Below are 110,517 nucleotides of genomic sequence, written 5' to 3'. Positions count from 1 at the left end.
GATTGTCCGGGAGCGCCATTGGGAGGGGCGCCTGACGATGCTGCCCGAGGTGTTCGATGCGATGAACTTCACCCTGATGATCAACAAGAATTCGCCCTACATCGCGATCTTGCCGCGCTTCGACGAGGTGATCCGCGAGATGCGCAAGAACGGGGATATCGAGCGCATCGTCCAGGCCAGCCGGGTGCGCTAGCGAATCGGGTCGGTTTCTTCCGCCTCGTCCAGCAGTGGCATGCCGGCCGCCCGTTCGAGCAAATCGCCGGCCAGGCTCTTGCTGGCCCGCGCACCGAGCAGCTTGAGGTTCTCCACCCGCCCCACGAGATTGCCGCGCCCATCCACCAGTTTGTTGCGCGCGGCGGCGTAGGCCTTGTCGAGCTGTTGCAGGCGCGAGCCGACCTCGTCGAGGTCGTCGACGAAAGCCACGAACTTGTCGTACAGCGCACCGGCACGCTCGGCGATCTCCCGCGCGTTCTGGCTTTGCCGTTCCTGGCGCCAGAGGCTGTCGATCACCCGCAAGGTAGCCAGCAGGGTGGTCGGGCTGACGATGACGATGTGCTGCTCGTAGGCGTCCTGGAATAATCCTGGGTCGGCCTGCAGGGCAGCGGCGAAGGCCGCCTCGATGGGCACGAAGAGCAACACGAAATCCAGGCTTTGCAGCCCCTCCAGGCGCTGGTAGTCCTTCAACGAAAGACCCTTGAGGTGCGCGCGCAGGGACAGCACGTGCTGCTTGAGCGCCTGCTGGCGCTGCGCCTCGTCGTCGGCACCGACCACCTGCTGATAGGCGGTCAGGCTGACCTTGGCATCCACCACCACCTGGCGGTCGCCCGGCAGGCGGATCAGCACGTCCGGCTGGAAGCGCACGCCTTCGGCGTTCTTCAGGCTGACCTGGGTGTGATATTCGCGGCCCTTTTCCAGGCCGGCATGTTCCAGCACCCGCTCCAGCACCAGTTCGCCCCAGTTGCCCTGGGTCTTCTGGCCCTTGAGCGCGCGGCTCAGGCTGGTGGCCTCGTCGCCGAGGCGCTGGTTGAGTTGCTGCAGGCGCTCCAGCTCCTTGCCCAGGGAGAAACGCTCGCGCGCCTCCTGACGATAACTCTCCTCGACCCGTTTTTCGAAAGACTGGATGCGCTCTTTCAGTGGGTCGAGCAGTTGGCCGAGGCGCTGCTGGCTGGTTTCGGCGAAGCGCTGTTCGCGCTCGTCGAAAATCTTGCCGGCCAGTTCGGCAAATTGCGCCCGCAACTCGTCGCGGGCGCTTTGCAAATCGACCAGGCGCTGCTGATGGGCCTGCTGCTCGGCAAGCAGAGCCGCGCGCTCGGCACCAAGACTGCGCAGCTCGGCTTCCTTTTGCTCGCGCTCGGCCTGCCAGGCCCGTAGAGCATCGCGGGCGACCTGGCGTTCGCTGGCGAACAGCTCGGCCTCACGGCGCAGGGCCGCCAACTCGGCCTGTTGATTGGCTTTGGTCTGGTTGAGAAAGGCGATCTCGTCGCGGCTGGCATCGAGTTGGGCGGTCAGGCCATCCTGGGCCAGCAGTGCGCTGCTCAGCCGCTCGTCGAGCAGCAGGCGTTCGGCTTCGCCAGTCGCCAGCCGTCGCTGCTGTCGCCAGAGCAAGGCCGCCAGGGGCACGGCCGCGGCACACAGGCCGAGCAGCAGAGACAGGGGATCGAAGGGCATGGGCAGCGGCTCCACGACAAAGTCGTCGGGAGTATACCGGGCACGGCCGCTCAGCGCGGCAAGGGGCGTTGCTTCAGGCGTAGTTGCTCGTTGAGACCGCCGAGGGCTTGCTGGGCACGCTGGTCGCCGGCACGGGCGGCCTGGCGCAGCAATTCCTGGCCCATGCGCCGGTCGCGAAGATCGGCTGCCTCGCCGCAAAGCAACTGGCCAAGACGGCACTGCGCCAACACCACACCCTGCATGGCCGGCTGCTTCAACAGGTGTCCAGCGAGACGCTTGCAGCTGGAAGTCTGGCCCAGCGGAGAGGTGTCGAGCAGCCACAGGGCGACGCGTACGGGCAACGGGCGTTGTTGGGAAGCAGGCACAGGGCGGAACTTCATGGGGTGACGGATTCATTGGCCGGCGAGGCGCGCCACTTTACTCTTTTTTCGTCGGCCGTAAAGCCTTGTCGATTCGCGGTGCCGCAGGCTAGAGCGGCGGCGTCAGACAATCCACAGAACCTGTGGATAACTTGGTGGACAAGTCCTTGGTAACCCGCCCAAGCGCCGATGAACTGGGGGCTGCGGTCAAACTGACGATTTTTTCGCCAGATGAAAAAATCTATATTTTTCATTGACTTAAAAATTCTCTAGGGAAAATCAAATGGTTACGACGGGATATGACAGTAGCTTGACAAGCCGCCTCACAAATGTGCACAAGTCAATCCCGACAAGCCCGACGGCTGCATTTTTTTAGGGCATCGGAGATACGTTTTCCCGGCGATAGTCGCCAGCCGCGCGTCCCGTCCAACGGCGAAACGCCCGGCAGAACGAACTCTGCTCGGCGAAGCCCAGCAGGTAGGCGATCTCCAGCAGAGACAGCTGGCCCCGCGCCAGATAGCACTTGGCTAGTTCCAGGCGCAGATCGTCGAGCAAGCCCGGCAGACTCAGTTCCGCTTGCGCCAGGCGCCGCCGCAAGGCCCGAGGCGCCACCTCGAGCCGAGCGGCTACCGCGTCGAGGCCGATGTCCCCCTGCACCAAACCCGCGCAGAGCGCCGCACGCACTTCATTGGCCAGGTTGCCCGACAACCGACCGGCGGCCAGGCAAGCCTCGCCTTCGGCATCCATCAGCGCACGCAGATGGGGGTCGGCCTCGCGCAGCGGGGTTTGCAGTAGCTCACGGGGAAACCTCATCGCGTTGCGCGCACATCCGCCCTGCACCGGGCAGCCGAGGATCTGCTCATAGTCGGCTGCCATTCCTGCCAGTCGATGGCGGAATTCGACCCCGCTCGGCTCGGCGCGCCCTTCGCAAAGCCAGCGCCCCACCGCCAGCCAACCCGCGAGCGCCATCTCCACCGCCTGGCGCGGTACCCAGGGCAGGTGCCGCGGCTGCCAGGCGAGCACCGCCCAATCCCCCTCTTCGCTCAGGCTGATGTCACCGATGTCCCAGACCAGTGTCTCGAAGCGCTGCAGGCGCTGTACGGCTTCGCGCAGCGTGGCGCAGCTCATGGCCGCGTAGCCCAGCACGCGAAACGAGCGCGCTCGCGCCGACAGGCCCAGGCGCAGGGCGATCAAGGGGTCGCCGCTCTGTGCCTCGGCTTGCAACAGCAGGCGAAAGGCCTTGTAGAGCGGCACGCGATAGTCGGCAGAGGCCAACCGCTCGTCGCACAGGCCAGCCTGCTCCAGCAAGGCGCGGGTATCCAGCCCCAACCCGGTGGCGGCTGGCAGCAGGGACTCGACGTAGCTGCCGGCGATGGAAGCTGGCGAGCCGATCAATTCCAGCAGGCGCTCGCCGGCTGGGATGCAAGCAGAAGGGCGTTCGAGCATGCGGGCATTGCAACAGCCAGTCCCGGCCGTCACAAGCCGATCGCTCGATTGGTCATGAGGCTGGTCAGCGGAAGACCACGCCGCTTCGCAACTTTTTCTGCCGACTACACTCAACACTTCAATGTGACGTGGTCGACGTTTTAAACATCGAATCGCGAATAATGGCAATTGGCCCAAAACCCTTCTAATGCGGAATCCAGCATGGACGCCAAACAACAACTCGTACCCAGCGATATCGCGCTTCTCTCGCATATTCTGTCGCTCTCTACGCGTAACATGACGACCATCTCCACCCTGCTCGCGCAACTGACCGCCACGCTCTCCAAGAGCACGGACAGGGCGCTGCAGAACACGTCCCAAGGCATGCTCGACCAGATCACCGCCCTCGGCTCCGACCTGGAAATGCAGTGGGATCTCATCCAATCGCTGGAAACCTTCTGTCCGCTGCTCGCACGCACACCGCCCGTGCGCACCGCGCTGGTCACCGAGATCGTGCTGACCGACGTACCGAAAATGGTTGGCTGAACGCGACTTGATCTTGGCCCTTGGAGCCGCCACTCTGGCCGCTACCCAAGGGCTGTGAGGTACCCCAATGGCAGGCCGGCGCATCTGGCTGCGGGCCGGCATCTGGCTGGCATTGCTGTTGATCCTGACCCTGCTGGCGGCGGCCTGCGCAGGGTGGTACGCCGCTCAACGCTGGCTGCACCAGCAGGGCCTGCAGGTAGACTGGCAGGGCCTGGGCATAGGCCTCGACGGGCTCAGCCTGCAGCAGCTGGCAATACGGCCAGCGATCGGGCAGGACGGCGCACCGCACATGCAGGCAGAGCAGTTGCAACTGCGCTGGGACTACGTTCCCCCTCGCCTGCAGTCATTGCACATCCAGCGACTGAATCTTGTACGACATGCGTCCGGCCAGCGCGTACCCGGCGGCTCGCCAGTCGATCCATACCGACTATACGAATGGGCCCGGCGGCTGCCGCTGGACCTGCGCGTCGACCACCTGCATGCCGAGCTACCCTGTGCCAGCGGCCGCTGCCCGCTCGACGGCTCCGTTCGCCTGCGCCACGCCGGCACGCTGTTCCCCGCCCTGCTGGAATTCTCGTTGCTTCGCGACGATAGGCGCCTGGAGGTGTTGGCGCAGTGGCAGGGCCGTCCCGAGGACGCCCGGCTCGACCTGAGCCTGGCGCTGGACGACCAGCCGCGCCTGGCCCTCAACAGCCACCTCGAACGCCGCGCGGGCGACTGGCTGTGGAGCGGCCGGTTGAAGCTGCCCGAACTACCGGAGGCCCCCTGGCTGCTGGAGTGGCTGAGCGAATGGCACGCCCCCGGGCAACGGCAGCCAGCCCCGCCGAACAGCCTGAGCCTCGATGCTGAATGGCAGCTGCGGCTCCCTGCTCCGCCGGACCTGAGCAGCCTGGGGCGCGCCGACGGCAGCGTTCGTCTCGTCGCCCACCTGCCTGTCGCCTGGCCGGTTCCCAGCCTGGGCCGGTTGCAGGGCGACCTGTCGATGGACTTGGCGATCGATCAGGGGCAATGGTTTCCCAGCCGCGTCGACAGCGACCTGCAACTGACCCACGTGCAGGGGGACTGGCTGACGACGATTCCCGAGGCCCTGCGCCCTCATACGCTGCACGTGACCCTGCAGCCGGATGCCACCTCGACGGACCCGACGCTGTTGCCGCTGCTGCTGCGCCTGGATAGCCAGGGACAGGCCGAGCTGGAGCTGCACGCCAATCTTGGCATCACCCGCCGCCCGCCCTGGGCACTGCAGTTGACCAACGCTCGCCTCGTGGGAAACGCCCCGCTTCTGCAGTTGGATGCACTGACCCTGCGCAAACCCCGCCTCGACCTGCGCCTGCAGGGGCACCTGGACGAGCAGCAGCTGAGCCTCGCGCTGACGGAGGGCTCCCATGTCAGCGTCAACGATGCCGGCGCAGCCCCCGGTATTCGCCTGCAGCAGATGGACATCGCTCTTAAAGGTGTGCACCTGCAAGGCCAGCATGCCCAGGGTGCCCTGCACAGCCTGGTCGTTCAGGGTCCGGTTCGATTGCATATAGGGCGCCTGGAACAAGCGCAGCTGCACCCGCAGGGCTGGCGCTGGCAAGGAAAGCTGGACGGGGATTTGCGCCGGCTGGGCCTGAGCGGCTCGCTGGCCAACGATGCCGGACTGAACCTGAACCTGACGCTGGAGAGGCCGTTCGACGGCCCCCTTGCCCTCGAAGCCCACCTGCCGGAGCTGTTCTTCCGCGCCGGCAATCCGCTGGCCAAGACCATCAGCACCTGGCCCACCGTACTGGAGCTGAGCAACGGCCGCATGCAGGGTGAGGCACGGCTCAGCCTGCCCAGCAACGGAGCAGCTCCGGAAGCGCAACTCCAGCTGACCGCGAAAGGTTTATCCGGCATCTACGACCGCAGCGAGCTGAGCGGCCTGGATGGCCGCGTCGAGTTTCGCCTGCGGGACAACCGCCTGCACCTGGCACTGCCGGACCTGCGTCTGGAGCAAGCCAACCCCGGCGTGGTCATCGGCCCCGCGCATCTGCAGGCCCACTACGACGCGCCCGCGGGCCAACCGCTGGGTGGCCGCCTGACCTGGCAGCGGGCGGAATCCACATTCCTTGGCGGCCGCGTGTGGGTAGAGCCCGGCAACTGGGACCTGGCCCAACCCAGCGGCCGCCTGCCGCTGCATATAAAGGGGGTGAAGGTCGAGCGGTTGCTGCTCGCCTACCCGGCGGAGGGGCTCGATGGCAGCGGCACCCTCGACGGCGAATTGCCGCTACGGGTCGGCCCGGACGGCCTGAGCATCGAGCAAGGTCACCTGCAGGCCCGCGAGCCCGGCCAGCTGCAATTCCACTCCGAGCGCATCGAAGCCCTCGGCCGCAGCAATCCGGCCATGCAGCTGGTGGCCGAGGCGCTGGAAAACTTCCACTACTCGGTGCTCAGCAGTCAGGTGACCTACGACGAGCAGGGCAAGCTGCTGCTCAACCTGCGCCTCGAAGGCCGCAATCCGGACGTGGAGGGCGGCCGGCCGATCAACTTCACGATCAACCTGGAAGAAGACATCCCCGCGCTGCTCACCAGCCTGCAACTGAGCGATCGAGTCAACGAAACCATTCAGCGACGCGTGCAGGACTACCTGAGGAGCAAGCCCGCCCAGTCGCCTTGAGCGCCGGCAACGGCTAGCTTGGTAGTAGCGGTCGGTTGTTCCCATGGGCAGTCCATGCATACTGGCAGCCATCCATACCGTCGCCCTGATCGGCGGCGGCCCATCCGCCACAGGAGAGACAGCCTATGCGGTTGCGCCCACTCTTCGCCGTCCTGCTGTTGGGGCTACTGGGCACGGCGTGCACCCCGCGGGTCGAATTGGCCATGCCCAACGAGCCGATCAATATCAACCTCAACGTGAAGATTCAGCACGAGATCTACATCAAGGTGGACAAGGCGCTGGACAACATCTTCAACGAAAACAGCGGCCTGTTCTGAAGGAGAGCCCGATGAGTCTGCATAAACGATTGGGAAGCCTGGTGCTGGCGCTCTGCCTGAGCCTGCCGGCCTGGGCCATGAACCTGAACGAAGCCATGTCCGCCCTGGGCGCCGCCAAGGCCGCCGGGCAGCTCGGCGAACAGCCCAACGGCTACCTGGGCGTGGTCAAGCCCGGCGGCGATGTCGATGAAATCGCCCGCCTGATCAATCAGGCCCGCCGCAGCGAATACCAGCGCCTGGCCCAGGAGAACGGCATCAAGCTCAGTGACGTAGAAGCGATCGCCGGGCAGAAGGCCATCGAAAAGACCCCATCCGGCCAGTACATCCAGCTGAACGGCCAATGGCTGAGGAAGTGAAGGCACCCGGCTGATGCCCGGACACCCGTCATGCCGATGCGCATGCAGCACGGTTCGGTCTTCGGTATCGCAGACACCACGAAAAAGGGCCGGCGAATCGCCGGCCCTCTGTTTCGCTCACGAACCTGTCAGTAACTCCAGGTCAGCTTCACGCCGCTGAAGCGATTGTAGGCACGCAGCCCCACATGCCAGGTACCCGCGGTCGGATTGTTGAAGGTGCAAACCTCTTCATTGCCGTACTTATAGGGACGGCAATTCCACGACGAGGTGGTCGGCGGGCTGCCCAGACGGGTGTAGAGATCCGCATCGCCGCTACCGCCAGTGATACGCACGGTTAGCGTGCTGACGCCGGCCGGCAGGTCGAAGGAGTAGCGCAGCCAGCTCCCGGTCGAAGCCGCCAGGTTTTCATGGGTTTCGCCACCGCCGGGAGGAGTGCCGCCATCGCCGTCGCAGCCGTTGGCGGCGATATAGTCGCTGGCCGCCTTGGCCTTGATGATCCCGTAGCCGTAGTAGACATCGCGCCCTGCGCTGCCGCGGTCTTCGGCCGTGGCATTCAGCGCATTGCGAATCTGCTTGGCGGTGCACTGGGTGTGATTGCTCCAGACCAGCGCGGCAACCCCGGAAACGTGAGGCGTGGCCATGGAGGTGCCGGAATAATTGGCATAGGTGTTACCAGGCGTGGTCGAGCGGACGTTCACGCCGGGCGCGGCAATTTCCACCTGGTTGTTGTACTGCGAGAACGACGCGCGGTTACCGGAGCTGTCCACCGCCGCCACCGACATCACCGAGTCGTAGGAAGCCGGATAGGACAAGGAGCTGTTGCCACTGTTACCCGCCGCCGCCACCACCAGCACGCCATTGTTGAAGGCGCTGTCCATCGCGTTGCGCTCCGTGGTGGACGCACCGCCACCCCCCAGGCTCATGCTGATCACGTTGGACCCGGCGTCGCGGCATTGCTGGATGGCCATGACCAGATCGGAGCCATAGGCCCAGTTGCCACTGTTATTGAATACCTTGACGATGTGCAGCCCGATATTGCCGGAAGGGCTCACGCCCACTACGCCCTTGTCATTGCCGCCCAACGCGGCGATGGTGCCCGCCACATGGCTACCGTGGCCGTCGCCGTCCTCGTACCAGTTGCCGGTGTCGTAGCTGCCGTAACCGTCGTTGCCGGTAATGCCGCTGGAAGGCAAGTCTTCATGACCCAGCGAGTAGCCGGTATCGACGATGCAGACCTTACGGCTCGCAATGTTGGCATCGGACACTTGTGGCGCCTGCACCATGGTAATGCCGTAGGGAACCTGCTCGGCCATCAGATAACGCCGGGGGTCCCTCTCGATATAGGCCACTGCCGGGTCATTGCGCAATTGAGCGAGCTGCTGGGCATCGAGCCGAGCCACACTGGCCCCCGCACTTTGTAAGTGCATCAGGGCCCGCACATTGGCTTTCGACAGTACCGCCTGGGCAGCCTGGGTGCTGAACTGGCTCTGCGCCATCAGGCTTGGTTCCGGTCCATCCGGTACTTTGAATTTGATGATATAGCGATTGTCGGCTTGCTCGGCCTCGAGTGTCTGAGCCCGACCCACCTCATCTTTGATGATCGCCCCAGCGGTGGTGCTGATGGCAAGTAACGCAATGGCTAAGAACGACAACTTCTGGTTGTTCATCTTATTCCCTCTTCTTGGACTTGTGGTCCGTTTTATCAACGGCCTCGGAACGGTAGGCGAAAAACAGAAGAGGGAAATAGCCGTTCGTCAGGTACTTTAGTGCCACTTAAATTTTTTTTAAAATTCAGTCGTATAGAGAAATAGTGTCAACAAGCCATATGGATAATATCTTACAAGAAGTTAAGCTAGGTGATTACCAATGGCTTTTTTCCTACATCAACAAGGAGCCAAGTAACGGTCAACGCCTTTGGAAATTGCCACCCTGTCAAAACAAATATTCATCGCTTCGTTATAAGCTTATGAGCAACATAGCAGGCGCTCACTTTTAGTGCACCATCACATGACGCGAGATAACTTTGAGCACATGAATTTAAGCCGGGTAAAAGAGTAACGCTGTAGCGAATTGCACATTAATCCTGTTACCCGAATGGCACACTGCTCGAACTGCCTGCCAAGCAACAGGATTCTTCTCCGCCGAGCTCTTGGTAGCTGGCCCAACCTTCCGCCGACATCGGAGCGACCGGTGAAACTCAATCCCAGCGAGCTGACCCATGCGTCAGTGCAGACCTTGCAGCACTACGACAACCATGCCGAAGCCTTTCGCGAAGGCACTCGCGAGCATGATGTCAGCCAGAACATCGACGCGTTGCTGCGCCACATCCAGGCCACGCCGCCTTTCACCTTGCTCGATTTCGGCTGCGGCCCCGGCCGCGACCTTAAGGTATTCAGCGCACGCGGCCACCACGCCATTGGCCTCGACGGTTCGGTGAGCTTCGTGGAGATGGCTCGCGCCTCCAGCGGCTGCGAAGTCTGGCAGCAGAACTTCCTTGACCTGCAGCTACCGGCCCAGTACTTCGACGGCATCTTTGCCAACGCCGCGCTCTTCCATATCCCAACGCAGGAACTGCCGCGGGTATTGCGTCAACTGCACACGGCCCTGAAACCATCGGGCGTGCTATTCAGCTCCAACCCACGAGGCGACAACCAGGAGGGCTGGAGCGGCGATCGCTACGGCGCCTATCATGACCTACCAACCTGGCGGCGTTTCCTGACCGATACCGGGTTCACCGAGCTGGAACACTACTACCGCCCCACCGGCCTTCCCCGCGCACAACAGCCCTGGCTCGCCAGCGTCTGGCGCAAAGCGTAGCAGGCACCCGCTGCCCCCCGAAAAACAAAAAACCGGTTCCAGACGGAATCGGGATTCTTGTTACTCGGCTACTACCAACCGATAGCTTCGTTCCGCCTTTAACCCGACACACTGAGTGCCATAGGTTCCAGCAGATATACGCACCTCATAGACCCCCGCCATGATGGGGACTCCGGTAATTAACCCATGCGAGCTACGCTCCTCATGCTCAATGTGCAAACCATCCGGCAATGGCTCTTTGTTACTTACATAGATGCTATGAACCGGTGAGCTCGTTTGAATAACTTCAAAGGGAACGCTATAGAACCGCCCCACCTGTGCAGCCGGTAGAGCCTGAGGCATGAACTCGGGTGTTGGCCGCAAGGCACAGTTAAACAGCGTGGTGCCGATAAAGACCGCTTCGCACCCGGATAGGGTAAACGTCAATATAGAGCAGGCGAAAAGTCTGACCACTGCGCACCCCTAGTTTCCAAAAATAGAGCGATCCTAAGTGCTGTGGACTTGCGCTTGGGCAATCCACTGCTGAAAGTGAGACCGGCCTCGCAATGAAGTGCTGAGTAGACGAAGCACTTCATTGCCGAGGTTCGGATTTTGTCTTCGCGCCCCCGTGGGGCTGCGCTCAATCGCAATCTGCGGATTTGCGGGGCCGGGAGGTTGAGCTGAGGTACGAAGCCCAACGAGCGGCTTGCCAGCCATCGGCGGGGCCTGGGTTGTCTTCGAGTTCGCCGCTGGGCTTCGCCACGCGCCACTGAACGTCCGCTGCGCTGCGCACTCTATGAAAAACACGTGCCCTTGGTCCCCTGCCGCCCGGTAGACGCGGGCGGACGGACGGGCAAGGTCGCATCGCCTCGAACGGACCTGGACATGCTTTGGCTGCTGCTACTCCATATCGCCGGGCTGGTCAGCTGGTGCGGCATGCTGCTGTACATGCCGGCACTGCTGGTGGCCACCGCCGGGCAGGTCGGCGCTTCCCACTTCGCCGTGGACAGCCTGCCGCTGAGCCGCCGGCTGTTCACCCTGGTTGCCACGCCCGCAGCGCTGTTCACCATTTTCACCGGCACGGCGCTGTTCCTGCTGCAGGGCATCGTGGGCGCCTGGCTGGTGCTCAAGCTCACGGCGGTGGTTGCCATGGTGGTCTGCCATGCGCTCTGCGGTGCGCTGCTGTTGCGCCTGGAGCGCGATCCCCACAGCCGCATCGCCTGGCCCTGCCTGGCACTGGCCGGGGTCTCCGGCCTGTCGATCCTGCTGGTCCTCTGGCTGGTGCTGGCCAAGCCGCTCTAGGAGAACCCATGGCTGAACGCCCGGCGCCCTCATTTCTCGACTTCCACGCCCACCGCGTGCTCATAGACCAGCATGCCGCCGAGCATGCTGGTGGCGGCGATCAGCAATGCGGTGAGCAGCGAAAGGTACAAGCCCCAGGGAAAGATGTTCTCGGCTTCGACATAGCGCTGCAGCCAGTTGAGCGAAGCGAGGGACAGGGTCATCACCGCCAGGATCGAGTGGCACCAGCCAGTGACCAGTTGGCGGATGCGGCCGACGCTGAACAGGTCCACCACGCCGGCGGTGCTGGCGATCCAACCGCCGAAGGCACCGATGCCCGACAGCCAGATTCCGGCCCGCGCCCAGAACGGATCCTCGCTGATCAGGTAGCCCAGGTCGCTGGCCACCAGCCCGAGCAGCGCCGCCACCGGGAAGTGAATCATCATCGGGTGCAGCGGGTGGCTGCGCAGGGCGGCGCGGCTGCGAATGGTCTCCAGCGGGCGCGTAGGCATATCGGCATCCTGGGCAAGAGTGGCGGCTACAAGGGTTGGACTGCGCTGGCGCTGACAATTCCCTGCCTGCCCGGCTGCAGCGGCCCGCAATCGATGCTGGACCCGGCCGGCCCCTCGGCGCGGGCCGCCGCCGGGCTCTGGTGGGGCATGTTCGCCGTCTTCGGCCTGGTGCTGCTGGCGGTCGTCGGCCTGTGGCTCTACGCCCTCTACCGCCGACCGCGCGACTACGACGAAGCGCAAGCACGCGCCATGACCCGGCGCTGGCTGATCGGCGGCGGCCTGCTGCTGCCGGGGCTTTGCGTGCTGGTGCTGCTGGGCTTCGGCATTCCGCTGGGCCACCGTATGCTGCCGTTGCCGTTGGCCAACCCGCCGCTGCGCGTCCAGGTCACGGGGCACCAGTGGTGGTGGGAGGTGCGCTATCCGGACCGCGACGTGGTCACCGCCAACCAGTTGATCCTGCCGGTGGGGCGACCGGTGGATGTCGAGGTGGGCAGCGCCGATGTGATCCATTCGTTCTGGGTGCCGCGCCTCGGCGGCAAGCTGGATATGCTGCCCGGCCGCCGCCAGGTCGTGCGCCTGGAAGCCGACTGGCCCGGCGACTTCCGCGGCCAGTGTTCCGAGTTCTGCGGCGCCCAGCATGCCCATATGGTGCTGGCGGTGCGCGCCCTCGAAGAAAGCGAATTCACCGACTGGCTGGACGCTCGCCAACGCGCGCCGGAACCGGCGGCCGAGCACGCCGCGGCCATCGAAGCGTTCACCCCCTACTGCGGCCAGTGCCATCGCGTCGCCGGCATCAGCGAGGGCAAGCGCGGGCCGGACCTGACTGACGTCGGCTCGCGGCCGAGCTTCGGCGCCGGCGCCCTGGTCAATGAGGATGGCGCCATCGGCCGCTGGCTGCGCGAGCACCAGCAGCTCAAGCCCTACAACGCCATGCCACGCCACGACCACCTCGACGAGCGCACGGTCGACGCGCTCGCCACCTGGCTGGAGAGCCTCGCGCCATGAGCGACACGCCGGCCCGCGACCCCGCCCGCCTGCACGACGACTTCAACGAAGTCTGGGGCAACCCGCGCGGCTGGCGCAGCCTGACCATCGTCAACCACAGCACCATCGGCGTGCGTTTCATGGTCACCGGCCTGGCGTTCTTCCTGCTCGGCGGATTGCTAGCAATGCTGCTGCGTGCCCAGCTGGCACTGCCCGGCCAGGACCTGATCGGCCCCGACCGCTACAACCAGCTGTTCACCATGCACGGCACGGTGATGATGTTCCTCTTCGCCGTGCCGATGATGGAGGGCCTGGCGGTCTACCTGGTGCCGAAGATGATCGGCGCACGGGACCTGGTGTTCCCTCGCCTCAGCGCGCTCGGCTACTGGTGCTACCTGTTCGGCGGGCTGATCCTGGTGTCCAGCCTGTTGCTGGACATGGCGCCGAAGGCCGGCTGGTTCATGTACACGCCGCTGTCCAGCGCCGGGCACATGCCCGGAAAGCACTCCGACTTCTGGCTGCTCGGCATCACCTTCGTGGAGATTTCCGCGGTGGCCGCCGGGGTCGAGCTGGTGGTATCGATCCTGCGTACCCGCGCCCGCGACATGGCGCTGGACCGCATGCCGATCTACGCTTGGTACATCCTGGTAATGGCGCTGATGATCGTGGTCGGCTTCCCGCCATTGATCCTCGGCAGCATCCTGCTGGAGCTGGAGCGCGCCGCCGGACTGCCGTTCTTCGATGTCGCCCGCGGCGGCGACCCGCTGCTGTGGCAGCACCTGTTCTGGCTGTTCGGCCATCCCGAGGTGTACATCATCTTCCTGCCCGCGGCGGGCATCGTCAGTACCCTGCTGCCGGTGTTCTGCGGGCGCCCGCTGGTGGGCTACCGCTGGGTGGTGCTGGCGGTGCTGGCCACCGGCTTCATCAGCTTCGGCCTGTGGGTGCACCACATGTTCACCGTCGGTATTCCGCTGCTGGCCCAGGCGTTCTTTTCGGCGGCAAGCATGCTGGTGGCGATTCCCACCGCGATCCAGGTGTTTTCCTGGCTGGCGACCCTGTGGACCGGTCGCCCGCGCCTGGAGCTGCCAATGCTATGGATACTGGGCTTCCTGATCATCTTCGTCGCCGGTGGGCTGACCGGGGTGATGCTGGCGCTGGTGCCGTTCGACTGGCAGGTGCACGACACCCATTTCGTGGTAGCCCACATGCACTACGTGCTGGTCGGCGGCATGCTGTTCCCGCTGATGGCCGGACTCTATTACTGGCTACCGCACTTCTCCGGTCGCCTGCCTTCGGAAACCCTCGGCCGCTGGGGCTTCTGGCTGACCTTCGGCGGCTTCAACCTGACCTTTCTGATCATGCACTGGACCGGCCTCCTGGGCATGCCGCGACGCATCTATACCTACCAGGCCGGGCTCGGCTGGGACCTCCCAAACCTGGTCTCGTCCATCGGTGGCTTCGTCATGGCCCTGGGCATTGCCATGGTGCTGCTGGACCTGGGCCTGCACTGGCGCTTCGGCCGGCGCGCCGGGACCAATCCCTGGCAGGCCGATACCCTCGAATGGGCCACCGGCACGCCGCCGACCCCGTACAACTTCGTCAGCCTGCCGTCGGTGCGCAGCCGTCACCCGCTGTGGGACGACCCGGACCTGCCACGCACCATCGCCGAAGGCCGGCATGCCCTGCGCACCATCGACCACGGCCGCCGCGAAACCTGGGGCAGCGACCCGCTGAGCGGCAAAGTCCGCGAAATCATCCATCTGCCGGGCAATACCTGGCTGCCGTTCTTCGTCGCGCTGGCGCTGGCGGTGGTCTGCGTGTCCCTGCTGCTGCGCCTGTACCCGCTGGCGGCGGTGGCCGCACTGGTTGCCCTGGCCATCCTGCTGCGCTGGTCCTGGGAGAACGGCGCCCACCCACTGGCGGCCCCCGATGCGCAGACCCAGCCGGGCGACCCGCCGTTGCATTCGCGGACCTTCGACGGCCCCGGCCTGTGGGGCATGGGCATGACGCTGCTAGCCAACGGCTCGCTATTCCTCTCGCTGCTGTTCGGCTGGTTCTTCCTGTGGACGGTTTCCCCGGCCTGGCTGATGCCGGAGCAGACGCCGCTGGCCTGGCTGCCCTTGCTGCTCGATGGCCTGCTGCTGAGCCTCGCCGCTCTGTGGTTCCGCAAGGTGGTGGGCAGCCTGCGCAAGAGCAGCGCGACCATCCTGCAAGAGCAGCTCTGGGCGATCGCCGGGCTCGGCCTGCTGCAATCCGCCGGCCTGCTCTGGATTCTCCTGGAAGCGCCACTGCACCCACGCGCCACCGCCCATGACGCGGTGATCCTGGTGACGCTCGTCTACCTGCTGCTGCACTGCACGCTGGCCTGGATCATTACCGCGCTGCAGGCCTTGCGGGTGCGACGCGGCTATGTCGGCCAACTGGCGCCCTACGAGCCGGCAGTGGCGGAGCAGTGGTGGAACTACAGCCTGGTGGCCTTCTGGCTCAGCTACTTCGCCATGGTGCTGTTTCCCAGCAGCTGGGGGGGCTTGCCATGACGCCGCTGGCCGGACATCCGCTGCAACTGGCGCTGGGGCTGACGCTCTGGAGCCTGTGGTTCGTCTGCCTGTATGCCGGGCTGTCGATCGGCTGCGCCTACTTTCCGCCCGCCACCGGGCTGGGCGCGGGCAACCCGCTGAACCTCACACTCGGCATCGGCAGCCTGCTGGTCGGCGGCCTGCTGCTGTATCTGTCCCGGCATTGCTGGCAGGCGCGCCATCGCCTGCCGACGCGCCCCGAGCGCTTCGTCGCCCGCGTCGGTGCCGCGCAGCACCTGGTGGCAGCACTGGCCACGCTATTCATCGGCCTGCCCTTGCTGAGGCTACCGCCATGCCTGTAGCGCTGCTCTTCGCCGTGTCGATGGGGCTGAGCACACCGGCCATGGCCCATGGCCTGTTCGCCGGCGGCTTGTCGTCGCAGCGGCTGCCGATCCTGTTTGGCGCGGCGTTGCTGGCGGCAGCCTGGCTGCTGCATCTGCTCGGCTGCCGTCGCCAGCCCCCGCAGCGCGCGGAGTTCTGGCTGTTCCAGGGCGGCATGGCGGTGGCCTGGCTGGCGTTGTTCGGCCCGCTGGACGATTGGGCCGAAGACAGCGCCGCCCTGCACATGCTCCAGCACATGCTGCTGATGCTGGCCATCGCGCCCCTGTGGGTGCTGGCGCGACCGCTGGTGCAGTGGCGGGTGCTGTTCGGCAAAGTGGCCGCCAGGCTCTGGCGCCTGCCGCTGCGGGTGGCGCAGCGGCCGATGGCGGCCACCTTGATCCATGGCGCGCTGATCTGGATCTGGCATGCGCCACGGCCCTACCGGCTGGCGCTGGACCATCCCTGGTGGCACCTGTTCGAGCATGCCTGTTTCCTGTTCAGCGCCTGGCTGTTCTGGTGGTCGGTGCTGCACGCAGGCGGTCGGCGGCAAGGCGAAGCGCTGCTCGCCCTGCTGCTGACCTCGATGCATACCGGCCTGCTCGGCGCCCTGCTGACATTTGCCCGCGTGCCGCTGTACCGGGACGCCAGCGACCTCGGCGACCAACAACTGGCCGGCCTGCTGATGTGGGTGCCGGGCGGTTTCGCCTACCTTGCCGCTGCCTGCTGGTGCGGCCAGCGCTGGCTCCGCCGGCTGTGGCTACGCAGGGGGCGCCGGGATGATGGCCTGGGCCGGTCTGCCGGGCGCCGTATCTGACTGGCGGGGTTCCCCCCGCCCTACTGCTACTTTGATGCTCGGGGTATGTCGTGAACTGGATCGATCTTTTGCAATGGCCGGCCATGGTCGCCACCCTCACCGCCGCCTGGCAGATCGCCTCGCTGAATCCACGGCGGCGCATGCTGGGCTTCTGGTGCTTCCTGCTCAGCAATGTGCTGTGGATCGCCTGGGGCTGGCACGCCAATGCCTACGCGCTGATCGTGCTGCAGGTCGGCCTGGCCACGCTGAACATTCGCGGGGTGCGCAAGAACGATTCGCCCAGAGCCGAGGCCAACCCATGAGCACGACCCTGATGCCCTGGCATTCCGCCGCCCAATGATCGGCGCCGGGCACGGCGACTGCGGTTAGGGTTGGCGCTTCCCTTTCCTGCTCATGAGGTCCGCCATGCTCGACTACTTCAACCTCTCCGGCCGCACCGCCCTGGTCACCGGCGGCACCCGCGGCATCGGCAAGATGATCGCCGAAGGTTTTCTGCGCGCCGGCGCGCGGGTGATCATCTGCGCGCGCAGCACCGAAGCCTGCGCCGAGACGGCGACCGAGCTGTCCGCCCTTGGCGAATGCATCGGCGTGCCCGCCGACCTTTCCAGCGAAGAAGGCGCCAAGGCACTGGCGATTGAACTGGCGACCCGCATCGAACGACTGGACATCCTGGTGAACAACGCCGGTACATCCTGGGGCGCGCCGCTGGAGAGCTATCCGGTCAAGGGCTGGGAAAAGGTCATGCAGCTCAACGTGACCTCGGTGTTCAGCTGCATCCAGCAACTGCTGCCGCTGCTGCGCAAGGCCGGCAGCGAAGCGAACCCGGCGCGGGTGATCAACATCGGCTCGGTGGCCGGCATCACCTCCCACGGCGAGCAAGCCTACGCCTACGGCCCGAGCAAGGCGGCGCTGCACCAACTGTCGCGCATGCTGGCCCGCGAACTGGTGGGCGAGCACATCAACGTCAACGTCATCGCCCCCGGCCGCTTCCCGAGCAAGATGACCAAGCATATCGCCAATGATGCCGAAGCCCTGGCCGAGGACACGGCGATGATCCCGATGAAGCGCTGGGGCCGCGAGGAAGAGATGGCCGCCCTGGCCATCAGCCTGGCCGGCACTGCAGGGGCCTACATGACTGGCGCGATCATTCCCATCGACGGCGGCTTTCACCTCTGAGGCCGCTCCCGCGTGTCGCTGGTCGGCCCGGCCTTCCGGCGACCGACGCCCTGCTAGCGTTATGGATGGGGGCTAAAACACCGTTCGCCAACCGGCGAGGAGGTTAGCCATGAACATCGCGGACTGGCGCATGCAGGGTGTCGAATTCGCTTCCTGCAATTGCGCCTGGGGCTGTCCCTGTCAATTCAGCGCTCGCCCTACCCAGGGTAACTGCCAGGCGGTCGTCGCCATGCGCGTCGACTCCGGTCATTTTCGCGAAACCCGGCTCGATGGGCTCCTCTGGGCAGGCACCTTCGCCTGGCCGGGCGCCATTCATGAAGGCAACGGCAGTTGCCAGGCATTCATCGACGAGCGCGCCGACGAGGCACAGCGCGAAGCGCTGCTGACCATCCTGTCCGGCCAGGAGAGCGAACCGGGCGCCAATGTGTTCCAGATCTTCAGTAGCACCATCAGCCAGATGTTCGAACCGCAGTTCGTGCCCATCGAGCTGTCCATCGACGTGCCCGGTCGCCTGGCGCAACTGCGCATTCCCGGCGTGCTGGAGGCCAGCGGCGAGCCGATCCGCAGCCCGGTGACCGGCGAACCGCAGCGGGCGCGCCTGGTGCTGCCCGATGGCTTCGAGTTCATCGAGGCAGAAATGGCCAGCGGCAGCTACCGCACCCAGTCGGCACTGCAGATGCAGTCGCAAGGTAGCCATAGCCACTTCGCCCAGGTGCACTTCACCGGTCACGGCCTGGTGCGCTGAACATGGCCTGGTCGTTGGCGGCGGTTCCGAGGCGAGCGCCGTCGAAGGAGCAGGTACTGTTTGTGCTGTGCGTGCTGGCATTGTGCAGCCTCGCCTGGCTGTCGTTGCAGCGGATGGGCGAGAGCATGGCGGCGCCCGGCGGCATGGCCGACATGGCGATGGCCGGGATGCCGATGCCCTGGAGCGCGGCTGATGCGCTGCTGATGTTCGCCATGTGGGCAGTGATGATGGTCGCCATGATGCTGCCCAGCGCCCTGCCGATGTTGCTGCTCTACCAGGCCCTGCTGCGCCAGCGGCTGCCGGCGCCCCGGCGGCACCTGGCCCTTGCGCTGTTCGCCACGGCTTATTTGACCGTCTGGTCCGGCTTCGCCCTGCTCGCCACCCTGTTGCAATGGGGGCTGGACCGACTCGCGCTGCTCAACCCGGACATGCGCAGCAACAGCGCCGTCCTGGCTGGCAGCCTGCTGCTGGCGGCCGGCATCTACCAATGGCTGCCGGGCAAAACGGCCTGCCTCGAGCATTGCCGGGGACCGCTGCCCTTCTTCCTCGGCCACTGGCGTCCCGGCCTGGCCGGGGGTTGGCGCATGGGTTTGGCCCACGGTACCTATTGCCTGGGCTGCTGCTGGGCGCTGATGGGCGTGCTGTTCGTGGTCGGGGTGATGAACCTGTTGTGGGTGGCGCTGATCGGCATCTATGTGCTGCTGGAAAAGATCCTGCCCCCCAGTCCCTGGCTGGGCCGCGCGGCAGGTCTGCTGCTGGCCGGCTGGGGGCTGGCCCTGCTGGTCGCAGGGCCGACTCCCTGAGCCCATGCGCCCTCGCCGCATCGGGTCCACGCCTCATCTGGCGGTATGTGGGTAAGATAGGCGCCCGTTTACAGCCCTCTCGCCGCCATGTCCTACAGCATCTCGCCCGTCGGCTACGTCCGCTCCTGCTTCAAGGAGAAGTTCGCCATTCCCCGCCAACCGCAACTGGCGCCGGCGGCGCGTGGCGTGTTGGAGCTGGTCGCGCCGTTCGACCAGGCGGAGGCGGTGCAGGGGCTGGAACAAGTCAGCCATGTCTGGCTGCTGTTCCTCTTCCACCAGGCGCTGGAAGACAAGCCGCGGCTCAAGGTGCGCCCGCCGCGGCTGGGCGGCAACCGCAGCATTGGCGTGTTCGCCAGCCGCGCCACCCACCGGCCGAACGGCATCGGCCAGTCGGTGGTGAAACTGGAAAAGGTCGAGCCGGGCAAGCTGTGGCTGTCCGGCATCGACCTGCTGGACGGCACGCCGGTGCTCGACATCAAACCCTACGTGCCCTACGCCGACAGCCTTGCCGAGGTCCGCAACGCCATTGCCGAGGCCCCGCCCGCGCCGATCCCGGTCGAGTGGGCACCCGCTGCCCTGGAGCAGGCCCGCGAGCATGGCCTGCGCCTGGGGGAACCGCTGGTGCAACTGATCGAGCAATGCCTGGCCCAGGACCCACGCCCGGCCTACCAAGTGCCCGAACCCGAGCGCCGCTATGGTGCGCGATTGTGGGACGTGGACGTGCGTTGGCACTACCCGCAGCCGGGGCTGATCCGGGTGCTGGAGGTGGTGAAGGGCTGAGCCGGCGCGCGGCTGGTGACGGCCTGCTCGTTGGGCTTCGTACCTCAACCCAACCTACCCGCACGCGCCGTAGGTTGCGGTTGAGCGCAGCGAAGCCCAACGAACGTGCGACGAACAATCCGGACCTCGGAGTTGATCTCTCCCTTGCGAGAGAGAGCTGGGGGAGAAAGGGCAAGCGACAGCCCCGCGCAACTAGGTCCTGCTGGGAACAATCATCAGCGCCGCGGGTTGAGCAGCGCCACATCTGCCTCGATCACCTCCTGCTCGACGATCAGCGGTTCCACCAGCGGCCGGCTGGCGAGGAAATGCGCGGTCTGGATGTGGGCATCCAATGCGGCCTCGTCGCTGTACACCTCGTAAAGCCAGACCAGATCCGCATCGCTGCGGTCGCAGAGCACGTCGAAGGTCAGGCAGCCGGGCTCCTCGGCCACTGAGGCGGCGGCGTTGGCCGCCATGGCCTGCAGGAAGGCCTCGCGGCTGCCGGGTTTGAGGCGAGTCTTGAGCAGGATGCTGTACACAGCGGTCTCCTTTTGTCCTATAGTCCGGCAAATTGTATACAAAACAGGAGGCAAGTGAATGCACGAACGCCCGAGCCGGCTCAACGGCCTGCGCCATCTGGCCTTGCTGGTACCGAATCTGGAGGAATGCGAGCGCTTCTATGTCGAGGTACTGGGCATGCAGGTGCTGCATCGCGCCAACGAGGACCTGGTCTACCTCACCTGCGGCAACGACAACCTGTCCCTCGGCCGCGCCTACGCACCGAGCAGCGGCGTGCAGGCGGTGGATCACTACGGCTTCATCGTCGACAGCGTGGAAGAGCTGGAGGCCTGGTACCAGTACCTCAAAGGCAAAGGCGTGACCCTGCTCGACCGCCCCTTCGACCATGGCGACGGTGCCCGCAGCTTTCACCTGCTGGACCCGGCGGGGAACAAGATCCAGCCGCTCTATCATCCGGCGGTGTCGGGGCAGCGCTTCAGTTGACCAAGCCAAAGCGCCTCCCGAGGCGAAGACCGGCCCACCGCGCCGCATCGAGACTTCGGCTTTGCCAACGCTGGATACCGGCGTGCGCCGGCATGACGAGGTAAATGTCGGACGGTGTGTCGATCAGTCCGGGCGGTGCAAGTCATGCGCTAGGCTCACCCCCACATCCCCGGCGAAGGCCGCGGCCCACTGAGTCCATCAATGCTTCGGCGTCTGCCACCCTGGCTACCGGCCTGCGCCGGCATGACGAGGTAAAGGTCGGGCGGTGTGTCGATCAGTCCAGGCGGTGCAAGGCATGCACTAGGCTCACCCCCACATCCCCCGGCGAAGGCCGCGTCTCACTGAGTCCATCAACGCTTCGGCGTCTGCCACCCTGGCTACCGGCCAGCGCCGGCATGACGAGGTAAAGGTCAGGCGGTGTGTCGATCGGTCCAGGCGGTGCAAGGCATGCGCTAGGCTTACCCCCAAGTCCCCGGCGAAGGCCGCGGCCCACTGAGTCCATCAATGCGTCGGCGTCTGCCGCCCTGGCTACCGGCCTGCGCCGATATGACGAGGTAAACCAGGCTGTGTGTTGGTCGGTCCAGGCAGTGCAAGGCATGCGCTTGGAAGAACTCCCTCAGACTCGTCTCCCCGGCGAAGGCCGGGGTCCAGTGGGCTGCACCAATCCACCATGCGCAAATACAAAGCCCGCCGAATAGGCGGGCTCTGTCTTCATTTGGCGGGCGCTTACTTCTCGACGAACGCACGCTCGATCAGGTAGTCGCCCGGCTCGCCCATGCGCGGGGATATTTTCAGGCCGAAGCTGTCGAGCACTTCGCTGGTTTCGTCGAGCATGCTCGGGCTGCCGCAGATCATCGCGCGGTCGTCCTGCGGGTTGATCGGCGGCAGGCCGATGTCGGCGAACAGCTTGCCGCTGCGCATCAGGTCGGTCAGGCGGCCCTGGTTCTCGAACGGCTCGCGGGTGACGGTCGGGTAGTAGATCAGCTTGTCGCGTAGTGCCTCGCCGAAGAATTCGTTCTTCGGCAGATGCTCGGTGATGAATTCGCGGTAGGCCACTTCGTTCACGTAGCGCACGCCGTGGATCAGTACCACCTTCTCGAAGCGCTCGTAGGTTTCCGGGTCCTGGATCACGCTCATGAACGGCGCCAGGCCGGTGCCGGTGCTGAGCAGGTACAGATGCTTGCCGGGCAGCAGGTCGTCGAGCACCAGGGTGCCGGTGGGCTTGCGGCTGATCATCAGCTCGTCGCCTTCCTTCAAATGCTGCAGGCGCGAGGTCAACGGACCATCCGGCACCTTGATGCTGAAGAACTCCAGGTGCTCTTCGTAGTTGGGGCTGGCAATGGAGTAGGCACGCATCAGCGGACGGCCTTCGACCTCTAGGCCGATCATCACGAACTGGCCGTTTTCAAAACGCAGACCCGGATTGCGGGTGGTCTTGAAGCTGAACAGGGTGTCGTTCCAGTGATGCACACTGAGCACGCGCTCGATGTTCAGGTTACTCATGCGGTCTTCCTCTGAAGGGCTAATGCTTTGCGGGAACAATTGCGGGCAATCTTATAAGCGGCCAAGATATCTGTGAAATGGATTATCAAGATATAGGTTATCGGTTATATAGATATGCGATTCACATTGCGCCAACTTCAGGTTTTCGTCGCCGTCGCCCAGCAGGAAAGCGTTTCCCGCGCCGCGCAATCACTGGCGCTGTCGCAATCGGCAACCAGCACCTCGCTCACCGAACTGGAGCGTCAGTCCGATTGCCAACTGTTCGACCGCGTCGGCAAGCGCCTCAGCCTCAATGCCCTCGGCGAGCAGTTGCTGCCCCAGGCGGTGGCGCTGCTCGACCAGGCCAGGGAAATCGAAGACCTGCTCAACGGCAAGAGTGGTTTCGGCTCGCTGGAGGTGGGCGCGACCCTCACGGTCGGCAACTACCTGGCGACGCTGCTGATCGGCAGCTTCATGCAGCAGCATCCGGAATGCCGGGTCAGCCTGCATGTGCACAACACCGCCCATGTGGTGCAGCAGGTGGCGCATTTCGAGCTGGACCTGGGGCTGATCGAAGGCGATTGCCAGCACCCGGACATCGAAGTGCGGCCCTGGGTAGAGGACGAACTGGTGGTGTTCTGTGCGCCGCAGCATGCGCTGGCGCAACGTGGCCAGGCCAGCCTGGAGGAACTGACACGGGAAGCCTGGATCCTGCGCGAGCAGGGCTCCGGCACGCGGCTGACCTTCGACCAGGCAATGCGTCATCACCCGGCGGCACTGAACGTGCGCCTGGAGCTGGAGCACACCGAGGCGATCAAGCGCGCCGTCGAGTCCGGCCTCGGCATCAGCTGCATTTCCCGCCTGGCGCTGCGCGATGCCTTTCGCCGCGGCAGCCTGGTGGCGGTGGAGACCCCGGAGCTGGACCTGACCCGGCAGTTCTATTTCATCTGGCACAAGCAGAAGTACCAGACCGCTGCCATGCGCGAGTTTCTCGACCAGTGCCGGAAACTCACCGAGGGCGTGCGCCGCAGCGACCAGATCGTGCTGCCGACCATTGCCTGAGGGATGCGGGATGGTGCTAGCCGAGCATGATCACCGCCCAGACGCTGGCAATCAGGCTGAGGGCGATGAACTGGGCGGCGCTGCCCATGTCCTTGGCATTCTTCGATAGTGGATGGCGGTCGAGGGAGATGCGGTCGATGGCCGCTTCCATCGCCGAATTGAACAACTCGACGATCAGTGCCAGCAGGCACACGGCGATCAGCAGGGCGCGCTCGCCACGGCTGACCGAGACGAAGAAGCTCAGCGGAATCAGCACCAGGTTGAGCAGCACCAGTTGGCGGAACGCCGCTTCGCCAGTGAAGGCCGCACGCAACCCATCGCGGGAATAGCCGGCGGCGTTATAGATACGTTTCAGGCCGGACTGGCCCTTGAATTCGGACATGGCAGGGTTAACTCGGTATCGATTCCAGATGTTGCAACAGCAAGGCCGCCTGGGTACGCGTGCGCACCCCGAGCTTGCGGAAGATGGCGGTGACGTGGGCTTTGATGGTGGCTTCTGACACGTTCAGCTCGTAGGCGATCTGCTTGTTCAGCAGACCGTCGCAGACCATGGTCAGCACGCGGAATTGCTGCGGGGTCAGGCTGGCCAAGCCGGCGCTGGCGGCCTTGGCCTCGGCGGAAACGCCCGCCCCCTCCTGCGCCTGCGGCGGCCACCAGGTGTCGCCGTCGAGCACCGCGCGCACCGCGCTCTGGATGGTTTCCAGCGAGCTGGATTTGGGGATGAAACCGCTGGCGCCGAACTCCAGCGAGCGCGCCACCACCGCCGCCTCTTCCTGCGCCGAGATCATCACCACCGGCACCTGCGGATATTGCCCACGCAGCAGCACCAGCCCGGAGAAGCCGTAGGCGCCGGGCATGTTCAGGTCCAGCAGGACCAGATCCCAGTCGGTTTTCTCGGCCAGGCGCGCTTCCAGCTCGGCGATGCTGGCCGCTTCCACCAGCGTCACCTGCGGGCCCAGCCCCAAGGTCAGGGCCTGCTGCAGCGCAGTACGGAAGAGTGGATGGTCGTCGGCAATCAGGATTTCGTAGGCAGCCATAGGTAAGCAGATCCTGTTCTTGTTATCGCACCGATCGACGGTGCATTTTGCGGCCCCAGGCCGACGTGCCCCCCAGCACCCTTCGACCCGCCGACAGGCGGCACACAGCGCCGTCTGCCCAGGCACCCTCGCGCCTGACACGGCGCCCAGCATGCCGAGCCGTGACGGGGTGGTCAAGCTGAATACTTTAAGGCAGAGTCAGCGGCTTTGCCTGCCGAGTGCCATCATGCGAAACCCTGCCCTGCGCGCCGATCTGTTGATGTTGTTCACCGCCATGATTTGGGGTACAGCGTTCGTTGCCCAACGCCTGGGCATGGATGCCGTCGGTCCGTTTCTCTACAGCGGCGTGCGCTTTGCCCTGGCCGGACTGATCCTGCTGCCCCTGTTGTTCTGGCGTCCGCGCGATGCCGCGCCGGCACAACCGCTGAGCCGAGGCCTGCTGCTGGGCGGCGGCCTGATGGGGCTGGCCCTGGCGCTGGGCATCAACTTGCAGCAGGTGGGCCTGTTGTTCACCAGCGTGACCAACTCGGGCTTCATCACCGGCCTGTACGTGATCATGGTGCCGCTGTTCGGCCTGCTGGTCGGCCAGCGCACCGGCCTCGGCACCTGGATGGGCGCCATCCTGGCGGTGATCGGCATGGCCTTGCTGAGCATCGGCGACGACTTCCAGGTCGCCTCCGGCGACTGGCTGCAGTTGGCCGGCGCCTGCGTATGGGGCGTGCACGTGCTGATGGTCGGCTTTTTCGCCCGGCGGCACGATCCGCTGCGCCTGGCGGTGCTGCAATTCCTGACCTGCGCGCTCATCAGCCTGCTGCTGGCGGCGCTGTTCGAGGAAATCCGCCTGGACGCCATCATCGCGGCCGGCCCGGCGATTCTCTACGGCGGCATCTTCGGCGTGGCGGTCGGCTTCACGTTGCAGGTGGTGGCACAGAAGGATGCGATTGCCTCCCATGCGGCCGTCATTCTGTCCCTAGAGGCGGTGTTCGCCGCCATCGCCGGCGCCCTCATGCTCGGCGAAAGCCTGGCCCTGAAGGGCTACCTCGGCTGCGCGCTGATGTTCGCCGGCATGCTGCTGACGCAGCTATGGCCGAAGCAGGTCGAACAGCTGGGCAAATAGCCGCCGGTGTGCCCGTCGCTGGCGGGTTTCACCCGGCCTACAGAAACGCAGCCAACCGTCGATGCGGGTCGTCGTGCGGGTCGAGGGGGCGATGGTGCTTGGCGCCGAGGTAGTGCACGGTGAACACATCCAGGTAGGCATCCAGCGCCTCCGACGCGCGCGCATCGCCGGCCAGTTCCAGGCATAGCGCGGCGACTTCCGCGGTGCACAGGTGATCGTCACGCTTGGAGCGGCGCAGGCGATAGCGCGAGAGCTGTTCGGGTTGCAGGCTCAACACCGGCAGGCCGTCCAGATAAGGGCTCTTGCGGAACATCTTGCGCGCTTCGGTCCAGGTGGCGTCGAGCACCACGAACAACGGGCGCCGGCCACTCGGCTGGGCCACCTCGGTCACCACCCGCTGCGGTGCGACGAACTCCCCCGGAAATACCAGGTACGGCTGCCACTGCGGATCGGCCAGCAGCGCCAGCAGGCCGGGATCGACCTCGGTACGGCTCCAGGAATAGGCGAAGGTATCGGCCAGCACATCGGCGATCAGCCAGCCGGTGTTGCTGGGCTTGAGCGGCTCGATGTCATGCATCAGCAGGCAGACGCCCGCCTGCGCCGGGATGCGTGGACGCCAGGCACACAGGCAATAGGCATGGGGCACACGGCATTGCGCGCAGCGCGGCATGCGCGAGCCACGCGCCTGGAACGGCTTGAGACTGCGGGCCAGGCGCTCGGCTCGCAGACGAAAGACAGCATGGCTCATCGCGACGCACACGGAATCGGGTACATGGAAAACCTGGCGGTGGCTGACCGGGCGCGCAGTCTAGCAGAGCCGCCGCCGGCCTCGACGCAGGCCTGCTGGGCAGGCCGACCGCAGGCAACGACGAAGCGGCCGTCTACGCTTGCGGAAGGTCTTCCCATCCCTGTACACGAGTCCAGCATGCTCAGTCGCCTCCTCCCGATGCTCCTGCTATGGACCCTGACAAGCGCGCCCGGCCTGGCCGAGGAACGCATTCGCATCGCCATCGGCGAGTGGCAACCGCTGATCGGCGCCGAGTTGCCCGACTACGGCGTTGTGCCCCGCCTGGTCAGCGAAGTCTTCGCCGCCGAAGGCATCGCGGTGGAATATGGTTTCTTCCCCTGGAAGCGCTCCTACCAGCAGGTCAAGCGGGGCCAGTGGCACGCTTCGGCGATCTGGGGGCGCACACCGGAGCGGGAGGCGGATTGCCTGTTCTCCTCCGAGGTGGTCTACAGCGACGAACTGGTGCTCTTCTATCACCGCGACCATCCCCTGCAGTGGGACGGCACCCTGGCCGGCGCCGAGAAGCTGAACGGTCTGAGCATCGGCCTCGCCCTCGGATCGGCCAAGGCCCCGGTGCTGGAGGAAGCGGAGAAACGCGGCTGGGTACGCTACGAAACCGGCAGCACCGATCTGGTCAACATGCGCAAGCTGGCTGCGGGTCGCATTGCCGCGGTGGATATCGCCAAGGGCACCGGCACCTACCTGATGTTCCAGCGGCTGACGCCCGAGGAGCGGGCTGTCCTGCGGCACACCGCGCCCTATCAGCGCTGGGACTATCACCTGATGTTTTCCCGGCGCATCGCCGAGAATCGCCGCTACCTGGAGCTGTTCGACCGCGGCCTGCAGCGACTCAAGGCCAACGGCCGCTACGCGCAGCTATGGGACGAATTCTACCGGGACGGTCAGTGACCCTCGACGCGACGCCATGGACCGGCGGCGCCCCGAGTGCTCCTTACTACCGGGCTTTAGCGAGCGCGGCCCGCACCTGCAAAGCGCCCATCGAGCTTCCGGTGCATGGCTCCCGAAGCGGGCCATGAACGGGAAGGCGCGCCCATCGGCCCCTCGGCGCGATGCTTCTACACGACACCCAATGGCCGTTTGCGGGTAGGTGGCGGAAAGGCCGCGTCGAGTATTGCCTGGTCCTCGGCGGTGAGGCGCACATCGGCCGCATCGGCGTTCTGCCGCACATGCAGGGGCTCGACCGCCTTGGGAATGGCGATAACCCCCGGTTGTCGCAGCACCCAGGCCAGCGCCGCCTGGGCCGGCGACACGCCATGGCGGCGAGCCACCTCCCGCAGGGCCGGCTGCTCCAGCAGTGCGGCTTCGCCCTGGCCCAGCGGACAGTAGGCCATCAGCGGCATGCCCTGCGCCTGGCACCAGGGCAGCAGGTCAAACTCGATGCCGCGCTCCTGGACGTTGTACAGCACCTGGTTGACGGCACAGGCGGGGTTGTCCAGCTCACGCATGTCCGCCAGGTCGAGGTTGGAGACGCCCCAGCGGCGGATCTTGCCGGCCTCGCGCAGGCGTTCGAAGGCTTCGACGGTTTCCTCCAGCGGATGCGAGCCGCGCCAGTGCAGCAGATAGAGGTCGAGATACTCGGTGCCCAACCGCCGCAAGCTGCGCTCGCAGGCGGCGGGCAGGCTCTGTCGACCGGCGTTGTGCGGATAGGCCTTGCTGACCAGGAAAATTCGCTCGCGGCGGCCCTCGATGGCCTCGCCGACCACCTGCTCGGCGCCGCCCTCGCCATACATTTCCGCCGTGTCGATCAGCGTCAGCCCCAGCTCGATGCCCAGGCGCAGGGCCGCCACCTCACGCTGGCGCTCGGCGGAGCGCTCGCCCATGCGCCAGGTACCCTGGCCGATGGCGGGCACCTCGGTGCCATCGCGGAAACGGATCATCTGCACAGGTGTCCCCCCCTTCGATCGCTCATAGTTCTTCCCACGGGTCATAGGTACCGAAGCTCCACAGGTGCCCTTCCAGGTCGCGACAACTGAAACCACGCCCGCCGTAGTCCTCGTCCTTCAGCTCGACGACGATTTCCGCGCCGGCAGCCTTCGCCCGTGTATAGAGCGCATCGGCACTGTTGACGATCACGTACAGGCTCTGGGTAGAGGCATTGCCGGCCTCGTCCGGCTGAGTCATCAGCCGACCGAACTCGGTGTCGGCCACCGAGCCGAGCATCAGCATGCCATTGCCGAAGCTCAGTTGCGCATGGGCAATGCCGCCGGTTTCATCGGGCACCACCAGATGCCGCTCGAAGCCGAAGGCGCGTTGCAGCCAGTCGATGGCGGCCGGCGCATCGCGGTAGCGCAGGCAGGGGATCAGGTTGGCCAGGGTGTTCTTGGCGAGCAACGGCATAAGGCGTTCTCCTTCGGTCGAATGATGTTCAAGGTCCTTCAGCGTAGCCGCGACCATGCCATTGCAGCAGGCAGAAACCATGGCCAAAGGGATCGCTGAGCATGGCCAGGCGGCCATAGGCATGGGTCTGCGGCGGCTCCTCGCAACGCGCGCCGGCCTCCAGGGCCCGGATCAACGCGCTGTCCAGATCGGCGACCACGAAATCCAGATGCACCGGCGTCCAGTGCCGCCGGTATTCGCGGCGCGAGTTGCCGAACGCTGCCGGCACACTGCCCTCGGCTTTGCAAAGCAGATAGAGTGGCGACGCCGCGCCGGCCAGTTCGGCAACGGTGTCGTCGAACAAGCGGCGCTGCAACGTCAGGCCCAGCGCGCGGGTATAGAAGTCGATGGCGACTTCCAGGTCCGGCACGTCGATGTTGATCAGCAGATGCATCGGGCTCACCTCGTGGCTACGGAACCACAGCCGCCTGCGCAGCATCCCTTGTAAAGACGAACAGCGAGAATTGCGCATGCACGACGAACGCGACCACCGGATCGACTTCTTCCGCGGCCTGGCCCTGGTGTTCATCTTCTGGGACCACGTCCCGCACAACCCGTTCGCCCTGGTCACGGTGCGCAATTTCGGCCTCAGCGATGCCGCGGAGATTTTCGTCTTCCTCGCCGGCTACGCCTCGGTGCTGGCCTACGGCAAGCTGTACCGGCGCGACGGCTTTCTGCTCGCCGGCATGCGTATCCTGCGCCGGGCCTGGGTGCTCTACGTGGCACACATCTTCCTGCTGGCGGTGCTGATGGGCATCGTCTTCGTCGCCCAGAACTACCTGCACCATCGCGATCTGGTGACGGAAATGGGCCTGGGCTATGTGATCGACCAACCGCAGCAGGCGCTGGTGGACGAGCTGCTGCTGCGTTTCAAGCCCAACCTGATGGACCCACTGCCGCTCTACATCATGCTGTTGCTGGCATTGCCGGCGATCCTGCCACTGCTGCTGCGCTGGCCAGCGGCAACGCTCATGCTGTCGCTGGCGCTCTATCTGCTGGCGCCGAGCCTGAACCTGGAATCGCGCCCCGGCGGCGTATGGTTCTTCAATCCGCTGGCCTGGCAGTTCCTGTTCCTGCTCGGCGGCGTCGCGGCCTTGCGCGCCGGGCAGGCGCCGCGCGACCCGCGTCCGCTTCGGCAGCAACCGCTGTTCCTCGCCGCGTTCGGCTATCTGCTGCTCGGCGGCATGCTGGTGCTCGCCTGGCACTGGCCATGGCTGCACGCCACGTTGATCGATCCGATTGCCGAGCAGCTGTACCCGATCAGCAAGACCGACCTGGACCCGGTGCGCCTGTTGCATTTCATTGCCCTGGCCTACTGCACGGCGAGGCTGCTGCCGGCCGGCGCCTGGCTACGCACCTGGCTGGCCCGGCAAACCTGCCGCATGGGGCGCTACTCGCTGGAGGTGTTCTGCCTCGGCGTGCTGCTGGCGCCGCTGGCGGATATCGCCAACACCCTGGCCGGCGACACGCTGGCGGTGCGTCTGGCGACCCCGCTGCTGGGTGTCGCGCTGATGGCGCTGCTCGGCGCCTGGCTGGAGTGGAACAAGCAGCTTGGCCAGGTACCTCGGCCGAGGGTACTGGCCGCCACCTGAGGTCCGAAGGTCCAGCAACCCGCCGGGCAGGCAAGCGCTTGCCTGGCATTCCGTCCGAATTGTCCCGGCTCGTCTGATTGGGGGATTGCGATTGTCGGGCAACGGCTACTCTTCAAGTGAGTCAGCCACGAGAGTAACCGAGTCGATTCATCATGGGCGCGATATGGAAAACGGATACCCACGCCTCACCCTTGCAGAGCGAAACCCCCGCTTTGTGCCAACCAAAGCCGCCCAAGACCCGTTCGACATTGCGCATCGCGTTCTGGCTGCTGGTGTTGCTCGTCCTGGCCGTCGTCGCGGTGGCCGTCAGCTATGAGATGCGCACCTCCTGGCTGCAATCCCGCGAGCTGAGCCGCTACAGCGCGAGCCTGGATTATTCGCTGCTGCCGGGCCCCAGCTCGGACATCCTCTATCCGCTCAACGGCCCGTTCGACAAACGCCTGGGCTATGCCTACATGCCGCAGTTCCTCCAGCGCCTGCAGCAACGCGGCTACGTGATCCAGCAACAGACCCGCTTCTCGCCCGCCCTGCTGGACTACACCCGGCACGGCTTCTTCCCGCCCTATGCGGAAAAGGTCCAGGCCGGCCTGGATATCAGCGACTGCCGTGGCGAGCCGCTCTACGGCTTCCAATACCCACAACAGCTGTACCCGGACTACCAGTCGATCCCGCCGCTGGTGGCCAACAGCCTGCTGTTCATCGAGAACCGCGACCTGCTGGACGAAAGCCGGCCGCTGGCCAACCCGGCGGTGGACTGGCCGCGCTTCGCCATGGCCGCGCTCAGCCAGGTGGGCAAGGTGCTCGACGTGCAGGACCAATCCGCCGGCGGCAGCACCCTGGCGACCCAGTTGGAGAAGTACCGCCACTCGCCGGACGGCCTGACCGTCTCCGCCCCGGAAAAACTGCGGCAAATGGTGTCCGCCAGCGTGCGCGCCTACCAGGGCGGCCCACTGACCCTGCCCGCGCGGCAGAACATCATTCGCGACTACCTCAACAGCGTGCCGCTCTCGGCCGCCCCTGGCCACGGCGAAGTGCATGGCCTGGCCGACGGTTTGCGGGTCTGGTACGGCGCCGACTTCCACAAGGTCAACCGCCTGCTCGACCCGGCGCAGTCGCCGGAAGCGACACCCGCCGAGCGCGGCCTGGCGCTGCGCCAAGTGCTCTCGCTGATGATCGCCCAGCGCCGCCCTTCGTATTACCTGGCTTCCCAGGGACGCCATGATCTCGCCGAGCTGACCGACAGCCACATTCGCATCCTGGCCCAGGGTGGCCTGATCGACCGCCAATTGCGCGATGCCGCGCTGGCGCAACAGGTCGCCTTTCGCGATCTCGAACTGGAACCGGCGCTGCGCAGCAACGAAACCAGCAAGGGCATCAGCGTTGCCCGCAGCCGCCTGTCCGGCCTGCTGAACATGCCGCTGTACGACCTCGACCGTCTCGACCTGGCCGCTACCACCACCCTGCAGGGCGACCTGCAGGAGAAGAGCAGCCAGTACCTGCGCCAGCTTGCCGACCCGGCATTCGCCGAGCAGGTGGGGCTGTTCGGCGAACGCCTGCTCTCGCCTGAGAAAACCAGAGAAGTGCGCTACAGCTTCACGCTGTTCGAGCGCACCGCCGACAGCTATCGGGTACGCGTGCAGACCGACAGCACCGACCAGCCGTTCGATATCAACGAAGGCAGCAAGCTGGAACTCGGCTCCACCGCCAAGCTGCGCGTGCTCACCACCTACCTGGAAATCGTCGCCGAGCTGCACGCCCGTTTCGCCGGCATGACGCCAGTCGAGTTGCGCGCGGTGGAAGTGGCCGACCAGGACGTGCTGACCCGCTGGGCCGTGGACTACCTTGCCAGCCAATCAGATCGCAGCCTGCCGACCATGCTCGATGCCGCGCTGGAGCGCCGCTATTCGGCCAGCCCCGCCGAGCGTTTCTTCACCGGTGGCGGCCTGCACACCTTTCACAACTTCCGCCGCGAGGACAACGGACGCATCCCGACCATGCGCGAGTCGCTGCAGGAATCGATCAACCTGCCGTTCATCCGACTGATGCGCGACCTGGTGCGCTACGCCACCTACCAGGCCCCCGGCAACAGTGCCGAGCTGCTGAAGGACGACAAGGACCCGCGCCGCGCCGAATACCTCAGCCGCTTCGCTGATCGCGAGGGCACCACCTTTCTCCTGCGCTTCTGGCGCAAATACCAGGACCAGCCAACCCAGGAACGCCTGAGCACCTTCCTCGACAGTCTGCGGGCCACGCCGGTGCGGCTCGCCGCCGTGCATCGCTACCTGATGCCGGAGGCCGACCTGGCCACCTTCGGCGCCTTCATGAAGAAGCAACTGCCAGAGGAGAACCTCAGCGACAAGCGCATCGACGAGCTCTATCGCAAGTACGGCCCCGGCGCCTACAGCCTGCCCGACCAGGGCTACATCGCCCGCGTGCACCCGCTGGAGCTGTGGCTGCTCGGCTACCTGTTCGAACGCCCGGACGCCACCTTCAGCGAGGCCGTGGCCGCCAGTACCAAGGAACGCCAGGAGGTCTACGGCTGGCTGTTCAGAAGCCGGCACAAGAGCGCGCGCGACAGCCGCATCCGCATCATGCTGGAAGTGGAGGCCTTCCTCGACATTCACCAGCGCTGGCAGCGCCTGGGTTACCCCTTCGGCCACCTGGTGCCGTCGTTGGCCACCGCCATCGGCAGCTCCGGCGACCGTCCGGCGGCGCTGGCCGAGCTGATGGGCATCATCCTCAACGACGGCGTGCGCCTGCCGACGGTGCGCATCGATACCCTGCACTTCGCCGCCGACACGCCCTACGAGACCCGGCTTGACCGCACCAACATCCAGGGCCAGCGGGTACTGCCCTCCGAGGTGGCTGCGGCACTGCGCCAAGCCCTGTCCCAGGTGGTCGAAGGCGGCACCGCGCGGCGCCTGGCGGGCAGCTTCGCCCTGGCCAACGGCCAGCAACTGACCCTCGGCGGCAAGACCGGCACCGGCGACAACCGCATCGAGACTGTCGGCGCCGGCGGGCGGGTACTCAACTCGAGGGCGATGAACCGCACCGCGACCTTCGTCTTCTACCTGGGCCCCCGCCACTTCGGCACGCTCACCGCCTTCGTGCCCGGCCGGGCGGCGGAAAACTTCCGCTTCACCTCCGCGCTGCCAGTGCAGGTACTCAAGGGCATGGCGCCGATTCTCACCCCCTACCTGGAGCCGGGCGGCCTGACCGGCTGCCAGGTGCCGCCGCAACCGGTACAGGCCCGCCTGCGCTAGAAGCCGACCGGGCCCGGCAGGTCGTGCTACTCGCTGTGCTCCGGCGAAGACGGCGCCGGAGCCAGCCCGCGCAGACCAGCGAAACCCCAAACGGCCAGCCCGATGATCGGCACCAGCAGGATCAGCACAACTTGTTGGCAGTGTTTCCACAACTGCGCCAGAGGCTGCCAATGGCCCAGCAATCCAGGCACAGCACGAGCAACGCCAGGGTGACGATGAAAAACGAAAGCCCGTCGACCATGGCCCTCTCCCCGCCACTGGCTATTTCTGATTCGGTCCGCGGGCCATGACAGCAGTTCCCGCTCGGTCAGCCCTCCGATCCGCGGGTAGCCGCCAGCAAGGTGTCGTAGGCCGGGGTCGCGGCGATGTTCAGCGCCGCGCTCAGCGCCAGGACGCTCGGCAGGTCGCAGCGGTACACCAGCACCATCTGCAGCTCGGTATCCAGAGGCTCGCTGAAGTTCACCAGCACATAGCCGCCCTTCTCCGGGTACAGGCTGCCCAGTTGCACCTGGATGCGCTTGAGCGCGGTCAGGGGCTCGGTCTTGGCCAGTTGCTTGGGCTTGATATGGAAGGTCACGCTGGGGCCGAAGGACTCGATGATCTGTTGCAGCAAGTCGTCGTACCCATCGGCGGCGAACAGCACGGTATCCGGCAGGCTGCCGACCACCACCCATTCGCCCAGTGGAATAGGAAAGCTGTCGTCGTAGTTGATGTCCGGATTGGCCGCCAGGAAGGCTTGCGGGTCGGCATAGGCCTGCGCCGCCTCGTCGGCCACCCGGCGGATTTCGCCCTCCTCCATGCAGCCAGAGCTGATTTGCGTGATCAATTCGACGAGCTGGCTTTGCATAGAAAAACCCCGACTGGATGAACAAGCCGGCAAGGATAGCGGAAGCCGCCGCCGACCGCCCTGCCCGCGCACTGAACTCGCCCTGCCGATTCGCTGTCTCCAGAACCTCGACGCGGGCGTCCGTTCACAACCGCCCCGCCGTTAACCCTCCAACCTCTTAGTCATTCGCAAGGGAGTTTGAACATGACTATCCGCATTGGCGACGAAGCACCCGACTTCACCGCCGACACCATCGAAGGCACCCTCAACTTTCACGAGTGGATCGGCGACAGCTGGGCCATCCTGTTTTCCCACCCGAAGGATTTCACCCCGGTGTGCACCACCGAACTGGGCTACGTGGCCAGGCTCAAGCCGGAATTCGACAAGCGCAATACCAAGGTCATCGGCCTGAGCATCGACCCGGTCAGCGATCACAAGGCCTGGGTCGGCGACATCGAAGAAACCCAGGGCCATGCGGTCAATTTTCCGCTGATCGGCGACGCCGACCTGGTGATCGCCAAACTGTATGACATGATCCACCCCAACGCTGGCGGCGGCCCGCGCACCGCAGTGGACAACGCCACCGTGCGCTCGGTGTTCATCGTCGGGCCGGACAAGAAGATCAAGGCGATGCTGGTCTATCCGATGAGCGCCGGGCGCAACTTCGACGAAGTGCTGCGCCTGCTCGATGCCTTGCAGCTCAATGCCCGGCACAGCGTGGCCACACCGGTGAACTGGAAACCCGGCGAGGACGTGATCATTCCGCCGACGGTCTCCGAAGAGGAAGCCCGAAAGAAATACCCGGAAGGCTACAAGACCCTCAAGCCCTACCTGCGTGTGGTCAAACAGCCGCAATGACCCGGTAGCGTCGAGCGCCGGACCGCGAGGTCCGGCGCCTGCCACGAGGCGAAGACCTCGCCACGTGGCAGGCGACATTCGCGGCCAACGAACGCACAATTCCCCGATCGGTCCAACTAGCCTCATCGCTCAGGAGAACTTCATGCGCCTCACCGTGCTCGCCCTTTTCTGCACCCTGCCACTCGCCGCCCACGCCGCCTCGCTCAAGGATTTCGAGCTGACCAGGATGCTGGAGAAAGTGGCCGAGGAAAGCAGCCAGGGCACGCCGCGGGCGATCAACGAAGACATTCTCGACCAGGGCTATACCGTCGAAGGCCACGAGTTGATCAATCACCTCAGCGTACGCGAAAGCCACGCGGCGAAGATGCGCGGCAACCCCGACATCGTGCGCAAGCAACTGGCCGCCAGCGTCTGCCAGAATACCGGTTACCGCCAATTGCTGGCGCGCGGCGCGGTGCTGCGCTACCAGTTCAGCGAGCACAGGAGCAACCGCCCGGTGACCACCGAGCGGTTCAGTGCCGCCGACTGCGGCCTGCAACAGTGAGCGGACGGATCGTCCCCTCAGAGATCCTTCGCCCGGCGCTGGCCGGCATCGGCCCGCAGGTCCGCCAGTAACGCCTCCATGTGACGGGAACGGCGTATACCGCCCTCCAGCCGCCGCTGGCACTCGTCTTCCAGGCTCAGGCCATTGCTGCGTGCCGCTTGCTGGAGCAAGAGGTACAGCTCCCTATCCACTTCCAAGGTGATCCTGGGCATACCTGCCCCTCCCTTCCCATGACGCCCGGCGGCCCCGCCGCCCTGTCGTGCCGACCGCGCCGGCCGCGTCTCAGCGCAGCACGGCAGGGTCACCCTTGCCCGCCACCGCCGCTGCCTCCTCCGGAGTCAGCAAGGCGGTACGGGGTACATCCAGCAACCGCGCGCTGGCCGCCAGCACATTGGCCCAGCAGGCGCGGTTGGCAAACTGCATGCCGGCCTCGTCGAAGGTACCGCCGCGATTGCGGTAACCGAGCACGGCGCTCTTGCCCGCATCCGGCAGAATCGGCCAGAGGTGACCGCGCGCCACTTCCGGGCGCATGTGGGTCAGCAGGATGCGATCCTCAAAGCTATCGGGGAACAGTCGAGCCACCAGTTGCTCGTCGGCGACCACCTCCAGCTCCCAGCGATCCCGGGGCGCACGGAAACGCCCCGGTTCCTGCAAGTAAATCAGACGGTAAGCGTAGCCGGCGTCCTTCAGACGAGCGGCGGCGCGCTGCATCTCGGCCAACTGATAGCTGCCATTGGCGATCAGCAGCAGCGGCTCGGGGCCGGCGCATTCGTCCATGATCAAGGCACCGTCGCGGGCCAATTGCTCGGCCTGCTCGCGGTCGAACACCGTCGGGCGCGGGCGCTTGGGAATCACCATGCATGCCAATTGTCCGCGCGCCTGGTAGATCTGCGGCAGCAAGGCCAGGGCACTGTTGTGGTCGGCCGGGAACAGCACGCGCACCATGTCGCTCATCTCGCCGAGCATGGCTTCGCAGAAACTGGTGTCCTGGTGCGACTGCTGGTTCTTGCCGTTCTCCCAGGTGTGGGAAGTGGCTACCAGCGGCCAGCCGAGCCACCCGGCCGGGCGCCCCGCCTCCTTCTGCTGGCGGGCGAAGATCAACGCCTGGCGTACCGCGCCCTGCATCTTCACGCAGAAGGCTTCGTAGCTGGCCACCAGGTTCAGGCCGCCCTGGTTGGCCAGGCAGGCCGACACCACCGCCTCCTCGTTGAGCGCGGTGATGACCTTGCCGTCCACCGCCTCGTTGCCGCCTTCCGGCTCGCAGACACGGTGTTTGAGAGTCTCCAGCACGCCGCCGAGACGGTTGCTGGCCAACTCGTCCGGATTGCCGACCCGGGGCCGCAACCGTGGGTTGGCGACCACCAGGTCGGTGAAGAAGGTATCCAGCGCCGCCATCGGCGAACAGGCATCCTCCCGGTATGCCAGGGGCGGTAGGGTCGGTTCGACCGGATGCCGCATCGCCACGGGGTTGTCCCGCTCCAGCGGTCGATCGCGACGGCTGGCCACCAGCAGTTCGCGGGCGGCGACCAACTCGTCCGGTGCCACCCAGAGCGCCGCGACATGCTCGTTGAACAGCGCCCGGGCCTCGGCGTCGCAGCTCGGGTTGCCGGGCAACGGCAGGTTGTGTGCGGCATTGCTGCCGGCGCCATAGAAACCGAAGCCCTTGACCGTTTCGGCGATCGCATAGGGAATCGGCAAGGGGTATTGCAGGATGCCGCTGTGCTTCTCCTGCACGCGCCGCTGCAGACGCTGCTCCATTTCCCAGAGCACGCAGACGAATGCCGCGGGGTCGCGGCCGTCCAATTCGATGGGATCGAAGCCGCAGCGGCGCAAATGCTGGCGGAAGCCTTGCAGCCCTTCGTAGGTGCCCAGCTCGGTGCGCTGTTCGATACGCCGGCCATTGGCGATCATCACTGGCAGCGCTATCCCGCAGTCCTCGGCCCGCCACCAGCGTGGCACCCAATCGCTGCCACGCTGTTCTTCCGCCGCGCCATCCGAGAGGAACGCCACCAGCGTCTCGCCGGGCAGCGGCAGGTGGGCATATTGCAGTTCGGCGAAGCCCAGGTAGCCGCCCTCGGCGATGCCACCGGCGGTATGCGGATTGACATGGCTGCCCAACGGCACACCAGGGCTGCCATCCGCAGCCTGGGCGTAGCTGTAGAAATCGCTCACCAACCGATTCAGCCCCGCTTGGTCGAAACCGTAGCGCTCGGCCTGTTCCGGCTGCTGGTTGGCGGTCAGCAGGTTGAGCGCTTCGATCGCCGCCACGCAGTGGCCCTGCCCCATCAACCAGCCGCGGGTTTCGCCACTCAAGGCATTCAACCCGAGGTAGCCGGCATAAGCCGGAACCATGTTCAACGCGCCGCCGGTGTGCCCTTCCGGATGGGCCTTGAAATCCTCCGCGCACAGTGGCGCGCCATCCAGCCGCACCCGCTGGGCATAGGTCATGTGCACCACCAGCCAGAGGCCGGCCGCGGACAACCGGTCGAGGGCCAGCAAGAGACGATAGACACTGTCCAGATCGGGCTGGCGGCCGGACTGCACCAACTGGTGGGCCAGGCGAAACACCGCGGCCTGGGTCTCGGGACTATGCTGAAAGGGGCCGTAGCCGCTTCGCCAGGTGGCGAAGGCAGGTTCGACTTGGGCGTGCGCGTCCAGCTCGGCAAGGCTGGGCAATATCTGACTCATGGCAGGGCTCCAAAGACGCGGGGAATATCGCAGTCTAGACAGCGCGGCGCCACCCGATGCTGACCTGCATCAAGACGGTCCGCCGCCGGTCCCGGCAGGCTGCCGGTATCTCCCCCAGTAAGGAAAACGATATGGCTTTGTTGACTTTCCTTGGTGCCATTCGGCAGGTCACAGGTTCCTGCTACCTGATCGAAGCCCACGATGGCGCGAACGTGTTGCTCGAATGCGGCATGCACCAGGGCCGGCGCGAGGAAGAAGCCGGCAACCAGGCGCCCTTCGCCTTCGACCCGCGCAGCCTCGATGCCGTGGTGATCTCCCATGCCCATCTCGACCATAGCGGTCTGCTGCCACGCCTGACCGCCTCCGGCTATCGCGGCCCGATCTTCGCCACACCGGCCACCTGCGAGCTGATGGAACTGATGCTGCTGGACTCCGCGCACATCCAGGAAAACGACGCCGAGTGGGAAAACAAATGGCGTGCCCGCCTGGATAAGCCGAAGGTGAAGCCGCTGTACACCACCCAGGACGCCGAGCAGGCCCTGAAGCTGCGACACCCATTGGCCTACGGCGAGCGGCGGGAAGTCGCGCGCGGCATCCAGCTCACCTTCCACGATGCCGGGCACATTCTCGGCTCGGCGGTGGTCGAACTCGAGGTGAGCGACTTCCAGCGCACCCGGCGCCTGGTGTTCTCCGGCGACCTCGGCAATACCTGCTCGCCATTGCTGCCCAACCCGAGCGTGTTGACCCGCGCCGACGTGCTACTGATGGAATCCACCTACGGCGACCGCGACCATCGCTGCAGCAACGACACCCTGGACGAACTCGCGGAGATTCTCCAGGCCGCCCACCGCGACGGCGGCAACGTGCTGATTCCGGCCTTCGCCGTGGGCCGCACCCAGGACCTGATCTACTACCTCGGGCGCTTCTACCAGGAAGGCCGGCTCCCCCAGCAGGCGGTGTTCCTCGACAGCCCCATGGCGATCCGCGCCAACGCCATCTACTCGCGCTTCCAGGAGCAGCTCAGCCCCGAGAACCTTGCCCTGGTGCAGAGCAAGCACGTCAAGCGCATCGAGGATTGGTTGCCGATCCTGCGCTGCACGCCGACGCCCGAGGAATCGATGGCGATCAACCGCATCCAGCGCGGCGCGATCATCATCGCCGGCAGCGGCATGTGCAACGGCGGGCGCATCGTGCATCACTTCAAACACAACCTGTGGCGCAAGGAATGCCACTTGGTCGTCCCGGGCTTCCAGGCCCAGGGCACGCTCGGCCGCGCCATCGTCGACGGCGCCTCCACGATAAAGGTGCTGCACCAGCGCATCGCGGTGAAAGCCCAGGTACATACGCTGGGAGGCTTCTCCGCCCATGCCGGCCAGGGACAGCTGATCGACTGGGCCAGCCGCTTCGAGCCGAAACCTGAGCTTTACTTGGTACACGGGGAACTCGAAAAGATGCGCGTGTTGCAACAGGCGCTGCACGAGCGCCTCGACTGGACCGCCAACATTCCGGAACCAGGAGACCGGATAGCACTCTGAACGACGCTGGCCCGCACGGGCCGGACCGCCGATGCGGCAATTGGGCCGCCGGCGGCTGGTGGTCGATAGGGTTGGTCGGTTAACGTGGGGTCGATGCTTGGAACATCGCGGTCACTTGCGGCAAGCGCACACCGGGCATCGACAACGGACTACTCGAAATGACCACCGCGACACCACCCTGTCGCACCGCGGCCTCGCCATTGCGGGGCTGCACAAGGTTCTGCCGCACAAGGAGAAGTTGAATGCCTTACGAACCGGAAGACTACCTATCCCGCCACTTCCAGATCAGCGATATCGATCTGGGCAGCGAAATAGACGAACTCGTCACTCTCAGCACTCCGGACACCAGCCCCAACCTGCCGCTCTACCGGGAAATGCTGACCACCGTGATCCGCATGGCCCAGGCCGACCGCAACCGCTGGGACGCCAAGATCATGCTACAGACCCTGCGCGAGATGGAGCACGCCTTCAGCCGGCTGGAACAGTTCAAGCGACGCCGCAAGGTAACGGTGTTCGGCTCCGCCCGCACGCCTGTCGAGCACCCGCTCTACGCGCTGGCGAAGGAGCTTGGCGCAACCCTGGCACGCTACGACCTGATGGTCATCACCGGCGCAGGAGGCGGCATCATGGCTGCCGCTCACGAGGGCGCAGGCCTGGAAAACAGCCTTGGATTCAACATCACCCTGCCCTTCGAGCAGCACGCCAACCCCACAGTCGAAGGCACCGGCAACCTGTTGTCGTTCCACTTCTTCTTCGTGCGCAAGCTGTTCTTCGTTAAAGAGGCGGACGCCTTGGTACTCTGCCCCGGCGGCTTCGGCACCCTGGACGAAGCATTGGAGGTGCTGACCCTGATTCAGACCGGCAAGAGCCCGTTGGTGCCGGTGGTATTGCTGGACGAACCGGGCGGCAGCTTCTGGAAGGACGCCATCGACTTCATGCGCAAACAGCTGGAAAACAACCGCTACATCCTCTCCAGCGACATGCACCTGATGCGCCTGGTCTACAGCGCCGAGGACGCCGCCGCAGAGATTGCCCAGTTCTATCGCAACTTCCACTCCAGCCGCTGGATCAAGGATCGCTTCGTGATCCGCATGCACCATCCATTGAGCGATGCCGCCTTGCAGCAATTGCAGACGGATTTCGCCGACCTTTGCCTGAACGGCGATTTCGAGCAGCAGACCTCCTGTGAAGCAGAGGAGGATGAGCCGGAGCTCTGCCATCTGAGCCGCCTGTCCTTCATCTTCAACGCCCGCGACCACGGACGCCTGCGGGAGCTGCTGGACTTCATCAACCTGTCCGAGCACTGGGCCAAGAAGGCCTGAACTCTCCCAGCCAGCCATGCCTACGCAGCATGGCTTCCGGCCGGGCGGGCGGGGCTCGTCCCGGACATCCTGGTCCATGCCGACTCCTGTACAGCGCTAGAACGTTGCCCGGTGCTTCACGAACAGGTGGAGCCGGGCTCGATGTCGCTGCGTCAATACGGACCCGACATGCTCATCTACAGCCGCGCACACCGCCTCTTCTCCCAGCCCAGCCTGACCTTCGCTCGGCGACCTTTTTTGAATAGCGCCTGGAGCTACGCCCCTGACACCTCGTCATCTGCCCTGTAGGCGCTCGCCCTAGTCGTCCGCCGCCGCTCCACGCAACAGTCGACCGATCAAATCCAGGGGATAGCCCCGGTAGCTGAGGAAGCGACCCTGCTTGGCACGCTCACGGGCATCGTGCGGCTGGCGCCCGGCGAACTTGCGCCGCCAGGTGTCCTCCAGCAATTCGCGCCAGTCGAGGCCACTGTCGCGCAACGCCAGTTCGATGGCTTCCCGGGGCAGACCACGCTGGGCCAGTTCTTCGCGAATGCGCAATGGCCCATAGCCGGCGCGGGCGCGGCTGGCGACGAAGCTTTCCAGATAGCGGGATTCGCAGAGCAACCCCTCTTCCGCCAAACGGTCGAGGGCCGCATCGATCAATTCGGAGGGGGCGCCGCGCTGGCGTAGCTTGCGGGTCAGTTCGACCCGCCCATGCTCGCGTCGCGCCAGCAGATCCATCGCGGCCCGCCGCACGGCGGCGGGGCTGTCCAGCACATTAGGCATGCCGGGGATCAGGCGTCGAGATCAGCCAGGTCATCCACCATGGAGTCGGCTTTACCGCTGACCGGCGCCACCAGCAGCTTGTCGCGAATGGCCTTTTCCACGGTGCTGCCGACTTCCGGATTGTCCGCCAGGTACTTGGCCGCATTGGCCTTGCCTTGACCGATCTTGTTGCCCTGGTAGCTGTACCAGGCCCCGGACTTCTCCAACAAACCGAGCTGCACGCCAAGATCGATGATCTCGCCGTTGCGGTAGATGCCCTTGCCATAGAGGATCTGGAACTCTGCCTGGCGGAACGGCGGCGCAACCTTGTTCTTCACCACCTTCACGCGGGTCTCGCTGCCGACCACTTCCTCGCCCTCTTTCACCGCACCGGTGCGGCGGATGTCCAGGCGCACAGAGGCGTAGAACTTCAGGGCGTTGCCGCCGGTGGTGGTTTCCGGGTTACCGAACATCACGCCGATCTTCATGCGGATCTGGTTGATGAAGATCACCAGGCAGTTGGCATTCTTGATGTTACCGGTGATCTTGCGCAGCGCCTGGGACATCAGGCGAGCCTGCAGACCCACATGGGTATCGCCCATTTCGCCTTCGATTTCAGCCTTGGGCACCAGCGCGGCCACGGAGTCGACAATGATCACGTCGACGGCGTTGGAACGTACCAGCATATCGGTGATTTCCAGCGCCTGCTCGCCGGTATCCGGCTGGGAAACCAGCAGGTCGTCGACGTTCACGCCGAGCTTGCCGGCATAGTCGGGATCGAGGGCGTGTTCGGCGTCGACGAAAGCACAGGTCGCACCTTGCTTCTGGGCTTCGGCGATCACCGACAGGGTGAGGGTGGTCTTACCCGAGGACTCCGGCCCATAGATCTCGACGATCCGCCCTTTCGGCAGGCCGCCGATACCCAGGGCGATATCCAGCCCCAGGGAGCCGGTGGAAATGGCCGGGATGGCTTGGCGGTCGTGATCGCCCATGCGCATCACCGCGCCCTTGCCGAACTGTTTCTCGATCTGGCCCAGGGCGGCCGCCAACGCGCGCTTCTTGTTCTCGTCCATTGAAGTCCTCACATAAGCAAGAGGCCCGAAAGGCCATAACAACTGTATAAGTAGCCAGTATTAGAGCACAGGGCAAATCGCTCGCCTACCCCTTCATTCAGGAATTTCTCCCCCGCTCATCCGTAACAGCCCGGCCAGAGCGACTTCCACCGTTTGTCGGCGAACGGCCGCACGGTCGCCTTCGAACAGATGGCGCTGGCTGAACAGGCGATTGCCGTCGGCCCAGGCCAGCCACACCGTACCCACCGGCTTGTCCGGCGTCCCGCCGTCAGGCCCGGCGATGCCGCTCACGGCCACGGCGAAACGCGCGCCGCTGTGCAACTGGGCGCCCCTCGCCATGGCCTCGACGACCTGCTGGCTGACCGCCCCAACGTGCTCGAAGAGCTCGCTCGGGACCTGCAATTGCCGGGTTTTCTGTCGGTTGGAATAAGTGACGTAGCCTGCCTCGAACCACGCCGAGCTACCTGCAATGCGGGTGATCGCCTCGGCGATGCCGCCACCAGTGCAGGACTCTGCGGTAGCGACCTGAGCCCGGCCGGCAAGCAGGCGCTCGCCAAGCAATGCGGCGAGTCGGGTGATCTCTTCCATTGGGTCCTCCTGGTCTGACGGGCTCATGCGATACCGTACACCAGCGCTTGCCCAAGCGGCATCCAACAAGCGCCTGCACTGCTCGTTCATGCTCTCCTCGGTAGCGTCGAATAAGTTCCCGCCAGAGTAGGAGGCGAATCATGTCTAGGTAATTTGCACAACAAAGCCCAGCACTTTGGCTGGACTCGGGCAGCTCACGTCAGCTTCTTGACCGATCAAACAGAATATTTTCCCTATCGAGACTTAAGGAAAATCCGAAAAAGCTCTGGACTTGCGAAACGACCGGCCTGTAACTCGCCGGGCTCGCACGGTCATGGGTTGCAATTGAGCGCAGCGAAGCCCAACGGGGAGCGCGCAGGCTCCTCACGGAGCAGGCCGGCCACGCGCTGCCTCGGCCAGGTAGAACCAGGTGGGTGCGTCCAGCTCCAGTTCGGCGCCAGCCAAGGCTTCTTCCAGGCGTTCCCAGCGCAAGCTGCCGAATACCGGCAATGGCCGGCCGGGCAGACGGCGCAGCCAGGCCAGGGCGACCTGGGTCGGCGTCGCCTCGAGTGCTTTGGCCACCTCGTCGAGGGCGCTCTGCAAGGCCGGTGCGAACCCGCCGCCGGCCAGCGGCGACCAGGCCATCACCCGCAGGCCGGCGGTTTGCAGCGCCTGGAGCTGACCGTCCCAGGCCGCCTCCTGGGCGGCCAGCGACAGCTCGATCTGGTTGACTTTCAACGGCAACTCGCGCGCCAACGTCTGCCAGTGCAGGGGCTCGGCATTGGACACCCCGAGCCAGGCCACCTTGCCGGCCTGCACCAGCCTCTGCAAAGCGCGGCACACCTCGTCCACCTCCAGCAACGGGTCGGGCCGGTGCAGCAGGAAGCCTTCCAGGCGCTCCACGCCGAGGCGCGTCAGCGAGGCCTCCACCGCAGCGGTGAGATAACCCGCCGAACTGCGATAATGCTTGACCCGCCAGCGCGAGCGATCCTGCGCCGCCGGCACGATGTCGGCCTTGCTGATCAGGGTAAGCCGCTCACGCAGCTGCGGCACCAGGCGCAGAGCCTCGCCGAAGCGCGTTTCGCACTGGCCAAGGCCGTAGATGTCGGCGTGATCGAAGACATCCAGGCCCCGCTCCAGGCAGCGTTCGATAAAGCCCGCCAACTGCGGCGCCGACGCCAGCTCGGGATAATCCGACAGACGCATCATGCCGATGGCCAGGGGTGTGGTGAGGGTCATGGCAAGGCTCCCAGTCCAAAAATTTTAGTTATATTACGAAACTGTTTGCCTGGCTCTCTAATGATTCCTATGATTCGCCCTTAAAATTTGTTGCTTATAAAAATTACAGGCCGACCCATCCGCTGCCTCGGCCCCTCACCCCAGGAAGCCCCCATGACCCTGCGCCGTACCAAGATCGTCGCCACCCTTGGCCCTTCCAGCAACAGCGAGTCGCAACTCGAAGCGCTGATCCTCGCCGGCATCGACGTAGCCCGCCTGAACTTCTCCCACGGCTCTGCCGAAGAACATCTGCAACGCGCCGAGCTGGTGCGCAGCCTGGCCGCCAAGCATGGCCGCTGCGTGGCCATCCTGGCCGACCTGCAAGGCCCGAAGATCCGTGTCTCGCGCTTCGCCAACGGCCCGATCCGCCTGGCACCGGGCCAGTCGTTCTGCCTCTCCGCCGTGCACCCGAAGGACGCCGGCAATCAGGAGGTAGTCGGCATCGACTATCCGGAACTGGTAGACGACTGCCGCGTTGGCGACGAGCTGTTACTGGATGACGGCCGCATCGTCCTGCAAGTGACCGATATCCGCGACCGCGCCGTACACACCCGCGTGCTCAATGGCGGCGTGCTGTCCGACCGCAAGGGCATCAACCGCCGCGGCGGCGGCCTGACCGCACCGGCGCTGACCGACAAGGATCGCGCCGACATCCTCACCGCCTCGGCAATGCAGGCCGACTACGTGGCGGTGTCCTTCCCCCGTGACGCCGCCGATATGGAAGAGGCCCGCGCCCTGCTGCAGGCCGCCGGCGCCAAGGCCGGACTGGTGGCGAAGATCGAACGCGCCGAGGCGGTAGCCAACGACGAAACCCTGGATGCGCTGATCCTGGCCAGCGACGCGGTGATGGTGGCCCGCGGCGACCTCGGCGTGGAGATCGGCGACGCCGAACTGATCGGCATCCAGAAGCGCATCATCCGCCGCGCCCGCAGCCTGAATCGCGCGGTGATCACTGCCACGCAGATGATGGAGTCGATGATCAGCAGCCCGCTACCGACCCGCGCGGAAGTCTCCGACGTCGCCAACGCCGTGCTCGACCTCACCGACGCGGTGATGCTCAGCGCCGAATCCGCCGCCGGCGAGTACCCGGTCGAAGCGGTGCAGGCCATGGTGCGCGTCTGCCTGGGTGCTGAGAAGCATCCGGACACCCAGCGCTCGGGGCATCGCCTGCACGAGCAATTCACCCGCTGCGACGAAACCATCGCCCTCGCCGCGGTCTATGCCGCCAACCACCTGCAAGGGGTCAGCGCCATCGTCTGCCTGACCGAGAGCGGCGCCACCCCGCTGATCATGTCGCGCATCCGCACCGCACTGCCGATCTACGCCGTTTCCCCGGACCCGCGCAGCCTGGCGCGGACCGCCCTGTACCGGGGCGTGCAGCCGCTGGCGTTCGACCACGACGACCTGCCGCCGGCCCAGGTCAACCAGGCCATCATCAATCGCATGCTGGAAATCGGCGCCGTCAAACCGGGCGACTGGATCCTGCTGACCCGCGGAGACCGCCACAGCCCCGGCGGCACCAACAGCCTGAAAATCATCCAGGTGGAAGCGCCGTAAGCCGGCTGCGGCAGTTGCCTGGGGCGAAGCCGCTGCGACGCCCGACAGATCGCTCGTTGGGCTTCGAGCCTCAACCCAACCTACACCCGCACATCCGTAGGTTGCGGTTGAGCGCAGCGAAGCCCAACGAGCCCGTTACAGGCCCCGGCGCCTCTACCCCTGCACATTCCGCCAGCGTTTCATCTCTTCCTCGATGAAGTGCCCGACCAGATCGCGGTAGAGCTTCTCTATGGCATCCGCGCTCAAGCCCTGTTCCTGCGCCCAGACCCGGCGCTGTTTGAGCATGGCGTCGAACCGCTCCGGCGCGCGCACGGCGTCTTCGCTGGCCTTGAACTTCGCGGCGGCCTGCACGTAGCGAAAGCGCTCGCCCAGCAGGGCGATCACGGCACGATCCAGGCGATCGATCTCGGTACGGATCTCCGCCATGTCGGCGCAGTCCTGCGGCAATTTATCGGTGTTCATCGGCAATCCTTGTTCGCGATTTCGGCTGGATCGGCGCGGCGGCGGTGGCCATACATAGCACGGCGCATCAACCACTCCATTGGCACCGTACCATTTCGCCGATTGCCTGAGCGCCGATCACCCGCCACACTCGCGAATTTCCTTCGACTCGACAACCCTGCAGACCATGACCGACCTCACCATCGCCGCCGCGCAATCGACCGCCATCGCCGGAGACATACACGCCAACCTCGCACGTCACCTGCGCTTCATGCAGGTGGCCGCCGATCGGGGTGTCGATCTGCTGGTGTTCCCAGAACTTTCATTGACCGGCTATGAACCCGCCCTGGCCCGCGATCTGGCCTTCCAGGCCCATGACGAACGCCTGCGCCCCCTGCGCGAACTGGCCCAGCGCTGCGGCATGACCACCGTGGTCGGCGCGCCGCTGCGCCCGGCGGATACGCGGGAGCTGGTGATCGCCGCACTGGTGCTCGGGGCGGACGGCAGCCTTGGCGTGCACAGCAAGAAACACCTGCACAGCGGCGAGGAACAGGTGTTCAGCCCCGGCCAGGGCGGCCCGCTGCTGCACATCGCCGGGCAGAAGATCGCCCTGGCGATCTGCGCCGATTTCAACCAGCCGAGCCACCCCCAGGAAGCCGCCGCCCTCGGCGCCGACATCTACGCCGCCGGGGTACTGATTTCGGTGAACGGCTACGCCAACGATAGCGCCCTGCTCGCCGGCTACGCCGCCGAGCATCGCATGACGGTGCTGATGGCCAACCATGGCGGCCCGACCGGCGGCTGGCAGTCAGCCGGGCGCAGTGCGCTATGGGATGCGGATGGCAGCTCGATCGCCGCCGCCCCCGGCGATGGCGATCGCCTGATCATCGCCAGAGGCGCGGCCAGGCGCTGGTCCGCCGAGGTGATTGCCGTCGACTGAGCCTCAGTCGCCGGCGTAATACAGGCCCTCGATCGGCGACAGTTCGCCCTCGTAGTCTTCGCCGACCCACTCCGGGTTGGGGCTGACGTAAATGCGCACCCAGCCCAGCACGCCGTACGCCAGCTTGACCAGATAGTCGTCCTGCTCGTTGAGCAGGACCGTCAGTGCCGCACCCTTGGGCAAGACCGCGACGACCTCCCGCATGTCCCTCGCGGCATAGACCTTCAGCGCCGCGCGGGTATGCGTCTCCAGGCCGACATAGCGATAGGGCTGCGCCACTTCCTCGAAGCGCCCATCCCGCCAGCGATAATGCCGGCGCACGTTGAACATCGTGTTGTTATGGCCCTCGGCGTAGATATCGCCATCGCCGGGAAAGGTGAAACGCAGGCCGGGGATGGTGGCCAGGGTCCGGTACTCGCCCGCGCCCTCCTGCAGAACGCTACAGCTCGGGTCCCAACTGCCGCCGGAGTTGCAATCGATGGTGAACCAGGGGCCGGCTTCGCCGAGCAAGCGAACCCGCAGCGGCCGGGCCAGGTAAATGCCCGAGTCGTCGGCTTGCGCGGCATCCGGGTGCACACCGGGCAACACCTCGCTCGACTGCGCTGGATAGAACAGCGTCACGCCGACGTTTTCCACCGCGAGCGACGACAAGGCCGCCTCGCCCTGCTGGGCAACGGCGGGCGCGGCAACGCCAAGGGCAACCGCGCAAAGCAGGAAACCGAGTCTATTCATGGGCAAGAGCACAGGTGGGAAGGCGCGGCAGGTTAGCGACAAATGCCGTCACGGCAAAGGCGGCGATCCTGCTTCTGTGAGCCACTCGCCGCTCAGCCTTCCACCTCCCGGCTCAGCTTCAGATACAGCCCCAACCCACCCAGCAACGCCACCGCCGCCATCAGCATCCACACGGCGCTGATCAGTTGCGTCGAACCCGCGCCGAGCAGGCTCTTGAACATCAGCAGCAGCGCCTCGATGGATACTGCGATGACGATGGCCGACATGAAGCGGGTGATGGTGCGGCGGGTCGAGTCGTGGTGGTGGATGTCCTTATCCAGCAACACCTCTTCCTCGATGATGGTCTTGCCCAGGTCGAAGATCGCCATGCCCAGGGTGATCAGGATAACGATGCCGAAGGCGTGGGTGGCGATGTTCTCGGCATGGGTGAAGATCTTCAACAGCGACTCCACCGACGAATACAGCAGCAGCACCGATACCAGCACCAGCAGCACGCCAATGACGCCATAGATGGTCTGGAAGTACGGATGTACCCGCGAGCGCATCTGGTCGCCGTTCAGGTAGGCCACCAGCCGCTGCAGGTTGAAGTTGATCACCAGATAGCCCTGGTCCTCGCCCTGCTCGTCGACGAAGTGCTGCACCGCGGAAATCGCCAGTTGCTGTGTGGCGCAGGACAGATAGGGATCGGTGACCACGATGCGGTTGGCGCAGCTGCGGGCGGCCACCACATAGGGCCGATGGCTGCGGTCGGCGCCACGGCCGAAGGAGCGGCGGGCACGCTGGCTGACGGTCGGGCTGTAGGCCGAGTCCATGCGCTGGATGGCCTTGTCGTCGAGGCTGTAGATCAGTTCGACGAAGGGATAGGCCTCGCTCAGCCGTTCGACGGCGGTCTGCTGCGCGGCATGATCTTCGAGCAGTCGCTGGCTGCTGACGCTGCTCATCATCGATTCGATCAAGCCATGGATCACCGGGCGATGCTGCTGATATTGCGCCACCAGTTGCAGATGGTTCCGGCCTTTCATTTCACCTTCCTGAGAGCGCCCAGGTATGGGCAGGTATTCAGATAGAAGGCAGGGCCAAGGCCGAAAGCACAGCTTTTTTCATACGTGCGCTTGAATGACAGAACGCGCGAATACGGGCCGCGAAGCAGCACCCGCAACGGGGCACGGCGCAGTGCCCTCGCACATTCGCCAGGCAAGCGATATAGAGCGACGAGCGGCGCAACGTGACGAACCGCCTGGTGGCCCCAGGCGGTTCGGCGCGCCACTAGATCGGCCTGGTGGCCTGCTGGGACCTGCCGTTGGGCTGCAGCCGCTCGCTCATCTCGCGGCCGATGTCCGCGCTGGCCTGGCTGATCTGGTCGTAACCCTCCTCGGCCATGCGCTTGGCCTTGCCGGTCAAACGGTCGCTGGTTTCGCCCAGCAGCCGGTCCTCCTGCGTGGTCGGCGGCAGCGAGGCGCCGAGCAGCGCCCCGAGGGCGATGCCGATGGCACCCAGGGCCAGCGGCTGCTCGGTCAGCAGGTGGTCGTATGCCTCCCGGGCGCGCTCGCCCTGATGGCGAAGGCGGTCGGCCGCCTGATGGGTCGAATCGCTCACGCGCTGGCGTGTGGAACCCAGCTCGTCGCGCAAGTGTCCGGCCTTGTCCTTCAAGCGCTGCTTGGCCCCTTCCGCGCTGTCGCGCAGGCTGCCGTGGCTGGTCGTCGACACGGCGCGATGCTGGCCGGACATCATCCAGGTCAGCCCCACCACGGTCAGCAGGGTCGGCACCGGGTTGGCCTTGACGGTGTTGCCCAGGTTGCCGAAGAACTCCCCGCCATTGCCCTTGGCGAAATGCAGCGCGCGGTCGAGCAGCTCGCCGGGCGACAGCTTGTTCTCCAGGGCATGCACGATGCTGCTGATGGACTCGCGCTGCTGGTCGATTTCCCGCTCTAGGGTTTCCGGGCTTTTTTGCGCCTCTTCGGCGATTCGGCTTTGCGTGCTCATTGGCTTTTCACCCTGATGGCTTGCTGGTCCTTGCGCAGCGAACGCACGGTGCGGTCTGGCGTGAACGCCGAGGGTTCGAGCTTCTTCTTGCCGGCCTGCAGCATGACCACGCCGATCAGCATCACGATGCCGCCGACGATCAGCGCAGCGACCCACGGCTGCACCACCAGGGCCAGGCCATAGACCGCCGCCTGCAGCAGGATGATGAAGCCGGCCAGCACCACGGCACCGCCGCTGGCGATGCTGGCAACGCCGGCCTTGGTGGCACGGATGGATTCGCTGACTTCGGTCTTGGCCAACGCCAGTTCCTTGGTGAACAGCAGGGGCACCTCCCTGCCCAGTTGGCGCAGCAGCGAAGGCACCGAGTTCCGGTCGGTTTCGGCGGTGCGGTTCTGTTGCGGGAAGTCCTGATTGAGCGTGTGCGAGTGTGGCTGACTCATCAGTGGTGCCCTCCTTTCGGGATGCTTGCATCGCCCAGGCCAGACAGGTGGCTGGAGGCATTGGAGAAATCCGCGGTGGCCGACGCGTATGCCGACGCGCCGGGGCGTCGGTCCCGGCTGCCGCTGGATGGACGCAGGCTGGCCGGGGTCACGGTGTCCTCGTCGCGGGACGCGTCATTGTCGCGGTGGGACGTGGCCCGGGCGAAACGGGCCAGGCCGAAACCGGCGGCGATGCTACCGGCGATGAACAGCGTGGGGTTGTCGCGGGCCAGCCGGCTGGCCTGTTGCAGCAACTCGTCGGCGCTCTTGCCGCGCAGCGTATCGGCCAGCCGCGACAGGCCGTTGGCGGCATCCGTCACATACTGGGAAAGCAAGGCATCGCCCCGGCGATCAAGTTCGGCGGCAGCGGCACGGGCACCCTCGGCGGCGTTTTCCAGCTCGCCGGCTCCACTCTGGCGATACTCGTCCACCTTGGCTCTGCCTTGAGTCCTGGCCTGCTCGGTGGCCTGATGCGCCTTGTCTTGCAGCTCGTCCATCGCTCGGCCGCCGTGGCTCTGGCCGTCTGGACCGGTAGTGCTCTGATTCGGTGTATGCATGGTAAATCCACCTCTTTGCTGGGTCGGAATACAGGTCCCGACGGGGCGCTGGCTGGCCCCGTTTTATTGCTCGATTCCCTTCAGGTGACCGGTGTGGGCACAGCGAGTTCTAGCGCAGCGGAGCAAAGCTGGCGGCCGGCACAGGGGTGGAGGCGCGTGCCAGGGAGGCTGGTTCTTCAAGTCAGGAGCTTCAAGGTTGATCGACAGGCCGCTTGCTGGGCTTCGTGCCTCAACCCAACCTACACCCGCACGTCCCGTAGGTTGCGGTTGAGCGCAGCGAAGCCCAACAAGGGTGCGCCAGCCCGGCATCAAGGCTGTCTCCTACGAGAAAGTGCGGACCAAAAAAAGCCGGCCCCTGGAGGCCGGCGAAGCACTATCGGGTCGTTGCGTGGGAGCCCGCACGGGAGAGTCTCCGTGGGGCTGGCAGCGTGCGGACGACCGGCCGCGCGCCGTTGGTGCGCGTTATCAGGCCAGCTTGCGGGCGACGTCGTCGAAGGTGGCCTGGATCTTGGCGTTCGGCTCGGCGGTCAGCAGGCTGACGACGACGATGGCCAGGGTGGCAAGGATGAAGCCGGGGATGATCTCGTAGAGCGAAAACGCATGGCTCATGCCGGAGGCCAGGTCCCAGATCATGCGTGCGAAGTCGGACTCCAGCACGTCTCTGCCCTTGGAAGTCAGGCCCGCCAGCAGTTTCCAGACGACGACGGTGATACCGCCGACCAGAATCCCGGCCAGCGCGCCCTGGCGATTCATGCGCTTCCAGAACAGCGAGAGGATGATCGCCGGGCCGAAGGCCGCGCCGAAGCCGGCCCAGGCGTAGGACACCAGGCCCAGCACGGTGCTTTCCGGGTTGAGGGCGAAGATCAGGGCGATGACGGAGATCACCACCACGGCGCCACGGCCGATCCAGACCAGCTCGGGACCGCCTGCGTCCTTCTTCAGGATCGCCTTGTAGAAGTCCTCGGCCAGGGCGGAGGAGCTGACCAGCAGTTGCGAGTCGGCGGTGGACATGATCGCGGCCAGCACGGCGGCCATCAGGATGCCGGCGACCACCGGGTGGAACAGGCTGTTGACCAGCACCATGAACACGGTCTCGGCGTCGGCCAGGTCGGTTTCCAGGTAGCCGATGGCGATCCAGCCGATGGCCAGGGCGGCGAACAGGGTCACGGCAGTCCAGCTCACTGCGATGCGGCGAGCGGTGGGCATGTCCTTGTCGTCCTTGATCGCCTTGAAGCGCGCCAGGATGTGCGGCTGACCGAAGTAGCCGAGGCCCCAGCCGAGCAGCGAAAGAATGGCGATGATGCCCAGCGGCTGGCCCTTGGCATCGTTGAAGAAGGTCAACAACTCCGGGTTCTTGGTGGTCATTGCGACGCTGGCGGCATCGATGCCGCCGACGGCGTTCAGCGCAAACACCGGTACCAGCACCAGGGCGGCGGCCATCAGCAGGCCCTGCACCACGTCGGTCCAGGCTACCGCGAGGAAGCCGCCGAACAGGGTGTAGGACACCACGGCCAGGGTGCCGACGATGACCGCGATCTTGTAATCGATGTGGAAGACGGTTTCGAACAGCTTGCCCGCGGCCACCAGGCCGGAGCTGGCATAGAAGAGGAAGAACAGCAGGATGAAGATCGCCGATACCACGCGCAGGGCGTGGGAGGTGTCATTGAAGCGATTCTCGAAGTAGGCCGGCAGGGTCACCGAGTCTTTCGCCGCGTGGGAGTACACACGTAGGCGCCGGGCGACGAACAGCCAGTTGAGCCAGGTGCCGGCCAGCAGGCCGATGGCAATCCAGGTGGCTTCGAAACCGGCCAGCAGGGCATACCCCGGCAGGCCCAGTAGCAACCAGCCGCTCATGTCCGAAGCGCCGGCGGACAGCGCGGCAGTGGTCGGGCCGATGGAGCGGCCGCCGAGAATGTAGTCGGAGAGATTGACGGTACGCCGGTAGGCGATGATGCCGATCCCCAACATCACCACCAGGTAGACCACGAAGGTCACCCCGACTACGTACAGGTTCTGCTCGTTCATCTTGTTGTTCTCTTCTTAGTGCTGGCGGGGTGCGTCCCGCTCATTGTGGTTTTTCGTAGCCGTCGGTTGGGACGGCTACGCCCGGTACGCTGCTACCCCCTCGGATGGCAGCGGCCGCTCGGGCGGGCCTTTTGGGCCCGCCGCAGTGCCTCGAAACCGTGTGCGAAGCGTCAGACCTCCTCGCCCAGGGACAGCAGCGAGGCGTTGCCGCCCACCGCCGTGGTATTCACCGATGTCGTGCGCTCATTGACGAAGCGCAGCAGGTAGCTCGGCCCGCCGGCCTTCGGCCCGGTGCCGGACAGGCCGCAGCCGCCGAACGGCTGCACGCCGACCACGGCGCCGACCTGGTTGCGGTTGACGTACAGGTTGCCGACCCGCGCCAGAGCCTCGATGCGCTGGGCGGTTTCCTCGTTGCGGCTATGCACGCCGAGGGTCAGGCCGTAGCCGGTGGCGTTGATCGCCGCGACCACCTTTTCCAGATCGGCGGCGTCGTAGCGCACCACGTGCAGGATCGGACCGAACTGCTCCTTCTCCAGTTCGTGGATGCCGCCGATCTCGAAGGCCACCGGCGCGACGAAATGGCCGTTGAGCCCTTCCGGCAGGCGCGCCTCGGCGATCAGCTTGCCGTCGCCCTTGAGCTTGTCGATATGAGCCAGCAGGCCCTGGCGGGCTTCGGCGTCGATGACCGGGCCGACGTCGCTTTCGCGCAGATGGGTCGGGCCGACCTTGATCTCGGCCATGGCGCCCTTGAGCAGGTCGATCACCCGCTCGGCGATGTCGCGCTGCACATAGAGCACACGCAGCGCCGAGCAGCGCTGGCCGGCGCTGGTGAAGGCGGAGGCCACGGCATCCTTGATCACCTGCTCAGGCAGCGCGGTGGAGTCGACGATCATGGCGTTCTGGCCACCGGTTTCGGCGATCAGAGTGGCAATCGGGCCCGGCTTGTCGGCCAACTGGCGGTTGATGAGCCGCGCCACCTCGGTGGAACCGGTGAAGCACACTCCGGCGAGGCGGGCGTCGCGGCAGAACACGCCGCCGAGGGTGGCGCCATCGCCCGGCAGGAAGGCGATCACGTCCTGCGGCAGGCCGGCGTCGAACATCAGCTCCAGGGCACGGGCGGCGATCAGGCTGGTCTGCTCGGCCGGCTTGGCCAGCACGCAGTTGCCGGCGACCAGCGCGGCGCTGATCTGGCCCAGGTAGATGGCCAGCGGGAAGTTCCACGGGCTGATGCAGGCGAAGATGCCGCGGCCTTCGTGGAACAGTTCGTTGCGCTCGCCGGTAGGGCCTTTCAATTCTTCACGGCCCAGGCGCAGGCGCGCCTGCTGGGCGTAGTAGCGGCAAAAGTCGACGGCTTCGCGAACTTCATCGATGCCATCCTGCAGGGACTTGCCGGCTTCCAGGGTGCACAGGGCCATCAGCTCGGCGCGGTTGGCTTCGAGCAGGTCGGCCAGGCGCTCGAGAATGGCGGCGCGCTGCTCGATCGGGGTGGCATTCCAGCGCGGCCAGGCGCCGGCCAGGCCGTCCAGCGCCTGCTTGGCCTGCTCGGCGGTGGCGAACTGGGCGTGGCCGACGATCTTCTCCAGGTCGTAGGGGCAGCGCACATCCACGGTCTGGCCGGCGAGCTTCTGGCCGCCGATCACCGGCGCGGCCCGCCACTGGTGGCTCAGATGGGGTTCGTAGGCGCGTGCCAGTTCGTTCCACTGGTTCTGGATATTCATGTTGAGGCCCTGGGAATTTTTCCGCGCGCTGCCGTACAGGGCTGGCGGGAGGGGGATTCTGTCATTGGCGAGGTTTTTGAACTTGCGCAGTTGCGTCACCGGATGATCGATCAGGGACGCCACCGGCACCCGCGGGTCGACCAACTGGTGCACGAACGACGAGTTGGCGCCGTTCTCCAGCAGACGCCGCACCAGGTAGGGCAGCAGGTCCTTGTGGGCGCCGACCGGAGCGTAGATGCGCACGTTCTTGCGATAGCGCTCGATCACCGTGTCGTACAGGGCATCGCCCATGCCGTGCAGGCGCTGGAACTCGAACTCGCGCGGCTCGGCCGCTTCGCCGGCCATGGCCAGGATGCAGGCGACGGTGTGCGCGTTGTGGCTGGCGAACTGCGGGTAGATGACCCCGCGGGTCGGCTCCGACAACAGGTAGCGGGCGCAGGCCAGGTAAGACGTGTCGGTGCCTTCCTTGCGGGTGAACACCGGGTAGCCGTGCAAGCCCTGGACCTGGCATTGCTTGATCTCGCTGTCCCAGTAGGCGCCCTTGACCAGGCGCAGCGGAATGCGGGTGCCGAGTTCCTTACCGAGCAGGGTCAGCCACATCAGCACCGGCAGGCAACGCTTGGAATAGGCCTGCACCACCAGACCCAGCTCGCCCCAGCCGGCGAGGGCCGGGTCGCGCAGCAGTTTCTCGAACAGTTCCAGCGACAGCTCCAGGCGGTCCGCCTCTTCGGCATCGATGGTGATGCCGACGTCCAGCGCCCGCGCCTGGCTGGCCAGGTCGCGCACGCTGGCGAACAGTTCGCTGAGCACGCGTTCGCGCTGGGCCACTTCGTAGCGCGGGTGCAGCGCGGAAAGCTTGATGGAAATCGACGGCTTCGGCCCTGTGCCGACCTGCGGCTCCTTGCCGACGGTGGCGATGGCCTGGCGATAGTCCGCCATGTATTTCTCGGCGTCTTCGACGGTCAACGCCGCTTCGCCGAGCATATCGAAGGAATAGGTGTAGCCCTGTTCACGGCACGGTCGGCCGTTCTTCAGTGCCTCGCCGATGGTGCGGCCAAGCACGAACTGCTTGCCCATCAGCTTCATCGCCTGGTTCATCGCGGCGCGGATCACCGGCTCGCCGGAGCGCTGGATCAGGCGGCCGATGACGTTCTTTGGACGGCCGTCGGCGCTGTCCGGGTCGACCACTTTACCGGTCATCACCAGGCCCCAGGCGGCGAAGTTGACCAGCACGTTGTCGCTCTGGCCGAGGTGGCGTTCCCATTCGGCGGCGTTCAGCTTGTCGCGGATCAGCGCGTCGGCGGTGGCCGCGTCGGGCACGCGCAGCAAAGCCTCGGCCAGGCACATGAGCATGAGCCCTTCCTGGGTATCGAGGCTGTACTGACGAAGAAGTGCGTCGAGGGTATCGACGGCGTTGTCCCGGCTACGCACCTGTTCGATCAAGGTGCGGGCATCCTGGCGGGTAGCCTCGATGCCGGTCTCACCGGGGTCGGCGAGCTGGAGCAGCTCGGAGAGATAGCTTGCCTCGTCGACGTCGTAATTGGCGCTGATGACGGGGAAAAACTCGGCGGCAGTCTGGGTAAGAAAGTCGCCCTGCAAGACGTGAACGGCCTTGAGCATCACGTCCCCTCCTCTTGTGGAGAACTGTTGTTATTAGGGTGTAGCCCAACACGCCGCCTAGGCACAAAGCCTGCGCGCACGCCTGTATGGGTGTATGGAATGAATTTAGTGGCAGAGCGATGACGCTTTCTTGCAGAAAGCTATGGAGTTTTTACAAAAAGGTCCGGCAAACGGAAGCGGCCCCGCCAAGGGCGGGGCCTGCGGATCACGACCCTGATCAACCGGTCTGCTTGCTCTTGTCCTGAGACAACGTGGTGATGGCGTCGGCCTTCAACTCACGCGAGGTGAAGAACCCGCCATCGATGGCGCCGACCGCATTGATCCGATCACCTTCCTTGATCTTCTGATAGCCTTTCTCGTCCAGCGGGTTGTAAGGCATGCTGCCAGTGTCCACTACTATCTTGCCTCCTCCGGTATCGACGGTGATGTCACGGCCATCGATCTTGGTAACCGTTCCCTGCACCACCGTAGTCGCCACCGGCGTCGCTACCACAGTCGTGGTGACGACTGGCAGCACCAGACTTTCTTCGTCGGCATCATTGGCATAGAAGTAGCTGTTCAGACCTTTCACGTAGACGCTATCGGCTTCGATCGTGGTGGCTTCGAAAAGATCGTCGTCGATGCGCCCGTAGACGGTGACGTTGTCACCGTTGAGCAGCTTGTAGCCTTCGCGATACCAGTCCCAGTCGTCCATTTCCACGGTAACCACGCCATCGCCGTAATCAAGCAGAAAGGTATCGGCGCCGGCGGATTTCACCGTACCGTTGATGCTGATCCAACTATCGTCGGGCTTCTGGTAGGGATCGACATCCGCCGCCATGACCGGAGTCGCAAGCAACGCACTCAGAGCCACGGCGAGCAGGCTCTTGTTGAATGTTTTCATGCTGTCCTCCTCTTGCTTTCAGGCACGTACAGCCACGGGCCCTGCCCGCAGCTCCCGATGCGCACAAGCTCAGGCTACGGCAGATCGCAAGCAGCCTGCGCCGCGCTTGCAGCTTGTCCGCATACAGTTGCGAGGACAGTCGTCTGCGAGAGTTCAGAGTTTTCGCTGATCGGTCGAGCGGCCGACAGTCGTTACCGAGCCGGCGATAGAGAGGGCTATTCGGCGCCGCGCAGGCGCCTGGGCGTGAGGCCGAGGTAGCGGCGCATGGCGGTAGTCAGTGCACTCTGGCTGGAAAAACCGCACTCCTCGGCGATGCGCACCAGCGGCAACGGGCTTTCCCGCAGCAAGCGCGCCGCGCGATCCAGGCGGGTCTTGAGCAGATATTGATGCGGCGTGAGGCCCACGCTGTCCTTGAACTGCGCATGGAAATGGCTGGGGCTCAGGCAGGCGACCTGGGCCAGCTCCGCTACCGTGATGCGCCGCGCCAGGTTATCGCGGATGTGCGCGTCCAGCCGCTCGATATCCAGCGGCCCGACCGGGCCGCTGGCCACGTCTCCGAACAGGCGCAGGTGCAACGCGCGCAGCAGTACGCCGCTGAGCGCACGCGCCAGCAACGGGTCGCTGCCATAGCGAGCCAGTTCGGCACCGGCGTAGTTGAGCAGGTTCTGGAAGTCCGCATCCAGGGCTGGGTAGCGCGGGGTTTCGAACAGCTGGGCGAGCAGTTCCAAGTCTTCGCCGGAACAGCTTTCCTCGTTCAGGTCGATGATCAGCATGCGGTTGTCGCCCATGCCGGCGAACGAGTGCCCGGCATCGCCCGGAACCAGGCAGGCGCGCATGCGGCAGACCTCGCCGCCCCGCCCGCCGACGTCGAACTCGGCGCGGCCGGCCAGCGACATCACCAGTTGATGGTGATCGTGGGCATGGACATGGGCTTGCTCGTCCAGGCGGATCAAGCGGGTGCTGAGCATCGAAACTCCACGGCGACAGCGTGCAAGGGTGAACTTTACCCAGTCCGGGGGGCCCTCGTCAGCCCCACCGACCAACGGGACGGCAGCGGCTGGCCGGCAACTTGCTTCGCCGATGGCGCCATTCCGTCTGCGCAGGAGCCCGAGCAGCATGCCGTCCGCACTCTCCGACAACCGCCCGAACAGCATCCCGGGCGACTGCTTCTGGCCGATCCTCGGCTGTTGGCTGGCCGGCATCCTGCTGCTCCTTGCCGATTCCTCCTGGCCTGCCCTGACCGTCCTGCTGGCGGGCCTGGGGCTGTATCTGCACCAGACCCGGGGGTTGCGCCAGCAGCTGCTGCGCTTGCGCTTCCTCCTGCATCAGCTCGGCGCCGACGAATCGGCGCTGCACTCGCTCATCGCCGGCACCAGCCAGGCACGCCGAGGGGCCGAGCGGCTGCGCAGCGAGGTGGAGTTCGCCAGCCAGGCCCTGGCCGAGATGACTGCCAGGGCGGAGCACCGGAGCGATGCCCAGGCCGGCCTGGTCACCGCCATTGCCGAGGTTGGCGACGACATGGGCAAGACCCTGGCGCACATCCAGCAGCTCGGCCAGCAGTCCATGGCCGCCTTCCGCGCGGCGCACCAAAAAAGTGAAAGCGGCCACCAGGACGCCCAATCGGTGGGCGTCGCCATGGCCGACATCCGCGGCAGCCTGGGCCGAACCGCCGAGGCGGTAGCCCGGCTGCTCGACCACACCCGCACCGTGGGCAGCTCGCTGCACAGCATCCAGGCACTGGCCCGGCAGACGCAGCTGCTGGCGCTGAACGCCTCCATCGAAGCGGCCCGCGCCGGCGAGCACGGCCGCGGCTTCGCGGTGGTCGCCGACGAGGTGCGGAAACTGTCCCAGGCCAGCGATCGCACGGTCCAGGACATCGCCGCCGTCATCGGCAATATCGACCAGGCAGTGAGTGGCGTGTGCGCGGAGGTCGATGCGCACCGCCAGTTGCTCGACCAGGGTGCCGCGCGCAGCGAGGCGTTGGCGGAAGATTTGCAACGACTTGCCGAGCAGAGCCAGCAGAGCCTCGCCGAACTGCGCACCCTGCAGCGCACCCTGGACCAACACGGCGCGGCCGGCCAGGCCCTGCAAGACCAACTCCGGCGGATGGCCCTGGGCGTCGCGGAGCAACGCGAAGAAACCCATGAACTGCACCGCCTGACTCTCTACCTGACACGGCTCACCACGCCCAAGGAGCGCTGACCATGGAACTCTGGCTGACCCTCGCCATCGGCGCCCTGCTGTTGTTCGGCGGCAATGCCTTGAACCGGCTGGCGGCGCGACGCCACGCCGCCCTGCTCGACCGCCAGGACATCGACGCCTTGCAGCTGGCCCTGGAACTGCTGCAGAACCTGCAGAAACATCGCGGCCTGGGCGCCCAGCTCGACGCCCCGAGCCTGCGCCAACGCGACGCCCTGGCCAGGCAACTGGACGACGGCTGGCAGCGCTGGTCGACTGCCAGACCGCCGCTGCCGGAGATCGCCGGACTCTGGCCGGCGCTGCGCGACGCCCCGGAGGACTTCAACGGACACAGCCAACTGATCGAGCGCCTGCTGGAAAGCCTGCACCTGCTGGAGCTGTGCCTGGGCGAGCGCAACGCCCGTTGCGTCGACGGGCTGGCTGACGCCTGCCGGGCGCTGGAGGACCTGGCCCGGCTGCGCGGCCTGGCGGTGCGCGCGGCCAATCATGAGCGCTGCCCATTGGAGCTGCAGATCCAGATGCGCTATCTCTGCCAGCGCCTGGCCAGCTCGAACGGCGAACGGCGCCTGCGCGAGGTGCTGTCCCACCTCGACCGGGACCTGATCGCCGCGCCGAAGGTGAAGCTGGCGCCAGGCGAATGCTTCGCCCTGCTCACCCCGATCATCGACGAACGCCTGCAGGGCCTGCGCCTGAGCCTGGCCTGAAGCCGCCGCAGGCCTATGGCCCCTGAACTGCCGACGCCAGCATATCGCCCGCATTGAAAAGCCCGCCGCCCCTCCCCATGTAGTCCGACAGACTGCATTAACCAGGGGGCCGCATGAACGAACAGACTATTCATCCGGAAATCGTGGAGGATGACGACCAGGCTTCGCAGAACAGCCTGGCCCTGCCGGGACAGGTGCTGCCGGAGCGGCTCTACGTCATTCCCATCCACAATCGTCCGTTCTTCCCAGGCCAGGTGTTGCCGATCATCGTCAACGAGCAGCCTTGGGCGCAGACCCTCGAGCGGGTCGCCAATACCGCTCACCAGAGCCTGGCACTCTTCTACTCGGAAACACCGCCGGGCGATGACGGCCGCTTCGATCCGGACGCGCTGCCGGAACATGGCACCCTGGTGCGCGTGCACCGCGCCTCCCAGGAAAACGGCAAGCTACAGTTCGTCGCCCAAGGCATGGCGCGGGTACGCATCCGCGGCTGGCTGAGCCGCAAGCCGCCCTACCTGGTGGAAGTGGACTACCCCAAGAGCGCCCAGGACCCTCGCGACGAGGTGAAGGCCTACGGCATGGCGTTGATCAACGCCATCAAGGAACTGCTGCCGCTCAACCCGCTGTACAGCGAAGAACTGAAGAACTACCTGAACCGCTTCAGCCCCAACGAACCTTCACCGCTGACCGATTTCGCCGCCGCTCTGACCACTGCGCCCGGCGACGAACTGCAGGAAGTGCTGGATACCGTGCCGATCCTCAAGCGCATGGAAAAGGTGCTTCCGCTGCTGCGCCGCGAGGTGGAGGTGGCGCGCCTGCAGAAGGAGCTGTCCGAAGAAGTGAACCGCAAGATCGGCGAGCGCCAGCGCGAGTTCTTCCTCAAGGAGCAGTTGAAGATCATCCAGCAGGAGCTGGGCATCACCAAGGACGACCGCCAGGCCGACGCCGACGAGTTCCGTGCGCGCCTGGAGGGCAAGAACGTTCCGCCCACGGCGCAGAAGCGCATCGAGGAGGAACTGAACAAGCTGCTCATCCTCGAAACCGGCTCGCCGGAATATGCGGTAACCCGCAACTACCTCGACTGGGCCTCGTCGATGCCCTGGGGCGTCTACGTCCAGGACAAGCTCGACCTGGCCCATGCGCGCACGGTGCTGGAATCGCACCATGCCGGCCTCGAGGACATCAAGGACCGCATCATCGAATTCCTCGCCGTCGGCACCTACAAGGGCGCCATCGACGGCTCCATCGTGCTGCTGGTGGGCCCTCCTGGCGTCGGCAAGACCAGTATCGGCAAATCCATCGCCGAGTCCCTGGGCCGGCCGTTCTATCGTTTCAGCGTCGGCGGCATGCGCGACGAGGCGGAGATCAAGGGCCATCGCCGCACCTACATCGGCGCCCAGCCAGGCAAGCTGGTGCAGGCACTGAAGGAAGTCGAGGTGATGAACCCGGTGATCATGCTCGACGAAATCGACAAGCTCGGCGCCAGCTTCCAGGGCGACCCCGCTTCGGCGCTGCTGGAAACCCTCGATCCCGAGCAGAACGTCAATTTCCTCGACCATTACCTGGACATGCGCCTGGACCTTTCCAAGGTGCTGTTCATCTGCACCGCCAATACCCTCTACTCGATCCCCGGCCCACTGCTCGACCGCATGGAGATCATCCGCCTGTCCGGCTACATCACAGAGGAAAAGCTGGCGATCGCCAAGCGTCACCTGTGGCCGCGGCAACTGGAGAAGGCCGGCGTCGCCAAGAACAAACTGAGCATTACCGACTCGGCGCTCAAGACGCTGATCGAAGGCTATGCGCGGGAGGCCGGGGTTCGCCAGCTGGACAAGCAGCTTGGCAAGCTGGTGCGCAAGGCGGTGGTCAAGCTGCTGGAGAATCCGGACAGCAAGACGAAGATCAAGATCGGCCCGAAGAACCTCGAAGAGGCGCTGGGCATGCCCTTCTGGCGACCGGAGCAGACGCTGCATGGCGTGGGCGTGATCACCGGCCTGGCCTGGACCAGCATGGGCGGCGCCACCCTGCCCATCGAGGCCACCCGCATCCACACCCTCAACCGCGGCTTCAAGCTCACCGGCAAGCTCGGCGACGTGATGCGCGAGTCCGCGGATATCGCCTACGGCTACATCGCCTCGCACCTGAAGCAGTTCAAGGGCGATCCGACGTTCTTCGACCAGGCCTTCGTGCACCTGCATGTGCCTGAGGGCGCCACGCCCAAGGACGGCCCCAGCGCCGGCATCACCATGGCCAGCGCCCTGCTCTCGCTCGCGCGCAACCAGGCACCGAAGAAGGGCGTGACCATGACCGGCGAGCTGACCCTGACCGGACAGGTGCTGGCCATCGGCGGCGTGCGCGAGAAGATCATCGCCGCGCGCCGGCAGAAGCTGTACGAGATCGTGCTACCGGAAGCCAACCGCGGCGACTTCGAGGAGCTGCCGAACTACCTCAAGGAAGGGCTGACCGTGCATTTCGCCAAGCGCTTCTCCGACGTGGTCAAGATACTGTTCCCCTGAACGATGTGGCTAAGCCAACGGTTTACAGCCGCCCCCGGAAGAGCGGTATGCTGGCCGCCTCGTCACGACAGGAGTTGGACATGACCGCCCGCCCGCACCTGCTCTGGCTGCTCGGCCTGGGCCTGCTCGCTGCCTGCGCGCACCAGCCCGGCAGCGTCAGCCTGAACCAGAACGGCGATTGCCGCCCGCTGCGCCTTGCCAAAGGCGATACGCTGGTCCTCACCCTGCCGAGCAATCCCACCACCGGCTTTCGCTGGCAACTCAAGGACAGCGCGCCGGGCGTATTGACCAGCCTCGGCCCCGAGGTCTACAGCACACCGGAAGACGTCGGCCTGGTGGGCGGCGCCGGCCAATCGACCTGGCGCTTCCAGGCTAGCCAAGCCGGCAAGGGCCGCTTGCTCCTGACCTACCAGCGCCCCTGGGAAGTCGAGGTCGCCCCGGCCAAGACCTTCGATTGCCATGTTTCCGTGAAATAAACACCCGACAGAGGACCCCATCACCGTTTCGCCCGCTGCCCAGCAAACGCTACGGCAAGCTCTCGCCAGATCGTCTATAGAAAGGGGACACGCATTATTTCCGGAGTGAGCAATGCCTGGCCGAAGCGCAAAGGTGTGCCTGCCGTTCCTGATCGTCCTGGCAGGCGGTTGCAGTAGCCTGTTGCCCAGCGAACGCGCCGAAACGCTTTCGCCCTTCCATGACTATCTGGATGCAGAGATCCGCTATTCCCAGGTGATTCCAGGCCGGACCCGGCGCCCGGAACTGTTCTCCCTGGGCTTCGATCCGCTGGTCGAGGGCAATGGCCGCATGCTCTCCTTCATCGATCTGCGCCTGATGTTCATCCAGCCAAACATCCCCATCGACTACCTGCCGGAAAGTCTGGTGCAATGCCTGGAGGCCAAGGAGCGCTGCGTCGGCTACTCCTTCGAATTCTCCAAGACCGACACCCAGCGGGTCGGCAGCTTCTGGGCCGATGTGTTCAATTTCCGCAAGAAGCGCGAAGTCCAGGGCTGGGCATTCCGCACCGTGTTCGTGCTGGTCGACGACGTGGTGATCCATAAGGTCAGCAGCGGCGAGCCGAACATTCGCCGCTACGAGGTCAAGCGCAACCCGCTCGGGCCGTTGCAGGGAGCCGGCGAGTACCTTTCCGACCAACTGAAATGACAGAGGTTTGGCCGGCGCCGGCATTTCGCTAAAATGCCGGCCCTTCCGCCCCCTGCCTTTCGGAATCGACGTGAGCCAAGAACCCGACCGCCTGTTCGCCCAACCCCTTGCCCAGGTGCGCGACTTCGCCTTCAACGAAGACGTGGTGCGGGTGTTTCCGGACATGATCAAGCGCTCCGTGCCAGGCTACCCGACCATTGTCGAGAACATCGGCGTGCTCGCCGCGCAGTTCGCCCAGCCCCACAGCCTGCTCTACGACCTGGGCTGCTCGTTGGGCGCGGTTACCCAGGCCTTGCGCCGACACGTCAAGAGCGAGGATTGCCGGGTGCTGGCGGTCGACAACTCCAGCGCCATGGTCGAACGCTGCCGGGAATACCTGCACGGCCAAGACTCGATGTTTCAGGAGTTGCTGCCGGTCGAGGTGATGGAAGCAGACATACTCGACCTGACGTTCCACCCCACCTCGCTGGTGGCGCTGAATTTCACCCTGCAGTTCATCGCGCCGGAGCGCCGCCTGGAATTGCTGCGCCGCATCCGCCAGGCGCTGTTGCCGGGCGGCGCGCTGATCCTCTCGGAAAAGCTGCGCTTCGAGGACGCCGAGCAGCAGGCGCTGCTCGGCGAGCTGCATATCGCCTTCAAACGCGCCAACGGCTATAGCGAACTGGAAATTGCCCAGAAGCGCAGCGCGCTGGAAAAGGTCATGCTGCCCGACAGCCTGGAGGAGCACCGCCAGCGCCTGCTGGCCGCCGGCTTCGGCAAGGTCGTGCCCTGGTTCCAATGCCTCAACTTCGCCTCGCTGATCGCCCTGCCATGATCGACCTCAAACCCCTCGCCTGGCGCTTGGCCGGCACCCCGCTGGCCGCCTGGGCCAACACCTTGCAGGCACAGCTCGATGCCAAGCTGGAAGTCGGCCACGGCGATCTCGAACGCTGGCAGGCTGCCCTCGATGCCCTGCCGGCGCTGTCGGCCGAACGAATCGAACTTGACCGGCACTTTCTACTGGACGGTCCCTGCGACGCCAGGACCCAGGCCCAGTTGCACCAGGCTCTGTTCGGCCTGTCGCCATGGCGCAAAGGCCCCTTCGACCTGTTCGGGGTGCATGTCGACACCGAGTGGCGTTCGGACTGGAAATGGCAGCGGGTTTCTCCGCATCTGGATCTCAGCGGCAAGCGCGTGCTGGATGTCGGTTGCGGCAATGGCTACTACATGTGGCGCATGCTCGGTGCCGGTGCCGATTGCGTAATCGGCGTCGACCCGAACTGGCTGTTCTTCTGCCAGTTCCAGGCCATGCAGCGCTACCTGCCGGAATTTCCGGCCTGGCACCTGCCATTCACCCTCGAAGAGTTGCCGGAAAAGCTGGAAGGCTTCCACACCGTCTTTTCCATGGGCGTGCTCTACCATCGCCGCTCGCCCATCGATCACCTGCTGGCGCTCAAGGACTGCCTGGTCAGGGGTGGCGAACTGGTCCTCGAAACCCTGGTGGTGGAAGGCGATGCCTGCACCGTGCTGGTACCCGAGGATCGCTACGCGCAGATGCGCAACGTCTGGTTCCTGCCCTCGGTGGCGGCGCTGGAGCTCTGGCTGCGCCGCGCCGGCTTCGTCGAGGTGCGCTGCGTGGATGTCAGCCACACCACCGTGCAGGAGCAGCGCAGCACCGATTGGATGCGTTACCAGTCACTGGAAGAGTTCCTCGACCCGGGCGACCACAGCCGTACCATCGAGGGCCTGCCAGCGCCGACCCGCGCCACGCTGGTGGCCCGCAAGCCCTGACAGTCGAAATGTTCAGCGGCGGGCAGCGGCCGCCAGGATCAACTGTTTCATTTCCGCCACCGCCTGCTTGAAGCCGACGAAGAGCGCATGAGCAACGATGGCATGGCCGATGTTCAGCTCATGCACACCGGCAATCGCCGCCATCGGTTCGACGTTGTGGTAATGCAGGCCATGGCCGGCGTTGACGATGAGCCCGTGGCTGAGTCCGAATTCCACGCCATCGCGCACCCGAGCCAGTTCGAGCGCCACTTCCCCGGGACTGCGAGCATCAGCATAGCGGCCGGTGTGCAGCTCGATGGCAGGGGCGCCGATGCGTGCCGCCGCCTCGATCTGCCGTTCCTCGGCATCGATGAACAGCGAAACCTGGCATCCCACTCGGGCCAGGCGCTCGACGGCGGCGCTGATGCGTGCCTCCTGCCCGGCCACATCGAGCCCACCTTCGGTGGTCAGCTCCTGGCGGGTTTCCGGTACCAGGCAGACATGTTCAGGACGGATGCTTTCGGCGAACACCAACATGGCTTCGGTCACCCCCATCTCGAAGTTCATGCGCGTCTGCAGCACGTCCTTCATCAGGTGCACATCACGCTCCTGGATGTGCCGACGGTCCTCGCGCAGATGCAGGGTGATGCCATCCGCCCCGGCTTCCTCGGCATCCAGTGCCGCCTTGACCGGGTCGGGATAGCGGGTACCACGGGCCTGGCGGAGCGTGGCGACGTGGTCGATGTTCACACCCAGCAAAATACGGTTGGCTTCAGTCACGGGCAGGCTCCTTCAAAGTCATGAACAGTTCGCGGCTGACCAGAGGTCGGCCGCCTAGATGGGGGGCAAGGGCTTGGCGCATCAAGCGCTTGGCCGCCGCCAGGGCGCCCGGCGCGCTCCAGTCGGCCTCGGCCATCGCCAGCAGCTCGGCGCCCTGGAAGGTTCCCGACTGCAAGCGGCCGACCGGCTCCAGGCCGGCATCCGGCAACAGGCGGTAGATGCCGGACGCGTCGATGGGTTGCCCATGTAGATCCATGTCGAGGGCAAAACCATAGCCCAGTTCATCGAGCAGTCGCCACTCGAAGGCGCGCAGCAGCGGCTCCAGCGGGCGACCGGCCGCCAAGGCCGAAAGCGTTGCGGCATAGTGATCGAACAGTGAGGGGTGGGGGTCTTCAGCGGGCAGCAAGCGCACGAGCAGCTCGTTGAGATAGAGGCCACTGAACAGCGACTCGCCACTCAGCCAATGGGCGACGCCGACCGCCTCGAGGCGAGCGACATTCTTCAGCTCGCCACGGCCCCGAAACTCCACTTCCAGCGGCACGAACGACCGCGCCAGGCTACCAGCCCGGCCCCGCGCGCCACGCAAGACGGCACGCAGGCGCCCTTCGGCGGTGAAGAAATCCACCAGGGCACTGCTTTCCTTGTAGGGGCGGTTATGCAGGACGAAGGCAAGCATCAGCAGGCCTCGTACAGCGAAATGAGGGAAGAAGAGCCATGCAAGGCGCGCGACGCAGCTAGCCTATGGCTCAAATATCCAGGTAACCGAGGGAACGCAGGGCGCGCTCATCGTCAGACCAGCCGCCTTTCACCTTGACCCAGAGGTTGAGCATGACCTTGGAGTCGAACATGACCTCCATGTCCTTGCGTGCGTCCTGGCCAATGCGTTTGATGCGCTCGCCCTTGTCACCGATGATGATCTTCTTCTGCCCTTCGCGCTCCACCAGGATCAGTGCGTGGATATGCAGGATGCGGCCCTCCTGCTTGAATTCTTCGATCTCCACAGTGATCTGGTAGGGCAGTTCGGCGCCCAGCTGACGCATGATCTTCTCGCGCACCAGCTCGGCGGCGAGAAAACGGCTGGAGCGGTCGGTGATCTGCTCTTCCGGGAAGAAGTGCTCGCCTTCCGGCAGGCGCTCGGCCACCAACCTCTCGAGGGTATCGAGGTTGTGCCCCTGCTGGGCCGAGATCGGTACGATCTCGGCGTTCGGCAACTGTTGTGCGAGCCACTCGAGGTGCGGCATCAGAGCGGCCTTGTCATCGAGACGGTCGGTCTTGTTCACGGCGATCAATAGCGGGCACTGAACGTACTGCACGCGGTCGAGGACCAGTTGGTCCTCATCCGTCCAGCGGGTGCGATCGACCACGAAGACCACCACATCGACATCCTTCAGGGCGGATGCGGCGCTCTTGTTCATATAGCGGTTCAGGGCCTTCTCGCTGTTCTTGTGCAGGCCGGGCGTATCCACGTAGACCGCCTGGATCGGCCCCTCGGTCTTGATACCGAGCATGTTGTGGCGCGTGGTCTGCGGCTTGCGCGACGTTATCGCCAGCTTCTGTCCGAGAATGTGGTTGAGCAGCGTGGACTTGCCCACGTTGGGTCGCCCCACGATCGCAACATAGCCGCAGCGGGTCTGGTTCTCGTCAGTCATGGCCATTCTCCACCCCCAAAGCAATCAATGCCGCCGCCGCCGCCACCTGTTCGGCGATACGGCGGCTGACACCCTGGCCCTGAGTCTTGTCATTCAACAGGCTGACCTGACATTCGACGAAGAAAGTCCGGCAGTGCGGCTCACCCTGGATGTCCACTACCTCATAGCGCGGCAGCTCGCAGGCGCGGGACTGCAGGAACTCCTGCAGGCGGGTCTTCGGGTCCTTATTGGTATCGACCAGGGTCAGGCCATCCAACTCGCCCGCCAGCCAGGCCAGCACCCGTTCGCGGGCAACCTGCATGCCGGCATCCAGGTAAATAGCGCCAATCAAGGCTTCCAACGCATCGGCCAGAATCGATTCGCGGCGAAAACCACCGCTCTTCAACTCGCCGGACCCGAGGCGCAAATACTCACCAAGCTCGAAGCCGCGAGCCAGGATAGCCAGTGTCTCACCTTTCACCAGACGCGCCCGCAGACGCGACAGCTGGCCCTCGCGTGCCTGCGGAAAACGCTCGTACAGCGCCTCGCCGGCCACGAAGTTGAGTATGGCATCGCCCAAGAACTCCAGGCGCTCGTTGTTGCGCCCGGCATAACTGCGGTGAGTCAGGGCCAGAAGCATCAGCTCCTGGTCCTTGAACGTGTGGCCGAGCTTGCGCTCGAGACGGCTTAGCGAAGAACTCACGGCATGCGTACGCGGAATTCTTTGTCGAAACGAACCACCAAATCCAGGTTCTCGATTAGCGGCTCACGCTTCTCGTACTTTAGGTGAGCGCGGAATTCATTGTTCTCCACTTTAACCTCTAGCACTTCACGCAAATCGATATCGCGAACACTATTGACTTGCATAGCCGTATCGATATGCGAGTAAAAATCACTGACATTCTGGACCTGAGCCGCATTATCGGTTTCGACAGACATGATGGCTTTCTCCATCGCCATGTAGTCGAAATAATGCGGGATGATCTTGAAAGCCGTACTGGCCAGGAACGCCACGACCGCCAATACCGCCAACCAACCCAGCATTGACATGCCGTTCTGCGAACGCGCGAATTTCATGAGTGACCTCGTTGTCGGAGTTATTTGGGGGCCAGCCAAGACTATATATAGCCGGCGGCGCCGTATTGAACAGCGCCGCGAAAAGCAAATCAGTGAATCAGGCCCACTCGCGAGAAGTTGGGCAGATTGCTGCGCTTGGGATCGGGCCAGCTCATCCAGACGGCGAAGGCCTTGCCAACGATATTGCCGTCCGGAACCATGCCCAGGAGTTCCCTCGGTATCCTCGGATCGTTCCAGTAGCGACTGTCGTTGGAGTTGTCGCGGTTGTCACCCATCATGAAGTAGTGCCCTGCCGGCACGTGCCACTCATGACCGGCCTCGATCCGGTAACGGGACATTTCCTTGCGGATCAGGTGTTCGACCTTGCCCAGCTTTTCCATATACAACTGGGCACTGCCCAGCGAACCCGGCTCCTCGCCCAACAGCCGCTCGGCGACCAGTTCGCCATTGATGTACAAGCGTTTGTCGCTGCTGTAGCGAATGTGATCGCCCGGCAGACCGACAACCCGCTTGATGTAATTGATATTCGGATCGCTCGGATAGCGGAACACCATGACATCGCCACGCTGAGGGTCACCGACCTCGATGATCTTCTTATCCAGCACGGGCAAGCGAATACCGTAGGCAAACTTGTTGACCAGGATGAAATCGCCCACTTCCAGTGTCGGCTTCATCGAGCCGGAGGGAATCTGGAACGGCTCGATCAGGAACGACCGCAGCACCAGAACGATGGCCAGTACAGGGAAGAACGACTTGCCATATTCCACCAGCAACGGTTCCTTGCCGAGCTGGGCCAGAACGACCTCGTCGGGTTCGCCGACACGCCCTTCGTATGCGTTTATTGCCGCCCGCCGGCGCGGCGCCAGGAACAGCAGATCGAAAAGCGCCAGGGCGCCGCAAACCGCTACAGCGATCACCAACAGCAAAGGGAAATTGATTGACATAAGCGCTTAGCTGTCCACCTTGAGCACAGCGAGGAAGGCTTCCTGCGGGATCTCCACGCTACCGACCTGCTTCATCCTTTTTTTACCGGCCTTCTGCTTTTCCAGCAACTTGCGCTTACGGCTCACATCGCCACCATAGCACTTGGCCAGTACGTTCTTCCTGAGGGCCTTGACGGTAGTCCGGGCGACGATCTGCCCGCCTATCGCGGCCTGGATTGCCACATCGAACATTTGCCGCGGGATCAGTTCCTTCATCTTCTCAGTCAGCGCACGCCCCTTGTAGTGCGCCCGGTCACGGTGCACGATCAGGGCCAGGGCGTCCACCTTCTCGCCATTGATGAGCACATCGAGCTTCACCAGGTTGGCGGACTGGAAACGATCGAAGCTGTAGTCCAGCGATGCATAGCCGCGACTGACCGACTTCAGTCGGTCGAAGAAATCGAGCACCACCTCGTTCATCGGCAGGTCATAGGAAACCTGGACCTGATTGCCGAGGAACTGCATGTCGCGCTGCACGCCGCGCTTTTCAATGCACAGGGTGATGACATTACCCAAGTGCTCCTGGGGCACCAGGATATTCGCGCGAACAATGGGTTCGCGCATGTCTTCGATCGAAGCCAGGTCGGGCAACTTGGACGGGTTGTCGACGTAGAGCGTCTCGCCGTTCTTCAGCACCACTTCGAACACCACCGTCGGCGCCGTGGTGATCAGGTCCAGGTCGTACTCGCGCTCCAGGCGCTCCTGGATGATCTCCATATGGAGCATGCCGAGGAAGCCGATGCGGAAGCCGAAGCCCAGGGCATCGGAGCTTTCCGGCTCGTACTGCAATGCGGCATCGTTGAGCGTGAGCTTCTGCAGGGCCTCGCGGAAGTCCTCGAAGTCATCGGAACTGACCGGGAACAGCCCTGCGTAGACCTGCGGCTTGACCCGCTTGAACCCCGGCAGCATCGCCACATCCGGCGTGCTCGACAGCGTCAGGGTATCGCCCACCGGGGCGCCGTGGATGTCCTTGATACCGGCGACGATGAAACCCACTTCGCCGGCCTTGAGATCTTCGGTGCTGGTGAGCTTAGGGTTGAACACCCCGACGCTGTCCACTTGGTGCACCTTGCCGGTAGACTTGACCAGCACTTTGTCACCCTTCTTGATACGACCATGGCGCACGCGCACCAGGGAGACCACGCCCAGGTAATTATCGAACCAGGAGTCGATGATCAGCGCCTGCAAGGGTGCTTCGATCTCGCCGGTTGGTGGCGGAATTACCGCAACCAGGCGCTCCAGTACATCCTCCACGCCCATCCCGCTCTTGGCACTGCAGGCGACGGCATCGGTGGCGTCGATGCCGATGATATGTTCGATCTCCTCCTTGACCCGCTCAGGCTCGGCCTGGGGCAAATCCATCTTGTTCAGCACCGGCATCACTTCCAGGCCTTGCTCGATGGCGGTGTAGCAGTTGGCGACCGACTGGGCCTCGACGCCCTGGCCGGCATCGACCACCAGCAACGCCCCTTCGCAGGCAGCCAGGGAGCGGCTGACCTCGTAGGTGAAGTCGACGTGGCCGGGGGTGTCGATGAAGTTGAGCTGGTAGGTCTTGCCGTCACGTGCCTTGTAGTAAAGCGTGACGCTGTGAGCCTTGATGGTGATGCCGCGCTCGCGCTCCAGATCCATGGAATCGAGCACTTGGGCTTCCATTTCGCGCTCGGTCAAACCGCCGCAGATCTGGATGAAGCGGTCAGCCAGGGTCGACTTGCCATGATCGATGTGGGCGATGATGGAGAAATTGCGGATATGACTCAGGTCACTCACGGATCAACACTCAAAAAGGCCGCAGGCAGACTGCCCGCCGAAAAATAGCCCGCAAGTGTACCCGATGGAGCCATCAAGCGTCACGTCCAGGTGTCGCCCGACCAACGTAAAAGAGGGCGGTAGCACCGCCCTCTTTCAGTGACGCGCCGCGCTTCACTCCGCCAGTTTGAAGGTAATGAAACTGGCCCTGCCCTGGCGCAGCACGCGCATGGACACCGAGCGATTCTTCGGCAGCTCTTGGGCAACCTTGGTGAAGGTCTTGGCCGAATCGATAGCCTGGTTATTCAGGTGAGTGATGACATCGCCAGGGCGCAGGCCGATCAGCGCCGCCGGCCCATCCAGCACTTCCTTGATCACCACACCGCCAGGAATGTCCAGCGCCTTCTTCTGCTCGTCGCTGAGTTCGACTACCGTCACACCCAGGCGATTGCTGCTGCGCTCCGGACCTTCCGCGCCCGTGGGCGAGATTTCCTCACCGTCCTCCGGTAGCGCACCGATGGTCACGGTCAGCGTCTTGCGCGAGCCGTCACGCACGACGTCGAGCCGGGCCTTGCTGCCCGGCTTGAGACGTCCGACCCGATGCGGCAGATCGGCCGACATGATGATCGGCTCCCCATTCAGGCTGAGGATCACATCCCCCACCTGCAAGCCACCCTTGGCTGCCGGCCCCTCTTCGAGCACCTGGGCGACCAGCGCGCCTGCCGGGCGTTCCAGGCCGAACGACTCGGCGAGATCGCGATTCACCTCCTGGATTACCACGCCCAACCAGCCACGATTGACCTTGCCCTCGGTTTTCAACTGATTGGCCACATCCATCGCGACATCGATCGGAATGGCGAAAGAAAGCCCCATGAAACCGCCCGAGCGGGTGAATATCTGCGAGTTGATGCCGACCACTTCGCCTTCCAGGTTGAACAGCGGCCCGCCGGAGTTACCCGGGTTGATGGCCACATCGGTCTGGATGAACGGCACGTAGCTTTCGTTAGGCAGGTTGCGCCCTTTGGCGCTGACGATGCCGGCGGTCACCGAATGGTCGAAGCCGAAGGGTGAGCCGATGGCCAATACCCATTCGCCAACCTTCAAGTCCACCGACTTGCCCAAGCGCACGGTCGGCAGGTCTTTTGCCTCGATCTTCAGCAGCGCCACATCGGTGCGCGGATCGGCACCGATCAGCTTCGCTTCCAGCTCACTGCGGTCGGGCAGGCGCACGATGATCTCGTCCGCATCGGCCACCACATGGTTGTTGGTCAGCACGTAACCGTCGTCGGAGATGATGAACCCCGAACCCAGCGACTGCACTTCGCGCTGGCGACCGCCCGGGTTGCGCGGCACCTGGGGAATGCCGTGCTCGAAGAACTCACGGAAAATGGGCGGCAAACCCTCCAGGTCCGGCATCTGCGAGCCGCTGGCCACACGCGCCGGAACCTTCTGCCGAGTACTGATGTTCACCACGGCAGGGGAAGCCTGCTCCACCAGAGGAGTGAAATCCGGAAGCTGTGCCTGGGCAGCCATCGCCTGCCCGAGCAACAACGCCGCGACCAAATACGACTTTAGTTTAGGTATCAGCATACTTTCCCCCATCTGAAACCAACGAAGTGAAACTCAAGCCAGGCCAACGGCCTCGCCGAGCAGAGCACGTAGTACAACTGGTTGTAACGCAGGATCGTCCGCCGTGCGCCCGCTGCGCCAACGGACCAACAGCCAGGACAGGGCAAAGCCGCCCAACCCGGACAGGATGACCGGAACCTCACCCAGGGAGAGGTTATCCGCAAGAAGTGCAGCAGAGAAAAGCCCCAGCAAGGGCAGCAGATAGACCAGCAGGGAACCGCGGACCAATAGGTCTTCACGCACCCCGATCACCACCCTGTCGCCGACATCAAGGTTCAGATCACAGACTGCACGCACGTAGCCTCGCCGCCCCTCTACACCCAGCCGATCCATCAAACCTTGGCCACAGCCGGCGTTGGCAGAACAACTCGAGCAGGTACTCTTGCGAAGCGTTTCCACCCAGACAGCGCCAGGCTCCACCGCCACCACTCGCCCCTGCTCTTCGATCATTGTGCCGCCTGTGCCTCTCCGGATCGCATCGATAACGCAACGCGTTCGGCAGTCCCCAGGGGTATCTCGCCGACCACGGTCACCATGATATCGCCATCTGCGGTGGACATGCGCTTGGAGACCACCACAGTTGGCCCCAGCTGGCTACGCGCGTCCTCGATCACGGCTCCGTGCAACGGCTCCAGGAACACCGAGAAGCGGGCCAACCCATCGCCATACATGAGGTAGGCGATCGGTTCAGACGATGCGGGACTGCGTCGCTCGAGCATACGGGTCAGGCTGAACCCTGGCGGCAGCCACTCGGAACGCCATGCATCAGGAGCAAGTGCCCGAGCCTCGGCAAAGTGCACGGCGCCGCAGGTACTTCCCGGTTGCAGCAACTCGTCAGCGAGCTCTCCGGAAGTCTCCAGCCGAGTAAACTGCAGGCGTTCGAGCAACTGGCCTTTCTCGTTCAGCATCAAGGACTTGAGCGGCAGAGCCGTTTCCCGATCGAGGTGCAATTCGAAGCCGTAACGGTGCTGATCCTTCGGCAGGACCGCCAGTACTACTGCAGCACGACCGGCTACGCGCGACTCACCGATGAGACGGATGTCGTACCAAGCCTGCAACTGCTTGGGGTCCAGGTTCCGGGCAGTCCACGCCGGACCGTCGGCCACCTGGTCGGCCAGGCTGCCGCTGACGCACTGAGGCGCGCCATTCACCCGCACCACCTCTTGGGGGGACCCATCCAACTGCAAAAGACGCTCGCGGACATCGCCGTCCTTAGAGACTTGGTGCCAGATGCTATGGGTGGAGAAGCTGCCGTTTCGTTCATAGACGAAGGTGCCTTGAAAGCTTTCCTGCTGCGCTTGAGCCAGACGACTCAACCAGCTTTGCGCATCGGCAGCCTGGGCAGGCAGCGCAAGCCAGCCGGCAAGAAAAAGGCACGGAAAAATAGCGCGCATAAACCTCCTTAGCGAGCCATAAAGAGACTACCGCAGGCCTTGCGCGCCAGGGGAATCAAAGGGCGGGCAGGAATGTTCATTCAATGACAAGCCTACCCGTTTGCAAATCACTCTTCGCCATCGACCACTCGATGCGGTTATTTGGCGACTTCCAGGCTTGCAGCGCGAGCATAAGGCAATGCCGCCCCCTCACTTCCGCTCATCGCGGCCTGCTGCGCATGCTGACGCAGATAAACCGGCAGGCGTTGCTCATGCCAGCTCGACTGAGCCTGACCACTAGCTTCCGCCGGCAAGACACGCGCCTGTTCGAGGCCTTCACTGTAACCGGCCAGCAATGCCGGTGTCTGCACCTGCGGCACGGTCAAGGCCGGCTGCTGAGCAGACTGCTGGGCCAGTTGCTCGACCACAGCGGTATCGTCCTGGTTGTAGAGCCGCACGCCAGCCAGCACTGCCAAGGTCACCGACGCGGCGACCGCCATGCGGCCGAAGGCACGCCAGGGGCCACGGGGCGCGCGCACCGGCGCTGCCTCGTCGGCGAGCGCGGCCGATACTGCCGAAGCAATATCCAGGCGCGGCTCGAGCAGATCCTTGTGCATGGCCGCACGAGCGATCTGGTAGCGCGACCAGGTCGATCTCATTTCAGGGTCGTCACTCGCGGCGAGCACACGACGCAACTCCAACTCGTCCGCTTCGTTATCCATCACCGCGGACAGCGATTCATGCAGGGCTTCACGACTCATGGCGTTCCTCTCTTGGCTATCGCCGCTGTCTCAGGTTTCCTGCAACAAGGGCTGCAGGGCTTTATCAATTGCTTCACGCGCGCGAAAGATACGCGAACGGACCGTTCCGACCGGACACTGCATGACGCTGGCAATGTCCTCGTAACTCAAGCCGTCGAACTCGCGCAGCGTCAGCGCCGTACGCAGGTCCTCAGGCAACTGCTGGATGCTCCGATGCACGGTGGCCTCGATTTCATCCCGCAGCAGCGAGCGCTCGGGGGATTCGATGTCCTTGAGGGCGTGATCGCCATCGTAGAACTCCGCATCTCCGGCACTCACATCGCTGTCAGGTGGACGCCGTCCACGCGCCACCAGGTGATTCTTCGCCGTATTGATGGCGATGCGGTACAGCCACGTATAGAAAGCGCTGTCGCCGCGAAAGTTCCCAAGCGCACGATAGGCCTTGATGAAGGCCTCCTGGGCGACGTCCTGGGCCTCGTGGGTGTCGTGCACGAAACGCACGATCAACCCGAGGATCTTATGCTGATACTTCAGCACCAACAGATCGAAGGCCCGACGGTCACCGCTCTGTACGCGTTCAACCAGCTGCTGATCCTCTTCCTGGGTTAGCATGAACACTCCTCGTCGAGCCCCAAGGGGTGCGGCGCCAGCCAGCGGATCTTCCTGCCCAAATAGACTAGGGTATTGCTCAAAAGTTCTCCCCTCCCAGCTAGCGTCCCGCGGAAGTCCGTCGATTCCGCAGGCAATCGCGCCAACCGACCTGCCGTCGATTGCGCAAACCAATCTTGTCGCCGACACAACGGATGGCGCCCAATGTTAAGCAATCGGCTCTTTCTCTTGGTTATGAAACCTCTATGGAACCTGAACGACTAAAAAAGTTCCCGAGTACCGCACTGGGTCATAAGCCGGCTATTGTGCAAACCGGCCCGCCGATATACTAGAAAGCGTTTTATTCGGATTCCGACATGAGCCAATACTATCAGCACGATGTTCTGGTTATCGGCAGCGGTGCTGCCGGCCTGACCCTGGCCCTGACCCTGCCGAGCGACCTGCGCATCGCGGTACTGAGCAAAGGCGACCTGTCCAATGGTTCCACATTCTGGGCCCAGGGTGGCGTCGCTGCGGTATTGGACACCGCCGACAGCATCGAGTCCCATGTCGAAGATACGCTCAACGCGGGCGGCGGCCTCTGCCATGAAGACGCGGTGCGCTTTACCGTCGAACATAGCCGGGAAGCGATCCAGTGGCTGATCGACCAGGGCGTGCCGTTCACCCGCGACAGCAAGAGCGACTCCGAAGACAGCGGCTTCGAATACCATCTGACCCGCGAAGGCGGACATAGTCACAGAAGAATCATTCACGCCGCCGACGCCACCGGCGCAGCCATCTTCAACACCTTGCTGGAACAGGCTCGCCAGCGCCCCAACATCGAACTGCTGGAGCAGCGGGTAGCAGTCGACCTGATTACCGAACGCAAGCTCGGCCTGCCTGGCCAGCGCTGCCTGGGCGCCTACGTGCTGAACCGGGAAAGCGGCGAAGTCGACACCTATGGCGCGCGCTTCACCGTGCTGGCCTGCGGCGGCGCGGCCAAGGTCTACCTCTATACCAGCAATCCGGACGGTGCCTGTGGCGATGGTATCGCCATGGCCTGGCGGGCCGGCTGCCGGGTCGGCAACCTGGAATTCAACCAGTTCCACCCCACCTGCCTGTACCACCCTCAGGCCAAGAGCTTTCTGATCACCGAAGCCGTACGTGGCGAGGGCGGCCTGCTCAAGCTGCCGAACGGCAAGCGCTTCATGCAACACTTCGATCCGCGCGCGGAACTGGCGCCGCGGGACATCGTCGCCCGAGCCATCGACCACGAGATGAAGCGTCTGGGTATCGACTGCGTCTACCTGGACATCAGCCACAAGCCGGCGGAATTCATCAAGGCGCACTTCCCCACTGTGTACGAACGCTGCCTGAGCTTCGGCATCGACATCACCCGCGAGCCCATTCCGGTCGTACCGGCCGCCCACTACACCTGCGGCGGCGTAGTGGTGGATCGCAACGGTCTCAGCGACGTGCCCGGCCTGTATGCCATTGGCGAAACCAGCTTCACCGGACTGCACGGCGCCAACCGCATGGCCAGCAACTCGCTGCTGGAATGCTTCGTCTATGCGCGCTCGGCGACGGCGAACATCGTCGAACAGCTGGCCCAGGTGTCGATGCCAAAGCACCTGCCGGAGTGGGATGCCAGCCAGGTGACCGATTCCGACGAGGACGTGATCATCGCCCACAACTGGGACGAGCTGCGCCGCTTCATGTGGGACTATGTGGGCATCGTCAGGACCAACAAGCGCCTGCAGCGCGCCGAGCACCGGGTCAAGCTGCTGCTCAGCGAAATCGACGAGTTCTATAGCAACTACAAGGTCAGCCGCGACCTGATCGAGCTGCGCAATCTGGCCCAGGTCGCCGAGCTGATGATTCACTCGGCCATGCAGCGCCACGAGAGCCGGGGCCTGCACTACACCCTGGACTACCCGGAGCTGCTGGCAGAGGCGCGTGACACTATTCTGGTGCCGCCCACCTATTGCGGCTGAACTTCAGGCGCACCCGCAGACGTCGATGAACATCCCGCGCCAGGGCATCCCGCGGCACGCAGAGGCCGCGCACCCGTCGCTCTCCGGCCAGACGAAAGCGCAGGATCACCGCCACCGGCAGCGCCAGGCTATCCCGACACAACTGTACGCGCTGCCAGCCCGCGCCCGCACTGAACAGTTGCCAGCCGTCGGCGTCGTGGCGCAGACCGGTGAAGGCGCTCGGATGGTTGAGCAGAATATGTCGAGGCAGATGCCAGAGCGCATGCGCCAGACACGCGCCGACACCGAGACCACGCGCCCACCAGGGCATCTGCGCCAGCCATACGCCGAGCAGCGCCAGGCCAAGCGCCAGCAGGTACAGCCAAAGGAGCTGGCGCGACGGCTGCCAATAGCATTCCAGCGCTTCGATGGGCTGTCGTGACATGAACGTCGTCCGTGACGTGGGAGGGTTCAGCTTTTCGGCTGGACGCGGTCGAGGATCATCCTGACCATGCGCTGGAGATCGGGGTCTTCCGGCTCGCCGCGCTGCATGAACCAGCCGAACATATCCTGATCTTCGCATTGCAGCAGCTTGCGATAGCGCGCCTGATCGTCGGCGTCGAGCTGGGCGTAGACTTCCTTGACGAAAGGCACCAGCAATACATCCAGCTCCAGCATGCCGCGGCGGCTGTGCCAATAGAGTCGGTTCAGTTCGGTTTCGTCGGCCATGGCGCGGCTCCTTGTGAGAGGCCGGCATTATAGCGGCATAGCACCGCCGCCAGGCACCCGTCACCGCTGACAAGTCGTAGGTCGGGCCCTATGATGGGAGCCCGATTTCATTCCAGCGATTCCTTGAATGGCCGATTCCGCTTTCTTCTGTCCGCTCTCCCATGAAGGCGTGCTCGCCGTACGCGGCCCCGACGCCGGCAAATTCCTCCAGGGTCAACTGACCTGCAACCTCAACTACCTGAACGAGCAGACCACCAGCCTGGGGGCCCGCTGTACGCCCAAAGGGCGCATGCTGTCGAGCTTCCGCCTGCTCGCCGAGGGCAACGGTTTCCTGCTGGCCATGGCCGGCGACCTGCTTGAAGCCCAACTGGCCGAGCTGAAGAAATACGCCGTGTTCTCCAAGTCCCAGCTGGGCGACGAAAGTGACGCCTGGGTGCGTTTCGGCCTTGCCGGTGGCGATGGTGCACTGGTTGGCCTGGGTCTGGACCTGCCGCACAGCGCCGACAGCGTTGTACGGGGCAACGGTCTGATCGCCTTGCGGCTCGCCGATGGCCGCGCCGAACTCTGGGCACCGGCCGCCGAAGCCGTCACCTTGCACAACCGTCTGGCCGCGCACCTGCCCGAAGCGCCGCTGAACGCCTGGCTGCTGGCCCAGGTACGCGCCGGCATCGGCCAGGTGTTCGCGGCGACCCGCGAGCTGTTCATCCCGCAGATGATCAACCTGCAAGCGGTTGGTGGCGTCAGCTTCAAGAAAGGCTGCTATACCGGCCAGGAGATCGTCGCGCGCATGCAGTACCTGGGCAAGCTCAAGCGCCGCCTGTATCGCCTCGGCCTGGCGACGGACAGCGCGCCGGCGCCAGCCACCGAGCTGTTCTCCCCGGTGCATGGCAGCAGCGTTGGCGAGGTGGTACTGGCCGCCCAGGCCGAACAGGGCGTCGAGCTGCTCGCCGTGCTGCAGGAGGACGCCGTGGCGGACGGCCGTATTTACCTTGGGGAGGCGCAAGGCGCGCCGCTGAGCCTGCTGGACCTGCCGTATACGCTGGACGCCGACCGCGAAATCCAGCGCTGACTAAACTATTCAGGCCGACGCCTACGCAACGGGAATTCTCATGAGCAAACTCGCCGACAAAGTCCTACAAGAACTGACCCAAGCCATCGACAACGACGAGCTGGTGCTGCCGACCCTGCCGGAAGTCGCCCTGAAGGTACGCGAAGCGGCGGAAGACCCGGACATCAGCATTCCGGCGCTGAGCAAGGTGATCAGCAACGACGCGGCGCTGACCGCGCGCATCATCAAGGTGGTGAACAGCCCGCTGCTGCGCACCAACAAGGAAATCACCGATGTGCAGATGGCCATCAGCCGCCTGGGCATCAACTACACCTGCAACCTGGCCACCGGCCTGGCCATGGAGCAGATGTTCCAGGCCACGTCCGACGTGGTGGACCGCAAGATGCGCGAGGTGTGGAACAAAAGCACCGAAATCGCCGGCATCTGCCATGTCCTGTGCCGCCACTACACCCGGCTGATGCCGGACCAGGCAACCCTCGCCGGACTGGTGCACCAGATCGGCGTGCTGCCGATCCTCACCTATGCCGAGGAGCATAACGAACTGCTCGCCGACTCCATCAGCCTCAACCATGTGATCGAGCAGATCCACCCGATCATCGGCGACAAGATCCTGCGCACCTGGGAGTTCCCCGAGCCCATCGCCATGGTGCCCGGCCAGTACCTGGACTTCACCCGCAACTCGCCGAAGGTGGACTACGTGGACATCGTCCAGGTCGCCACCCTGCAGAGCTACCTGGGCAGCGAGCACCCCTTCACCAAGCTGGACTGGAGCCAGATTCCCGCCTTCGCCAAGCTGGGCCTGGACCCGAGCGTCGACATGCAGGCCGACGAGGACCTCTCGGCTGCCATGGAGGCGGCCATGAGCATGTTGCAATAGTCTGGAGCAGACCCGGCGCTACCCGTGGAATCAGGGCAGTTTCCGGGCGGAGTCGCTATGCGCCTACTGCTGCTTTTGTTCGCGCTTTTAACCTGTTCGGCTCACGCCGAGCAGGTGCGCATCACTAACGGCGAATGGCCGCCTTACCTGGGTGAGCAACTGCCGCACAACGGCGTGGCTTCGCGCATCGTCGCCGAGGCTTTCGCCCTGGAAGGCATCGAGGTGCGCTGGGAGTTCTATCCCTGGGCACGCTCGCTGCGCATGGCCGAACGCGGCCAGCGTGACGGCACGGCGGTCTGGCTGTATAGCCCGGAGCGCGAGCAGGCTTTCTATATCAGCGACCCGGTGGTGGAAAGCGGCTACTACCTGTTCCACCGCAAGGGCCGGACGCTGGACTGGCAGACCGTCGACGACCTCAAAGGCCAGCGCATCTGCGCCACCCTCGACTACAACTACGGCCAACCCTTCCAGCAGGCCGAGGCCGACGGTCGCCTGCAGGTGCGGCGCATGACCAGCGACGAGCTGTGCCTGCGCCAGTTGCTGGCCGGGCGTGCCGACCTGTTCCCGATGGACAAGGTGGTGGCCTTCGCCATGCTCTACGAGCACTTCAGTGGTGCCGAACGGGTACAACTGAGCTTCCATCCCCGGCCGCTGCGCAGCGACCCGTTGCACCTGATGCTGTCACGCAAGATTCCGGAAAACGCCGAGCGCATTCGCCGCTTCAACCACGGCCTGGCCACCCTGCGCCAGAGCGGCAAGATCGCCCAGTATCTGCTGGAAATCCAGGACCCGGTCGGCCTGGCGGAGTAGCGGCCGCTACCTATAGTTCATCCGGCTCACTGGGAAACTCGACCCGCACACGCAGGCCGCCGCTGGCGCCGTCGTGCAGGCTGATGGCGGCCAGATGGGCACGACAGATTTCCCCGACGATGGCCAGGCCGAGGCCGGCTCCGCCGCCCTGCGGATTGCGTCGATAGAAGCGCTCGAAGACTTTCTCCCGCTCCTCTGCAGGGATGCCGGGGCCATCATCCTCGACTTCCAGCACGCCCGGCTGCAGCACCCGCAGGATCACATTGCCGCCAGCGGGGGTGTGGGCCAGAGCGTTGTCCACCAGGTTGCACAGCAATTCATTGAGCAGCGTCGGCTCGCCACGCAACCACACTGGCCGCTCCGCCTCCAGCGCCAGGGACACGCCGCGTTTGTGCGCCAGGGGCGCCAGGGCCATGCCCAGCTCGCGAGCCAACTGGCTGAGATCGACTTGCTGTGCGCCGCCCTCGGCGATGGCGCGGGCACCACTTTCCACCCGCGCCAGGGACAGCAACTGGTTGGCCAGTTGGGTCAGCCGCTCGGTGTTCTGCGCCGCCTCTTCCAGCGTTGCGCGCCACTGCGCCGGCTCGCGTTCGCGCAGCCCCAGCTCGATGCGGGCCTTGAGGGCCGCCAGCGGCGTACGCAGCTCATGGGAAGCGTCGGCGATGAACTGTGCCTGACGCTCGAACTGGCCGCGCAGGCGCTCGGTGAAATGGTTCAGCGCCTGTACCAGCGGTTTGAGCTCGCGCTGGATGCTGAGCAGCGGCAATGGCCGCAGGTCATCCGGTCGCCGCTCCTCCACCGCGTCGCTCAGCCGCCCGAGTGGGCGCAGCGCCGCGCTCACCGCCAGCCACACCAGCAGCAGCGCCCCCAGCGCCAGCAGACCCAGCCGCCACAGCGTGTCCTTGAGCAGCCCCTGGGCCATGCGCTCCCGTGCTCCCTGGGTCTCGGCCACGCGAATCTCCGCCATGCCGGTCAGCTCGGGCTCGCTGATCGGCTGAGCCAGGCTGACCACGCGCACGCCCTGCCCCTGGTACTCGCCGTCGTAGAAGTGCGCCAGCGCCGGGTAGTCGTCGGTGCGCTTGCTGCCCGGCGGTGGCGGCGGCAGGTCTTCATAGCCGCCGGCGACTGGCCGGCCGTCGATATCGTTCACCTGGTAGTAGACCCGCCCGGCGCTGTCGTAGGCGAAGGCGTCCAGCGCCACGTAGGGCACGCTGACTTCCAGGTGACCGTTGTGAACCGTCAGGCGCTCGGCAATCGCCCGCGCCGAGGCCAGCAGGGTGCGGTCGTAGGCGGTATCCGCGGCAGCGCGACCATTGAGATAGGCGCTCCAGCCGCTGATCAGCAGCAGTACTGCCAGCAAGGCGGCCAGGCGCCGCAGCAGCCGCCCGCGCAAGCTGCCGGCTTCAGTCACCGGCTGCCTCCAGCAGATAACCGAGGCCGCGGAAGGTGACGATGCGCACGGCGCTGCCTTCCAGCTTCTTGCGTAGGCGATGGATGTAGATTTCGATGGCGTCGGCGCTGGCCTCCTCGTCCAGGCCAAATACCTGGGCGGCCAATTGATCCTTGTTCATCACCCGGCCGGGGCGGGCGATCAGCGCCTCCAGCACCGCCTGTTCGCGCGAGGTAAGGCTGAGAGGTGCATCCGCAAGGGTAAAGCGGCGGGTATCGAGATCGTAGACCAGCGCGCCGCAGCGCTGCTGGTGCTCGCCACCGAGACGCGAGCGGCGCAGCAGCGCCTTGACCCGCGCCTCCAGTTCGTCCAGCTCGAAGGGCTTGGCCAGATAGTCGTCGGCGCCCAGGTTCAATCCGTGCACCCGGTCCTTCACCTCGCCACGGGCGGTCAGCATCAGTACCGGCAGGGTCTTGCCGCGGTCGCGCAGGCGCGCCAGCACCTGGAAGCCGTCCAGCCGCGGCAGGCCGATATCGAGGATGGCCAGGGCGTAGTCCTCGCTGGCCAGGGCCAGATCGGCGGCAACGCCGTCGTGCAGCACGTCCACCGTCCAGCCGGCGCCTTGCAGCGCCTGGGCGACGCTGGCCGCCAACTGGGGATGATCTTCGACCAGCAGAATTCGCACCCGTACCTCCACCGCGCGCTTCAGGATGGCGGAAGTGTACCTCGGAGCTGCCTGCAGGGGCGGGCCATGCCCGCGGGCACAAAGCTGACGGCGTTTTGCCTGCGCTCCCCGCCTGCCTTCAGGCCTGTTCGCGAGCATGGCCCGCGCCGCCCCACTGACTGCCGCGATGGCTGAAAGGTTGCCGAAAGCTTGCCCGCCTAGCATCGAAGCCAGGATGGTCAGAAGCCATTCCCAGACGGAAGCGGTGGTGCGCTTCCCGACAACAACAACGGTGATCACCGCCTACCGCTCCCAGGCCCTCGCCTGTCGTTGTTGCCAAGGCACCGCCAATTTCCGCCGGCACCAGCCGGTCGCTTCGTGTTAGCCCACAATAACAACTCCAGGAGAACCACCATGAAATCAGCCTTCACCCGCGTCGCCTTGGGCGCCACCTGCCTGCTGTTCGCCGGCCAACTGCTCGCTGCCGAACCCAAACGTCCAGAATGCATCGCTCCGGCCAAGCCCGGCGGCGGCTTCGACCTGACCTGCAAGCTGGCCCAGAGCGGCCTGAAGGACTCCGGCCTGCTCAAGGCACCTATGCGCGTCACCTACATGCCCGGCGGCGTCGGTGCGGTGGCCTACAACGCGGTGGTGGCCCAGCGTGCCGACGATCCGGGCACCATCGTGGCGTTCTCCTCCGGCTCGCTGCTGAACCTGGCGCAAGGCAAGTTCGGCCGCTACGACGAAAGTGCGGTGAAATGGCTGGCCGGCATCGGCACCGACTACGGCGCCATCTCGGTGCGCGCCGACTCGCCCTACAAGACCCTCGACGACCTGGTGCAAGCGCTGAAGAAAGATCCCGGCAGCGTGGTATTCGGCGCCGGTGCCACCATTGGCGGCCAGGACTGGATGCAGACCGCGCTGATCGCCCGCGCCGCCGGCATCGACCCGCAGAAGCTGCGCTACGTCGCCTTCGAAGGCGGCGGCGAAACCCTCACCGCGATGCTCGGCGGCCACGTGCAGGTCACCAGCAGCGGGCTGGGCGAAGTCACCCCGCAACTCGCCGCCGGCAAGGTCCGCGTGCTTGCCGTGCTCTCCGACGAGCGCCTGCCGGGCAAACTGTCCGACCTGCCCACCGCCAAGGAGCAGGGCTACGACATCAGCTGGCCGGTGATCCGCGGCTTCTACATGGGCCCGGAGGTCAGCGAAGAGCAGTTCAACTGGTGGAAAGGCCAGTTCGACACGCTGCTCGCCAGCGAAGACTTCGCCCAGTTGCGCGAGCAGCGCGACCTGTTCCCGCTGACCATGACCGGCGACGAGCTGAAGAGCTTCGTGCTCAAGCAGGTCGAGCAATACAAGGCGCTGGCCGGCGAATTCGGCCTGGTGCAGTAACCCTGCACGGGGGGAGCCGCCGCTCCCCTCCCCTGCCTCTCTCCCGGCGTGAGAGGGCACGACTCCCCGAGGATAACCACCATGTACGTCCGCCTTTTTGCCGCGGCCTGGCTGCTCGTCTGCGCCGGCCTGGCGGTGCTCGCCTGGGGCTTCCAGGCACCCTTCGCCTATGACCCGGTCGGCCCGCGCGCCTACCCCCTGCTGCTGCTCGCGCTGATGGCCGCCGGCTCGCTGTGGCTGCTGGTCAATCCCAGCGGCGAGGCCACTCCCGCCATCGACTGGTGGCTGGCACGCAAGGTCGGCCTCTGCGTGCTGGCCCTGCTGGCCTACGCGCTGCTGTTCGAACCGCTCGGTTTCGTGCTCAGCACCGCGCTGGCGGGTTTCGTGCTCGGCGTGCTGTTCAACGGCCGACCGCTGTACAGCGCCATCAGCGGTGCGCTGCTGGCGCTGGCGCTGTTCGGTCTGTTCGATTTGCTGTTGGACATTCCACTGCCGCTCGGCGTGCTGGAAATCCTGGAGAACTGAGATGGATACCCTGAACTTCCTGGCCCAGGGCTTCGATGTCGCCCTGCGCCCACAGAACATGCTGGTGGCGATGTTCGGCGCCTTCGTCGGCACCGTGGTCGGCCTGCTGCCGGGCCTCGGCCCGATCAACGGCGTGGCGATCCTGCTGCCGCTGGCCTTCGCCCTCGGCCTGCCGCCGGAAACCGCGCTGATCCTGCTGGCCGCCGTCTACCTCGGCTGCGAATACGGTGGGCGTATTTCCGCGATCCTGCTCAATGTGCCAGGCGATGCCGCGGCCATCATGACCACCCTCGACGGCTACCCGCTGGCGCGCCAGGGCAAGGCCGGCATCGCCCTGTCGCTGTCGGCGGTCAGCTCGTTCATCGGCAGCATCGTCGCCACCTGCGGCGTGGTGCTGTTCGCGCCGCTGCTGGCGCAATGGGCGGTGGCCTTCGGGCCGGCGGAATATTTCGTGCTGATGGTGTTCGCCATCGCCTGCCTGGGCGGCATGGTCGGCGACAAGCCGGTGAAGACGCTGCTGTCTGCCTTGATCGGCCTGGGCCTGGCCACCGTCGGGGTGGACGCCACCACCGGCGTCTACCGCTTCACCTTCGGCAGCGTCAGCCTGTCCGACGGCATTCAGTTCGTGATCGTGGTGATCGGCCTGTTCAGCGTCAGCGAGATCCTGCTGATGCTGGAAAATACCCATAGCGGGCAGAAGGCCGTAAAGGCCAGCGGGCGCATGCTGTTCAGCCTCAAGGAGTTCGGCCAGACCTTCTGGACCACCCTGCGCAGCGCGGTGTCCGGCTTCGTCATCGGCACCCTGCCGGGCGCCGGGGCGACCATCGCCAGCGCCGTCACCTACATGACCGAGAAACGCATGGCCGGTGCCAGCGGCCGCTTCGGCGAAGGCGACCTGCGCGGCGTGGCGGCCCCGGAAGCGGCCAACAATGCCTCGGCCTGCGGCTCGCTGATTCCCATGCTGACCCTCGGCGTGCCCGGCTCCGGAACCACCGCTGTGATGATCGGCGCGCTGACGCTGTACAACATCACCCCCGGCCCGCTGTTGTTCGAGCAGCAGCCCGACGTGGTCTGGGGGCTGATCGCCTCGCTGTTCATCTGCAATGTGATACTGCTGGTTATGAACATCCCGCTGGTCGGCGTGTTCGCCCGCATGCTCAGCGTGCCCAACTGGATCCTGGTGCCGGCGATCACCATGGTCAGCCTGGTGGGCGTCTATGCCGTGCACAGCACCACCTTCGACCTGGTGCTGATGATCGGCCTCGGCGTGTTCGGCTATCTGCTGCGCAAGCTGGACTTCCCGCTGTCTTCGCTGATCCTCGGCTTCGTGCTCGGCGAGCTGATGGAAGACAACTTGCGCCGCGCCCTGTCGATCTCCAACGGCGAGCTGGGCATTCTCTGGGGCAGCCCGATCACCCTGGCGCTCTGGGCACTGGTGGCCCTGATGGCCGCGTTGCCGGCGATGCGCTGGTGGCGGGCACGGGCCAGGGTGAAGCCGGCCCATGCCTAAAGCCTGGCTGGCCACGCCGCTGGTCGGCGCCGCCGGCGGCTGGCTCGCCAGCCTGGCCGGCTGGCCGCTGCCGTGGATGACCGGCGCGCTGTTGGCGGTAATCCTGGCGCGTTGCAGCGGATGGCTGCTGACGGAAGTGCCCCACGGCCGGTCGGCCGGTCAATGGCTGGTGGCCAGTGGTATCGGCCTGCATTTCACGGCCGAGGTGTTGCAACAGGTGCTGGTGCACTTCCCGGTGATCCTCGCCGGCGCGATCGGTACCCTGCTGCTCGCGCTGATCGGCATCGTCGTGCTGCGCCAGGGCGGCGTCGATCGCGCCACGGCGTTCTTCTCCAGCATGCCGGGTGGCGCCAGCGAGATGGTCAACCTGGCCTTGCGTCACGAGGCCCAGCCGGCACGGGTCGCCGCCGCCCACAGCCTGCGCCTGCTGCTGGTGGTGCTGCTGATTCCGGCGCTGTTCACCTGGAGCCTGCCACCGCTGCCCGCGCCGAGCGCGGCACCGGTGGACTGGGCCTGGCTGGCGCTGCTGCTACCGGGCGGCGCAGGACTGGCACTGCTGTGGAAGCGCCTCGGCCAGCCCAACCCCTGGATGCTCGGCCCGCTGCTGGTGTGCGCAGCGGCCAGCGCCAGCTTCGATCTGCGGATCGGTTTACCGAGCGGCGCCGGCGAGGTCGGCCAGTGGCTGATCGGCTGCTCGCTGGGCTGTCATTTCGACCGGCCGTTCTTTCGCAGCGCACCGGGCTTTCTCGCCCGGGTGCTGCTGTTCACCGTGCTGGCGATGCTCGGCGCCGGACTGCTGGGCGCCGGCCTCGGCTGGCTGCTCGCCGAGGACCGACTGTCGCTGGTCCTGGGCATGATGCCAGGCGGCATCACCGAGCTCTGCCTGACCGCCGAGGCCCTGCAATTGTCGGTGGCGCTGGTCACCGCGCTGCAGGTGTTGCGGCTGTTCCTGCTGATGTTCCTGGCCGAGCCGCTCTACCGACTCTGGAGCAGAATCCACCTTTAGCCCGCCTCGTGCGGGCTCTTTTTATCCTGCCGCTGGGGTTGAACCCTCGGTTTCCCCTGTCGTCACAACCCATGTGGCGGCAACGCCGACCTCGGCCACCAATAACACACAGGATGCCAACGACATTTCAGGACGAGACAGACGGGCGGCCGCAATCACGACCAGATCGGGAGACAGCCGAATGAAAAAGATTTCCGCCTGCTTCGCCAGCCTTTTCGCCCTGCTACTGAGTGCGGCAGCCTCGCTGGCTTACGCCGACGACCCCGGTGATTTCGTCGACGACATCTCCGCCAGAGGCGTTGCCGAAATCGAGACCGCCAAGCTCGCGCTGAAGCAAAGCGCCGCGCAGGACGTCAAGGACTTCGCTCAGATGATGATCGACGACCACACCAAGGCCAATCAGAAACTCAAGGATATCGCCCGGCAGAAAGACCTCGAGGTCGCCGACGATCCATCGCTGATGGCCACGGCCAAGAAGTGGATCCTCGATTGGCGCGAAGGCGAGAACTTCAACAAGGCCTACGCCAACAACCAAGTGGTTGCCCACGAAGAAACCATCGAACGGGTCCGCGAGTATCTCAAGGACGACGACAACGACGCCCCGGAACTGAGGGCCTTCGCCACGGAGATCCTGCCCAAGCTCGAAGAGCACCTGCGCAAGGCCAACGACCTGGCCGCCGCGCACAATGCCGATGAAGCCAAGGACTAAACCAGCCCGGCGCCTGGCCGGCTCAGTCCGGCAGGCGCCAGTTGATGGGCGCGAGATCGTGTTGCACGAGGAATTTATTGCAGCGACCGAAATGGCCGTTGCCGATGAAGCCGCGATGGGCCGATAACGGCGACGGATGCGGCGAGCGCAGCACCAGGTGCTTGCTCGGATCGATCAGCCGCTCCTTGCTCTGCGCATGGGCGCCCCACAGGAGGAATACCAGGTGCGGCCGCTCGGCGCTGACCACCTCGATCACCTTGTCAGTGAAGGGCTGCCAGCCCTTGCCCGCATGGGAGCCGGCGTTGCCCTGCTCCACGGTCAGCGAGGTGTTGAGCAGCAGCACACCCTGTTCGGCCCAGCTCTGCAGGCAGCCATGGGCGGGCATGTCGATGTTCAGGTCGCGCTTGAGTTCCTTGAAGATGTTCTGCAGCGACGGCGGCGCCGGCACCCCGCGCTGTACCGAGAAGCACAGGCCATGGGCCTGGCCCGGACCGTGATAGGGGTCCTGGCCGATGATCACCACTTTCACCTGATCCAGCGGCGTGGAATTCAACGCGTTGAACATCAGCGGGCCGGGCGGGAAGATCACCTTGCCGGCCGCCTTCTCGCGGCGCAGGAACTCGCCCAGGTCCTTCATGTAGGGCTTTTCGAACTCTCCCTGCAGGGCCGCCTTCCAGCCCGGCTCCAGCTTGATTCGATCGTCGGCGCCGCTCATGGCCACTCCTGCCGCTGAAAATGAAAGCGGCACGCTAGATAAGCCCACCCGGCAAGTCAAGGCGCGGGCTGATGGCTCGCCATCAGCTGCCTCGATGCAGATTGCGCAGGCGCCGTCGCCGGCCAATGCTCAAGGCCACCACCATCCGGAGCCCTGCCGATGAACGCCCCCACCGCCCTGACCCGCGAACGCCTCGAACTCGCCTTGCAGCACTCGCCGTTCGCCCAGTTGATCGGCTTTGAGCTGACCGGCTTCGCTCCCGGCAACATCGTCATGGAAGTGACCCCGCGCCGCGAGCTGACCCAACACCATGGCTACGTGCACGGTGCCGTGGTGGGTTTCATGATCGACAGCGCCTGCGCCTGGGCAGCCGCCTCGCTGGTCGGCGATGTGGTCACTTCCGAATACAAGGTCAACCTGCTGGCCCCGGCCCTGGGCGACAAGCTGATCTGCCGCAGCGAGGTGATCAAGGCTGGCCAACGCCAGGTGGTCACCCGCGCCGACGTGTTCGCCGTGCGCGACGGCCAAGAGAAAATCGTCGCCACCGGCCTGGCGACCATCGCCCGGGTTTGAGCGCAGGCAAGCGAAACGGCGCGGCGGCGCAGGCCTACGACGTTTCGACCGGTGGTCTTGACGCTGGGTAAATGACGTCTAGCGTTCCATCACAGGAGCAATGCAGTACTGGGTAACGGAAGCCCCTTTCTCCCGACTGCACCCCCCTCGCACCTTCTGCGGTGAAGACGACGCCCTTCGTCGAGGGTTTCGTTCGCCCCGCCAGAAGTGCCCTCGGGACACAGGACGCGGTAACCGACAGGCGACCGCTTCAAGGACGTACAAGGACAGGACGGCTCTCATGCAAGGCAGCACCAACCTCATCGCCCGCGGCGACTCGTTCTCCCTCCTCCCTGTGTCCGTGCGTTCCCTCGGTCGTACCGAATCACGCCGTGGTATGGCCGCCTTCCCACCACCGGCTGCCGGACCAGCCGGCGATGACCCCTGCCTGCCCTGAGGATGACGATATGGATACGCGCTACCGCCGACCACGCACGATGCTCTGGCTGCTGATGCCCTTGGTGCTGACGGCTGCCGGCACCACGAGTGCCGCCGAAACCCAGGCCGCCCCCCCGACCAGCGACTGCACGGCACTGAGCAACTGGTTTCCCAATACACCGTTCCCCGACGGCAACCAGTTCCCGATCAGCGGCACGCTGAACAACTGCGCCTTCCACCAGTGGGCGTACCAGATGTTCCTCTGGCTGGGCGAGCCGTCCTCCGCCACCTCGGGAGCGCCGCTGAATTTCGAAACCATGGCCAATCCGAAGGACCTGTTGCGCCCCGGCGGCCCGACCGGCGCCTACCCAGGCCATGCCGCCGGAGAGCCACCGCGGGTGCTGGCACGGGTCGGCAAATCGGACAGCTCGGTGGACGCCGAGCACATCTTCCAGGCCGGCCCCGGCAAGCAGATCCTGGTGGACCAGGCCGGCAACGTCGTCTACTACAGCGGCCTGCTGAACCAGGACTTCTGGGACTTCGTCACCGCCAACAAGCTGTATGACCTGAGCGCGCTGACCGGCATATCGCCGACCCAGGACTACCCGGTCAACACCCTGGAGCTGAAGCTGTCCTGGCGGGTGGCCGCCTACCTGGACGACAACGACAAACCGACCCAGACCTTCATCCCCAACGCGTCGCAGTTCTTCCATACCGAGAACCAGACCGTGCCCGTGGTGAAGGTGATCGACGGCAACGTCAGCGACAACACCGGCGAGACCAAGCGCGCGCAGCTGGCGCTGATCGGCGCCCACGTGGTCGGCGTGGTCAAGGACCACCCGGAATTCATCTGGGCCACCTTCGAGCACAAGGCCAATGCCCCCGACTGCAGCACGCTGCCGACAGCCGGGCCGTCGCCGGTTGGCAACCTGCCCTGGTCGCTGTACACGCCCAACAGCTCGGTGAAAGTGCAGAACCAGTTCGACGTCAACAACCCGCTTAGCGTGGTCAGCGTCTGTCGCCAGGTGCCCTATGGCGGCGGCGATGCCGGCAACATCGCCAACATCCAGAGCCTCAACGCCAGCGTGCTGTCGCACCAGAGCGGCAGCATCTGGGCCAACTACGAGTTGGTCGGCGCACAGTGGACCACCGGCACCAATGCCCAAGGCCAGGACGACATCCCCGGTGCCAACGGCGCGGCGGTAAATCCCGGCGACCAGCAGATCGGCTCGCTGGACCTGGCCAACACCACCATGGAGACCTTCACCCAGGACACCAACTGCTTCGCCTGCCACAACGGCGGCGTGCAGACCGTGACCGTGGGCGACTCCGGACAGATGGTGCCGGGCAAGCACCTGAACCTGTCGCACTTCATCGTCAACTACCAGGCCTGGCTGCAAAAGCAGAAGGGCAAACAGTGAGGAGCCGATCATGAGCACGAGCAATTTCCGCATTCATCCGGCCATCGGCTTCGCCCGCGTCGGCAACAGCAGCGAGTACTACCTGGAACCCAATACCCAGGCGGCCCTGCCGATTCCCGGCGATACCAGCGGCAGCAGCACCGGTGGCCTGCCGATCAAGCCCGGCACCGATAACGACACCATCACCTCGGCCGACCTGCGCGACGCCAACGGCGCGCTCAAGCGCCAGGCCGCGCGCTTCAAGATCTACGCCTATCCGGCGCAAGCCACGGAGACCTACCCGATGGGTGTCACCGGCACGGAGATCCGCATCGGCAGCCAGGTCGACGGCAAGACGGTGACCGACATCGTCTGGACCGTGCACCTGGCGAACAAGAAGTCCAACTGGTACATCATTCCCGAAGACAACGGCATCGATGCCTACAAGAACGGCGCCACTCCGGCGCTGCGCAACAACATGTCGCCGTTCTCCTCCAACATCAACGACAGCACCCGCCTCAGCCAACTGATCATCGATCCGGGCCCGCGCACCGTGCACGGCGCCAACGCGGCGCCGGTGGCCTTCGACAAGCCGACCACCGCCAGCAGTTGGGTGGATGGCAAGGGCGTGGTGCAGTGGCCGAACTATCCACAGTCCTATCCGGCCGACCACTTCCCCAACATGGACTGCCCCCACGGCCCCATCGACACCCTCGGCGAGCTGCAGACCGACCAGTACGGGCGGCTCATCGTCACCGGCGGCTACGGCCGCGCCTGCGGCATGATCGACCCCAGCACCAACCAGCCCTACGCGCTGAACAGCGATATCGACAACGACGGCTGGTTCGACGATGGCAGCGACGGCCCGGTCTACGCCACCCTGCAGTTCAGCGACGGCAGCAGCCAGGTGGTGCAGGGCCACGCCTGGGTCACCGCCACCGACCCGGCCTACGCACCGCAAACCCTCAACAGCGTCTCGCTGTGGGACGACATGCACGACGTCTGGGTCCGTCACCTCGCCCTGCAGCCGTCGCTGTTCAGCAACGGCGCCTTCCAGAGCAGCTACCAACCGTCCTTCAGCGACGAGGTGTTCCCGATCTTCCGCGCCTCGGCCATGCAGATGTGGAACACCAACCTCAGCCTGCTCGGCAGCACCGCCCACGCCTCGGTGGACGAAATCCAGCCGGACACAGACCCGGCCACCACCATCCTCAGCGGCCTGGGTTTCATCCGTAACCCCAACGACGCCTCGCAGCTGCAGAACAGCCGCATGATGCCGCTGTCCCTCGGCGACGCCGGGCAATCCTTCCTGACCCTGCGCAAGACCCAGTACTTCTACCTGACCCAATGGGAAAGCAAGCAGTACAGCCAGACCGGCACGCTCAACCTCAATGCCGGCGAGTACCTGGACAAGGCCGTGCTGGTCAACTGCCTGGGCGGACGCTTCAGCCCCGGCATCGACCTCACCTTCATCGTGCGCGACCCGGCGCTGTACGTGCAGAACTGGCAGACCTCCGGCACCGGCCCGTTCCGCATCCAGCCCAAGGCGCTGGACTACAGCACGGCGGTGGCCAGCCAGCCGTTCCTCACCGCCGGCTACACGCCGAACATCCAGAACAACCCGCTGACCGACAACAACCCGGTGGACACCAACCCCGGCAGCCCCGGACTGGAACCCGGCGATGCCTCCAAGTTCATGGCCCTGCCCTGGCACACCGACTACAACTCCTGCGCCACCCACCAGCCGGACCCGGTGCCGGCGTTCAACAATACCCTGTACTGGTCCTGGCCGGCGCAGCGGCCGGTGGCGGTGTACGTGGCCAAGGACGTGACCGACAACAAACTGCCGGCGCAGCGCTTCTCGGTCCGTGGCGCCGGCACCAAGACCGATCCGTTCGATCCGGCCCAGGTCGGGCGCTACCAGGAGCGCATCGACATGGTCGAGCACTGGCACAAGATCGGCGTGGTGATCCAGGGCACCGCCATCGACAAAACCGACGGTGGCCCGTTCAGCGCCAGCTACTACCTGGAGGTCCAGAGCAAGCTCGACAACGGCGGCGACCCGGTCGTCCCGTGGCCGAACACGGTGTCGCCCTCGACCAATGAGCAGTAGCCCACCGAGCCGATGCCGGGTCGCCATCATCGGTGGCGGCCCGGCCGGCTGCGCGGCCGCCCTCGCCCTGACCGGCGCGGGCGTCGATGGCGTGCAACTGATCGAAGCCGGCGACTACAGCCGGCAACGGGTCGGCGAGAGCCTGCCCCCGGACACCCGCCTGCTGCTCGCTCGCCTCGGCCTGTGGGACGACTTTCGCCAGCAACAGCACGACCCCTGCCTGGGCAGTTGCTCCGCCTGGGGCAGCGACGACCTCGGCTACAACGACTTCCTCAGCAACCCCCAAGGCCCAGGCTGGCACCTGGACCGCCGCCGCTTCGAGCGCTGGCTGGCCGACGCCGCGCAAGCGCGGGGGGCCGAGCTGCGCACCCGCACCCGCCTCAGTGCAGCGACCGCCGTCGAGGGAGGCTATCGCCTGGAGCTGCGTGGCCCGGAGCAGCCTCTCGAGCACCTGCATGCCGACTACGTGATCGACGCCAGCGGCCCCCACGCGCGCTTCGCCCGGCTGGTCGGCGCGCGTCCCGTCGAACTGGATCAACTGATCTGCGTATACGGCTTCTTCAACTGCCCGGCCCAGTCGAACAACAGCCGCCTGACCCTGCTGGAAGCCGCCGAATATGGCTGGTGGTATCGCGCCACCCTGCCCGATGGACAACTGTGCATCGCCCTGGCCTGCGACCGGCCGGGCCTGCGCCAGCTGCAAGCCGGCGAGTGGCGGCGCTGGCTGAACCTGCTGGCCGACACCCGCCATACCGCCAACAACCTGCAGGGCTACGGCTTCGACCCGGCCGCCATGCTCACCAGCCCAGCCACCTCCTGCCGCCTGGATCGCGTCGCCGGCCGGCGCTGGCTGGCCGCCGGTGACGCTGCCAGCAGCTTCGACCCACTGATGGCGCGCGGCATCCACAAGGCCCTGGAAGATGGCATAGCCGCCGCCGAAGCGATCGTCGGCTGGCTCGCCAAGGATGACGAGCCGGCCCAGCGCCACACCCGTCAGATCGAACAGCGCTACGAGGAATACCGCGCCATGCGCCACTACCTCTACGCTCAGGAGCAGCGCTGGCCGCACGCGCGCTTTTGGCAGGCTCGCCAGGCCATCGCATGAGAAGGACATGATTCGCCAAGCGGCCAAAGTTTGACCGAGGTCACAGCTGCTGGCCTGATACCTTGGCCTCCACGACCGAGGTGCTAGGATCGACCCGCACGCGTCCATTCGCTCGCCGCACCCTGGCGAGTCGGTCACCGACAAGGAGATTGAAATGGCTGGAAAGCCCGCCTCACGCCTGTCCGATACCCATGCCTGTCCCATTCCAGGCCACGGTCCAAACCCCATCGCGGTAGGCTCCCCCGACGTCCTGTTCAACAACCTGCCCGCCGCCCGCGTCGGCGACACCAGCGGCTGTGGCGGCGCGATTTCCCAGGGCGAAGCCACCATCCTGGTCAACGGCAAACCGGTGGCCTTCCTCGGCAGCCCGACCAACCACGGCGGCTCCATCGTCACCGGCTCGGGCAACATCCTGGTCGGCTCCTCCGCCAGCAGCGCCCCGTTCAGCGCACCAGCGCCGGTACCCAACCAGTACGACGAACATTTCGTGCTGCACGACAGCGACACCGGCCAACCGCTAGCCAACCGCCGCTACACGCTGAAAACCGCCTCCGGCAAGATCATCGAAGGCGTCACCGACGAACAGGGCAAGACCAAGCACGCGACCTCCTACGACGCCGAGGCCGTGACCGTCGAATTCGAACCGCAAACCGAAATCGTCATAGGCTGAGGCAAAGGAATGTCGAGCGCGCTCCCCGTCACCGCACAATCGAAGCTGAGCCCTTCCAGCAACACCCAGGGCACAGCCGCCCAGGCCCGGCAATTCAAGATCAGCGACATTCCGGCCGCCATGGACAAGATCGGCTGGCCGGTCTCGGCGGCCCTGATGCGCCACTGGTTCCAGGGGCAGCCCTGGCCGACCACCAATGGCGGCATGTCGCAGCGCGTCAAGGAACATGCCGAGTGGCCGCCGGCCCAATACATCGAAGAAAGCATCGTCAAGATGAGCTGGGTGGCCGGCTTCGACAAGGTCAAACCGGTGCTCGCCGAGCTGCGCCAGAGCTGGAACAACGCCGCCGCCCAGGGCCAGATCCGCAAGCACCTGGTTGCCGCCTATGGCAGCAAGAATCCTGGCCGCTATCCGCTGGCCTTCCCCGGCAAGGCCAGCGACGTGGAGCGCTTCGGCTATTTCAACTCGCGCGCCATCAACTTCTCCAAATGGGGCGGCGGCGATCTCGACGACCTGCGTGGCGCCCTGGCGGACTTCAACCTGCGGGTCGCCGCCGAAGGCGAGATCGAGGTCCTCGCGGATCGCCTCATCTTCCGCCCGCGCACCCTGCTGTTCTATGCGGAAGACAACTACGACTTCAACGACGACGGCTCGTTGTTCAGCCAGCCGCTGGGCTTCTGGAACTTCGACGGCATCGCCCCCAGCCTGATGGAAGCCACCATGCACAATGCCGGTGTCGATGCGGTATCCAACAGCATCATCCAGCAGTCCATGTTCGGCATGAGCGCGCAGAACGAAAAGCGCTACCTGGACGAACAGAGCAAGCGCTACATCCTGGTGAAGAACAGCCATTTCGCCGAATACCGGGACAAGCTCAAGAAGGGCGGCGACTTCCGCATCTTCTCCGACCTGCTGCGCGAGCCCCTGCCAGCCGGCACGGCTCCCATCGTGATCACGAAGTAGGGCCGCTCGGTGAAAAGACTCGCCCTGATTGCCCTGCCCATCCTGCTGCTGGCGACCTTGGCCGGCTGGCTCGCGAGCGCGGCCCGCAACGCACCCGCCTCGGTCTCCGAACCCAGCCCACAAGGTGACTACCTGATCGAAAGCGTGCCGCTGGCAGGCCCGCTCTCGCCGGGCGGCGGCCTGGCCTACCTGCGCATCGTCGACCGGCAACACCCGGACAGGGTCTATCGCAGCCCGCTCTACTCCACCCAGTCGGTGGACATGCGGGTCAGCGAAGACGAGCAGACCGTCGGAGTCACCTGGATCGACTTCGACAAGCGCGAGGAACGCTTCATCCTGAGCGTTCCGCAATGGCGCCCCGACTGGCGCAACGCCCTGATCAGCAACACCCCCTACGACGTGATACCGAACGGCTGACCGTGCCACTAAAAGCGCTCTGGCCCACGCTGCTTTTGCTGGCGTGGAGCCCCTCCAGCCAGGCAGCCGAGTTGGCATGCGGGGACTTCCTCTCCGCACTGGGCAGCAAACCAGCCAACGTCGAATTCCTCCACTGCACAAAGGAAACGGAGCGCCAGGGCGTACCGCTGATCGCCCTCTACCGAGTTACCGGCGCACACGCAGCCATTGCGGAACACGACCTGGCACAAGCCTTTGGCCTCGAACCGCTGCGACGGGTCTGTTGCATCTGGGAAACCCCGCCCCACAGCTTTCGCGACAAACGAACCGGGCTGAACTACCAGCTCAGCATGTCCACCGCAGAAACAGCCGTCGGCACCCGCGCCGCGTGGCGAACAATCGACTACTTCTACCTCCAGGTGACCCTCTGGACCGAAGAGCCCTGAGGCACAGCGGGACGCAACTGGCCTGCTGATGCCGTACACGGGCCATATGACCAGCGGGTGGTGGGCATGCAATGAGCAGGGTTCGGCCGGAGGCGCCCAATGGGCGTGTCCCCTTTCTACTTCAGAATTTCATCCAGCAGAAAATGCCCCATTCCTGTCGCCTGCTCGACGAGTGCGAGCAGGGCATCCGCCAGATCGCCGAGCAGCTCGGCTACGGACGCGAGCGCTGGATTTGCGCCTATCCTTTCGAGGGGCAGCTTGCATAAGGGCGACACATATGAGGGGTTGTGCGGGCTGTTTTGCCTCGATCGCACTCTGGCTGGCCAGCGCACTGGCGCTCGCTGAGACGAAGGGGGCGCCGACGCTGCGCATCGGCTTCACCACCGTCGACAGTTACCCCTATTTCGTCGGCTCCGGCGAGGAGATTCCCGAGCCACCCGGCATGGCCGTCGAGCTGGCGCGCGACGCGGCAAAGCGGGCCGGCCTGCGCCTGCAACTGGTACGCCAACCGCAGCACCGCATCTTCCTCGAACTGCAGAAGGGCAGTATCGACGGCGCCATGGTGTTCTCCTACCTACCCGAGCGCGCCCAGGACAACGTCTATCCCTGGCGCGACGATGCTCCCTACCGGGACTGGCGCATCGGCACCCTGACCTATGTGCTGTACAAGCGCTCCGACTCGCCGCTGAGCTGGGACGGCCAGCGCTTCGCCAGGGTGCACGGCAGGATCGGCTACAACACCGGCTGGTCCATCGGACGCGACCTGGAGAAATACGGCGTGCCCCTGGAAGAAGCCCACAGCACCGAGCAGAACTTCGGCAAGCTGGCGCTGGGGCGCATCGCCGGCTTCGCCCTGATGCGCGAACTGGGCGACGCCTACCTCGCCCGGACCGGCTTGCGCAACATCGAGCGGCTACCCGTTCCGCTCGCCTCCAAGGACTACTTCGTGATCTTCAACAAGCACTTCTACCAGGCCAATGCCGCGCTGGTGGAATCCTTCTGGAAGCACGTGGGCGAGGCACGCGAAGCCAACGAGGCCGCGTTATGGGAAAAGTATTCGAAATGAACCGTGAAACAACTTCGCACCCCGCTCATGAAGGCCAAGCAGTGGGTTGCATCTATCCTGCGGCGCCGGGAAGGGCTGTTCGATAGACCACGCAAATCCGCCTATCCCGTGCATGGCCCGAGGGCCGCGTCTCGCTGAACAGCCGCGGTACGCTGTCGACCTCCAGCGATCAGTCGGGCCATGGGCGATAGGCGACAATCGGCCACAAGCTGCCCGTAGGATTCGGCAACCTAGTGCATAGACGGACCGGCATGTCGTGCGGTGGCCGTTCTTGGGATGACAGAATGCCATCCACTCGGCTACTGTCTGCCGACGTACCAATAACACCGCCGGCTTAGTCCCCTAAGCAAAGCCCCGCCCATATTTTTCAAGGGGTTAGAGGTGCTCAGCAGGTATTAGGCACCTGGTTTGGTGTATTTCAACGCCCCATTTAGGGGGGCTAATTATAGTTATACGGATCAAAAAATATGACCGACACAGAAACAACAAAGCAACTCAAACATATCAAGTGGTTTATTGCCATTGGAGCAATAGGCTTCCTATTGGCTGGCCTAGGTGTAGCCTCTGTGGCTGCAATTTCAGCGGCCGCAATGTCTGGGCTAGAGGACGACTTTAGCCAGATATCTTCTTGTGAAGATGAAGAAGATTTTGAAGACAAAGCCGATACACTTTTTGAACAAGGGGCAATAGAAGATCTTCTGGCTCTTATAGATGAGCGCCGCTCTGAATATCCAAATGATGCAAATGTATATTGGTATACAGCACGCATCCACTCAGTCCGCGGCGAGTGGGATGCCGCTATAACTGCGCTCGACCAGACACTACTCCTTGCTCCAAGCTGGAACGAAGAATACGTTCAGCCTCTCAGGGCAGAAATAATTCGTAGGCGCAGTTCGAAACTTGAGTAGCCCGTATAACAATTGGTATATGGACTCTCCCCACAAGCAGTGAGGACAGCTTTTTTCGATCCTGTCGTCAGCGCGGTTGCATTCGTATATCCGGCCTGTCACTGGGCATTGCCCTGGCCATTCTGTAGTTCGCGCAGCGAGGGCCAAGCGTTCAAGCGATCGCGAAGATCATCATTGTTATCGGCCTTGCTCCGCTGCAGGAGCGGAAATTCTTAACGTCCGCTTTTGGCCGATTGCAGCCAGTCGCACCTCTGCCGCCCGCTTGGTCAGGCTGGAAGCAACCCGCCGCGCCACGGAACTCCCCCAGCAACCGCCCGCTCCCATGATTGAACCACTGCGTTGGAGCGAAGCATGTCCCAGGCCCATCCACCCTTGGCCGATATCCAGGCTGTTGCGGCCTTTCTGAAAGAGCACGGTCTCTACCTGGTAACCGCCGAGTCCTGCACCGCCGGCCTGATCGCCTCGCTGCTGGCCGATGTGGAGGGCAGTGGCCAGGTGCTCGACCGTGGTTATGCGGTCTACTCGCCGCAGGCCAAGCATCATTGCCTGGGGGTGAGCTTCGACACCATCGAGCGCTTCGGTCTGACCAGCGAGGAAGTGAGCCGGGAGATGGCCATCGGTGCGCTGCGCAACAGCAGGGCCAATATCGCCCTGGCCAATACCGGCATCGCCGGGCCGAGCAAGGAAGAGGACATGCCGCCGAGTGGCACGTTGTGCTTTGCCTGTGCGCTGGATGTGCATGGCGAGACACGGGTTTTCAGTGAGACGCGGCAGTTCGACGGGGATCGCACCGCGGTGCGCAAGGCGGCGGCCGATTTCGCCTTGCGCCGTCTGAACCATTACTACTCGCGACTTCGGCGACAGCCAACGGCATGACTGCCGCTGCAACGGAAAAGGCCCGCATCACGCGGGCCTTTCCTTGTCAGCCGACAGGCAGCGGACGCATGCCGTCCGGCTAAACGGTCTGGCGGAGCTGGGCGACGGCCGCTTCGGCGCTTTGCTGTCTTGCCGCCATCGCCATCTCCTTGGTAACCACCGTCTTGCCAATGGGGGCCAGGGCGATGCCGGCCAGCTTGAGGTGCTGCAGGCCGAAGGGAATACCGATGATGGTGATGAAGCAGACCAGCGCCGACACGACGTGACCGAGCGCCAGCCAGAAGCCGGCCAGCAGGAACCAGATGATATTGCCGAGCAGGCCGAGGCCGCCGGTACCGACGTCTTGCTGGTTGGACAGTTCGTTCCGCTTGATCGCTTCCTTGCCGAACGGAAAGAAAGCGAAGGTGCCCATCACGAAGCAGGCGCGCCCCCAGGGGATGCCGATGATGGAGATAAAGGCGAGCACGCCCAGCAGCCACCATCCCAGGCCCATGAATACGCCGCCGAAGATGAACCAGAGAAAGTTGCCAATGGCACCCATGTTTTTCCTCCTTGATGAACGACGGTTATGCGAGGCACGGAAAGGCCGTTCGACTTTCCCTGCCCACAGTGCGGCTAGCCCAACCCGCCGGCCCGTGAAACGAGCGGCCGGCAGCGCCCCAGGGGCAACCCGGCCAGCCGATAATCGATGAAGGCGAAGCGAGCGTCAGGCGGGTCGCAGGACGCGACCCGCTGGCGGTGGATCAGGCCGCGCTCTTGCGCGACTTGAGCACGAGGGCGCCGACCAGCACGGCGATGATCAGGAACACCCCGTAGTGGTTCCACGGGTCGCGCTTGCGGTCGCTCAGAGAGAATTTCTGCGAGTACTCGGCCTTGAGTTCGTCGGGCAGGTCGCCGGCAGCGAACTCTTCAAGGCTGATGGCCATCAGGTTGCAGTCCCAGGTCCAGACGTCCGCGCCGAACAGGCCGAAGCGCTTGCAGGCGTAGCCGACGGAATAGCCGTCGTCGAATTGCGGCGCGCCTTCGATCTCGAACAGCTCGTCGCCGGTGTTGAAGAACAGCGGCACACCCTTGGCGAACGCCATGGCCGGAAATGCCGACAGCATTACAAACAGCACACCCCAGATGGACTTTCTCATACAGCTATCTCCTTTTTGGTTTGGTAACTTCCCTGCGCAGGCGATGGCGGGCCTGCGGCAATTGTTCGCTGTGGCGATGCCCAGGCGTCGGGGGCATCGGCCTTTCTTGAAACAATATGAAACAGAATGCGCGGCATACTAACCACTTGCCATTACAGCGTCCACCCGCGATGAGCTCGCTGTGAATGGTTCAGCAGAATCGCTGGCGGCAAGCTTCGCGGCGGTATCACCCCAGGTGCAGCGCGCGGTAGTGCGTCGGCGCCATGCCCACCACCTTCTTGAACAGGCGCGAAAAGTAGTAGACGTCTTCGTAGCCGAGCTGCTCGGCGACCTGCCGGATGCCCTGCTCACCCTCGTCGAGCAGTCGACAGGCATGGGCCATTTTCAGCTGGATGAAGTCCTGGATCGGCGCATGGCCGGTCAGCGCGCGATAGGTCTTGGCGAAGTGGAAGCGCGATAGCTTGAACTGCGCCGCCAACTGGTCGAGGTTGAGCGCACCATGCAGGTGGGCGCGCATCACCGCCTGCACCGCATCCACGTCCAGCACCCGCCCGGACTTCAACTGCGCCCGCGCCGGTAGCACGGCGAGAGACGTGAGCAATGCCTGCAACTGATGCGCAGCGTGGATGAAATGCGGCAGCGACAGGCCCTGCCTGCGCACAGCGAGCAGCGCGTCGAACTCCGCCAGCAGCCGTGGCTGCACACCGATGCGCAGGACCGGCCCCTTGCCCAGCGGGCGCAGGAAATGCTCGGCGAGGTCCCCTTCGAAATGCACCCAGTACAGCGTCCACGGCCTGCCCGGATCGGCACCGTAGGCATGCGCCTGCCCTTTCGGCAGCAACAAGAGGTCGCCACCACCAATGTCGAAGCGCCCCGCCGGGGTTTCCAGCCAGCCTTGCCCGGCGCGGCAGTAGATCAGCAGATGATCGTCCGGGTGCGGTCGGTGCATGCGATGGCCATGGGCATCGGGATAGAACCCCAGGGCCAGCGGGTAGCAGCCGGCAGCCAAGGGGTGTCGCGCCAACAGCCGGCGCAGTCGTGGCGGCGTGATGAAGCGCACGCCATTGGCTGGCAATGGCCAGTTGGAGGTTTCGACGGTGGGGGCAAGGGCCATGGAGGGGTCCGCAGGGTGTCAGGATGATGGCATTCATGACTTATCGGTCAATGCCAAGATCGTCCATCCATCGAACAAGATCGTCAATCCACATGCCGCTTTGCAGCCGCTATAAAGGCTGAAAAAAACCATCCTGACGGAGGATGCGATGGCCAGGACGATTCCCCAGTTGATCGATGGACAGTGGCGCGACAGCCGCTCCAGCGAGCTGATCGAAGTCACCGACCCAGCGACCCAGGAAGTACTGGCGCTGGCGCCCAAAGCCACCCACGAGGAAATCGAAGAGGCCATCGCCAGTGCCAAGGCCGCCTTCCTGACTTGGCGCGAAGTACCGGTGCCGGAGCGCGCGCGGCTGATGCTGCGCTACCAGCACCTGCTCAAGGAACACCATGACGAGTTGGCGGAAATCCTCGCCCAGGAGACCGGCAAGACCTTCGCCGACGCCAAGGGCGACGTCTGGCGCGGCATCGAGGTGGCCGAACACGCGGCGAATATCGCCAGCCTGATGATGGGCGAGACGGTGGAGAACGTCGCCCGCGAGATCGACACCGCCAGTTGGATGCAGCCGCTCGGCGTGTGTGCCGGCATCACCCCGTTCAACTTCCCGGCGATGATTCCGCTGTGGATGTTTCCGCTGGCCATCGCCTGCGGCAATACCTTCGTGCTCAAGCCCTCCGAGCAGGACCCGCTGACCCCCAACCGCCTCGCCGAACTGTTCCTCGAGGCCGGCGCGCCCAAGGGCGTGCTGCAGGTGATCCATGGCGGTCGCGAGCAGGTCGACGCCCTGCTCACCCATCCGGACATCCGCGCGATTTCCTTCGTCGGCTCGGTGCCGGTCGGCCAGCACGTCTACCGCACCGGCACCGCCCACCTGAAGCGCGTGCAGGCCTTCGCCGGGGCGAAGAACCACATGGTGGTGATGCCCGACGCACACAAGGACCAGGTGATCAGCAACCTGCTCGGCGCCAGCTGCGGCGCCGCCGGCCAGCGCTGCATGGCGATCAGCACGGCGGTGTTCGTCGGCGAAGCGCGGCAGTGGATTCCCGAGCTGGCCGCGCAGATGGCCGAGCTGCAACCCGGCCACTGGAAGGATGCCCATGCCGCCTACGGGCCGCTGATCAGCCAGCAGGCCAAGCAGCGTGTGCAGAAGCTGATCGCCGAGGGCAAGGCCGAAGGTGCCGAGTGCCTGGTGGACGGTTCCCAGTGCACGGTGGCCGGCTTCCCCGATGGCAACTGGCTCGGTCCTACCCTGTTCCGCGGGGTGACGCCGAAAATGTCCATCTACCGCGAGGAAATCTTCGGCCCCGTGCTGATCTGCCTGGAGGTGGACACGCTGGAGCAGGCCATCGAGCTGATCAATGCCAACCCCTACGGCAACGGCACCTCGATCTTCACCCGCTCCGGCGGTGCCGCGCGGCACTTCCAGCATGCGGTGGAAGTCGGCCAGGTGGGCATCAACGTGCCGATCCCGGTGCCGCTGCCGTTCTTCTCCTTTACCGGCTGGAAGGGCTCGTTCTATGGCGACCTGCACGCCTACGGCAAGCAGGCGGTGCGCTTCTACACCGAGACCAAGACGGTCACCAGCCGCTGGTTCGACGACAGCCCCGTCACCAGCCCGAACATGACCATCCAGCTGAAATAGGAACGACCGCACAGCATTGCAGATTGCCGGCGCCCCGGTGCGCGTCTACGACCAATAGACGATAACGCAGCGGTGGCAGCCGGCGTAAAAGTTCTCCTGGTTCCACAACAACAAGAACGCCGGAGAACGCGAATGAAACTGACCACTGCCAGCCTGGCCCTCTGGGCCGGGCTCTGCTTCAGCGTGCAGGCCGCCGAGCCGATCACCCTCGGCCTCAACTACCCCCGCACGGGAAGCTACAAGGAGGAGGGATTGGCGCAGATGCGTGGAGCCTTGCTCGCCATCGACGAGCTGAACGCCCAGGGCGGCGTACTCGGCCGCCCGTTGCGGCTGGCCAGCCGGGATACCGCTTCGCGGCCGGCCAAGGCCGTGCGCAATGTCGACAAGCTCGCCGGCGAGGGTGCGGCCATGCTTTTCGGCGGCTCTTCCAGTGCCGTCGCCATCGCCGCCGGCCAACGTGCCCGCGAGCTCGGCCTGCTGTACTTCGGCACGCTCACCTACTCCAACGACACCACCGGCAAGAACGGCCAGCGCTACCTGTTCCGCGAGTGCAACAACGCCTGGATGAGCGCCCGCGTGCTCGGCCAGTACCTGGCCAAGACCCTGCCGAACAAACGCTACTTCTACGTCACCGCCGACTACACCTGGGGCCACACCACCGAAAGCTCGCTGCGCCAGACCACCGCCAGCGACGACCAGGGCAAACACCCCGGAGTCAAGGTGCCCTTCCCCGGCGCGCGCCTGGCCGACTACCAGGATGCCCTGACCCAGGCCGCCGCCAGCGACGCCGAGATCCTCGCCCTGGTGCTGTTCGGCGAGGACCTGGTGCGGGCCATGCGCATCGCCCAGGACCTCGGCCTGACCAAGCGCATGCAGATCGTCGCGCCGAACCTCACCCAGAGCATGGTCGAGCAGGCCGGGCCGAGCCTGATGCAGGGCGTGATCGGCACCGAGCCCTGGACCTGGCGCGTGCCCGATCTGGAGAACGCCGCCACTGGCAAGGCCTTCGTCAAGGCCTTCAGCGAGCGCTACCGCATGTACCCGTCCAGCTCGGCGGCCTCGGCCTACAGCATCGTGCGGCAATGGGCCGATGCGGCGACGCGGGCCAGGAGCCTGGACAGCGAGGCGCTGATCAAAGCGCTGGAAGGCCATCGCTACAGCCTGCTCAAGGACCAGCAGGAATGGCGCGCCTTCGACCACCAGAATGTGCAAACCGTCTACGCGGTGAAAGTGAAGCCGCGTGACGAAGTACTGAAAGACCCGCTCAAACAGGACTACTTTGAAATCGTGCACCGGCTGTCCGCTGCCGAAGCCGCTCCCAGCCTCGCCCAATGGCAGGCCGAGCGGCGCGCCGCCGGGCAGCCCGCGACCTTACAGTGAGGAACCATGGACTTCGAACTCAGTGACGAGCAACGCCTGCTCACCGACAGCGCCCGCGCCTTCGCCAACAAGGAACTGGCGCCCCATGCGGCGGATTGGGACCGCGACCACTTCTTCCCGGTCGACGTGATCAAGGACGCCGCCGACCAGGGCTACCTGGCCCTGTACATCCCCGAGGAGGACGGCGGGCTCGGGTTGTCGCGGCTGTCCTCGTCGCTGATCTTCGAACAGCTCGCCGCCGGCTGCGTGGCCACCACCGCCTACCTGACCATCCACAACATGGCCAGCTGGATGATCGCCAGCTTCGCCGACGATGCCTTGAAAGCCGAGTGGCTGCCGCGCCTGGTCAGCGGCGAACTGCTCGCTTCCTATTGCCTGACCGAGCCGGACGCCGGCTCCGACGCCGCCCACCTGCGCACCCGCGCCCGCCGCGACGGCGACGACTACGTGATCGACGGCAGCAAGTGCTTCATCTCCGGCGCCGGCGCTACCGATGTGCTGGTACTGATGGCCCGCACCGGCGAAGACGGCGCCAAGGGCGTGTCCTGCTTCCTGGTGCCGGCCGACGCGCCCGGCGTGAAGTACGGCCGCAACGAGCTGAAGATGGGCTGGCGCGCCCAGCCGACCCGTACCATCACCTTCGAAGGCGTACGCATCCCGGCCGGCAACCGCATCGGTCCGGAAGGCCAGGGCTTCGTCTATGCGATGAAAGGCCTGGATGGCGGCCGCATCAACATCGCCAGTTGCTCGCTGGGCGCCGCCCAGGCCGCGCTGGAGCAATCGCTGCGCTACGTCGAGGAGCGCAAGCAGTTCGGCAAGCCGCTGGCCGACTTCCAGGCCCTGCAGTTCCGCCTCGCCGACATGCTCACCGACCTCACCGCCAGCCGGCAGATGGTGCGCCTGGCCGCCCACAAGCTGGACCACAAGCACGCCGAAGCCAGCCTCTACTGCGCGATGGCCAAGCGCTTCGCCACCGACCACTGCTTCGACCTGTGCAACCAGGCCCTGCAACTTCACGGCGGCTACGGCTATCTCAACGATTACCCGCTGGAACGCTGGGTGCGCGACAGCCGCGTGCACCAGATTCTCGAAGGCACCAACGAGATCATGCGGGTGATCATCGCCCGTCGCCTGCTGGATCAGGGCGGCATGCTGGATCGCTTGCTGTAGCGCTCTGCATCCCCTCTCCTCCGGGAGAGGGCTAGGGTAAGAGGACCGCCCGCGTAGGGCGGGTGCAACCCGCCGGATGCCGCTCCGACCGATACTGCCAAGAACATGACATTGGATGGAACACCCATGAGCAACGCCGTAGAACCCTACAACCCCGGTCTGTTCGATCTGACCCACAAGCTGACGGTGGAGAAGCACGGCCATACCGCGCTGATCACCATCAACCACCCGCCGGCCAATACCTGGGACCGCGAGTCGTTGATCGGTCTCAAGCAACTGGTCGAGCACCTCAACCGTGACGACCAGATCTACGCCCTGGTGGTCACCGGCCAAGGCCAGAAATTCTTCTCCGCCGGCGCCGACCTCAACCTGTTCGCCGACGGCGACAAGGCCCGCGCCCGGGAGATGGCCCGGCGCTTCGGCGAAGCCTTCGAGGCGCTGCGGGACTTTCGCGGCGTGTCCATCGCAGCCATCAACGGCTACGCCATGGGCGGTGGCCTGGAATGTGCGCTGGCCTGCGACATCCGCATCGCCGAGCGCCAGGCGCAGATGGCGCTGCCGGAAGCCACCGTCGGCCTGCTGCCCTGTGCCGGCGGCACCCAGGCGCTGCCCTGGCTGGTGGGCGAAGGCTGGGCCAAGCGCATGATCCTCTGCGGCGAGCGCATCGACGCCGAGACCGCCCAGCGCATCGGCCTGGTGGAACAGGTGGTGGACAGCGGCGAGTCCCGCGGCCATGCCCTGCTGTTGGCCGCCAAGGTGGCGCGGCAGAGCCCGGTGGCGGTACGCACTATCAAGCCGCTGATCCAGGGCGCCCGCGAGCGCGGACCGAACAGCTGGCTGCCGGAGGAGCGCGAGCGCTTCGTCGACCTGTTCGACGCCGACGACACCCGCGAGGGCGTCAACGCGTTTCTGGAAAAGCGCGATCCCCACTGGCGCAATAAGTAACCAGGGAACCACGATGAACGTAACTTTCGAAGAACGACTCGGCCTGCACGGCGCCCGCATCGGCATCGCCAGCCTGGATGCGGAAAAGAGCCTGAACGCTCTCACTCTGCCGATGATCGAGGCACTGAGCGATCGCCTGCGCGCCTGGGCCGAGAACCCCGACATCGTCTGCGTGCTGCTGCGCGGCAACGGACCCAAATCCTTCTGCGCCGGCGGCGACGTGCGTCGCCTGGCCGAAGCCTGCCTGGAGAACCCTGGCGTAGTACCGCCGCTGGCAGAGCGCTTCTTTGCCGACGAATACCGCCTCGACCACCTCATTCACACCTATCCCAAGCCGCTGATCGGCTGGGGCCATGGCTATGTGATGGGCGGCGGCATGGGCCTGCTGCAAGGCGCCGCGATCCGCGTGGTCACCCCGAGCAGCCGGCTGGCCATGCCGGAGATCAATATCGGCCTGTACCCGGATGTCGGCGGCAGCTGGTTCCTCGCTCGCCTGCCCGGCCGGCTCGGTCTGTTCCTTGGCCTCACCGCCAGCCTGATCAACGCTCGCGACGCCCTCGACCTGGACCTGGCCGACCGCTTCCTGCTGGAAGATCAGCAGGAAGAACTGCTCGCCCGCCTGCTGCAACTGAACTGGAGCGAGCAGGTCCCGCTGCAGTTGAACAGCCTGTTCAAGGCCCTCGAACACGAGGCCAGCGGCCAACTGCCGGAAGCCCAGTGGCTGCGGCGTCGGCGGCGCCTGGACGAGCTGCTCGACGTACCCGACCTACCCGCCGCTTGGCACGCCATCGTCGCCCTGGAAAACGACGAGGACCCTGTCCTGGCCCGCGCCGCCAAGACCCTGCGCGAAGGCTGCCCGCTGACGGCGCATCTGGTATGGCAACAGATCCGACGCGCCCGGCACCTGTCGCTGGCCGAGGTGTTCCGCATGGAATACGCCATGAGCCTGAACTGCTGCCGGCACCCCGAACTCGCCGAAGGCGTGCGCGCCCGCCTGATCGACAAGGACAACGCCCCGCGCTGGCACTGGCCCGATGTCGCCGCCATCCCGGAGGCGGCGATCGAGGCGCATTTCGAACCGACCTGGGAAGGACCGCATCCGTTGGCGGACCTCTAGAGGCTTCGGTCCTTGCCATATCGGGGAGCAGGCCGGTGGCGACACAGGACTCCGAGCCGCCCCACTGGGCCCCGGCCTTCGCCGGGGAGACGGGTTAGAGGAACGGAGTAACAGGAGGAGAACCCGAGCGGCCTGCCTGCACGAGCCACTTGGCCGGACTCGCAGACGCGTAGCTCCCCGTCATACCGGCGAAGGCCGGTACCCAGGAGCCGGCAGCGCAGGATCGTCCGAGCCACCCCCCCTGGGCCCCGGCCTTCGCCGGGGAGACGAGCCTGGCGGAAAGGAGTAACAGGAGGTGGACCGATGCAGCCTGCATGCACGAGCCACCTGGCTGGACTCGCAGACGCGTAGCTCCCCGTCATACCGGCGAAGGCCGGTACCTAGGGGCCGGCCATGCAGGACCGTCCGAGCCGCACCGCTGGGCCCCGGCCTTCGCCGGGGAGACGGGTTAGAGGAACGGAGTAACAGGAGGTGGACCGATGCTGCCTGCGTGCACGAGCCACCTGGCCGGACCCGCAGCCACATAGCTCCCCGTCATACCGGCGAAGGCCGGTACCCAGGAGCCGGCAGCGCAGGACCGTCCGAGCCGCACCGCTGGGCCCCGGCCTTCGCCGGGGAGACGGGTTAGA

112 protein-coding genes (1 of these 112 only partly in view) are annotated in these 110,517 nt (G+C 65.1%); 61 read left to right on the top strand and 51 right to left on the bottom strand.

Going from position 1 to position 110,517, the window contains the following annotated elements; all coding sequences use genetic code 11:
* Nucleotides 1–193, top strand: partial view of a substrate-binding periplasmic protein gene (locus tag ACWKV7_RS13730; protein WP_483858243.1) — the 3' portion only. The gene continues 590 nt to the left of window position 1, outside the view; the window shows 193 of its 783 coding nt (coding positions 591–783); its start codon lies beyond the left edge, outside the window; it ends in the stop codon at nt 191–193.
* On the opposite strand, the gene ACWKV7_RS13725 is transcribed toward ACWKV7_RS13730, so the two are convergent.
* From ACWKV7_RS13725 to ACWKV7_RS13715, 3 genes are all read right to left on the bottom strand, one after another.
* Nucleotides 190–1,668: a DNA recombination protein RmuC gene (locus tag ACWKV7_RS13725; protein WP_487249212.1), complete on the bottom strand. Its 1,479-nt coding sequence runs from the start codon at nt 1,666–1,668 to the stop codon at nt 190–192. The genes ACWKV7_RS13730 and ACWKV7_RS13725 overlap by 4 nt on opposite strands.
* A 50-nt stretch (nt 1,669–1,718) precedes the next feature.
* Nucleotides 1,719–2,048 carry a sel1 repeat family protein gene (locus tag ACWKV7_RS13720; RefSeq protein ID WP_483858242.1) on the bottom strand — a complete coding sequence of 110 codons (330 nt, stop codon included), beginning with the start codon at nt 2,046–2,048 and terminating at the stop codon, nt 1,719–1,721.
* A 351-nt stretch (nt 2,049–2,399) separates the two neighbouring features.
* Nucleotides 2,400–3,473, bottom strand: coding sequence for an AraC family transcriptional regulator (locus tag ACWKV7_RS13715; RefSeq protein WP_483858241.1), 1,074 nt, complete (start codon nt 3,471–3,473; stop codon nt 2,400–2,402).
* Nucleotides 3,474–3,674: 201 nt separating this feature from the next.
* On the opposite strand from ACWKV7_RS13715, the gene ACWKV7_RS13710 reads away from it, so the two are divergent.
* From ACWKV7_RS13710 to ACWKV7_RS13695, 4 genes are all read left to right on the top strand, one after another.
* Complete coding sequence (locus ACWKV7_RS13710) at nt 3,675–3,998, top strand: hypothetical protein (RefSeq protein ID WP_483858240.1); 324 nt, start codon at nt 3,675–3,677, stop codon at nt 3,996–3,998.
* A 67-nt stretch (nt 3,999–4,065) separates the two neighbouring features.
* Nucleotides 4,066–6,636, top strand: coding sequence for an intermembrane phospholipid transport YdbH family protein (locus ACWKV7_RS13705; RefSeq protein WP_483858239.1), 2,571 nt, complete (start codon nt 4,066–4,068; stop codon nt 6,634–6,636).
* A 125-nt stretch (nt 6,637–6,761) separates the two neighbouring features.
* Nucleotides 6,762–6,953 carry a YnbE family lipoprotein gene (locus ACWKV7_RS13700; protein ID WP_483858238.1) on the top strand — a complete coding sequence of 64 codons (192 nt, stop codon included), beginning with the start codon at nt 6,762–6,764 and terminating at the stop codon, nt 6,951–6,953.
* An 11-nt stretch (nt 6,954–6,964) separates the two neighbouring features.
* Complete coding sequence (locus ACWKV7_RS13695; protein WP_483858237.1) at nt 6,965–7,309, top strand: YdbL family probable chaperone protein; 345 nt, start codon at nt 6,965–6,967, stop codon at nt 7,307–7,309.
* 128 nt (nt 7,310–7,437) lie between these two features.
* Here ACWKV7_RS13695 and ACWKV7_RS13690 read toward each other — a convergent pair whose 3' ends face one another.
* Complete coding sequence (locus ACWKV7_RS13690; RefSeq protein WP_483858236.1) at nt 7,438–8,976, bottom strand: S8 family serine peptidase; 1,539 nt, start codon at nt 8,974–8,976, stop codon at nt 7,438–7,440.
* 523 nt (nt 8,977–9,499) lie between these two features.
* Between ACWKV7_RS13690 and ACWKV7_RS13685 the strand changes: the two genes are divergently transcribed.
* Nucleotides 9,500–10,126 (top strand): class I SAM-dependent methyltransferase, encoded by a 627-nt coding sequence (locus ACWKV7_RS13685; RefSeq protein WP_483858235.1) that lies wholly within the window; start codon nt 9,500–9,502, stop codon nt 10,124–10,126.
* Between the two features lie 60 nt (nt 10,127–10,186).
* Here the strand turns inward: ACWKV7_RS13685 and ACWKV7_RS13680 are convergent, their stop codons facing one another.
* Complete coding sequence (locus ACWKV7_RS13680) at nt 10,187–10,468, bottom strand: putative Ig domain-containing protein (protein WP_483858281.1); 282 nt, start codon at nt 10,466–10,468, stop codon at nt 10,187–10,189.
* Between the two features lie 522 nt (nt 10,469–10,990).
* Between ACWKV7_RS13680 and ACWKV7_RS13675 the strand changes: the two genes are divergently transcribed.
* Nucleotides 10,991–11,407 (top strand): CopD family protein, encoded by a 417-nt coding sequence (locus ACWKV7_RS13675; protein WP_483858234.1) that lies wholly within the window; start codon nt 10,991–10,993, stop codon nt 11,405–11,407.
* Between the two features lie 29 nt (nt 11,408–11,436).
* On the opposite strand, the gene ACWKV7_RS13670 is transcribed toward ACWKV7_RS13675, so the two are convergent.
* A complete protein-coding gene (locus ACWKV7_RS13670) occupies nt 11,437–11,898 on the bottom strand; it encodes a DUF2231 domain-containing protein (RefSeq protein ID WP_483858233.1) in 462 nt (153 codons plus the stop codon).
* Between the two features lie 93 nt (nt 11,899–11,991).
* Between ACWKV7_RS13670 and coxB the strand changes: the two genes are divergently transcribed.
* The 9 genes from coxB (at nt 11,992) to tsaA (ending at nt 20,097) form a co-directional block, all read left to right on the top strand.
* Nucleotides 11,992–12,903 carry a cytochrome c oxidase subunit II gene (coxB, locus tag ACWKV7_RS13665; protein ID WP_483858232.1) on the top strand — a complete coding sequence of 304 codons (912 nt, stop codon included), beginning with the start codon at nt 11,992–11,994 and terminating at the stop codon, nt 12,901–12,903.
* A complete protein-coding gene (gene ctaD / locus ACWKV7_RS13660) occupies nt 12,900–15,419 on the top strand; it encodes a cytochrome c oxidase subunit I (RefSeq protein ID WP_483858231.1) in 2,520 nt (839 codons plus the stop codon). The genes coxB and ctaD overlap by 4 nt, the downstream gene beginning before the upstream one ends.
* Nucleotides 15,416–15,760, top strand: coding sequence for an LPXTG cell wall anchor domain-containing protein (locus tag ACWKV7_RS13655; RefSeq protein ID WP_483858230.1), 345 nt, complete (start codon nt 15,416–15,418; stop codon nt 15,758–15,760). The genes ctaD and ACWKV7_RS13655 overlap by 4 nt, the downstream gene beginning before the upstream one ends.
* A complete protein-coding gene (locus tag ACWKV7_RS13650) occupies nt 15,751–16,593 on the top strand; it encodes a cytochrome c oxidase assembly protein (RefSeq protein WP_483858229.1) in 843 nt (280 codons plus the stop codon). Before ACWKV7_RS13655 ends, ACWKV7_RS13650 begins: the two co-directional genes overlap by 10 nt.
* A 50-nt stretch (nt 16,594–16,643) precedes the next feature.
* Complete coding sequence (locus ACWKV7_RS13645) at nt 16,644–16,895, top strand: hypothetical protein (protein ID WP_483858228.1); 252 nt, start codon at nt 16,644–16,646, stop codon at nt 16,893–16,895.
* Nucleotides 16,896–16,998: 103 nt separating this feature from the next.
* Complete coding sequence (locus ACWKV7_RS13640) at nt 16,999–17,769, top strand: SDR family oxidoreductase (protein ID WP_483858227.1); 771 nt, start codon at nt 16,999–17,001, stop codon at nt 17,767–17,769.
* A 109-nt stretch (nt 17,770–17,878) separates the two neighbouring features.
* On the top strand, nt 17,879–18,514 hold the full coding sequence (locus tag ACWKV7_RS13635; protein ID WP_483858226.1) for a DUF1326 domain-containing protein: 636 nt from the start codon (nt 17,879–17,881) through the stop codon (nt 18,512–18,514).
* A 2-nt stretch (nt 18,515–18,516) separates the two neighbouring features.
* Entirely contained in the window at nt 18,517–19,317 is an 801-nt protein-coding gene (locus ACWKV7_RS13630) for a DUF2182 domain-containing protein (RefSeq protein WP_483858225.1), read from the top strand.
* A gap of 87 nt (nt 19,318–19,404) precedes the next feature.
* Nucleotides 19,405–20,097: a tRNA (N6-threonylcarbamoyladenosine(37)-N6)-methyltransferase TrmO gene (gene tsaA, locus ACWKV7_RS13625; protein ID WP_483858224.1), complete on the top strand. Its 693-nt coding sequence runs from the start codon at nt 19,405–19,407 to the stop codon at nt 20,095–20,097.
* Between the two features lie 215 nt (nt 20,098–20,312).
* Here tsaA and ACWKV7_RS13620 read toward each other — a convergent pair whose 3' ends face one another.
* On the bottom strand, nt 20,313–20,615 hold the full coding sequence (locus ACWKV7_RS13620) for a putative quinol monooxygenase (RefSeq protein ID WP_483858223.1): 303 nt from the start codon (nt 20,613–20,615) through the stop codon (nt 20,313–20,315).
* A gap of 58 nt (nt 20,616–20,673) precedes the next feature.
* On the opposite strand from ACWKV7_RS13620, the gene ACWKV7_RS13615 reads away from it, so the two are divergent.
* Entirely contained in the window at nt 20,674–21,078 is a 405-nt protein-coding gene (locus tag ACWKV7_RS13615) for a VOC family protein (protein WP_483858222.1), read from the top strand.
* A 726-nt stretch (nt 21,079–21,804) separates the two neighbouring features.
* On the opposite strand, the gene fpr is transcribed toward ACWKV7_RS13615, so the two are convergent.
* A complete protein-coding gene (gene fpr, locus ACWKV7_RS13610; RefSeq protein WP_483858221.1) occupies nt 21,805–22,581 on the bottom strand; it encodes a ferredoxin-NADP reductase in 777 nt (258 codons plus the stop codon).
* Nucleotides 22,582–22,695: 114 nt separating this feature from the next.
* Between fpr and ACWKV7_RS13605 the strand changes: the two genes are divergently transcribed.
* Entirely contained in the window at nt 22,696–23,622 is a 927-nt protein-coding gene (locus tag ACWKV7_RS13605; RefSeq protein WP_483858220.1) for a LysR family transcriptional regulator, read from the top strand.
* A gap of 16 nt (nt 23,623–23,638) precedes the next feature.
* On the opposite strand, the gene ACWKV7_RS13600 is transcribed toward ACWKV7_RS13605, so the two are convergent.
* Nucleotides 23,639–24,004: a diacylglycerol kinase gene (locus ACWKV7_RS13600; RefSeq protein WP_483858219.1), complete on the bottom strand. Its 366-nt coding sequence runs from the start codon at nt 24,002–24,004 to the stop codon at nt 23,639–23,641.
* Nucleotides 24,005–24,011: 7 nt separating this feature from the next.
* Complete coding sequence (gene erdR, locus ACWKV7_RS13595) at nt 24,012–24,659, bottom strand: response regulator transcription factor ErdR (RefSeq protein ID WP_483858218.1); 648 nt, start codon at nt 24,657–24,659, stop codon at nt 24,012–24,014.
* A 226-nt stretch (nt 24,660–24,885) separates the two neighbouring features.
* Here erdR and ACWKV7_RS13590 point away from each other — a divergent pair, with 226 nt between their 5' ends.
* Entirely contained in the window at nt 24,886–25,776 is an 891-nt protein-coding gene (locus tag ACWKV7_RS13590) for a DMT family transporter (RefSeq protein ID WP_483858217.1), read from the top strand.
* Nucleotides 25,777–25,813: 37 nt separating this feature from the next.
* Here ACWKV7_RS13590 and ACWKV7_RS13585 read toward each other — a convergent pair whose 3' ends face one another.
* Nucleotides 25,814–26,524, bottom strand: a complete 711-nt coding sequence (locus ACWKV7_RS13585; RefSeq protein WP_483858216.1) for a tRNA-uridine aminocarboxypropyltransferase — start codon at nt 26,522–26,524, stop codon at nt 25,814–25,816.
* Between the two features lie 177 nt (nt 26,525–26,701).
* Between ACWKV7_RS13585 and ACWKV7_RS13580 the strand changes: the two genes are divergently transcribed.
* Nucleotides 26,702–27,472: a substrate-binding periplasmic protein gene (locus tag ACWKV7_RS13580; protein WP_483858215.1), complete on the top strand. Its 771-nt coding sequence runs from the start codon at nt 26,702–26,704 to the stop codon at nt 27,470–27,472.
* A 167-nt stretch (nt 27,473–27,639) separates the two neighbouring features.
* Here ACWKV7_RS13580 and ACWKV7_RS13575 read toward each other — a convergent pair whose 3' ends face one another.
* From ACWKV7_RS13575 to ACWKV7_RS13565, 3 genes are read right to left on the bottom strand one after another with little or no spacing between them, the layout of a single operon-like run.
* Nucleotides 27,640–28,461: an aldo/keto reductase gene (locus ACWKV7_RS13575; RefSeq protein ID WP_483858280.1), complete on the bottom strand. Its 822-nt coding sequence runs from the start codon at nt 28,459–28,461 to the stop codon at nt 27,640–27,642.
* Between the two features lie 28 nt (nt 28,462–28,489).
* The gene (locus ACWKV7_RS13570; RefSeq protein WP_483858214.1) at nt 28,490–28,921 is read right to left on the bottom strand and encodes a VOC family protein; all 432 of its coding nucleotides are present in this window, start codon (nt 28,919–28,921) and stop codon (nt 28,490–28,492) included.
* A 28-nt stretch (nt 28,922–28,949) separates the two neighbouring features.
* Nucleotides 28,950–29,354 carry a VOC family protein gene (locus ACWKV7_RS13565; RefSeq protein WP_483858213.1) on the bottom strand — a complete coding sequence of 135 codons (405 nt, stop codon included), beginning with the start codon at nt 29,352–29,354 and terminating at the stop codon, nt 28,950–28,952.
* Between the two features lie 76 nt (nt 29,355–29,430).
* Between ACWKV7_RS13565 and ACWKV7_RS13560 the strand changes: the two genes are divergently transcribed.
* Together ACWKV7_RS13560 and ACWKV7_RS13555 are read left to right on the top strand one after the other, a co-directional pair.
* Nucleotides 29,431–30,552, top strand: coding sequence for an OpgC family protein (locus ACWKV7_RS13560; RefSeq protein ID WP_483858212.1), 1,122 nt, complete (start codon nt 29,431–29,433; stop codon nt 30,550–30,552).
* Nucleotides 30,553–30,704: 152 nt separating this feature from the next.
* Nucleotides 30,705–33,815 carry a transglycosylase domain-containing protein gene (locus ACWKV7_RS13555; protein WP_483858211.1) on the top strand — a complete coding sequence of 1,037 codons (3,111 nt, stop codon included), beginning with the start codon at nt 30,705–30,707 and terminating at the stop codon, nt 33,813–33,815.
* Between the two features lie 307 nt (nt 33,816–34,122).
* On the opposite strand, the gene ACWKV7_RS13550 is transcribed toward ACWKV7_RS13555, so the two are convergent.
* Complete coding sequence (locus ACWKV7_RS13550) at nt 34,123–34,662, bottom strand: hypothetical protein (RefSeq protein ID WP_483858210.1); 540 nt, start codon at nt 34,660–34,662, stop codon at nt 34,123–34,125.
* Nucleotides 34,663–34,845: 183 nt separating this feature from the next.
* On the opposite strand from ACWKV7_RS13550, the gene ACWKV7_RS13545 reads away from it, so the two are divergent.
* Both ACWKV7_RS13545 and ACWKV7_RS13540 read left to right on the top strand, forming a co-directional pair.
* Complete coding sequence (locus tag ACWKV7_RS13545) at nt 34,846–35,499, top strand: peroxiredoxin (RefSeq protein ID WP_483858209.1); 654 nt, start codon at nt 34,846–34,848, stop codon at nt 35,497–35,499.
* 142 nt (nt 35,500–35,641) lie between these two features.
* Nucleotides 35,642–36,043 (top strand): quorum-sensing-regulated virulence factor family protein, encoded by a 402-nt coding sequence (locus tag ACWKV7_RS13540; protein ID WP_483858208.1) that lies wholly within the window; start codon nt 35,642–35,644, stop codon nt 36,041–36,043.
* A 17-nt stretch (nt 36,044–36,060) separates the two neighbouring features.
* Here ACWKV7_RS13540 and ACWKV7_RS13535 read toward each other — a convergent pair whose 3' ends face one another.
* The gene (locus ACWKV7_RS13535) at nt 36,061–36,255 is read right to left on the bottom strand and encodes a hypothetical protein (RefSeq protein WP_483858207.1); all 195 of its coding nucleotides are present in this window, start codon (nt 36,253–36,255) and stop codon (nt 36,061–36,063) included.
* A gap of 70 nt (nt 36,256–36,325) precedes the next feature.
* Complete coding sequence (locus ACWKV7_RS13530; protein ID WP_483858206.1) at nt 36,326–38,731, bottom strand: phosphoketolase family protein; 2,406 nt, start codon at nt 38,729–38,731, stop codon at nt 36,326–36,328.
* A 131-nt stretch (nt 38,732–38,862) separates the two neighbouring features.
* On the opposite strand from ACWKV7_RS13530, the gene ACWKV7_RS13525 reads away from it, so the two are divergent.
* Nucleotides 38,863–40,266: an MBL fold metallo-hydrolase RNA specificity domain-containing protein gene (locus ACWKV7_RS13525; protein ID WP_483858205.1), complete on the top strand. Its 1,404-nt coding sequence runs from the start codon at nt 38,863–38,865 to the stop codon at nt 40,264–40,266.
* 242 nt (nt 40,267–40,508) lie between these two features.
* Nucleotides 40,509–41,588, top strand: a complete 1,080-nt coding sequence (locus ACWKV7_RS13520; protein WP_483858204.1) for an LOG family protein — start codon at nt 40,509–40,511, stop codon at nt 41,586–41,588.
* 297 nt (nt 41,589–41,885) lie between these two features.
* Here ACWKV7_RS13520 and recX read toward each other — a convergent pair whose 3' ends face one another.
* The 4 genes from recX to ACWKV7_RS13500 all read right to left on the bottom strand — a co-directional run bounded on the left by recX (nt 41,886) and on the right by ACWKV7_RS13500 (nt 45,211).
* Nucleotides 41,886–42,353, bottom strand: coding sequence for a recombination regulator RecX (gene recX, locus ACWKV7_RS13515; RefSeq protein ID WP_483858203.1), 468 nt, complete (start codon nt 42,351–42,353; stop codon nt 41,886–41,888).
* Nucleotides 42,354–42,361: 8 nt separating this feature from the next.
* Nucleotides 42,362–43,405 (bottom strand): recombinase RecA, encoded by a 1,044-nt coding sequence (gene recA / locus ACWKV7_RS13510; RefSeq protein ID WP_483858202.1) that lies wholly within the window; start codon nt 43,403–43,405, stop codon nt 42,362–42,364.
* Nucleotides 43,406–43,498: 93 nt separating this feature from the next.
* Complete coding sequence (locus ACWKV7_RS13505) at nt 43,499–43,993, bottom strand: CinA family protein (protein ID WP_483858201.1); 495 nt, start codon at nt 43,991–43,993, stop codon at nt 43,499–43,501.
* Between the two features lie 363 nt (nt 43,994–44,356).
* The gene (locus tag ACWKV7_RS13500) at nt 44,357–45,211 is read right to left on the bottom strand and encodes an aldo/keto reductase (protein ID WP_483858200.1); all 855 of its coding nucleotides are present in this window, start codon (nt 45,209–45,211) and stop codon (nt 44,357–44,359) included.
* 153 nt (nt 45,212–45,364) lie between these two features.
* Between ACWKV7_RS13500 and pyk the strand changes: the two genes are divergently transcribed.
* Nucleotides 45,365–46,807, top strand: a complete 1,443-nt coding sequence (pyk, locus tag ACWKV7_RS13495) for a pyruvate kinase (RefSeq protein WP_483858199.1) — start codon at nt 45,365–45,367, stop codon at nt 46,805–46,807.
* Between the two features lie 153 nt (nt 46,808–46,960).
* On the opposite strand, the gene ACWKV7_RS13490 is transcribed toward pyk, so the two are convergent.
* Complete coding sequence (locus ACWKV7_RS13490; RefSeq protein ID WP_483858198.1) at nt 46,961–47,269, bottom strand: isochorismate lyase; 309 nt, start codon at nt 47,267–47,269, stop codon at nt 46,961–46,963.
* Between the two features lie 166 nt (nt 47,270–47,435).
* Here ACWKV7_RS13490 and ACWKV7_RS13485 point away from each other — a divergent pair, with 166 nt between their 5' ends.
* Nucleotides 47,436–48,188 (top strand): carbon-nitrogen hydrolase family protein, encoded by a 753-nt coding sequence (locus tag ACWKV7_RS13485; protein WP_483858197.1) that lies wholly within the window; start codon nt 47,436–47,438, stop codon nt 48,186–48,188.
* Nucleotides 48,189–48,191: 3 nt separating this feature from the next.
* Here the strand turns inward: ACWKV7_RS13485 and ACWKV7_RS13480 are convergent, their stop codons facing one another.
* The 9 genes from ACWKV7_RS13480 to ACWKV7_RS13440 all read right to left on the bottom strand — a co-directional run bounded on the left by ACWKV7_RS13480 (nt 48,192) and on the right by ACWKV7_RS13440 (nt 59,153).
* Nucleotides 48,192–48,920: a hypothetical protein gene (locus ACWKV7_RS13480; protein WP_483858196.1), complete on the bottom strand. Its 729-nt coding sequence runs from the start codon at nt 48,918–48,920 to the stop codon at nt 48,192–48,194.
* Nucleotides 48,921–49,012: 92 nt separating this feature from the next.
* Nucleotides 49,013–49,942, bottom strand: coding sequence for a PDC sensor domain-containing protein (locus ACWKV7_RS13475; RefSeq protein ID WP_483858195.1), 930 nt, complete (start codon nt 49,940–49,942; stop codon nt 49,013–49,015).
* A gap of 244 nt (nt 49,943–50,186) precedes the next feature.
* Complete coding sequence (locus ACWKV7_RS13470; RefSeq protein WP_483858194.1) at nt 50,187–50,903, bottom strand: DUF3618 domain-containing protein; 717 nt, start codon at nt 50,901–50,903, stop codon at nt 50,187–50,189.
* A complete protein-coding gene (locus tag ACWKV7_RS13465; protein ID WP_483858193.1) occupies nt 50,900–51,343 on the bottom strand; it encodes a phage holin family protein in 444 nt (147 codons plus the stop codon). Before ACWKV7_RS13465 ends, ACWKV7_RS13470 begins: the two co-directional genes overlap by 4 nt.
* The gene (locus ACWKV7_RS13460; RefSeq protein ID WP_483858192.1) at nt 51,343–51,939 is read right to left on the bottom strand and encodes a hypothetical protein; all 597 of its coding nucleotides are present in this window, start codon (nt 51,937–51,939) and stop codon (nt 51,343–51,345) included. The genes ACWKV7_RS13465 and ACWKV7_RS13460 overlap by 1 nt, the downstream gene beginning before the upstream one ends.
* Before the next feature lie 465 nt (nt 51,940–52,404).
* Entirely contained in the window at nt 52,405–53,964 is a 1,560-nt protein-coding gene (gene putP, locus ACWKV7_RS13455) for a sodium/proline symporter PutP (RefSeq protein WP_483858191.1), read from the bottom strand.
* A 170-nt stretch (nt 53,965–54,134) separates the two neighbouring features.
* Entirely contained in the window at nt 54,135–57,302 is a 3,168-nt protein-coding gene (gene putA, locus ACWKV7_RS13450) for a bifunctional proline dehydrogenase/L-glutamate gamma-semialdehyde dehydrogenase PutA (RefSeq protein ID WP_483858190.1), read from the bottom strand.
* Between the two features lie 217 nt (nt 57,303–57,519).
* On the bottom strand, nt 57,520–58,185 hold the full coding sequence (locus ACWKV7_RS13445; RefSeq protein WP_483858189.1) for a hypothetical protein: 666 nt from the start codon (nt 58,183–58,185) through the stop codon (nt 57,520–57,522).
* A gap of 215 nt (nt 58,186–58,400) precedes the next feature.
* Nucleotides 58,401–59,153, bottom strand: a complete 753-nt coding sequence (locus tag ACWKV7_RS13440) for a helix-turn-helix transcriptional regulator (protein WP_483858188.1) — start codon at nt 59,151–59,153, stop codon at nt 58,401–58,403.
* A gap of 148 nt (nt 59,154–59,301) precedes the next feature.
* Between ACWKV7_RS13440 and ACWKV7_RS13435 the strand changes: the two genes are divergently transcribed.
* The 7 genes from ACWKV7_RS13435 (at nt 59,302) to cmoB (ending at nt 66,535) form a co-directional block, all read left to right on the top strand.
* Nucleotides 59,302–60,387 carry a methyl-accepting chemotaxis protein gene (locus ACWKV7_RS13435; protein WP_487249211.1) on the top strand — a complete coding sequence of 362 codons (1,086 nt, stop codon included), beginning with the start codon at nt 59,302–59,304 and terminating at the stop codon, nt 60,385–60,387.
* A gap of 2 nt (nt 60,388–60,389) precedes the next feature.
* Nucleotides 60,390–61,088, top strand: coding sequence for a hypothetical protein (locus tag ACWKV7_RS13430; RefSeq protein WP_483858186.1), 699 nt, complete (start codon nt 60,390–60,392; stop codon nt 61,086–61,088).
* A 113-nt stretch (nt 61,089–61,201) separates the two neighbouring features.
* Complete coding sequence (lon, locus tag ACWKV7_RS13425) at nt 61,202–63,604, top strand: endopeptidase La (protein WP_483858185.1); 2,403 nt, start codon at nt 61,202–61,204, stop codon at nt 63,602–63,604.
* Nucleotides 63,605–63,684: 80 nt separating this feature from the next.
* A complete protein-coding gene (locus tag ACWKV7_RS13420) occupies nt 63,685–64,080 on the top strand; it encodes a protease inhibitor I42 family protein (protein WP_483858184.1) in 396 nt (131 codons plus the stop codon).
* A 112-nt stretch (nt 64,081–64,192) separates the two neighbouring features.
* Nucleotides 64,193–64,765, top strand: a complete 573-nt coding sequence (locus ACWKV7_RS13415) for a hypothetical protein (protein ID WP_483858183.1) — start codon at nt 64,193–64,195, stop codon at nt 64,763–64,765.
* A gap of 70 nt (nt 64,766–64,835) precedes the next feature.
* The gene (gene cmoA, locus ACWKV7_RS13410) at nt 64,836–65,579 is read left to right on the top strand and encodes a carboxy-S-adenosyl-L-methionine synthase CmoA (protein ID WP_483858182.1); all 744 of its coding nucleotides are present in this window, start codon (nt 64,836–64,838) and stop codon (nt 65,577–65,579) included.
* Nucleotides 65,576–66,535 (top strand): tRNA 5-methoxyuridine(34)/uridine 5-oxyacetic acid(34) synthase CmoB, encoded by a 960-nt coding sequence (cmoB, locus tag ACWKV7_RS13405; RefSeq protein WP_483858181.1) that lies wholly within the window; start codon nt 65,576–65,578, stop codon nt 66,533–66,535. Before cmoA ends, cmoB begins: the two co-directional genes overlap by 4 nt.
* A 12-nt stretch (nt 66,536–66,547) precedes the next feature.
* Here the strand turns inward: cmoB and pdxJ are convergent, their stop codons facing one another.
* The 12 genes from pdxJ to rpoE all read right to left on the bottom strand — a co-directional run bounded on the left by pdxJ (nt 66,548) and on the right by rpoE (nt 77,103).
* Nucleotides 66,548–67,294, bottom strand: a complete 747-nt coding sequence (gene pdxJ / locus ACWKV7_RS13400; RefSeq protein WP_483858180.1) for a pyridoxine 5'-phosphate synthase — start codon at nt 67,292–67,294, stop codon at nt 66,548–66,550.
* Nucleotides 67,287–67,970 carry a DNA repair protein RecO gene (recO, locus tag ACWKV7_RS13395; RefSeq protein WP_483858179.1) on the bottom strand — a complete coding sequence of 228 codons (684 nt, stop codon included), beginning with the start codon at nt 67,968–67,970 and terminating at the stop codon, nt 67,287–67,289. Before recO ends, pdxJ begins: the two co-directional genes overlap by 8 nt.
* 70 nt (nt 67,971–68,040) lie before the next feature.
* Nucleotides 68,041–68,943, bottom strand: a complete 903-nt coding sequence (gene era / locus ACWKV7_RS13390) for a GTPase Era (RefSeq protein WP_483858178.1) — start codon at nt 68,941–68,943, stop codon at nt 68,041–68,043.
* Nucleotides 68,936–69,625, bottom strand: a complete 690-nt coding sequence (gene rnc, locus ACWKV7_RS13385; RefSeq protein ID WP_483858177.1) for a ribonuclease III — start codon at nt 69,623–69,625, stop codon at nt 68,936–68,938. The genes era and rnc overlap by 8 nt, the downstream gene beginning before the upstream one ends.
* Entirely contained in the window at nt 69,622–69,999 is a 378-nt protein-coding gene (locus ACWKV7_RS13380) for a DUF4845 domain-containing protein (protein ID WP_483858176.1), read from the bottom strand. The genes rnc and ACWKV7_RS13380 overlap by 4 nt, the downstream gene beginning before the upstream one ends.
* Before the next feature lie 89 nt (nt 70,000–70,088).
* On the bottom strand, nt 70,089–70,943 hold the full coding sequence (lepB, locus tag ACWKV7_RS13375) for a signal peptidase I (RefSeq protein WP_483858175.1): 855 nt from the start codon (nt 70,941–70,943) through the stop codon (nt 70,089–70,091).
* A 6-nt stretch (nt 70,944–70,949) separates the two neighbouring features.
* Nucleotides 70,950–72,749 carry a translation elongation factor 4 gene (lepA, locus tag ACWKV7_RS13370; protein ID WP_483858174.1) on the bottom strand — a complete coding sequence of 600 codons (1,800 nt, stop codon included), beginning with the start codon at nt 72,747–72,749 and terminating at the stop codon, nt 70,950–70,952.
* A gap of 153 nt (nt 72,750–72,902) precedes the next feature.
* The gene (locus tag ACWKV7_RS13365) at nt 72,903–74,312 is read right to left on the bottom strand and encodes a DegQ family serine endoprotease (protein ID WP_487249213.1); all 1,410 of its coding nucleotides are present in this window, start codon (nt 74,310–74,312) and stop codon (nt 72,903–72,905) included.
* Between the two features lie 39 nt (nt 74,313–74,351).
* Nucleotides 74,352–74,807 carry a SoxR reducing system RseC family protein gene (locus tag ACWKV7_RS13360; RefSeq protein WP_483858172.1) on the bottom strand — a complete coding sequence of 152 codons (456 nt, stop codon included), beginning with the start codon at nt 74,805–74,807 and terminating at the stop codon, nt 74,352–74,354.
* Entirely contained in the window at nt 74,804–75,751 is a 948-nt protein-coding gene (locus ACWKV7_RS13355; protein ID WP_483858171.1) for a MucB/RseB C-terminal domain-containing protein, read from the bottom strand. Before ACWKV7_RS13355 ends, ACWKV7_RS13360 begins: the two co-directional genes overlap by 4 nt.
* A 137-nt stretch (nt 75,752–75,888) precedes the next feature.
* Entirely contained in the window at nt 75,889–76,491 is a 603-nt protein-coding gene (locus ACWKV7_RS13350; RefSeq protein WP_483858170.1) for a sigma-E factor negative regulatory protein, read from the bottom strand.
* Nucleotides 76,492–76,521: 30 nt separating this feature from the next.
* Entirely contained in the window at nt 76,522–77,103 is a 582-nt protein-coding gene (gene rpoE / locus ACWKV7_RS13345; protein WP_483858169.1) for an RNA polymerase sigma factor RpoE/AlgU, read from the bottom strand.
* Between the two features lie 353 nt (nt 77,104–77,456).
* Here rpoE and nadB point away from each other — a divergent pair, with 353 nt between their 5' ends.
* Nucleotides 77,457–79,073 (top strand): L-aspartate oxidase, encoded by a 1,617-nt coding sequence (gene nadB, locus ACWKV7_RS13340; protein WP_483858168.1) that lies wholly within the window; start codon nt 77,457–77,459, stop codon nt 79,071–79,073.
* Here nadB and ACWKV7_RS13335 read toward each other — a convergent pair.
* A complete protein-coding gene (locus tag ACWKV7_RS13335) occupies nt 79,042–79,497 on the bottom strand; it encodes a protein YgfX (protein WP_483858167.1) in 456 nt (151 codons plus the stop codon). The genes nadB and ACWKV7_RS13335 overlap by 32 nt on opposite strands.
* Nucleotides 79,498–79,523: 26 nt before the next feature.
* Complete coding sequence (locus ACWKV7_RS13330; protein WP_483858166.1) at nt 79,524–79,781, bottom strand: FAD assembly factor SdhE; 258 nt, start codon at nt 79,779–79,781, stop codon at nt 79,524–79,526.
* A 127-nt stretch (nt 79,782–79,908) separates the two neighbouring features.
* On the opposite strand from ACWKV7_RS13330, the gene ygfZ reads away from it, so the two are divergent.
* Genes ygfZ through ACWKV7_RS13315 form a run of 3 tightly spaced genes read left to right on the top strand, consistent with a single transcriptional unit; the run spans nt 79,909 to nt 82,537 of the window.
* Complete coding sequence (gene ygfZ, locus ACWKV7_RS13325; RefSeq protein ID WP_483858165.1) at nt 79,909–80,850, top strand: CAF17-like 4Fe-4S cluster assembly/insertion protein YgfZ; 942 nt, start codon at nt 79,909–79,911, stop codon at nt 80,848–80,850.
* A 40-nt stretch (nt 80,851–80,890) separates the two neighbouring features.
* Nucleotides 80,891–81,727, top strand: a complete 837-nt coding sequence (locus ACWKV7_RS13320; protein ID WP_483858164.1) for an HDOD domain-containing protein — start codon at nt 80,891–80,893, stop codon at nt 81,725–81,727.
* A 57-nt stretch (nt 81,728–81,784) separates the two neighbouring features.
* On the top strand, nt 81,785–82,537 hold the full coding sequence (locus tag ACWKV7_RS13315) for a substrate-binding periplasmic protein (protein ID WP_483858163.1): 753 nt from the start codon (nt 81,785–81,787) through the stop codon (nt 82,535–82,537).
* 10 nt (nt 82,538–82,547) lie between these two features.
* Here the strand turns inward: ACWKV7_RS13315 and ACWKV7_RS13310 are convergent, their stop codons facing one another.
* Nucleotides 82,548–83,948 (bottom strand): sensor histidine kinase, encoded by a 1,401-nt coding sequence (locus ACWKV7_RS13310; protein ID WP_483858162.1) that lies wholly within the window; start codon nt 83,946–83,948, stop codon nt 82,548–82,550.
* A complete protein-coding gene (locus tag ACWKV7_RS13305) occupies nt 83,941–84,612 on the bottom strand; it encodes a response regulator (protein WP_483858161.1) in 672 nt (223 codons plus the stop codon). Before ACWKV7_RS13305 ends, ACWKV7_RS13310 begins: the two co-directional genes overlap by 8 nt.
* A 393-nt stretch (nt 84,613–85,005) precedes the next feature.
* On the opposite strand from ACWKV7_RS13305, the gene ACWKV7_RS13300 reads away from it, so the two are divergent.
* From ACWKV7_RS13300 to ACWKV7_RS13280, 5 genes are all read left to right on the top strand, one after another.
* Nucleotides 85,006–85,983 carry a Bug family tripartite tricarboxylate transporter substrate binding protein gene (locus tag ACWKV7_RS13300; protein ID WP_483858160.1) on the top strand — a complete coding sequence of 326 codons (978 nt, stop codon included), beginning with the start codon at nt 85,006–85,008 and terminating at the stop codon, nt 85,981–85,983.
* An 81-nt stretch (nt 85,984–86,064) separates the two neighbouring features.
* Entirely contained in the window at nt 86,065–86,508 is a 444-nt protein-coding gene (locus ACWKV7_RS13295; RefSeq protein WP_483858159.1) for a tripartite tricarboxylate transporter TctB family protein, read from the top strand.
* Between the two features lies 1 nt (nt 86,509).
* Nucleotides 86,510–88,018, top strand: a complete 1,509-nt coding sequence (locus ACWKV7_RS13290; protein ID WP_483858158.1) for a tripartite tricarboxylate transporter permease — start codon at nt 86,510–86,512, stop codon at nt 88,016–88,018.
* Nucleotides 88,011–89,024 (top strand): AbrB family transcriptional regulator, encoded by a 1,014-nt coding sequence (locus tag ACWKV7_RS13285; RefSeq protein ID WP_483858157.1) that lies wholly within the window; start codon nt 88,011–88,013, stop codon nt 89,022–89,024. Before ACWKV7_RS13290 ends, ACWKV7_RS13285 begins: the two co-directional genes overlap by 8 nt.
* A 181-nt stretch (nt 89,025–89,205) precedes the next feature.
* Nucleotides 89,206–89,733, top strand: a complete 528-nt coding sequence (locus ACWKV7_RS13280; protein ID WP_483858156.1) for a DUF4142 domain-containing protein — start codon at nt 89,206–89,208, stop codon at nt 89,731–89,733.
* A gap of 22 nt (nt 89,734–89,755) precedes the next feature.
* On the opposite strand, the gene ung is transcribed toward ACWKV7_RS13280, so the two are convergent.
* Nucleotides 89,756–90,448, bottom strand: coding sequence for a uracil-DNA glycosylase (gene ung / locus ACWKV7_RS13275; RefSeq protein WP_483858155.1), 693 nt, complete (start codon nt 90,446–90,448; stop codon nt 89,756–89,758).
* Nucleotides 90,449–90,607: 159 nt separating this feature from the next.
* Between ung and ACWKV7_RS13270 the strand changes: the two genes are divergently transcribed.
* The 12 genes from ACWKV7_RS13270 (at nt 90,608) to ACWKV7_RS13215 (ending at nt 101,381) form a co-directional block, all read left to right on the top strand.
* Nucleotides 90,608–91,021: a PaaI family thioesterase gene (locus ACWKV7_RS13270; protein ID WP_483858154.1), complete on the top strand. Its 414-nt coding sequence runs from the start codon at nt 90,608–90,610 to the stop codon at nt 91,019–91,021.
* 446 nt (nt 91,022–91,467) lie between these two features.
* Entirely contained in the window at nt 91,468–92,859 is a 1,392-nt protein-coding gene (locus tag ACWKV7_RS13265) for a hypothetical protein (protein ID WP_483858153.1), read from the top strand.
* 10 nt (nt 92,860–92,869) lie between these two features.
* Entirely contained in the window at nt 92,870–94,951 is a 2,082-nt protein-coding gene (locus tag ACWKV7_RS13260) for a LodA/GoxA family CTQ-dependent oxidase (RefSeq protein ID WP_483858152.1), read from the top strand.
* Nucleotides 94,941–96,056, top strand: coding sequence for an FAD-dependent oxidoreductase (locus ACWKV7_RS13255; protein WP_483858151.1), 1,116 nt, complete (start codon nt 94,941–94,943; stop codon nt 96,054–96,056). Before ACWKV7_RS13260 ends, ACWKV7_RS13255 begins: the two co-directional genes overlap by 11 nt.
* A gap of 154 nt (nt 96,057–96,210) precedes the next feature.
* The gene (locus tag ACWKV7_RS13250) at nt 96,211–96,726 is read left to right on the top strand and encodes a PAAR domain-containing protein (RefSeq protein WP_483858150.1); all 516 of its coding nucleotides are present in this window, start codon (nt 96,211–96,213) and stop codon (nt 96,724–96,726) included.
* 9 nt (nt 96,727–96,735) lie between these two features.
* Nucleotides 96,736–97,689, top strand: coding sequence for a DUF6402 family protein (locus tag ACWKV7_RS13245; protein WP_483858149.1), 954 nt, complete (start codon nt 96,736–96,738; stop codon nt 97,687–97,689).
* A 9-nt stretch (nt 97,690–97,698) separates the two neighbouring features.
* Nucleotides 97,699–98,106, top strand: coding sequence for a hypothetical protein (locus ACWKV7_RS13240; RefSeq protein ID WP_483858148.1), 408 nt, complete (start codon nt 97,699–97,701; stop codon nt 98,104–98,106).
* Nucleotides 98,040–98,531 carry a DUF4952 domain-containing protein gene (locus tag ACWKV7_RS13235; RefSeq protein ID WP_483858147.1) on the top strand — a complete coding sequence of 164 codons (492 nt, stop codon included), beginning with the start codon at nt 98,040–98,042 and terminating at the stop codon, nt 98,529–98,531. Before ACWKV7_RS13240 ends, ACWKV7_RS13235 begins: the two co-directional genes overlap by 67 nt.
* A 143-nt stretch (nt 98,532–98,674) precedes the next feature.
* Nucleotides 98,675–98,797, top strand: a complete 123-nt coding sequence (locus tag ACWKV7_RS13230) for a hypothetical protein (RefSeq protein ID WP_483858146.1) — start codon at nt 98,675–98,677, stop codon at nt 98,795–98,797.
* Nucleotides 98,798–98,808: 11 nt separating this feature from the next.
* Nucleotides 98,809–99,597, top strand: a complete 789-nt coding sequence (locus ACWKV7_RS13225; protein WP_483858145.1) for a substrate-binding periplasmic protein — start codon at nt 98,809–98,811, stop codon at nt 99,595–99,597.
* 467 nt (nt 99,598–100,064) lie between these two features.
* Nucleotides 100,065–100,505: a hypothetical protein gene (locus tag ACWKV7_RS13220; RefSeq protein ID WP_483858144.1), complete on the top strand. Its 441-nt coding sequence runs from the start codon at nt 100,065–100,067 to the stop codon at nt 100,503–100,505.
* Nucleotides 100,506–100,877: 372 nt separating this feature from the next.
* The gene (locus ACWKV7_RS13215) at nt 100,878–101,381 is read left to right on the top strand and encodes a CinA family protein (RefSeq protein WP_483858279.1); all 504 of its coding nucleotides are present in this window, start codon (nt 100,878–100,880) and stop codon (nt 101,379–101,381) included.
* Between the two features lie 79 nt (nt 101,382–101,460).
* On the opposite strand, the gene ACWKV7_RS13210 is transcribed toward ACWKV7_RS13215, so the two are convergent.
* The 3 genes from ACWKV7_RS13210 to ACWKV7_RS13200 all read right to left on the bottom strand — a co-directional run bounded on the left by ACWKV7_RS13210 (nt 101,461) and on the right by ACWKV7_RS13200 (nt 103,634).
* Nucleotides 101,461–101,922 carry a YccF domain-containing protein gene (locus ACWKV7_RS13210; protein WP_483858143.1) on the bottom strand — a complete coding sequence of 154 codons (462 nt, stop codon included), beginning with the start codon at nt 101,920–101,922 and terminating at the stop codon, nt 101,461–101,463.
* A gap of 202 nt (nt 101,923–102,124) precedes the next feature.
* On the bottom strand, nt 102,125–102,520 hold the full coding sequence (locus tag ACWKV7_RS13205; protein ID WP_483858142.1) for a hypothetical protein: 396 nt from the start codon (nt 102,518–102,520) through the stop codon (nt 102,125–102,127).
* 226 nt (nt 102,521–102,746) lie between these two features.
* Nucleotides 102,747–103,634, bottom strand: a complete 888-nt coding sequence (locus ACWKV7_RS13200) for an AraC family transcriptional regulator (protein WP_483858141.1) — start codon at nt 103,632–103,634, stop codon at nt 102,747–102,749.
* Nucleotides 103,635–103,782: 148 nt separating this feature from the next.
* Between ACWKV7_RS13200 and mmsA the strand changes: the two genes are divergently transcribed.
* From mmsA to ACWKV7_RS13175, 5 genes are all read left to right on the top strand, one after another.
* Nucleotides 103,783–105,276, top strand: a complete 1,494-nt coding sequence (gene mmsA / locus ACWKV7_RS13195; protein WP_483858140.1) for a CoA-acylating methylmalonate-semialdehyde dehydrogenase — start codon at nt 103,783–103,785, stop codon at nt 105,274–105,276.
* 132 nt (nt 105,277–105,408) lie between these two features.
* On the top strand, nt 105,409–106,656 hold the full coding sequence (locus ACWKV7_RS13190; protein ID WP_483858139.1) for an ABC transporter substrate-binding protein: 1,248 nt from the start codon (nt 105,409–105,411) through the stop codon (nt 106,654–106,656).
* 6 nt (nt 106,657–106,662) lie between these two features.
* Complete coding sequence (locus ACWKV7_RS13185) at nt 106,663–107,826, top strand: acyl-CoA dehydrogenase family protein (RefSeq protein WP_483858138.1); 1,164 nt, start codon at nt 106,663–106,665, stop codon at nt 107,824–107,826.
* Between the two features lie 126 nt (nt 107,827–107,952).
* Nucleotides 107,953–108,771: an enoyl-CoA hydratase gene (locus ACWKV7_RS13180; protein ID WP_483858137.1), complete on the top strand. Its 819-nt coding sequence runs from the start codon at nt 107,953–107,955 to the stop codon at nt 108,769–108,771.
* 13 nt (nt 108,772–108,784) lie between these two features.
* Entirely contained in the window at nt 108,785–109,888 is a 1,104-nt protein-coding gene (locus ACWKV7_RS13175; RefSeq protein WP_483858136.1) for an enoyl-CoA hydratase/isomerase family protein, read from the top strand.
* Nucleotides 109,889–110,517 lie beyond the last annotated feature (629 nt).

This window comes from Zestomonas ipomoeae, assembly GCF_057128665.1.
This window is presented reverse-complemented; position numbering and strand designations above follow the sequence as displayed.

Excerpts from the sequence above, each read along its gene's own strand:
- ACWKV7_RS13475 (WP_483858195.1), bottom strand. The coding sequence starts at position 49,942 with ATGAAAGGCCGGAACCATCTGCAACTGGTGGCGCAATATCAGCAGCAT.
- ACWKV7_RS13705 (WP_483858239.1), top strand. The coding sequence starts at position 4,066 with ATGGCAGGCCGGCGCATCTGGCTGCGGGCCGGCATCTGGCTGGCATTG.
- ACWKV7_RS13480 (WP_483858196.1), bottom strand. The coding sequence starts at position 48,920 with ATGAATAGACTCGGTTTCCTGCTTTGCGCGGTTGCCCTTGGCGTTGCC.
- ACWKV7_RS13695 (WP_483858237.1), top strand. The coding sequence starts at position 6,965 with ATGAGTCTGCATAAACGATTGGGAAGCCTGGTGCTGGCGCTCTGCCTG.
- ACWKV7_RS13550 (WP_483858210.1), bottom strand. The coding sequence starts at position 34,662 with ATGCAAAGCCAGCTCGTCGAATTGATCACGCAAATCAGCTCTGGCTGC.
- lepB (WP_483858175.1), bottom strand. The coding sequence starts at position 70,943 with ATGTCAATCAATTTCCCTTTGCTGTTGGTGATCGCTGTAGCGGTTTGC.
- ACWKV7_RS13725 (WP_487249212.1), bottom strand. The coding sequence starts at position 1,668 with ATGCCCTTCGATCCCCTGTCTCTGCTGCTCGGCCTGTGTGCCGCGGCC.
- ACWKV7_RS13330 (WP_483858166.1), bottom strand. The coding sequence starts at position 79,781 with ATGGCCGACGAAACCGAACTGAACCGACTCTATTGGCACAGCCGCCGC.
- ACWKV7_RS13585 (WP_483858216.1), bottom strand. The coding sequence starts at position 26,524 with ATGAGCCATGCTGTCTTTCGTCTGCGAGCCGAGCGCCTGGCCCGCAGT.
- ACWKV7_RS13235 (WP_483858147.1), top strand. The coding sequence starts at position 98,040 with ATGGCGCCCCGACTGGCGCAACGCCCTGATCAGCAACACCCCCTACGA.
- ACWKV7_RS13445 (WP_483858189.1), bottom strand. The coding sequence starts at position 58,185 with ATGAAAACATTCAACAAGAGCCTGCTCGCCGTGGCTCTGAGTGCGTTG.
- ACWKV7_RS13415 (WP_483858183.1), top strand. The coding sequence starts at position 64,193 with ATGCCTGGCCGAAGCGCAAAGGTGTGCCTGCCGTTCCTGATCGTCCTG.
- recX (WP_483858203.1), bottom strand. The coding sequence starts at position 42,353 with ATGCCTAATGTGCTGGACAGCCCCGCCGCCGTGCGGCGGGCCGCGATG.
- ACWKV7_RS13485 (WP_483858197.1), top strand. The coding sequence starts at position 47,436 with ATGACCGACCTCACCATCGCCGCCGCGCAATCGACCGCCATCGCCGGA.
- ACWKV7_RS13470 (WP_483858194.1), bottom strand. The coding sequence starts at position 50,903 with ATGAGCACGCAAAGCCGAATCGCCGAAGAGGCGCAAAAAAGCCCGGAA.
- ACWKV7_RS13335 (WP_483858167.1), bottom strand. The coding sequence starts at position 79,497 with ATGTCACGACAGCCCATCGAAGCGCTGGAATGCTATTGGCAGCCGTCG.
- ACWKV7_RS13630 (WP_483858225.1), top strand. The coding sequence starts at position 18,517 with ATGGCCTGGTCGTTGGCGGCGGTTCCGAGGCGAGCGCCGTCGAAGGAG.
- ACWKV7_RS13520 (WP_483858204.1), top strand. The coding sequence starts at position 40,509 with ATGCCTTACGAACCGGAAGACTACCTATCCCGCCACTTCCAGATCAGC.
- ACWKV7_RS13535 (WP_483858207.1), bottom strand. The coding sequence starts at position 36,255 with ATGCCCAGGATCACCTTGGAAGTGGATAGGGAGCTGTACCTCTTGCTC.
- ACWKV7_RS13315 (WP_483858163.1), top strand. The coding sequence starts at position 81,785 with ATGCGCCTACTGCTGCTTTTGTTCGCGCTTTTAACCTGTTCGGCTCAC.
- ACWKV7_RS13675 (WP_483858234.1), top strand. The coding sequence starts at position 10,991 with ATGCTTTGGCTGCTGCTACTCCATATCGCCGGGCTGGTCAGCTGGTGC.
- ACWKV7_RS13440 (WP_483858188.1), bottom strand. The coding sequence starts at position 59,153 with ATGCTCAGCACCCGCTTGATCCGCCTGGACGAGCAAGCCCATGTCCAT.
- ACWKV7_RS13615 (WP_483858222.1), top strand. The coding sequence starts at position 20,674 with ATGCACGAACGCCCGAGCCGGCTCAACGGCCTGCGCCATCTGGCCTTG.
- ACWKV7_RS13490 (WP_483858198.1), bottom strand. The coding sequence starts at position 47,269 with ATGAACACCGATAAATTGCCGCAGGACTGCGCCGACATGGCGGAGATC.
- ACWKV7_RS13350 (WP_483858170.1), bottom strand. The coding sequence starts at position 76,491 with ATGAGTCGTGAAGCCCTGCATGAATCGCTGTCCGCGGTGATGGATAAC.
- ygfZ (WP_483858165.1), top strand. The coding sequence starts at position 79,909 with ATGGCCGATTCCGCTTTCTTCTGTCCGCTCTCCCATGAAGGCGTGCTC.
- recA (WP_483858202.1), bottom strand. The coding sequence starts at position 43,405 with ATGGACGAGAACAAGAAGCGCGCGTTGGCGGCCGCCCTGGGCCAGATC.
- ACWKV7_RS13560 (WP_483858212.1), top strand. The coding sequence starts at position 29,431 with ATGCACGACGAACGCGACCACCGGATCGACTTCTTCCGCGGCCTGGCC.
- ACWKV7_RS13210 (WP_483858143.1), bottom strand. The coding sequence starts at position 101,922 with ATGGGTGCCATTGGCAACTTTCTCTGGTTCATCTTCGGCGGCGTATTC.
- ACWKV7_RS13670 (WP_483858233.1), bottom strand. The coding sequence starts at position 11,898 with ATGCCTACGCGCCCGCTGGAGACCATTCGCAGCCGCGCCGCCCTGCGC.
- ACWKV7_RS13430 (WP_483858186.1), top strand. The coding sequence starts at position 60,390 with ATGGAACTCTGGCTGACCCTCGCCATCGGCGCCCTGCTGTTGTTCGGC.
- ung (WP_483858155.1), bottom strand. The coding sequence starts at position 90,448 with ATGAGCGGCGCCGACGATCGAATCAAGCTGGAGCCGGGCTGGAAGGCG.
- ACWKV7_RS13295 (WP_483858159.1), top strand. The coding sequence starts at position 86,065 with ATGTACGTCCGCCTTTTTGCCGCGGCCTGGCTGCTCGTCTGCGCCGGC.
- ACWKV7_RS13280 (WP_483858156.1), top strand. The coding sequence starts at position 89,206 with ATGAAAAAGATTTCCGCCTGCTTCGCCAGCCTTTTCGCCCTGCTACTG.
- ACWKV7_RS13655 (WP_483858230.1), top strand. The coding sequence starts at position 15,416 with ATGACGCCGCTGGCCGGACATCCGCTGCAACTGGCGCTGGGGCTGACG.
- rpoE (WP_483858169.1), bottom strand. The coding sequence starts at position 77,103 with ATGCTAACCCAGGAAGAGGATCAGCAGCTGGTTGAACGCGTACAGAGC.
- ACWKV7_RS13205 (WP_483858142.1), bottom strand. The coding sequence starts at position 102,520 with ATGAGAAAGTCCATCTGGGGTGTGCTGTTTGTAATGCTGTCGGCATTT.
- ACWKV7_RS13355 (WP_483858171.1), bottom strand. The coding sequence starts at position 75,751 with ATGCGCGCTATTTTTCCGTGCCTTTTTCTTGCCGGCTGGCTTGCGCTG.
- ACWKV7_RS13700 (WP_483858238.1), top strand. The coding sequence starts at position 6,762 with ATGCGGTTGCGCCCACTCTTCGCCGTCCTGCTGTTGGGGCTACTGGGC.
- ACWKV7_RS13690 (WP_483858236.1), bottom strand. The coding sequence starts at position 8,976 with ATGAACAACCAGAAGTTGTCGTTCTTAGCCATTGCGTTACTTGCCATC.
- ACWKV7_RS13525 (WP_483858205.1), top strand. The coding sequence starts at position 38,863 with ATGGCTTTGTTGACTTTCCTTGGTGCCATTCGGCAGGTCACAGGTTCC.
- ACWKV7_RS13460 (WP_483858192.1), bottom strand. The coding sequence starts at position 51,939 with ATGCATACACCGAATCAGAGCACTACCGGTCCAGACGGCCAGAGCCAC.
- ACWKV7_RS13465 (WP_483858193.1), bottom strand. The coding sequence starts at position 51,343 with ATGAGTCAGCCACACTCGCACACGCTCAATCAGGACTTCCCGCAACAG.
- ctaD (WP_483858231.1), top strand. The coding sequence starts at position 12,900 with ATGAGCGACACGCCGGCCCGCGACCCCGCCCGCCTGCACGACGACTTC.
- ACWKV7_RS13320 (WP_483858164.1), top strand. The coding sequence starts at position 80,891 with ATGAGCAAACTCGCCGACAAAGTCCTACAAGAACTGACCCAAGCCATC.
- erdR (WP_483858218.1), bottom strand. The coding sequence starts at position 24,659 with ATGGCTGCCTACGAAATCCTGATTGCCGACGACCATCCACTCTTCCGT.
- ACWKV7_RS13635 (WP_483858226.1), top strand. The coding sequence starts at position 17,879 with ATGAACATCGCGGACTGGCGCATGCAGGGTGTCGAATTCGCTTCCTGC.
- ACWKV7_RS13245 (WP_483858149.1), top strand. The coding sequence starts at position 96,736 with ATGTCGAGCGCGCTCCCCGTCACCGCACAATCGAAGCTGAGCCCTTCC.
- ACWKV7_RS13290 (WP_483858158.1), top strand. The coding sequence starts at position 86,510 with ATGGATACCCTGAACTTCCTGGCCCAGGGCTTCGATGTCGCCCTGCGC.
- ACWKV7_RS13185 (WP_483858138.1), top strand. The coding sequence starts at position 106,663 with ATGGACTTCGAACTCAGTGACGAGCAACGCCTGCTCACCGACAGCGCC.
- nadB (WP_483858168.1), top strand. The coding sequence starts at position 77,457 with ATGAGCCAATACTATCAGCACGATGTTCTGGTTATCGGCAGCGGTGCT.
- ACWKV7_RS13220 (WP_483858144.1), top strand. The coding sequence starts at position 100,065 with ATGACCGACACAGAAACAACAAAGCAACTCAAACATATCAAGTGGTTT.
- ACWKV7_RS13270 (WP_483858154.1), top strand. The coding sequence starts at position 90,608 with ATGAACGCCCCCACCGCCCTGACCCGCGAACGCCTCGAACTCGCCTTG.
- recO (WP_483858179.1), bottom strand. The coding sequence starts at position 67,970 with ATGCTTGCCTTCGTCCTGCATAACCGCCCCTACAAGGAAAGCAGTGCC.
- ACWKV7_RS13190 (WP_483858139.1), top strand. The coding sequence starts at position 105,409 with ATGAAACTGACCACTGCCAGCCTGGCCCTCTGGGCCGGGCTCTGCTTC.
- era (WP_483858178.1), bottom strand. The coding sequence starts at position 68,943 with ATGACTGACGAGAACCAGACCCGCTGCGGCTATGTTGCGATCGTGGGG.
- ACWKV7_RS13230 (WP_483858146.1), top strand. The coding sequence starts at position 98,675 with ATGCCCCATTCCTGTCGCCTGCTCGACGAGTGCGAGCAGGGCATCCGC.
- ACWKV7_RS13555 (WP_483858211.1), top strand. The coding sequence starts at position 30,705 with ATGGGCGCGATATGGAAAACGGATACCCACGCCTCACCCTTGCAGAGC.
- ACWKV7_RS13380 (WP_483858176.1), bottom strand. The coding sequence starts at position 69,999 with ATGAAATTCGCGCGTTCGCAGAACGGCATGTCAATGCTGGGTTGGTTG.
- ACWKV7_RS13360 (WP_483858172.1), bottom strand. The coding sequence starts at position 74,807 with ATGATCGAAGAGCAGGGGCGAGTGGTGGCGGTGGAGCCTGGCGCTGTC.
- putP (WP_483858191.1), bottom strand. The coding sequence starts at position 53,964 with ATGAACGAGCAGAACCTGTACGTAGTCGGGGTGACCTTCGTGGTCTAC.
- ACWKV7_RS13540 (WP_483858208.1), top strand. The coding sequence starts at position 35,642 with ATGCGCCTCACCGTGCTCGCCCTTTTCTGCACCCTGCCACTCGCCGCC.
- ACWKV7_RS13710 (WP_483858240.1), top strand. The coding sequence starts at position 3,675 with ATGGACGCCAAACAACAACTCGTACCCAGCGATATCGCGCTTCTCTCG.
- lon (WP_483858185.1), top strand. The coding sequence starts at position 61,202 with ATGAACGAACAGACTATTCATCCGGAAATCGTGGAGGATGACGACCAG.
- ACWKV7_RS13180 (WP_483858137.1), top strand. The coding sequence starts at position 107,953 with ATGAGCAACGCCGTAGAACCCTACAACCCCGGTCTGTTCGATCTGACC.
- ACWKV7_RS13640 (WP_483858227.1), top strand. The coding sequence starts at position 16,999 with ATGCTCGACTACTTCAACCTCTCCGGCCGCACCGCCCTGGTCACCGGC.
- coxB (WP_483858232.1), top strand. The coding sequence starts at position 11,992 with ATGCTGGACCCGGCCGGCCCCTCGGCGCGGGCCGCCGCCGGGCTCTGG.
- ACWKV7_RS13505 (WP_483858201.1), bottom strand. The coding sequence starts at position 43,993 with ATGGAAGAGATCACCCGACTCGCCGCATTGCTTGGCGAGCGCCTGCTT.
- ACWKV7_RS13600 (WP_483858219.1), bottom strand. The coding sequence starts at position 24,004 with ATGTCCGAATTCAAGGGCCAGTCCGGCCTGAAACGTATCTATAACGCC.
- ACWKV7_RS13680 (WP_483858281.1), bottom strand. The coding sequence starts at position 10,468 with ATGCCTCAGGCTCTACCGGCTGCACAGGTGGGGCGGTTCTATAGCGTT.
- ACWKV7_RS13545 (WP_483858209.1), top strand. The coding sequence starts at position 34,846 with ATGACTATCCGCATTGGCGACGAAGCACCCGACTTCACCGCCGACACC.
- tsaA (WP_483858224.1), top strand. The coding sequence starts at position 19,405 with ATGTCCTACAGCATCTCGCCCGTCGGCTACGTCCGCTCCTGCTTCAAG.
- mmsA (WP_483858140.1), top strand. The coding sequence starts at position 103,783 with ATGGCCAGGACGATTCCCCAGTTGATCGATGGACAGTGGCGCGACAGC.
- ACWKV7_RS13255 (WP_483858151.1), top strand. The coding sequence starts at position 94,941 with ATGAGCAGTAGCCCACCGAGCCGATGCCGGGTCGCCATCATCGGTGGC.
- ACWKV7_RS13590 (WP_483858217.1), top strand. The coding sequence starts at position 24,886 with ATGCGAAACCCTGCCCTGCGCGCCGATCTGTTGATGTTGTTCACCGCC.
- ACWKV7_RS13530 (WP_483858206.1), bottom strand. The coding sequence starts at position 38,731 with ATGAGTCAGATATTGCCCAGCCTTGCCGAGCTGGACGCGCACGCCCAA.
- putA (WP_483858190.1), bottom strand. The coding sequence starts at position 57,302 with ATGCTCAAGGCCGTTCACGTCTTGCAGGGCGACTTTCTTACCCAGACT.
- ACWKV7_RS13225 (WP_483858145.1), top strand. The coding sequence starts at position 98,809 with ATGAGGGGTTGTGCGGGCTGTTTTGCCTCGATCGCACTCTGGCTGGCC.
- ACWKV7_RS13285 (WP_483858157.1), top strand. The coding sequence starts at position 88,011 with ATGCCTAAAGCCTGGCTGGCCACGCCGCTGGTCGGCGCCGCCGGCGGC.
- ACWKV7_RS13300 (WP_483858160.1), top strand. The coding sequence starts at position 85,006 with ATGAAATCAGCCTTCACCCGCGTCGCCTTGGGCGCCACCTGCCTGCTG.
- ACWKV7_RS13260 (WP_483858152.1), top strand. The coding sequence starts at position 92,870 with ATGAGCACGAGCAATTTCCGCATTCATCCGGCCATCGGCTTCGCCCGC.
- ACWKV7_RS13200 (WP_483858141.1), bottom strand. The coding sequence starts at position 103,634 with ATGGCCCTTGCCCCCACCGTCGAAACCTCCAACTGGCCATTGCCAGCC.
- cmoB (WP_483858181.1), top strand. The coding sequence starts at position 65,576 with ATGATCGACCTCAAACCCCTCGCCTGGCGCTTGGCCGGCACCCCGCTG.
- ACWKV7_RS13575 (WP_483858280.1), bottom strand. The coding sequence starts at position 28,461 with ATGATCCGTTTCCGCGATGGCACCGAGGTGCCCGCCATCGGCCAGGGT.
- ACWKV7_RS13265 (WP_483858153.1), top strand. The coding sequence starts at position 91,468 with ATGGATACGCGCTACCGCCGACCACGCACGATGCTCTGGCTGCTGATG.
- ACWKV7_RS13715 (WP_483858241.1), bottom strand. The coding sequence starts at position 3,473 with ATGCTCGAACGCCCTTCTGCTTGCATCCCAGCCGGCGAGCGCCTGCTG.
- ACWKV7_RS13250 (WP_483858150.1), top strand. The coding sequence starts at position 96,211 with ATGGCTGGAAAGCCCGCCTCACGCCTGTCCGATACCCATGCCTGTCCC.
- ACWKV7_RS13435 (WP_487249211.1), top strand. The coding sequence starts at position 59,302 with ATGCCGTCCGCACTCTCCGACAACCGCCCGAACAGCATCCCGGGCGAC.
- ACWKV7_RS13420 (WP_483858184.1), top strand. The coding sequence starts at position 63,685 with ATGACCGCCCGCCCGCACCTGCTCTGGCTGCTCGGCCTGGGCCTGCTC.
- ACWKV7_RS13580 (WP_483858215.1), top strand. The coding sequence starts at position 26,702 with ATGCTCAGTCGCCTCCTCCCGATGCTCCTGCTATGGACCCTGACAAGC.
- fpr (WP_483858221.1), bottom strand. The coding sequence starts at position 22,581 with ATGAGTAACCTGAACATCGAGCGCGTGCTCAGTGTGCATCACTGGAAC.
- ACWKV7_RS13650 (WP_483858229.1), top strand. The coding sequence starts at position 15,751 with ATGCCTGTAGCGCTGCTCTTCGCCGTGTCGATGGGGCTGAGCACACCG.
- ACWKV7_RS13605 (WP_483858220.1), top strand. The coding sequence starts at position 22,696 with ATGCGATTCACATTGCGCCAACTTCAGGTTTTCGTCGCCGTCGCCCAG.
- ACWKV7_RS13565 (WP_483858213.1), bottom strand. The coding sequence starts at position 29,354 with ATGCATCTGCTGATCAACATCGACGTGCCGGACCTGGAAGTCGCCATC.
- ACWKV7_RS13500 (WP_483858200.1), bottom strand. The coding sequence starts at position 45,211 with ATGACCCTCACCACACCCCTGGCCATCGGCATGATGCGTCTGTCGGAT.
- ACWKV7_RS13175 (WP_483858136.1), top strand. The coding sequence starts at position 108,785 with ATGAACGTAACTTTCGAAGAACGACTCGGCCTGCACGGCGCCCGCATC.
- ACWKV7_RS13570 (WP_483858214.1), bottom strand. The coding sequence starts at position 28,921 with ATGCCGTTGCTCGCCAAGAACACCCTGGCCAACCTGATCCCCTGCCTG.
- pyk (WP_483858199.1), top strand. The coding sequence starts at position 45,365 with ATGACCCTGCGCCGTACCAAGATCGTCGCCACCCTTGGCCCTTCCAGC.
- ACWKV7_RS13720 (WP_483858242.1), bottom strand. The coding sequence starts at position 2,048 with ATGAAGTTCCGCCCTGTGCCTGCTTCCCAACAACGCCCGTTGCCCGTA.